Annotated in this window: 104 protein-coding genes, 1 tRNA gene and 5 pseudogenes (1 of these 110 cut by a window edge); 46 read left to right on the top strand and 64 right to left on the bottom strand. The window is 48.2% G+C overall.

Going from position 1 to position 94,705, the window contains the following annotated elements:
- From U5R06_12165 to U5R06_12110, 12 genes and pseudogenes are all read left to right on the top strand, one after another.
- Positions 1-631: dihydropteroate synthase (locus tag U5R06_12165; GenBank protein ID MDZ7723527.1), on the top strand; the 631-nt coding region annotated here is incomplete at its 5' end.
- A 98-nt stretch (positions 632-729) separates the two neighbouring features.
- Positions 730-1,215 carry a trimethylamine methyltransferase family protein gene (locus U5R06_12160; GenBank protein MDZ7723526.1) on the top strand — a complete coding sequence of 162 codons (486 nt, stop codon included), beginning with the start codon at positions 730-732 and terminating at the stop codon, positions 1,213-1,215.
- Between the two features lie 59 nt (positions 1,216-1,274).
- A complete protein-coding gene (locus tag U5R06_12155) occupies positions 1,275-2,156 on the top strand; it encodes a trimethylamine methyltransferase family protein (protein MDZ7723525.1) in 882 nt (293 codons plus the stop codon).
- 146 nt (positions 2,157-2,302) lie between these two features.
- Positions 2,303-2,548, top strand: a complete 246-nt coding sequence (locus U5R06_12150) for a B12-binding domain-containing protein (GenBank protein MDZ7723524.1) — start codon at positions 2,303-2,305, stop codon at positions 2,546-2,548.
- A gap of 4 nt (positions 2,549-2,552) precedes the next feature.
- Positions 2,553-2,978, top strand: a complete 426-nt coding sequence (locus U5R06_12145) for a cobalamin-dependent protein (protein MDZ7723523.1) — start codon at positions 2,553-2,555, stop codon at positions 2,976-2,978.
- A 217-nt stretch (positions 2,979-3,195) separates the two neighbouring features.
- Positions 3,196-4,659, top strand: a pseudogene (locus tag U5R06_12140) (trimethylamine methyltransferase family protein).
- An 83-nt stretch (positions 4,660-4,742) separates the two neighbouring features.
- A complete protein-coding gene (asnB, locus tag U5R06_12135; GenBank protein ID MDZ7723522.1) occupies positions 4,743-6,125 on the top strand; it encodes an asparagine synthase B in 1,383 nt (460 codons plus the stop codon).
- Positions 6,115-6,327, top strand: a complete 213-nt coding sequence (locus tag U5R06_12130; protein ID MDZ7723521.1) for a hypothetical protein — start codon at positions 6,115-6,117, stop codon at positions 6,325-6,327. The genes asnB and U5R06_12130 overlap by 11 nt, the downstream gene beginning before the upstream one ends.
- Positions 6,328-6,347: 20 nt before the next feature.
- On the top strand, positions 6,348-7,481 hold the full coding sequence (locus U5R06_12125) for an asparagine synthase-related protein (protein ID MDZ7723520.1): 1,134 nt from the start codon (positions 6,348-6,350) through the stop codon (positions 7,479-7,481).
- Positions 7,436-7,816 (top strand): asparagine synthase-related protein, encoded by a 381-nt coding sequence (locus U5R06_12120; GenBank protein MDZ7723519.1) that lies wholly within the window; start codon positions 7,436-7,438, stop codon positions 7,814-7,816. The genes U5R06_12125 and U5R06_12120 overlap by 46 nt, the downstream gene beginning before the upstream one ends.
- A 163-nt stretch (positions 7,817-7,979) precedes the next feature.
- Complete coding sequence (locus tag U5R06_12115) at positions 7,980-9,482, top strand: DUF5060 domain-containing protein (GenBank protein ID MDZ7723518.1); 1,503 nt, start codon at positions 7,980-7,982, stop codon at positions 9,480-9,482.
- A 13-nt stretch (positions 9,483-9,495) separates the two neighbouring features.
- Positions 9,496-9,870: a hypothetical protein gene (locus U5R06_12110; protein MDZ7723517.1), complete on the top strand. Its 375-nt coding sequence runs from the start codon at positions 9,496-9,498 to the stop codon at positions 9,868-9,870.
- A gap of 141 nt (positions 9,871-10,011) precedes the next feature.
- Here U5R06_12110 and U5R06_12105 read toward each other — a convergent pair whose 3' ends face one another.
- Positions 10,012-12,882 carry an endo-1,4-beta-xylanase gene (locus U5R06_12105; protein MDZ7723516.1) on the bottom strand — a complete coding sequence of 957 codons (2,871 nt, stop codon included), beginning with the start codon at positions 12,880-12,882 and terminating at the stop codon, positions 10,012-10,014.
- Between the two features lie 299 nt (positions 12,883-13,181).
- Between U5R06_12105 and U5R06_12100 the strand changes: the two genes are divergently transcribed.
- Both U5R06_12100 and U5R06_12095 read left to right on the top strand, forming a co-directional pair.
- On the top strand, positions 13,182-13,982 hold the full coding sequence (locus U5R06_12100; protein ID MDZ7723515.1) for an ATP-binding cassette domain-containing protein: 801 nt from the start codon (positions 13,182-13,184) through the stop codon (positions 13,980-13,982).
- Positions 13,983-14,157: 175 nt separating this feature from the next.
- Complete coding sequence (locus tag U5R06_12095; GenBank protein ID MDZ7723514.1) at positions 14,158-15,714, top strand: glycine betaine ABC transporter substrate-binding protein; 1,557 nt, start codon at positions 14,158-14,160, stop codon at positions 15,712-15,714.
- Between the two features lie 128 nt (positions 15,715-15,842).
- Here the strand turns inward: U5R06_12095 and U5R06_12090 are convergent, their stop codons facing one another.
- The 15 genes from U5R06_12090 to U5R06_12020 form a co-directional block, all read right to left on the bottom strand.
- Positions 15,843-16,202, bottom strand: coding sequence for a T9SS type A sorting domain-containing protein (locus U5R06_12090; GenBank protein ID MDZ7723513.1), 360 nt, complete (start codon positions 16,200-16,202; stop codon positions 15,843-15,845).
- 5 nt (positions 16,203-16,207) lie between these two features.
- Positions 16,208-16,774: a hypothetical protein gene (locus tag U5R06_12085; protein MDZ7723512.1), complete on the bottom strand. Its 567-nt coding sequence runs from the start codon at positions 16,772-16,774 to the stop codon at positions 16,208-16,210.
- Between the two features lie 621 nt (positions 16,775-17,395).
- Positions 17,396-17,518, bottom strand: a complete 123-nt coding sequence (locus tag U5R06_12080; protein MDZ7723511.1) for a hypothetical protein — start codon at positions 17,516-17,518, stop codon at positions 17,396-17,398.
- Between the two features lie 165 nt (positions 17,519-17,683).
- A complete protein-coding gene (locus U5R06_12075; GenBank protein ID MDZ7723510.1) occupies positions 17,684-17,806 on the bottom strand; it encodes a hypothetical protein in 123 nt (40 codons plus the stop codon).
- A 104-nt stretch (positions 17,807-17,910) separates the two neighbouring features.
- Positions 17,911-18,324: a glycerate kinase gene (locus U5R06_12070; GenBank protein ID MDZ7723509.1), complete on the bottom strand. Its 414-nt coding sequence runs from the start codon at positions 18,322-18,324 to the stop codon at positions 17,911-17,913.
- Positions 18,325-18,326: 2 nt separating this feature from the next.
- Positions 18,327-19,034 (bottom strand): glycerate kinase, encoded by a 708-nt coding sequence (locus tag U5R06_12065; GenBank protein MDZ7723508.1) that lies wholly within the window; start codon positions 19,032-19,034, stop codon positions 18,327-18,329.
- 3 nt (positions 19,035-19,037) lie between these two features.
- A complete protein-coding gene (locus U5R06_12060) occupies positions 19,038-20,027 on the bottom strand; it encodes a D-2-hydroxyacid dehydrogenase (GenBank protein ID MDZ7723507.1) in 990 nt (329 codons plus the stop codon).
- A gap of 29 nt (positions 20,028-20,056) precedes the next feature.
- Positions 20,057-20,686 (bottom strand): carbon starvation CstA 5TM domain-containing protein, encoded by a 630-nt coding sequence (locus tag U5R06_12055; GenBank protein ID MDZ7723506.1) that lies wholly within the window; start codon positions 20,684-20,686, stop codon positions 20,057-20,059.
- A gap of 20 nt (positions 20,687-20,706) precedes the next feature.
- On the bottom strand, positions 20,707-21,657 hold the full coding sequence (locus U5R06_12050) for a carbon starvation CstA family protein (protein MDZ7723505.1): 951 nt from the start codon (positions 21,655-21,657) through the stop codon (positions 20,707-20,709).
- Positions 21,658-22,041: 384 nt separating this feature from the next.
- The gene (locus tag U5R06_12045; GenBank protein MDZ7723504.1) at positions 22,042-22,323 is read right to left on the bottom strand and encodes a TIM barrel protein; all 282 of its coding nucleotides are present in this window, start codon (positions 22,321-22,323) and stop codon (positions 22,042-22,044) included.
- On the bottom strand, positions 22,313-22,504 hold the full coding sequence (locus U5R06_12040; GenBank protein MDZ7723503.1) for a hypothetical protein: 192 nt from the start codon (positions 22,502-22,504) through the stop codon (positions 22,313-22,315). The genes U5R06_12045 and U5R06_12040 overlap by 11 nt, the downstream gene beginning before the upstream one ends.
- A 14-nt stretch (positions 22,505-22,518) precedes the next feature.
- Positions 22,519-22,716, bottom strand: a complete 198-nt coding sequence (locus U5R06_12035; protein MDZ7723502.1) for a hypothetical protein — start codon at positions 22,714-22,716, stop codon at positions 22,519-22,521.
- A gap of 26 nt (positions 22,717-22,742) precedes the next feature.
- A complete protein-coding gene (locus U5R06_12030) occupies positions 22,743-23,144 on the bottom strand; it encodes a DUF4976 domain-containing protein (protein ID MDZ7723501.1) in 402 nt (133 codons plus the stop codon).
- Positions 23,141-23,266: a hypothetical protein gene (locus U5R06_12025; GenBank protein MDZ7723500.1), complete on the bottom strand. Its 126-nt coding sequence runs from the start codon at positions 23,264-23,266 to the stop codon at positions 23,141-23,143. The genes U5R06_12030 and U5R06_12025 overlap by 4 nt, the downstream gene beginning before the upstream one ends.
- Positions 23,263-24,270: a sulfatase-like hydrolase/transferase gene (locus U5R06_12020; protein ID MDZ7723499.1), complete on the bottom strand. Its 1,008-nt coding sequence runs from the start codon at positions 24,268-24,270 to the stop codon at positions 23,263-23,265. Before U5R06_12020 ends, U5R06_12025 begins: the two co-directional genes overlap by 4 nt.
- Before the next feature lie 234 nt (positions 24,271-24,504).
- Between U5R06_12020 and U5R06_12015 the strand changes: the two genes are divergently transcribed.
- The 21 genes and pseudogenes from U5R06_12015 to U5R06_11915 all read left to right on the top strand — a co-directional run bounded on the left by U5R06_12015 (position 24,505) and on the right by U5R06_11915 (position 48,185).
- A complete protein-coding gene (locus tag U5R06_12015; GenBank protein ID MDZ7723498.1) occupies positions 24,505-25,494 on the top strand; it encodes a transposase in 990 nt (329 codons plus the stop codon).
- Positions 25,481-25,897 (top strand): hypothetical protein, encoded by a 417-nt coding sequence (locus U5R06_12010; protein MDZ7723497.1) that lies wholly within the window; start codon positions 25,481-25,483, stop codon positions 25,895-25,897. Before U5R06_12015 ends, U5R06_12010 begins: the two co-directional genes overlap by 14 nt.
- A gap of 515 nt (positions 25,898-26,412) precedes the next feature.
- A pseudogene (locus U5R06_12005) lies at positions 26,413-26,547 on the top strand (LacI family DNA-binding transcriptional regulator).
- On the top strand, positions 26,521-27,432 hold the full coding sequence (locus tag U5R06_12000; GenBank protein ID MDZ7723496.1) for a LacI family DNA-binding transcriptional regulator: 912 nt from the start codon (positions 26,521-26,523) through the stop codon (positions 27,430-27,432). The pseudogene U5R06_12005 and the gene U5R06_12000 overlap by 27 nt, the downstream one beginning before the upstream one ends.
- On the top strand, positions 27,414-29,228 hold the full coding sequence (locus U5R06_11995; GenBank protein ID MDZ7723495.1) for an L-fucose isomerase: 1,815 nt from the start codon (positions 27,414-27,416) through the stop codon (positions 29,226-29,228). Before U5R06_12000 ends, U5R06_11995 begins: the two co-directional genes overlap by 19 nt.
- A 79-nt stretch (positions 29,229-29,307) precedes the next feature.
- Positions 29,308-30,783 (top strand): sulfatase-like hydrolase/transferase, encoded by a 1,476-nt coding sequence (locus U5R06_11990; protein ID MDZ7723494.1) that lies wholly within the window; start codon positions 29,308-29,310, stop codon positions 30,781-30,783.
- A 118-nt stretch (positions 30,784-30,901) separates the two neighbouring features.
- Positions 30,902-31,072: pseudogene (locus U5R06_11985) on the top strand (sulfatase-like hydrolase/transferase).
- Between the two features lie 34 nt (positions 31,073-31,106).
- Entirely contained in the window at positions 31,107-32,459 is a 1,353-nt protein-coding gene (locus U5R06_11980; GenBank protein ID MDZ7723493.1) for an alpha-L-fucosidase, read from the top strand.
- Between the two features lie 108 nt (positions 32,460-32,567).
- Positions 32,568-32,771, top strand: a complete 204-nt coding sequence (locus U5R06_11975) for a hypothetical protein (protein MDZ7723492.1) — start codon at positions 32,568-32,570, stop codon at positions 32,769-32,771.
- Positions 32,722-34,062 (top strand): alpha-L-fucosidase, encoded by a 1,341-nt coding sequence (locus U5R06_11970; protein MDZ7723491.1) that lies wholly within the window; start codon positions 32,722-32,724, stop codon positions 34,060-34,062. Before U5R06_11975 ends, U5R06_11970 begins: the two co-directional genes overlap by 50 nt.
- A 144-nt stretch (positions 34,063-34,206) precedes the next feature.
- Positions 34,207-34,428, top strand: coding sequence for a hypothetical protein (locus tag U5R06_11965; protein ID MDZ7723490.1), 222 nt, complete (start codon positions 34,207-34,209; stop codon positions 34,426-34,428).
- Between the two features lie 73 nt (positions 34,429-34,501).
- Positions 34,502-34,930: an L-fucose mutarotase gene (fucU, locus tag U5R06_11960; GenBank protein ID MDZ7723489.1), complete on the top strand. Its 429-nt coding sequence runs from the start codon at positions 34,502-34,504 to the stop codon at positions 34,928-34,930.
- A gap of 40 nt (positions 34,931-34,970) precedes the next feature.
- Complete coding sequence (gene rhaB / locus U5R06_11955; protein ID MDZ7723488.1) at positions 34,971-36,437, top strand: rhamnulokinase; 1,467 nt, start codon at positions 34,971-34,973, stop codon at positions 36,435-36,437.
- Between the two features lie 19 nt (positions 36,438-36,456).
- Positions 36,457-37,776, top strand: a complete 1,320-nt coding sequence (gene fucP / locus U5R06_11950) for an L-fucose:H+ symporter permease (protein ID MDZ7723487.1) — start codon at positions 36,457-36,459, stop codon at positions 37,774-37,776.
- Between the two features lie 47 nt (positions 37,777-37,823).
- Positions 37,824-39,179 (top strand): fibronectin type III domain-containing protein, encoded by a 1,356-nt coding sequence (locus U5R06_11945; GenBank protein MDZ7723486.1) that lies wholly within the window; start codon positions 37,824-37,826, stop codon positions 39,177-39,179.
- Positions 39,176-40,159: a T9SS type A sorting domain-containing protein gene (locus tag U5R06_11940; GenBank protein MDZ7723485.1), complete on the top strand. Its 984-nt coding sequence runs from the start codon at positions 39,176-39,178 to the stop codon at positions 40,157-40,159. Before U5R06_11945 ends, U5R06_11940 begins: the two co-directional genes overlap by 4 nt.
- A 133-nt stretch (positions 40,160-40,292) precedes the next feature.
- Positions 40,293-42,194: an alpha-L-arabinofuranosidase C-terminal domain-containing protein gene (locus U5R06_11935; GenBank protein ID MDZ7723484.1), complete on the top strand. Its 1,902-nt coding sequence runs from the start codon at positions 40,293-40,295 to the stop codon at positions 42,192-42,194.
- Positions 42,194-43,300: an endo-1,4-beta-xylanase gene (locus tag U5R06_11930; GenBank protein ID MDZ7723483.1), complete on the top strand. Its 1,107-nt coding sequence runs from the start codon at positions 42,194-42,196 to the stop codon at positions 43,298-43,300. The genes U5R06_11935 and U5R06_11930 overlap by 1 nt, the downstream gene beginning before the upstream one ends.
- Before the next feature lie 20 nt (positions 43,301-43,320).
- Positions 43,321-44,982, top strand: coding sequence for a glycoside hydrolase family 9 protein (locus U5R06_11925; GenBank protein MDZ7723482.1), 1,662 nt, complete (start codon positions 43,321-43,323; stop codon positions 44,980-44,982).
- A gap of 84 nt (positions 44,983-45,066) precedes the next feature.
- Positions 45,067-47,427: a glycoside hydrolase family 31 protein gene (locus U5R06_11920; GenBank protein MDZ7723481.1), complete on the top strand. Its 2,361-nt coding sequence runs from the start codon at positions 45,067-45,069 to the stop codon at positions 47,425-47,427.
- A gap of 548 nt (positions 47,428-47,975) precedes the next feature.
- On the top strand, positions 47,976-48,185 hold the full coding sequence (locus tag U5R06_11915) for a hypothetical protein (GenBank protein ID MDZ7723480.1): 210 nt from the start codon (positions 47,976-47,978) through the stop codon (positions 48,183-48,185).
- 109 nt (positions 48,186-48,294) lie between these two features.
- Here U5R06_11915 and U5R06_11910 read toward each other — a convergent pair whose 3' ends face one another.
- The 9 genes and pseudogenes from U5R06_11910 to U5R06_11870 form a co-directional block, all read right to left on the bottom strand.
- Positions 48,295-48,525 (bottom strand): hypothetical protein, encoded by a 231-nt coding sequence (locus U5R06_11910; protein MDZ7723479.1) that lies wholly within the window; start codon positions 48,523-48,525, stop codon positions 48,295-48,297.
- Between the two features lie 33 nt (positions 48,526-48,558).
- Positions 48,559-48,681 carry a hypothetical protein gene (locus U5R06_11905; protein ID MDZ7723478.1) on the bottom strand — a complete coding sequence of 41 codons (123 nt, stop codon included), beginning with the start codon at positions 48,679-48,681 and terminating at the stop codon, positions 48,559-48,561.
- A 140-nt stretch (positions 48,682-48,821) separates the two neighbouring features.
- The gene (locus U5R06_11900; protein MDZ7723477.1) at positions 48,822-49,127 is read right to left on the bottom strand and encodes an MTH1187 family thiamine-binding protein; all 306 of its coding nucleotides are present in this window, start codon (positions 49,125-49,127) and stop codon (positions 48,822-48,824) included.
- A 158-nt stretch (positions 49,128-49,285) separates the two neighbouring features.
- Positions 49,286-50,098: an SDR family oxidoreductase gene (locus U5R06_11895; protein MDZ7723476.1), complete on the bottom strand. Its 813-nt coding sequence runs from the start codon at positions 50,096-50,098 to the stop codon at positions 49,286-49,288.
- A gap of 89 nt (positions 50,099-50,187) precedes the next feature.
- Positions 50,188-51,488: pseudogene (locus tag U5R06_11890) on the bottom strand (L-serine ammonia-lyase, iron-sulfur-dependent, subunit alpha).
- A gap of 135 nt (positions 51,489-51,623) precedes the next feature.
- The gene (locus U5R06_11885) at positions 51,624-52,094 is read right to left on the bottom strand and encodes a hypothetical protein (protein MDZ7723475.1); all 471 of its coding nucleotides are present in this window, start codon (positions 52,092-52,094) and stop codon (positions 51,624-51,626) included.
- An 85-nt stretch (positions 52,095-52,179) separates the two neighbouring features.
- The gene (locus U5R06_11880; protein MDZ7723474.1) at positions 52,180-52,404 is read right to left on the bottom strand and encodes a hypothetical protein; all 225 of its coding nucleotides are present in this window, start codon (positions 52,402-52,404) and stop codon (positions 52,180-52,182) included.
- Between the two features lie 101 nt (positions 52,405-52,505).
- Positions 52,506-53,009, bottom strand: a complete 504-nt coding sequence (locus tag U5R06_11875) for a DUF5320 domain-containing protein (protein ID MDZ7723473.1) — start codon at positions 53,007-53,009, stop codon at positions 52,506-52,508.
- 53 nt (positions 53,010-53,062) lie between these two features.
- Positions 53,063-53,548 (bottom strand): Fur family transcriptional regulator, encoded by a 486-nt coding sequence (locus U5R06_11870; protein MDZ7723472.1) that lies wholly within the window; start codon positions 53,546-53,548, stop codon positions 53,063-53,065.
- A 269-nt stretch (positions 53,549-53,817) separates the two neighbouring features.
- Here U5R06_11870 and U5R06_11865 point away from each other — a divergent pair, with 269 nt between their 5' ends.
- Positions 53,818-54,324 (top strand): GNAT family N-acetyltransferase, encoded by a 507-nt coding sequence (locus tag U5R06_11865; protein MDZ7723471.1) that lies wholly within the window; start codon positions 53,818-53,820, stop codon positions 54,322-54,324.
- A gap of 135 nt (positions 54,325-54,459) precedes the next feature.
- Here the strand turns inward: U5R06_11865 and U5R06_11860 are convergent, their stop codons facing one another.
- The 27 genes from U5R06_11860 to U5R06_11730 form a co-directional block, all read right to left on the bottom strand.
- Entirely contained in the window at positions 54,460-55,230 is a 771-nt protein-coding gene (locus U5R06_11860; GenBank protein ID MDZ7723470.1) for a phosphatase PAP2 family protein, read from the bottom strand.
- 4 nt (positions 55,231-55,234) lie between these two features.
- Complete coding sequence (locus U5R06_11855; GenBank protein ID MDZ7723469.1) at positions 55,235-55,936, bottom strand: AAA family ATPase; 702 nt, start codon at positions 55,934-55,936, stop codon at positions 55,235-55,237.
- 184 nt (positions 55,937-56,120) lie between these two features.
- Entirely contained in the window at positions 56,121-56,285 is a 165-nt protein-coding gene (locus U5R06_11850; GenBank protein ID MDZ7723468.1) for a hypothetical protein, read from the bottom strand.
- A 78-nt stretch (positions 56,286-56,363) separates the two neighbouring features.
- Positions 56,364-57,239 carry a redoxin domain-containing protein gene (locus U5R06_11845; GenBank protein ID MDZ7723467.1) on the bottom strand — a complete coding sequence of 292 codons (876 nt, stop codon included), beginning with the start codon at positions 57,237-57,239 and terminating at the stop codon, positions 56,364-56,366.
- A 40-nt stretch (positions 57,240-57,279) separates the two neighbouring features.
- Positions 57,280-58,038 carry a ThuA domain-containing protein gene (locus U5R06_11840; protein MDZ7723466.1) on the bottom strand — a complete coding sequence of 253 codons (759 nt, stop codon included), beginning with the start codon at positions 58,036-58,038 and terminating at the stop codon, positions 57,280-57,282.
- Between the two features lie 163 nt (positions 58,039-58,201).
- Positions 58,202-58,831 carry a CRISPR-associated endoribonuclease Cas6 gene (cas6, locus tag U5R06_11835; GenBank protein ID MDZ7723465.1) on the bottom strand — a complete coding sequence of 210 codons (630 nt, stop codon included), beginning with the start codon at positions 58,829-58,831 and terminating at the stop codon, positions 58,202-58,204.
- Positions 58,832-58,845: 14 nt separating this feature from the next.
- On the bottom strand, positions 58,846-58,992 hold the full coding sequence (locus U5R06_11830; protein MDZ7723464.1) for a hypothetical protein: 147 nt from the start codon (positions 58,990-58,992) through the stop codon (positions 58,846-58,848).
- A 257-nt stretch (positions 58,993-59,249) separates the two neighbouring features.
- Positions 59,250-59,324: transfer RNA gene (locus U5R06_11825), tRNA-Pro, on the bottom strand.
- A 1-nt stretch (position 59,325) separates the two neighbouring features.
- A complete protein-coding gene (locus U5R06_11820) occupies positions 59,326-59,685 on the bottom strand; it encodes a MerR family transcriptional regulator (protein ID MDZ7723463.1) in 360 nt (119 codons plus the stop codon).
- Between the two features lie 78 nt (positions 59,686-59,763).
- A complete protein-coding gene (locus tag U5R06_11815; protein ID MDZ7723462.1) occupies positions 59,764-60,522 on the bottom strand; it encodes a polysaccharide deacetylase family protein in 759 nt (252 codons plus the stop codon).
- On the bottom strand, positions 60,519-61,658 hold the full coding sequence (gene ald, locus U5R06_11810) for an alanine dehydrogenase (protein ID MDZ7723461.1): 1,140 nt from the start codon (positions 61,656-61,658) through the stop codon (positions 60,519-60,521). Before ald ends, U5R06_11815 begins: the two co-directional genes overlap by 4 nt.
- Before the next feature lie 11 nt (positions 61,659-61,669).
- Complete coding sequence (locus U5R06_11805; GenBank protein MDZ7723460.1) at positions 61,670-62,917, bottom strand: pitrilysin family protein; 1,248 nt, start codon at positions 62,915-62,917, stop codon at positions 61,670-61,672.
- An 8-nt stretch (positions 62,918-62,925) separates the two neighbouring features.
- Complete coding sequence (locus U5R06_11800; GenBank protein MDZ7723459.1) at positions 62,926-65,004, bottom strand: polyribonucleotide nucleotidyltransferase; 2,079 nt, start codon at positions 65,002-65,004, stop codon at positions 62,926-62,928.
- Between the two features lie 76 nt (positions 65,005-65,080).
- Entirely contained in the window at positions 65,081-66,427 is a 1,347-nt protein-coding gene (locus U5R06_11795) for a DUF4340 domain-containing protein (protein MDZ7723458.1), read from the bottom strand.
- Positions 66,354-67,232 carry a hypothetical protein gene (locus U5R06_11790; GenBank protein ID MDZ7723457.1) on the bottom strand — a complete coding sequence of 293 codons (879 nt, stop codon included), beginning with the start codon at positions 67,230-67,232 and terminating at the stop codon, positions 66,354-66,356. The genes U5R06_11795 and U5R06_11790 overlap by 74 nt, the downstream gene beginning before the upstream one ends.
- Positions 67,208-68,041, bottom strand: coding sequence for a Gldg family protein (locus tag U5R06_11785; protein ID MDZ7723456.1), 834 nt, complete (start codon positions 68,039-68,041; stop codon positions 67,208-67,210). The genes U5R06_11790 and U5R06_11785 overlap by 25 nt, the downstream gene beginning before the upstream one ends.
- Positions 68,038-68,829 carry an ABC transporter permease gene (locus U5R06_11780; GenBank protein ID MDZ7723455.1) on the bottom strand — a complete coding sequence of 264 codons (792 nt, stop codon included), beginning with the start codon at positions 68,827-68,829 and terminating at the stop codon, positions 68,038-68,040. The genes U5R06_11785 and U5R06_11780 overlap by 4 nt, the downstream gene beginning before the upstream one ends.
- Complete coding sequence (locus U5R06_11775) at positions 68,826-69,776, bottom strand: ATP-binding cassette domain-containing protein (GenBank protein ID MDZ7723454.1); 951 nt, start codon at positions 69,774-69,776, stop codon at positions 68,826-68,828. Before U5R06_11775 ends, U5R06_11780 begins: the two co-directional genes overlap by 4 nt.
- 51 nt (positions 69,777-69,827) lie before the next feature.
- Positions 69,828-70,097 (bottom strand): 30S ribosomal protein S15, encoded by a 270-nt coding sequence (gene rpsO, locus U5R06_11770; protein ID MDZ7723453.1) that lies wholly within the window; start codon positions 70,095-70,097, stop codon positions 69,828-69,830.
- Entirely contained in the window at positions 70,097-70,993 is an 897-nt protein-coding gene (locus U5R06_11765; protein MDZ7723452.1) for a bifunctional riboflavin kinase/FAD synthetase, read from the bottom strand. Before U5R06_11765 ends, rpsO begins: the two co-directional genes overlap by 1 nt.
- A 50-nt stretch (positions 70,994-71,043) precedes the next feature.
- Positions 71,044-71,757 carry a tRNA pseudouridine(55) synthase TruB gene (gene truB / locus U5R06_11760; GenBank protein ID MDZ7723451.1) on the bottom strand — a complete coding sequence of 238 codons (714 nt, stop codon included), beginning with the start codon at positions 71,755-71,757 and terminating at the stop codon, positions 71,044-71,046.
- On the bottom strand, positions 71,729-72,097 hold the full coding sequence (gene rbfA, locus U5R06_11755; protein MDZ7723450.1) for a 30S ribosome-binding factor RbfA: 369 nt from the start codon (positions 72,095-72,097) through the stop codon (positions 71,729-71,731). The genes truB and rbfA overlap by 29 nt, the downstream gene beginning before the upstream one ends.
- A 2-nt stretch (positions 72,098-72,099) precedes the next feature.
- The gene (locus tag U5R06_11750) at positions 72,100-72,381 is read right to left on the bottom strand and encodes a DUF503 domain-containing protein (protein MDZ7723449.1); all 282 of its coding nucleotides are present in this window, start codon (positions 72,379-72,381) and stop codon (positions 72,100-72,102) included.
- Positions 72,381-74,987, bottom strand: coding sequence for a translation initiation factor IF-2 (gene infB / locus U5R06_11745; GenBank protein ID MDZ7723448.1), 2,607 nt, complete (start codon positions 74,985-74,987; stop codon positions 72,381-72,383). Before infB ends, U5R06_11750 begins: the two co-directional genes overlap by 1 nt.
- A gap of 33 nt (positions 74,988-75,020) precedes the next feature.
- Positions 75,021-76,265 (bottom strand): transcription termination factor NusA, encoded by a 1,245-nt coding sequence (gene nusA / locus U5R06_11740; GenBank protein MDZ7723447.1) that lies wholly within the window; start codon positions 76,263-76,265, stop codon positions 75,021-75,023.
- Between the two features lie 22 nt (positions 76,266-76,287).
- Positions 76,288-76,737: a ribosome maturation factor RimP gene (gene rimP / locus U5R06_11735; protein ID MDZ7723446.1), complete on the bottom strand. Its 450-nt coding sequence runs from the start codon at positions 76,735-76,737 to the stop codon at positions 76,288-76,290.
- 112 nt (positions 76,738-76,849) lie between these two features.
- Complete coding sequence (locus U5R06_11730) at positions 76,850-77,518, bottom strand: tetratricopeptide repeat protein (GenBank protein ID MDZ7723445.1); 669 nt, start codon at positions 77,516-77,518, stop codon at positions 76,850-76,852.
- A 378-nt stretch (positions 77,519-77,896) separates the two neighbouring features.
- On the opposite strand from U5R06_11730, the gene U5R06_11725 reads away from it, so the two are divergent.
- Both U5R06_11725 and U5R06_11720 read left to right on the top strand, forming a co-directional pair.
- The gene (locus tag U5R06_11725; GenBank protein ID MDZ7723444.1) at positions 77,897-78,310 is read left to right on the top strand and encodes a DUF6508 domain-containing protein; all 414 of its coding nucleotides are present in this window, start codon (positions 77,897-77,899) and stop codon (positions 78,308-78,310) included.
- 331 nt (positions 78,311-78,641) lie between these two features.
- Positions 78,642-78,920: pseudogene (locus tag U5R06_11720) on the top strand (hypothetical protein).
- A gap of 120 nt (positions 78,921-79,040) precedes the next feature.
- Here the strand turns inward: U5R06_11720 and U5R06_11715 are convergent.
- The 3 genes from U5R06_11715 to U5R06_11705 all read right to left on the bottom strand — a co-directional run bounded on the left by U5R06_11715 (position 79,041) and on the right by U5R06_11705 (position 80,586).
- On the bottom strand, positions 79,041-79,787 hold the full coding sequence (locus U5R06_11715; GenBank protein ID MDZ7723443.1) for a hypothetical protein: 747 nt from the start codon (positions 79,785-79,787) through the stop codon (positions 79,041-79,043).
- A 158-nt stretch (positions 79,788-79,945) separates the two neighbouring features.
- Positions 79,946-80,347 (bottom strand): type II toxin-antitoxin system VapC family toxin, encoded by a 402-nt coding sequence (locus tag U5R06_11710; protein ID MDZ7723442.1) that lies wholly within the window; start codon positions 80,345-80,347, stop codon positions 79,946-79,948.
- Positions 80,344-80,586, bottom strand: coding sequence for a DNA-binding protein (locus U5R06_11705; GenBank protein MDZ7723441.1), 243 nt, complete (start codon positions 80,584-80,586; stop codon positions 80,344-80,346). The genes U5R06_11710 and U5R06_11705 overlap by 4 nt, the downstream gene beginning before the upstream one ends.
- A gap of 443 nt (positions 80,587-81,029) precedes the next feature.
- Between U5R06_11705 and U5R06_11700 the strand changes: the two genes are divergently transcribed.
- Positions 81,030-81,353: a phage integrase N-terminal SAM-like domain-containing protein gene (locus U5R06_11700; GenBank protein ID MDZ7723440.1), complete on the top strand. Its 324-nt coding sequence runs from the start codon at positions 81,030-81,032 to the stop codon at positions 81,351-81,353.
- 703 nt (positions 81,354-82,056) lie between these two features.
- On the opposite strand, the gene U5R06_11695 is transcribed toward U5R06_11700, so the two are convergent.
- From U5R06_11695 to U5R06_11685, 3 genes are all read right to left on the bottom strand, one after another.
- Entirely contained in the window at positions 82,057-82,299 is a 243-nt protein-coding gene (locus U5R06_11695; GenBank protein MDZ7723439.1) for a zinc ribbon domain-containing protein, read from the bottom strand.
- A gap of 166 nt (positions 82,300-82,465) precedes the next feature.
- The gene (locus tag U5R06_11690; GenBank protein ID MDZ7723438.1) at positions 82,466-83,239 is read right to left on the bottom strand and encodes a hypothetical protein; all 774 of its coding nucleotides are present in this window, start codon (positions 83,237-83,239) and stop codon (positions 82,466-82,468) included.
- 668 nt (positions 83,240-83,907) lie between these two features.
- Positions 83,908-85,233, bottom strand: coding sequence for a hypothetical protein (locus U5R06_11685; GenBank protein MDZ7723437.1), 1,326 nt, complete (start codon positions 85,231-85,233; stop codon positions 83,908-83,910).
- A gap of 336 nt (positions 85,234-85,569) precedes the next feature.
- Between U5R06_11685 and U5R06_11680 the strand changes: the two genes are divergently transcribed.
- The 5 genes from U5R06_11680 to U5R06_11660 all read left to right on the top strand — a co-directional run bounded on the left by U5R06_11680 (position 85,570) and on the right by U5R06_11660 (position 88,745).
- A complete protein-coding gene (locus tag U5R06_11680) occupies positions 85,570-86,055 on the top strand; it encodes a hypothetical protein (protein ID MDZ7723436.1) in 486 nt (161 codons plus the stop codon).
- A gap of 87 nt (positions 86,056-86,142) precedes the next feature.
- Positions 86,143-86,529, top strand: coding sequence for a hypothetical protein (locus U5R06_11675; GenBank protein MDZ7723435.1), 387 nt, complete (start codon positions 86,143-86,145; stop codon positions 86,527-86,529).
- Positions 86,530-86,564: 35 nt separating this feature from the next.
- On the top strand, positions 86,565-87,131 hold the full coding sequence (locus tag U5R06_11670) for a hypothetical protein (GenBank protein ID MDZ7723434.1): 567 nt from the start codon (positions 86,565-86,567) through the stop codon (positions 87,129-87,131).
- On the top strand, positions 87,128-88,057 hold the full coding sequence (locus U5R06_11665; GenBank protein ID MDZ7723433.1) for a hypothetical protein: 930 nt from the start codon (positions 87,128-87,130) through the stop codon (positions 88,055-88,057). Before U5R06_11670 ends, U5R06_11665 begins: the two co-directional genes overlap by 4 nt.
- Positions 88,041-88,745 (top strand): ATP-binding protein, encoded by a 705-nt coding sequence (locus tag U5R06_11660; protein MDZ7723432.1) that lies wholly within the window; start codon positions 88,041-88,043, stop codon positions 88,743-88,745. The genes U5R06_11665 and U5R06_11660 overlap by 17 nt, the downstream gene beginning before the upstream one ends.
- Positions 88,746-88,867: 122 nt before the next feature.
- On the opposite strand, the gene U5R06_11655 is transcribed toward U5R06_11660, so the two are convergent.
- The 3 genes from U5R06_11655 to U5R06_11645 all read right to left on the bottom strand — a co-directional run bounded on the left by U5R06_11655 (position 88,868) and on the right by U5R06_11645 (position 90,168).
- Positions 88,868-89,137 (bottom strand): MBL fold metallo-hydrolase, encoded by a 270-nt coding sequence (locus U5R06_11655; protein ID MDZ7723431.1) that lies wholly within the window; start codon positions 89,135-89,137, stop codon positions 88,868-88,870.
- A gap of 261 nt (positions 89,138-89,398) precedes the next feature.
- Positions 89,399-89,593, bottom strand: coding sequence for a hypothetical protein (locus U5R06_11650; protein ID MDZ7723430.1), 195 nt, complete (start codon positions 89,591-89,593; stop codon positions 89,399-89,401).
- 5 nt (positions 89,594-89,598) lie between these two features.
- A complete protein-coding gene (locus U5R06_11645; GenBank protein ID MDZ7723429.1) occupies positions 89,599-90,168 on the bottom strand; it encodes a zeta toxin family protein in 570 nt (189 codons plus the stop codon).
- A gap of 337 nt (positions 90,169-90,505) precedes the next feature.
- On the opposite strand from U5R06_11645, the gene U5R06_11640 reads away from it, so the two are divergent.
- Both U5R06_11640 and U5R06_11635 read left to right on the top strand, forming a co-directional pair.
- Positions 90,506-91,297 (top strand): site-specific integrase, encoded by a 792-nt coding sequence (locus U5R06_11640; GenBank protein ID MDZ7723428.1) that lies wholly within the window; start codon positions 90,506-90,508, stop codon positions 91,295-91,297.
- Positions 91,298-91,471: 174 nt separating this feature from the next.
- Positions 91,472-92,323 carry a transposase gene (locus tag U5R06_11635; GenBank protein ID MDZ7723427.1) on the top strand — a complete coding sequence of 284 codons (852 nt, stop codon included), beginning with the start codon at positions 91,472-91,474 and terminating at the stop codon, positions 92,321-92,323.
- A 454-nt stretch (positions 92,324-92,777) separates the two neighbouring features.
- On the opposite strand, the gene U5R06_11630 is transcribed toward U5R06_11635, so the two are convergent.
- The 3 genes from U5R06_11630 to U5R06_11620 form a co-directional block, all read right to left on the bottom strand.
- Positions 92,778-93,686 (bottom strand): serine protease, encoded by a 909-nt coding sequence (locus U5R06_11630; GenBank protein MDZ7723426.1) that lies wholly within the window; start codon positions 93,684-93,686, stop codon positions 92,778-92,780.
- Positions 93,687-93,826: 140 nt separating this feature from the next.
- A complete protein-coding gene (locus tag U5R06_11625) occupies positions 93,827-94,198 on the bottom strand; it encodes a hypothetical protein (protein ID MDZ7723425.1) in 372 nt (123 codons plus the stop codon).
- A gap of 5 nt (positions 94,199-94,203) precedes the next feature.
- Positions 94,204-94,705: the 3' portion of an integron integrase gene (locus tag U5R06_11620; GenBank protein ID MDZ7723424.1), read on the bottom strand. 431 nt of this gene lie beyond the right edge of the window; the window shows 502 of its 933 coding nt (coding positions 432-933); its start codon lies off the right edge, out of view; it ends in the stop codon at positions 94,204-94,206.

The following is a 94,705-nucleotide window of genomic DNA, read 5'->3' as shown; positions in this document are numbered from 1 at the left end:
CGCCGGCCGGCCTGCCGCGGGCGGCCGCGGCCGGAGCCCCGCGGCGGCCGGCGGGCCGCGGGCCGGCCGCGGCTGCGGCGCGGCCGCGAAGGCGGCCGAGGCCGCCGGCCGGGCATCCACTCGGCCACCGAATTTCATCCAGAAAGCGGCGAAACATCTGGATAACCGCCGACCCTGGATGATCAATTCCATTAAAAAAGAACAAAACATCATGAATGAGCTGCTGCCTCTGGCAGCCGAATATAATGTACCGGTTGTTGCACTGGCCATGGACAAAGACGGCATCCCCCCGTCCTCAAAAGAACGAATCAACGTCTGTACTCAAATCACCGAACAAGCCGACAAGCACGGTGTTGATGCTTCCAAACTGTTCTTTGACCCTCTGGTCATGCCCATTTCATCCGATTACAAAGGAGCAACCGTCACGTTTGACACGTTATCCGGTATTAAAAAACAAATTCCCCATGCCAAAACAACCATGGGGCTGTCCAATGTGTCTTTCGGACTGGTTGAACGCAAACATGTCAATCAGGCGTTTTTGATCGCAGCCCTGTCGCACGGTCTGGATTCCGCGATTTGCGATCCGACCCGTCAATCTGTACGCGACGCTATTCCGATTTGGGTGATCTGATCGCCGGCAATGCACAAGATCCGTCGCCCATCCGGTGCGCGCTGTCAGGAAAACTCGAATTCGGTCGCAAATTTCAGTAATCATTCACAGGACGAACCATGACAGAAACCATTCGAACCCCCCTAAAAGTGGCTCCCTATCTCCGAATGTCGGAACACCAGATTAATTTGATTCATTCAGGCTCTATGCAGATTCTGAATGATCCGGGGCTTGTCTGTTTTAATGAACACGCCGCTGATCTTTACGAACAGGCGGGCTGCCGCGTCAAACGTCGAATGCGCGGCAATGCCGGATGTCTCGAATGTGCGCATCCCGGCTCATGCGTGATTCAGAAACACCTCGAATCCGTTCCCCGGCGGATTATTCTGGGTGCACGCAATCCCGAGAACAAGCTCGAACTGGATGCTGAAAAACCGCATGTCTATTTTGGCACCGGCTCTGAAACCAATATTGTATTGCACTCACAATTAAAAGAGTACACAGCCAAAGACGACGCATCGCAAACCCGGGTCCTTGCGGAATTTCAGAGCGAGCGCGGATCGCTGCAGAATCTCTGCCGCTCGGCAAAATCGGGCGGCAATTAGGTTGATAATTGCAAATTTTTCATCCGCAATGTCAACGCGCGGTATACAAAGAGGTTACATTGCAGAAGAAAGGCACGTCAATGTTTTTCTTGGGCGCTTTGATGTACATGACCAAACATGTCCAGGCCGGACTGGTGGATGTAGACCAGCTCGACGCTGTTTTGAAACTGGCGGAACTCCTGGCGGGCGGGCCTGAAGCCTTTCGGGACAATCCGATCCTGTCGTTTATCACGTGTGTCATTAAAAGCCCGCTTCAAATGGTGGAAGATACAACCGACAAATTGATCGCCATTGCAGAAAAAGGCTGTCCGGTTGTCATTTCCAGTTCGCCCCAGGGTGGTTCCACGGCGCCGATCCAGGAAGAAGGCATTGTATCTCTGATCAATGCCGAGATCCTTGCCGGTATCACACTGGCCCAAATCGTCAATCCGGGCGCCCCGGTGCTGTATGGCGCTGTGCCGGTGCGGGCCCGACTGGATAACCTGCACGACTTGTACGGGGCGCCGGAATTTATCCATTACAACGCGGACTGTATACAGATGGCGCGCCATTACGGTATTCCCTGCTATTCTTCAGCCGGTGTCGGGGATGCCAAAGTTCCCGGTATGCAGGCCACGGTTGAAAAACTGTTCGCTCAACTGCAAATTGCCCAGGCCGGGGCGCAATATATCCATTATGCGTTCGGACTGCTGGACAAGACCAATATTTTCTGTCCGCTGCAGGCCGTACTGGACAATGCCCATATCGGACTGGTCAAACAAATTCTGCGGCAGCCGCAGTTTGATGAACAAAATGTAACCAAAACCACGCAGCAAATACAGAGAATCCGCCGCAGTCCAGCACTAAACTGTTTGCCCGGTATATACGCAAAGCGCGGCGCCAGGGCATTGTGTCGCCGCCGTATGAATTCGAAACATCGGAAGCACGTGACCATGTGCTGACCCATGCACATCAACGCCTGGAATCAATTATGAACGGACCGGAAGAAAAACCGGAACAGAGCATTCTGAACCAGATTTATGATTCCGTTCCGGGAATATTACCGATTGAAAAATTTACAATTAACCCATAAATGAAGGAGTTTGTCATGCAGGAGATTTTGGAAAAAATCAAACAGAACGTGATTGAGGGACGAATTGACAGCGAAGACGAAGGATTTGACGGAGACCTGGAAGGTGAACCGGGTGTGATTGAACTGGTGGAACAGGCGCTTGAGCAAAACATATCAGCATCTGAAATTCTGAACCAGGCGGTCTCTCCAGGCATGGAAATTGTCGGTAAAAAATATGAAGACGGAGAGTATCTGATCCCGGGATATGCTGGCGGCCGCTGAATGTGTGAGCGAAGCCACGAAAATCCTCGAGCCACAACTGATGGAAGGCGATGTCAAAAGCAAAGGCAAATTTGTCATTGCCACGGTGGAAGATGATCTTCATGACATCGGCAAGAATATCGTCACCACACTGCTGCGCGGTTCCGGATTCGAAGTGGAAGATCTTGGCGTTGGTGTTGAAGCTGATAAAATTGTCGCCGCCGTCGAATCCACCAATGCAAATTACCTGGGTCTATCCGCCCTGCTGACCACCACCATGGGATACATGGAAGACGTGATTAAACTGCTGAAAGAAAAAGGTCTGCGCGACCAGGTTAAAATCTGTATCGGCGGCGCCCCGGTTTCCGCCAGCTTTGCAGAACAAATCGGCGCGGATATTTATGCAGAAGATGCATTTGACGCCATTCACAAACTGGAACCAGCAGCCTGAGACCTGTTTCACATGCAGTTCCCGGGTAACATAACAGCCGCGGTTTGTTCTTTTCCTGATGATTCCTCTGTCTTTGTCATACAGAAACAGATCGACCAAAAGAAGGACCGGACAAGCCGCCTTCGGCTACGCTCAATCTCATGGTACTCGAACACTATTTCGAGCACTAAAATAACCCGATGGTCCATAGAGATCACCTGAACAATAAAGGAAAAGTATGTCCAGAGGTATACAACTACAACGACATCATATCCTGGAAACAGGACAGTGTGAACTGGTTCATAAAGGTTCCTGCCGTCTGTTGAGTCAAGCAGGCGTACACGTGGAAAGCAGTCAGGCCATTGATATCTATAAAAAGGGTGGCGCCGTGTTCGAAAACGGCCGGGTTAAAATCCCGCGCGATCTGGTCGAAAAAGCAATAGATCAGACCGCCAAACAAATACGATTAAACGCCGCTGATCCGGAAAATGCAATCGATATCAATTTTGAATCACCCTCGGTCACATTTGGAACCGGCGGACAGGCGCTGTATGTACTGGACTATGAACACAACAGGTTCAATCGCCGGCAGGCGGATACAGAAGACCTGAAACGCATTTCGACCTTGTGCGAACAGCTGGAGCATATTGACTCTTATCACCCGTCCGGTTGAGCCGGATGTCCCTGAAGATCAAATGGATATGAAAAGCTTTCCATCTTTATGCAGTATACCCGCAAACACATGAACCTGGCCAATCTGGTGAACATTGAAAAGCTGCCGCAAATTTTAAAAACAGTCAAAGACCCGACACTGATATCCTTGATTGCATCGCTAACGGTCAGTCCTCTGAACGTGGTCAGTCCCACTGTGGAAAAATTCATGACCATGGTGGAACATGATCTGCCCGTCTCCATCTCCACCTGTCCGCAGGCGGGTGCAACCGCGCCCTTGTCGGAAATCGGAGAATTGATCCAGGTCAATGCCGAGGTTTTATCCGCCGTGGTTCTGGCCAATCTGATCCGGCCCGGCGCCCGGGTGCTGTATCGCGGCATCCCCATCAGCTCGGATTTGTATACAGACGGATCACCCCGCTGGTGCCAGCCGGAAAGTATACGCCGGGTGGCGATGGCTGCCGATATGACCTATCATTACCAAATCCCCTGCTGCGGCACGGCAGCGGTGTCTGATGAAAAACAGCCCAACGTGCAGGCGCTTGCGGAAAAAACATTGAGTCTGGTGTTCGAAGCCGCGAGCGGGGCACAATTTATCAACAGTGCGGCCGGTATGCTCGAACAGGTGCTGACCGTGTCACCGGAACAATATATTATCGACAATCAAATTATCGGTTATCTAAAGCAGGTGTTCGAGAATAACCGGGATTATGATATCCGCTCACTGGCGCAGACGGCTGTAAAGGACATGCTGGCACAGTTTAATGTATCCATGTCCGAGGAAATGCAAAAAGACATAGAAAACCGGGTGGACTTTATCACAAGCGGCAAGGAAGAATACAGCAAAGAAAGCGTTGACAAACAGGTGCAAATGATTACCAAAGCGGTCAATTCAACCAGCAGCAGCACAAAATTTATGAAAGCAGCCCGCTCCGGTTTGCGCAACGGCTGGCTCTATAAAGCCGACTCGCTGCCGGGCGAACTGGATCTTTCAGATATTGTGAAAACCAAAAATCAGTTATTAGCCTAACCCCCCATTCATAGAAAACCGATTCCAGTGTACTCTGGAATCGGAATAAAGATAGTCATGTTCATTAAAAACAGGATATTATTATGTGCGGAATAGCCGGCTGTTACGGCAAACCAGACAAAGAAACCATTCTCAGAATGATGGATGCGATGGATCGCTGCGGACCTGATGACAAAGGAATACACAGTATTGAGAACGGCAGTTACGGTCATACGCGTTTGTCGATCGTAGATGTACAGGGCGGGCATCAGCCTATACTGGCAACCAACTCGGATAAGGGTTTGATCTGTAACGGAGAGATCTATAATTATAAACAGTTGAAACAGACTCTTGATACAGAATACAAGTACAATACAGAATCCGATACCGAAGTCATCCTTCCCATGTACCAGGAAAAAGGAGCTGAATTTGTCAAAGATCTGGAAGGCATGTTTGCGTTTGCCATTTTTTCAGCGGATAGTTTATTTCTCGCCCGAGATCCGATCGGCATCAAACCGTTGTATTACGGATATTATAACGATCAACTGTATTTTTCGTCGGAACTGGGCGCCATGTCGCACGCCGGCGTGGACAAGGTTGAGGAATTTCCGGCCGGTCATTATTACACCCCGGAAACCGGATTCGTCCGGTACTATGAGGTTCCCGAGGTCAAGGAAAACCGCGATTGGAGCATTGATAAAGCTGCCGGTATCATCCGGGAGACGTTTACCGACAGTGTGGACAAACGACTGCTGTCCGATCCGGATATCCATGTCGGGGCATTCTGCAGCGGCGGACTGGACAGCAGTCTGGTATCAGCCATTGCCGCACAAAAAATCCCGCATTTGCACACCTTTGCGGTCGGCATGAAAGACAAAAACGGCGAGGACAGTGATGATCTAAAGGCAGCACGAATTGTCGCAGACCACATCGACTCGACCCATCACGAATTGATCTTTACAGAACAGGATTACTACGAGGCGCTGCCGCAGGTGGTGCAGTACCTGGAAAGCTATGATCCGTCTCTGGTTCGTTGTGCCGTCCCCGGCCATTTTACCTGCAAACTCGCCGCCGAACATGTGACCGTGGTTCTCACCGGTGAAGGCGCAGATGAGGTGTTTACCGGGTATCAGTATATGAAAAACTGGGAACTCGATTCATTGAACCAGGAAGCAAAACGCTGCCTGAACACCCTGCACAATATCAATCTGCAGCGCGCGGACCGCATGGGGATGCGCTTTAGCCTGGAACTGCGGGTTCCGTTTCTGGATGCACGCATGATCGATCTGGGCATGAAACTGCCGCCCGAATGGAAAATCCGGGAACACAACGGCGCCAAGATCGAGAAATGGATTTTACGGCATGCGTTTCAGGACACCAACCTGCTCCCCGATGAAATTCTGTGGCGCTACAAGGTCCAATATACGCAGGGCGCCGGCTGCGAATCACTCGGAGAACAAATTGCCGGAACAAGAAATGAGCGATAAAGAATTTAAAGCTATTCAACGCGAAAATCCGCTGGCCACAATCAATTCCAAAGAAGCGGCCTATTATTTCAAAATCTTTCGCGACACCCATCCCCAGGATTCAATTCTGAATTCTGTCGGGATCTGGACGGGATTTGATTTTGCCGAAGAACGGGAAAAAGTCTGCGGTACCGTGGATGGTGATCTGAAACATAATATATAAAAGACAAAGAGGAGATTCATATGAGTGCAATTGCTGGACTCTTTAACAAGCGCGTAAATGAAGAACAGCTGCAGGCCATGTTAGACAGCATGCGTCATCGCGGACCGGATAAATCGAGAACTTTTACATTAAAAAACGCAACAGGCGGAGCCGCCGAATTGTCCATATCTTCACGCTCCACTCAGGCCATGAGCGGGTCGGATTATCCCGTGGTGTTGTTCGATGGTGATATTTTCAACGATATTTCCGGCTCTTTGTCGAATGCCGAGTATATCCGCGAGCAATATATTAAAAAGGGCAAAGCCTGTTTTTCCGAACTGGACGGTTCGTTTTCCTGCGCCGTTCTTGATAAAAATGAAGCTCTGCTGGTACGCGATCATGTGGGGGCCCGGCCTCTGATCTACCACTCGGAAAACGATTCTCTGATGTTTGCATCCGAGGCCAAGGCGCTTTTGGAGCATAGCGACAGCGTGGAGGAACTGCCTCCCGGTCATATATTCTCCAGCCGGGACGGACTTGAACCCTTTAACCCGTACCAGGCAGAACTTTTGCAGTTTGACACGCCGGAGCAGGCCGCAGAAATTCTGGAAAACTTTATGGTCAAAGCCGTGGAAAAACGCATGGCGGACGGAGCGGTCAAAGCGGTTGCATTAAGCGGCGGTCTGGACAGTTCAATCATTGCATCTGTCGCCAAATCTATTGATCCCGCCATCAAATTATTCAGCACCACCATCAAACGCAGTCCCAGTCAGGATATTAAATACGCCAAAATCATGGCCGAATATCTCGGTTTAAAACACGAGATCTATGAAATCACAGATCAGGAAATCAAGGACCTGATTCCGGAAGCAGTCTGGCTGATGGAAACCTTTGATGAAGATTGCATTTCAGGAGCCGTGGCCAATTACTATACATCAAAATGTGTTTCCGGACATACCAACTGCGTGCTGGTCGGAGAAGGGGCGGATGAACTGTTCGGCGGCTATTTTAAAGAACTGAAAGACATTGCCGATCCGCACGAAAAAGAACGGGTGGCGCGTAAACTGGTGGATATCGCCTACAATACAGCGCTGCGCCGTTTGGACCGCAAGCCTGGCTGGCCAATTCCGTGCATTACCGCACACCGTTTCTGGATCCGGCTGTTGTGGCTTTGAGTGACACCATATCCATGGATCTCAAGGTTAAATATGATCAAGCACAGGGACGCAATGTAGAAAAATGGATCCTGAGAAAAGCGATGAGCAAGTGGCTGCCGGATGAAATTACCAACCGACCGAAACTTCGGTTTGCCGGCGGCGCCGGTGTCGATGATATTATGGCGGAACTCACCGCGGACAAGGTTTCTGAAGAGGATTTCAAACAGAATCCCAAAACCAGCGGAGGTCTGGAGCTCAATTCTCCCAAAGAACTCTACTATTACAGATTGTTCCGGGAGCGTTTTCCGGCCAGCTATGAAAACATGGTGGCGCGCTGGGACCCGTTCAAATAGTGTTATTCGAAAAAGAGCATGAATACATTTCATGCTCTTTTTTTTTCTGCCATTCGATCTTGATCTCCTGCTCCGTTGTCATCCAAATTTCGCCTTGTAAATCTGATCGTGTGGTATTATCTTTGTAAGAGACTCGTGGGAATATCATATCAAAGGAGAGATTATGAACAATCGCTGCCAACGCTTTCTGATGTTTCTTGCATTCTTGTTGTCTCTGAGCGGTTTAAATAGAGTGAATGCTCAGACGCAAAGATCCGAATGCCATGTATGGGACATGCAGGAGATCACTCTACAGGCTGAAAACAACTATTCCAATCCTTATACCGAGGTCACCTGCTGGGTCAAACTGGAAGGGCCGGACTTTTCGAAACGCGTTTACGGGTTTTGGGACGGAGGCAACAAGTTCAACGTGCGCATCACCGCCACCCGTCCGGGAAGGTGGGAATGGACCAGCGGCTCCAACCAGCCCGATGATCCGGGATTGAACGGCAAAACCGGACACTTTACGGCAATAGCCTGGTCTGAAAAAGAAAAAGAACAGAATCCGAATCGGCGCGGCTTTATTCGTCCGACAGAAAACGGTCATGCACTGGAGTATGCCGACGGCACGCCGTTTCTGATGATTGGCGATACCTGGCTGGCGGGAACCACATGGCGCCTGCCTTTCCGCAATGCCCCGGCGCCGGAAAATTATATACCCGGTCCCGGTATTGGCTTTGAAGATGCAGTCGCTTATCGGAAACAGCAGGGATTTAACTCGGTGAGCATGATCGCCAGTTTTCCCAACTGGGAAGCCGACGGTCATGCGGCAACCTATGCAGAGTCCGGAATATTCGTGCGCAATGCCTGGGAAAAATTCGGATATACCGTCAATGACAGCGATCTTACCGCCAAAGATATGCGCGATGAAACCGGCAATCTGCCGTTTAAAATGTCCAAAAAACATCCGGGGGTTGCGGATTACAACAGAATCAATCCGGCCTATTTTCAGAGCCTGGACAAAAAAATGCAGCACTTGTCGGAGCAGGGATTCGTCCCGTTGCTGGAAACAGTGCGCAGAGATATGGGGCCTACCTGGAAAGCCTATTACGATTTCAATGAAACGTTTGCGCGTTACGTTCAGTATCTCATTTCCCGCTACGGCGCCTGGAATTTTGTATTCAGCGGTATACATCTGGACTGGATTCCCAAAGAATACAGTTTAACCGCAAACGAGTTCAATGAAGCGTTAACCTATCACCTGGAAAAATACGGTCCTCTGCCCTTTGGCCAGCCGCATACTACGTTGATCAATAACTCGACATATAAGCAGTTCGGGCATGCTGAAAATTGTCCCTGGCTGACCATGCACAGCGTGGGCAACAAACCCCGCAATCACGGTTTTTACCCGGCGCTGGAAACTCTTTTCAAACTGGAACCGCCCTATCCGGCCATCAATTTTGAGCCCTATTACACGGGCTGGGATCACGAAATCAACAGGCCCGGCGGTGAACGGCCTCCGGCAAATTCCGAGCGCGATAACTATTTCGCCCGCGCTCAAATGTACGGATCCGTTCTTTCCGGCGGTTTGTCCGGTCACGTACACGGCACAGCAGCCTATGACATTACCACCACCGGCGAACCGGACGGTATGCGTCCGCATATCTGGGAACGCTCTAAAGTATGAATCAGGCACCTCTATGCAGCATCTAAAAGCATTCATCCTGTCTGAAGGAGACAGATACCAGGATCTATTATTAGGATCGCAGGACATACATCCGCGCAAGGCGCCGGGCAGCCCCGAAGACGGACTGGACGGCTGGTCGTTTATGATGCGCACAATAGAAAAAGATTTTTGTCTGCTTTATTTTGAGAATCAGGCGGTAACCCCGGATCTGAGCGGTTTCAAGCCAGAAACCACCTATTCATTTCAGTGGTACGATCCGTTGACCGGTGACTGGAAAAAGATTCACCCCCTGAACACAGACAAACAAGGCAATCTTCAGATTCCGGTTTTCCCGAACAGAGAGACCGTGTCAAAACGCGATTGGGCAGCCAAAATAATTCAGCAATGACGGTTCGACGATAAAAACAACAGACCTCGGGGGAAAAGCCGAAACCTGAACTATAGAGATAGAACAAAAAAAGAGAGGCCGGTCCATCGACCGGCCTCTCTTTTGTGTAGCACTGTATCAAGGAGTAGTTGAGAGGTTTACTTATTTGATCAACATCATTCGCTTTACCCGAGTGAAATCATCCGCACTCAATCGGTAGAAATAGACACCGCTCGGCATCCGGTCTGCATTAAATGTCACCCTATGGCTGCCGGCATTCTTGATTTCATTGACAAGCGTCTGAATGCGGCGTCCCTTGATATCAAAAACCTCCAGGGTTACCCGGGAGCGCTCGGGAAGGTCGTACATAATCTGAGTGGACGGATTGAACGGGTTTGGATAATTGTTGTACACCTTGTATTCTGACGGCAACTCTTCGGTTTCAGCCACATGTGTACCGGTGCTGGCGGTATCCACATAAGCGCGCAGCCATTCCAGGGCGGGACGTTCACCGCGTTCGGTCATCAGCACAGCGTCTTCGCGCCACAATCCGGTGCGCCACCCCCACAAGGTAATGCCTTCAACCGCCCAGTGTTCCCATAACACGGGAAACACACGCTTGTATTCATCAAGCTGGATTTGGTCGGTTGAACCGTCAATGTCCAGTTCAGTAACCTGAATGGGCAAACCGGTATCCGCCAGTTTCTTCAACACCTGTCGCATGGTCGAGACATTGGCGCCGCGGGTGCTGAACGCATGACACTGAATGCCGATGCCGTCGATCAGATTGCGTTCCTGCAGCAGCTCAATAATATTCAAATAGCGGTTCGCTGCCGAGATACTGCCGATGATACCGTAATCATTAATCATCAAGTTGGCATCCGGGAACTGCTCTCTTGCCATTTCAAAGGCGGTGATAATCCAGTCCCAGCCGGTTTCACCGGAACCGCCCAGCGCGTCCATGTATCCACCGTCAGCGGCCGAATCGGGCGGATCGTGCAGCGGTTCATTTACGACTTCAACATAATCTGCATCCGGATAGCGGTCGGCTACTGCGGTGAACCATTCCTGGATTTCCGCCAACTGATCTTCAGGGTCCAGTGCGGCAATCCAGTTCGGCTGCTGATTGCCCCAGACCAGGACATGATGCCGGTACGGTAAATCGTTATCTTTGGCCAGCGCATACGCCTCATCCAGATTGGTCCAGTTCATCTGATCGCGAGTGCGTTCCACACTGCCCCACTTTCCGGCGTTTTCCGGCGTCACCTGATTCCAGAAAATATCGAACCATTCAATCTGATCCGATGCGTAAATATTACCCAAAAACTTTTCTTTGCCGTGTGCAATGGAACGGGTATAGGGCAGTTCAGGTGTTTCCTCGGAACCCGGCTCGCCATGATCCAGATTCTCAACCGTAAAGAAAAGATCAGATCGACCGAATGCAAACTTGTCGATTCGCAGACCGTTTTCGCGCGCACCGATCTCAAAGATGCGGGTCAGTTCATCCGAATCAAGCACCCACACCAACGCCGTATCGCTCTGATAAGCATTTTGCGAGAGATTGACCCATTTCCAGGCCTCGCTCTCCACGCCGCCGGGTCCTTTGACCACGGCAGCCGGATCGGAAAATCCGCCTGTAGCCAGACCGTTCACCATAACCCACTCTGCCGCGGCATCGGGATCCTTATCTCCGAATCCCATTCCGTGAAAAAAGCTGTCATCATCATAGGTATTAACGCCGACATAGACGCGGGCAAACAGATCAAAGGCACCCGTATCCGGAAAAGTGACCTCATAGGAAGCGGTCCGATTCACGCCGGGATGATCACCGGCGCCTGTGGTCGCGTTGTAATCGGTTGTGATGGTGATATACTCGGCAGACCCATCAGCCGTTTCCTCGACAGCAAATTCATCACCGAGAACACCGTCTTCGGCCTCAAGAATAATCGGCAGATTGGTGACAACCGGTTCTTGTTCGATGATCTGTTCAATGCGGAGATCATCAATATAAATGGTTTTTCCCACGTTGGAGGCAAAGTTGAAATGAATGGGCCCGCGAGCAATATCCGGATCGCTTGCCGGAACCGTAAATTCATCTGTAAATTGCTGCCAATTCGTGGTCAACACGCTGTTTTTTTCATTGCGCATAAACTCCTGGAACGACGGATTGCCCACCGTCAGGTGTGTCGAAGCGCTGGATTCGCTGGCTTTGACCCATACAGAATAGGTATAAGACTCGCCGGGAATAACGGGAATATTGGTGCTCAGAGCCTCGATATCCCAGGCATTTGTGCCGGTCGAATGGACCGTCACGGCCAGCGCCCGGTTGCCGTCCTGCGCCGGATCATCCACAATCGCAAAATCAGCATCGGCATCACCGCCCAGATTGAACGACCAGCCATCCACAGCGCTGGTATCGCCGCTTTGAGTGACAGCGGAACGTTCAAAGCTGCCGTTTGCATTCACAGTGGGGCGCAATACCACCAGTTCATCAAAATAAATGGTTTTGCCCACATTTCCCGCAAAACTCACATGAATGGGAGCGCGCCCGCTGGTATCATCGACGGGGACGCTGAAAGACATGCTGTACTTTTTCCAGGACGTGCCCAATGCGGCTTCATGAATTCGGCCGAATTCGTTAAACTCCGGGTCTCCGGCTGTAAAATGAGCGGTAACGCCGGACTCACTGGCACGGGCCCAGACTGAAAAGTCATACGCCTTGCCGGGTTCAACCGGAAACGGTTCGTTGACAATTTGTACATCCCAAGAATTGGCGCCTGCACTGTCAACAGAAACAGATAATGCGCGCTCCCCATATTTGACCGGATCATCCACGACTCGAACCCGGGCATAGTCTTCAACCGCAAAGGTCCAGCCCTCTATATCAGTGGTATCATTTCCCGCCGTGACTGCTGTGGCTTCAAATCCGCCGTTTGTGTTCGCAGCGACTTGGGCAAGTGCGCTGTCAATAGAAAAAATAAACAATAACATCAATGTGATCAGCCAAACGCTAAACGGTTTAGTGGGGTGCATTTGCATCATTCCTCCTTGTAGAAAATAACCGATTCTCGCTAAAAAATGTCTTTAGACTTTTGTTTCTGTGCACACTTTTTTGAATCGTTTCAAACATTTTAAACACCTTTCAATGTACGCAATATCTGACTGTAATGTCAAGAAAAAAATGCGGCAGCGCCGCCAGAACCGCTTTTTAAAGTGGCGATGTAAAAAATGGATTTCCTCTTGATTTGCTCATTTTATCCCTGTATCTTTAGAGGAGCAAACTGTAACGCCTAAATACAGGATTTCCTGCTCAAACAGACACAAAGGTTCATATGATTCGCGTCTCTCATCTCTCAAAATCCTTCGGTTCTCTTCAGGCGGTCAAGCGGTTGTCCTTCGATGTGGCTGAGGGCGAATCCCTGGTGTTACTCGGAACCAGCGGTTGCGGCAAGACCACAACTCTGAAAATGATCAACCGGCTGATCGAACCCTCGGACGGAACAGTGTTTATCAATGATCAGGATATCCGGGATCAGCTGCCGGAAACGCTGCGCCGCAGTATCGGATATGTGATTCAGAATATCGGATTGTTTCCGCATTATACGGTGGAACAGAACGTATCTCTGGTTCCCCGGCTTCTGCAGTGGAAAGAACCGGAAATTCGTTCCCGCACCCATGAACTGCTGAACAGGGTCGGTCTGCCGCCCGATTCTTACGCCCGCCGCTATCCGGACGCCCTCAGCGGCGGACAGCAGCAGCGCGTCGGACTGGCGCGCGCCCTGGCGGCCGATCCCCCGCTGGTGCTCCTGGATGAACCCTTTGGCGCTTTGGACCCCATCACCCGCCGGGATCTGCAGAACGAATTCAAACAACTGGAGACTTTGCTGCATAAAACCATGATTCTGGTCTCTCATGATGTCTTTGAATCCTTTGAACTCGGCGACCGCATCTGCCTCATGGATCAGGGAGAAATCCAGCAGATCGCAACGGCGCGCGATATGCTGTTTCAACCGGCCAATGATTTTGTTCGTGATTTTTTCCAGGCCAACCGTTTTCAGGTGGAGTCAAAGTCATTACCCTGGGCGATACCCTGCCCGAACTGTCCGAAACCTCTTATGACAGAGGCGACCTGACCTGCAGTCGGGACACGGATTGTCTGTCGCTTCTCGAACACGTTGAACAGCAATCCGTTACCAATCCGGTCATCACCATTACCGAACCTGAGACTGAACAGCCGCTCAAGCGCACCCGGATCAGCGAAATCCTGCGCATCTTTCCGCAGGTCAAAGCCGGAATCAGGGGGGAATCATGAACCCGTTCCAGTTTATCATAAAACACCAGGCGGAAATATTCGACCAAACGCTTGAACATCTCGGCCTGACCGGGGTGGCTTGCGCCATTGCCGTGTGTATCGGCGTGCCTCTGGGTATTTTTCTCACCCGGCATGAACGCATTTCAACTCCGATACTCGGCGCCACCGGTGTCATTCAGACCATCCCCAGTGTGGCGCTTTTGGGATTTCTGTTGCCGCTGCTCGGCATCGGCGTGGTTCCGGCCATTGTGGCTCTGTTCCTCTACGCCCTGCTGCCCATTATCCGCAATACCTATACCGGCATCAACGAAGTGGATTTGGCCGTTCGCGAAGCTGCCAGAGGTATGGGCATGTCCGACCGCCAGATCCTGACAAAAGTCGAACTGCCCCTGGCTGTCCCGGTGCTGTTTGCCGGCATCCGTACCGCCACGGTCATTAATGTGGGTGTGGCCACTCTGACAGCCCTGATCGCGGCCGGCGGACTGGGCGAGTTTATCTTTCGCGGCATTGCCCTGAACAACGTCAACATGATTCTGGCCGGCGCCTTCCCGGCCGCCGGACTGGCGCTGCTTCTCGATTTTATCCTCAGCATCGTACAAAAACATATTCGCAAAATCATAAAACCCCTGCTGATCACCGCCGGAATCGCACTGATTGCCGGCTTAACTGTATTTTTTACGCTGCGCGCCGAGCAGCAGGACAGCTTTCGCGCCGGATTCACCGCAGAATTCATGCAGCGGCCCGACGGCTATCCGGGATTCAGAGAACACTATGGCTTGTCCCTGAACACCGTCGAATTGGATCCGGGTTTGATGTACAAAGCACTGCTACAAGGCAAAGTCGATGTGATTTGCGGATTTTCCACGGACGGACGCATCAAGGCCTATGATCTCAAAGTTCTCCAGGATGACCGTAATTATTTCCCGCCCTATTATGCGGCGCCGCTGGTGAATGGTGAATCCCTGCGCCGGTATCCGGAGCTTGAATCAGCGCTGTCCCGGCTTGAAGGACGCATCACCAATCAGCAAATGGCGGCGATGAATTACAAAGTGGATGAAAACAAAAAATCTCCTGACAAAGTAGCAAGGGAGTTTATGCAAAAGGAAGGATTCGAACTTGCGGAGCGCGACGGCAAAGCTGATGTAATAATCGGATCGAAAAACTTTACCGAGCAGTATATTCTGGCGCATGTTTTCCGATTGATGATCGAAAGCTACACTCCCCTGAATGCCGGGGTCAAAACCGGCATGGCCGGCACCAAAATCTGTTTCGATGCCTTGGAAAACGGCGATATTGATTTGTATCCCGAGTATACCGGTACGGGACTGCTGGTTCTGCTGAACACGGAAAAAAGCGTGCAGGACTCTTTGATCGGCAGTCCGGATGATCTATACCAATATGTAAAGTCCCGTAGCCGCGAACAGTTTGATCTGCACTGGCTGGCGCCGCTGGGATTTAACAACACGTATGCGATGATGATGCGGAACGAACAGGCGAACCGTTTGGGGGTGGAAACTATCTCTGATCTGAAAACCTATCTGGAAACACGGTAACCCGCCTTACGTTAGAACAGCATCATCCGGCATCTTTTACACTTATCTTACAGATCATGCATATTTTTCCTTAGACCCTTTTTGCCATTGAACAGCAGACATCACTCAGGATGTCTGCTGTAAATCAACTATTTGATCATAATTGCTTTTCTCTGGCCGGTAAATCCGTTAAAATTGATCTGTATAATATACACGCCAAATCCCGCTGTTGTGCCCGTATCCGTCGATCCGTCCCAGGTTACCTTGTGGCGTCCGGCGGATTGAGTCCGATCAACCAGCGAACGCACGTGCTGTCCGGCCATATTGTACACATCGATTCTGATTTCATCTGATTGTGGAATTTCATAGCGGATCACGGTTTCCGCATTGAACGGATTGGGGTAATTCTGGTGCAGGATATATCCGTCAGGTTGGGTTGTATTCATCTGGTTTACACCGGTGGTATGGGTATTTCTCAGGATATACAGGCCGTCAAATCCGTCGGCCACATAGATCAGGCTGTCGGACAGGGTAATTCCCAGGGCTTCTCCTCCGGTTTGGAAAAATCCGGTTGTGAAACATCCAGAATCCGGAATCCTTTGTCGCTTGTACCCAGATAAAGGTAACGGTTTGAGATTGCAATATCCAGAATATCATCACCGATATCATAGGAAGCAGCCGGTGAAGGAGAACTGCGGTCTGTCACATCAATGACGCGAATTTCCTCTCCATCGACCATAAACACATAATGTCCTGAATGAACAACATCCGTTACTCGAGATAAAGCATCCACGGTACTGATGACAGAGGGATTGGCCGGGTCGGTAATATCCACAATTTTGAGCCCTTTTATTTGTGCCGCCACATAAGCATAACCGCCTGCCAGTGTCACATCATAAGCGTAATCCCCTAAATACAGGGGATGCTCTAATTCCGGTGAACCCGGATTTGTAACATCAACACTAACAAGTCCCTCCTGTCCATCAGCAATAAAAGCATGATCTCCGGATATGGCAACCTTTTGAGCCTCGTGTCTGGTATCAACCAAACCGATATGTTCCGGATCAGAGATATCATACAACCAGAAATCCCCATGCTCTTATCCCCACATAAATCGAATCACCTGAAAGCGTTAAAGAGACGATCGTTCCGGGGACGGTCAATTGTCCCAGTTTACTGATCGTTTCAGGGGGGTGTGATATTTGGACTATTTCAAGGATAGCCCCGTTGCTGTGATACGCAGTATCTCCTTTCATAACCACATCATAACAGGGTCCCTCGGCTCAGCGCCCCACCAATTCCAGGTTATTGCCCGGAAAATCAGGTTGAGCACTTGTTTTGATGGTCATCAAAAAGGTAAATACTAATATCAATAAAAAGCCATGATATCTGAAAAATAACTTTATAGTAAATCCTCCTTTAAATTTTCAAGCAGGTTTTACAAGCAAGGCGAGCGTCATTCGATTAAAAGAGTGTGACTGTTCCAACAAGCCTTAACTTATAGCCCTCACAGGCGTAACAAATATCAGGGGGCGGGATCATCCATGTTTTTCCAGGCAGGATAGGATTGCATTCACGTTTGATAAAACGGCTGCAAATAACTAAAAAACGGGAACTTTTGAAAGTGAAAAAAGTAAAGAATTCTAATAAATAATGATTTTGATGAAAAATTGAGCGATAGAAAAAAATCAGGGATGTAGATTTAATACAATCCCTGAGCTCGAAAAAATTCTTTATACTTTATATCAGTGACCAGTATATGAGTCACCAGCCAGGTCATCAAAAACATGATCATGTCCGTCGGTACTGATGATTTGTACACCATGGTCTCCATGCAAAAACCGACTGTTTTCTTTTGAAAGGCTTTATGTTACTCTTTATGATCATCAAAATCAGGATAATTGAATTGCTTCATCAATTTTTCTTCAGTTTTGCAAAATGCACAGAAGCATATTCTGTCATTTCCGTCAATGTATCTGAAACGGTTTTCTCAATAAACCTCTGCATTTCCCATCTTTATCAACTTGTTCAAAATCCTGATCGATTTTTTATGCTGTTCATCCAGTTTTTGAACGCCCACACTAAAGCTGTCATTCCAGATTATTTCTTCCATAACACCTGTATTTCCAAGTTTCCTTTTCCGCACCTCAATCTATGAATAAATATACCCGCTTTATAAAACTGAATTCGGAAAATTTATCATAAATGCAATTATTATTAATGGATAAGCATCTCTCGCGCCCATATATCAACTGTATCACGCAAGAGATGAGGTCCCTGCTTCAAGGCCTTTTGCAAGGTCATTCCGTCCGGTGTAATTGAACGGGCTGTCTCGATTGCAGATGTCTCATAGTCGGCTTTGCTCAATTTGACTTTGCCCGCAAAGACAGCAAATTTTGCCTGACTGCCCCGTGCCGCGTTGAGCAATCCGGAGATCACCTTGCCGCTCAACGACGTGCTGTCGAATCGTCCTTCGCCGGTGAGAATCCAGTCGGCATCGGCAGCGACCTCTGAAAACCGATAGTCGCGCAGAACCGCCTCGATACCGCTCTCCAAATGCGCCCCGAGAAACGCCACCGCGCCGGCGGCCAGTCCGCCGGACGCGCCGGTCCCCGGTGCATCCAGTCCCACGTTCAGGCTTGTCCACGAACCCGCGCAGCCATATGTTCCAGACCGGTTTCCAGATCGCGCACCTCTTGCGCGGACGCACCTTTTTGCGGCGCATAAACCCGCGCCGCGCCGCGCTCTCCCAGCAACGGATTTTCCACATCACACATCACCCGCACGTTTGCAGACAAACGGGTTTGCGGAGGTATGATTTCAATGATTTTCGACAAGCTGCCGCCGACAGGCAAAAGCGATTTTCCTTCTGCATCCCTGAACTGCCAGCCGAGCGCAGACGCCATACCGATGCCCATATCCACGGTGGCGCTGCCGCCGACCGCCAGCAAGAGGCTCTCCGCGCCATAGTCCTCCGCCGCCCGGACCAGCTCACCGGTCCCGAATGTGGTGGTATGCATGGGATTGCGCTGCTCCGGCTTTAAAAGCTGCAATCCGGATGACGCCGCCATTTCTACAACAGCGGTTTTTTCATCGTCAAGCCACACAAACCCGGATTCCACCCGCATGTCCGGCAGCGGCCCCATGGTCCACACCGGCACCCACTCACCGTTTTTGACGCGCTGCAATGTCGCGGCCGTCCCTTCCCCCCCGTCCGCCAGCGGCATTTCCACAATCGAAACATCAGGCCGCACGCTGCGAACCGCTTCTGCCATAATACGCGCGGCACGTTCCGCCGGCATACTGTCTTTGAACGAATCCGGGGCGCAAATGAGTTTCATCGGTTATTTTAATCCTTTCTGATCATTAATTCGAGTCACACCGTTGACCACATTCTGCAGATCCCCGTCAAGAAAATGCCGCACATTGTCGGCCGCTATGCGCAGCAGCCGCCGCCGGGCCGCCTGGGTGGCCCAGGCGATATGCGGTGTGATGGTGCAATTCCTGGCCTGCAGCAATGGATTGTCCGGGTTCGCCGGTTCTTCCGACAGCACATCCAGACCGGCGCCGGCAATCTCGCCGGAATTCAGCGCATCAGCCAACGCCTGCTCATCCACCACCGGTCCGCGGCTGGTGTTAATCAAATAAGCCGTGGATTTCATCGCAGCGAGATGTTCGGCATTGACCAGTCCTTCTGTTTCTTCGGTTAACGGACAATGCAGCGTGACCACATCGGACTGCCGGAACAGCTCGTCCATATCCGTCCAGGTCACGCCATCCTGCAGCGTTTCCGGTCTTGTCCGGCTGTGCACCAGAATCTGCATGCCGAATGCGCGCGCCACACGCGCCACGGCCTGACCGATGCGTCCGTATCCGATGATCCCCAGTACCCGGTCATAGAGTTCGGTCAATGCTGTATCATAATAGCAAAAATCAACCGACTGACTCCAGCGGCCCTGGCGCACGGTTTCGGCGTGATGCGCCAGTCCCACGCTCAGATTCAGTACATGTGCAAACACCATCTGTACCACCGATTCCGTGCTATAAGCCGGAATATTGGTCACCGGAATATTGCGCTCCCGGGCCGCTTCCAGATTCACCACATTATAGCCCGTGGCCAGCACGCCGATAAATTTAAGGCGCGGCAGCTGTTCAATATCCTGGCGTGTCAATCCGCTTTTGTTCACAAACACAATATCCGCGTCTTTGGCCCGTTCTATGATCAGCTCCGGCGGCGTGCGGGCATAAATCCGGCAATGACCCAGGTCTTCCAGCGCGTCCCAGGACAAATCACCCGGATTCATGGTATAGCCGTCCATGACAACAATATTCATCTTTTGTTTTTCCTGTACCAATGACCACCTCATGTTTTTAATGCTCTTAAACTCTGCCGTGCCTTGATAATGAGCGTCACGGCGATTCCAAATAACAACGATGAGAATATCAACAATACCGCATTCCCGGTCATCCAGTTTTTAACCACCATCACCCCGAGAGCCGTTATGGTGACGCAAAACATAAAATACATGGGAATACGTACAAACAAACTTTTTTTATCCATCTTTGTCAGCCACACCGTTACGGCCAGCAAAGTCAGCGACGCCAGCAGCTGATTGGCGGCCCCGAACAGCGGCCACAGGGCGTTGCGCGTTCCGGTAAAGGTAAAAAAGGCGGCTGCGGCAATGGTGACAAGGGTTCCGGTATAGCGGTTTTTGTACAACACAGCCGGACCGTTGGTTTTTTCGAAAAATTCCTGAAACATAAAGCGCCCCAGCCGGGTGGCGGTGTCCAGGGTGGTCAGGGCAAACGCTGAAATTGCCAGCGCGGCAAAGGTCATTCCCGCTTTCTGCGGAATGCCAAGATGCTCGACAAACGTGCCGATCCCGGCGGAAAAAACACCGATGGGTCCGCCCTCGGCCATAATCTCGGTGTATTCGCTGCGCAAAATCACGGCAGCGGTGATCAATGCGATCACGGACAGCAGCGTTTCCACCAGCATACTGCCGTAGGCAATCAGACGGGTATCGCTCTCCCGGTTTCAGCTCGCTTGGCCGTGGTGCCGGCGGCCACCAGGGAGTGAAATCCGGATATCGCCCCGCAGGCCACGGTGACAAATAAAATTGGAAACATGGTTCCCAGATCCTGACTGAATGCCCCCAGCGCCGGCGTCACAATTTGCGGACGGGCGGCAAATATTCCCACCACACCGGCCAGCAGAATGGCATACAGCAGAAAACTGCTCAAATAATCGCGCGGCTGCAAAAGCACCCACACCGGAGCCGTAGCAGCAAAAAACACATAGACAAACAGAATAATCTTCCAGGTATCATAGGGCAATTCGATCGGATAGCGGATTCCAAGGGTCACGCAGCCGGCCAGCAGCAACACGCCGATGAGTGAACTGACCCACAACGGCATATGCAGCCGGTAAATGGAGAGTCCGAACAGCATGGCAACCGCAATAAAAAGAATTGAAGAGGTGGCAGTGGACGCTTCCATGACAAAAACACTGGCCACGGCATGCGCAAACACAGCGATCACCAGCACCAGCAGAAACCAGGCAAACGCCAGAAACAGCCGCTTGCCGGTCATACCCACATAATCTTCGATCACCTCTCCCATGGTCTTGCCGCCGTGACGAATGGAGGCGATCAAAGCGGAGAAATCGTGCACGCCGCCCATAAAAATGCCGCCCACAATGAGCCAGACAAACACCGCACCCCATCCAAACACCACGGCAACAATCGGCCCAATGATGGGGGCCGCTCCGGCAATGGACGAGAAATGATGTCCCATCAGCACCGGCGCTTTCGCTGGCACATAATCAATCCCGTCCTCACGGGTATGTGAGGGTGTTGGTTCTTGATTGCTCAGTTCATATTTACGGACCAGAAAACGGCCGTAAAACAGGTATCCTGATATGAGACAAACCAGTGCTACGATAATTAACAGTGCAGCAGACATGAGTAAACCTCCGTCCGATTATTACAAGTTCATATATCCGCAAAACACCCGGCTATTGAATACTCAAATGCACCTACCCAATACGCCGCCGTCACCGATATATTGGCCTTTTATCGCTTCACCGGTAACCTTGTAAGCGGGAGCCGCGGTGCCGCAAAGCGCCACCATATCGGGTTCAAGCGTAAATGCAATTTCCGTTTCCAGTATTGTTTAATTGATACGAGTTTTCCTTTAGAATTTACAGCGCCGCCAGCACACCGCGTACATAACCTACGGATTCCGCCAGACCGACGATGGGATCGTTTTTATCTTTTTCAAATTCGAATGACACATAACCGGCATAGTCAATTTCCTTCAAAGCGCGGAGGAAATCCGGGATATCAATCACACCGCGGCCGATTTCAAACGGGCTTCGCCGTCCGCTTTAGCGCGATTCACATCCTTGATATGAACATCATGAACACGCTCGCGCAGCTCACGTACCGTTGCCGCCGGATCCACCCCGGCGCGGCGTGTATGTCCGATATCCACGCACAATCCGAGCCGCGCATCCAGACCCTGAATCTTTTCATAAATGCTTTGCGGCGTCGGATATACCTCATCCTCGGGACCGTGATTGTGTATGGCCACCTGAATATCATATTCTACAGTCTTTTCACTGACCAGCGGCAGCAGTTCCGGCTTGGGAACACCATGATTGTCTGGATTCGGCGATTCTGGCGTATTCGAACGCCTGTCTAATCTCCCGCTCGCTGTTCATATACACCACGCCGCAGCCGTAACACTGAATTCCTGCTTTCTCCATGGCTTGGATCGCCGCCTGGATCTGTGTTTCGCTGCTGTCCAATGGTACGCATACTCTTAAAGGCAATATGAGACAGTCCCAGCTTGCTGGGTACCCTCCAGCGTCTGATCGAGATCAAAGGCGCGAAAGGTATAGGATGCAATGGCAAGTTTAAATGCCGCCGGCGTTCCGGATAGGAGCGGACGTCTGCTTCCGGCCAGAAAAGCCGCTGTACCCGCGGCGCCGCTGCCGATAAACTCTCTGCGATTTAACATAGCATAACCTCCTTGCGGTTTAATTGTCAGCGCTTTTGCTTATTCGCTCCAGTTTTTGCGCCTTTATACCAGCCCGGCAAACTGCCGTGCGGATATTGTCCCACAATCTCAAGAGCCCGGTCATGCGAATCTCCGCACTTTTCCTGCACCCGCTTGAGCTCCTGCGTCATCTTTTCCTGAACCTCTGCATAATCGGGATTCCCGTAGACATTGTTCATTTCCGCCGGATCGGTTTTCAGATCATACAGTTCCCAGGCATCAATATCATGATAAAAATGCATCAGCTTGTAGCGCTCGGTGCGCACGCCATAGTGACGCTTGACAAAATGCCAGCCCGGATATTCGTAAAAATGATAGTAAAACGATTTTCGCCAGTCCTCCGGTGTTTTGCCTGGAGCAGCGGACGGAGAGATACCCCTGCATATCACCCGGCACAGACACACCGGCGTACCCAGAAAGGTCCGGCAAAATTCATATTGGAGACGAGATCGGTGTTCTTCGAACCCGCCTTGATCTCTTTGGGATAACGCACCAGCAGCGGCATGGTCATGGACTCTTCGTACATGAACCGTTTGTCATAATAGCCATGCTCGCCCAGGAAAAACCCCTGATCGAAGTATACACCACAATGGCATAATCATCCGCCAGACCGGTTTCATCCAGATAATCCAGAATACGGCCGACATTTTCATCCACCGCTTTGACGCAGCGCAGGTAATTCTTGATGTAATACTGATACTTCCACAAGGCCAGTTCTTTTTCATTCAGGTTGTCCGGCGGATCATAGAGTTCGGGATCATTGCGGTACTGCAGGTCCAGGTGTTCGGCAATGGACATTTGATTATCCCAGGCCGCCTGACTGCGCGTTTGATAATCATCAAAGTAATTATCAGGAACCGGAAGCTCCTGGTCCGCATACAGGGACTTGTGACGCTGCGCCGGCTGCCAGTTCGAATGCGGGGCTTTGTGCTGGTAGGCGAGAAAAAACGGCGTGTCATCGGATCGGGTTTGCAGCCAGTCCAGCGCCTTGTCTGTAATGATATCCGTCACATACCCCTGATGCTGTTCGGTTTCGCCGTTTTTGATAAATTCCGGATCATAATAACTGCCCTGCCCCGGCAGTACATCCCAGTAATCAAATCCGGTCGGCGCACTGCCCAGATGCCATTTTCCGATTACAGCTGTTTCATATCCGACGCCCTGCAGCAGCTTGGGAAAGGTCTGCTGGCTGCCGTCAAATTTTGTCGTTTCGTTGAGCATAAATCCGTTGATGTGGCTGTACTTTCCGGTAAGAATGGTTGCCCGGCTGGGCCCGCAAATACTGTTGTTGCAGAGACAATGCTTAAACTTGATGCCCTCCCGGGCCAGACGGTCCAGATTCGGAGTCTCGTTGAGTATACTGCCGTAACAGCTCATCGCCGCTTTCGCATGGTCGTCGCTCATGATGAACAGAATATTGGGACGTTTGGGCTTTGCACAACCCAGGGCGGAAACCGCGACAGCCGCAGCTGTTCCGCGCGCTGCTGTTTTAAGAAACTGCCTGCGTGACTGCATAATCTCTCCTTTATGTTTGTATTCTATGACCCTGGAAAAGCGGCCTGATCGGCAAAGCAATACTCGACATGTCCTCCATCGTATGCCTGCATCAAACTTTCATACATATATCATACCTAAATTGAGCGGTTTTTAAAAAAATAAAAAACCTTTTGGGTTTATAATAGTTTGTTATTATTTTAGTTGTGTAACCAATAAAAAGAATAACAACAAAACCCAAAAGGTAGCCATAATATGCAGAAAAAAACCGATACAACGCAACCTAAAATATCAAAAATTGAGATCACAAAAGATAAAATTAGCGGTCGTGGTGGTCTGTTGTTTTTTCTTAGATATATTGACCAAATTCGATTCTATTCTCTATTTGAAAACGTTTTTAGCTTTTTAAAAGGCTCTTCTAAAGGACTGGGATACCGTCAGTTTGTCAAACAGCTTTTTGCTTGGTTTATTGATGGTACGGATATGTCAATCTGTTCTTTTGATCGTCGAAAAAACGATGAAGCCTATGCTGCCGTGCTCGAAAATCACCCGGAACAAATGGCAACATCCCATCAAATCAAAAGGATGTTTCGCAAGTTCAGTTTTGTTGGGCAAATGATATTTCGGTCTCTTTTGTTGGAGATGTTTATTTGGCGACTTATTATTGAACAACCCAAAGAAGTTATTCTTTTTGGTGACAGCGTAGTTTTCGACAATGACGGCGCTAAAAAGCGTGAAGGCTCAAATGTGACCTATAAAAATAAAAAAGGATTCCAGCCTATGCAAATTAGTTGGGGGCCTTATGTTGTTGATGCGCTGTTCCGAGCCGGAGATGTTCATTGTAATCATGGCAGCGACTTTATAAAGTCAGTGGGGCGTCTGGTCAAAGCTATTCGACGTCGCTATAAAGATGTTCCAATCATTCTGCTAACAGACAGTGGTTTTATGGATGACCAGAACTTTCGGTTCTTTGAACAACGCCTTGGTATTCATTATGTTTGTGCCGGGAAAATATATAACGATATTAAACAATATGTTAACAATCTTAGTTATGATGCTTTTCGTTCTTATAGACAGACATGGACTTTTGTCGAATTTGCTAATCGCCTCAAATCATGGAAGACATTTCGCCGTTGTATTTTTACCTCTCAGAAAGCTGAGGAAAATGGTCAACTCTTATTTGATTTTGCACAACCGGATTCAGTAATCTATACCAATATAGGCCGAAACAGTGAGCCTGGATGAAAAACTAATCAATGCTGGTAGTGGCAATTATCTCAAGGCCGAAAAGATTATCGAGTTAAACCACAGTCGAGGTAGAGCTGAATTAGTACACCGATCACAGAAAGAATTTGCTGGAAGAGAACAGTTACCATTTAAGCGTTTCGGTATGAATAGAGTTTTTTACTATTTGATGATCATCAGCCATTTTCTTTTTGAAGCATATAAAAGGGACATCCCCTGTGAAGCAGTACCAGTTACCGCTTACCCCAATACCTTTCGTCGGATCATGATTGATTTTGCAGCCAAAATTGTGACAACAGGCGGAAAAATTATACTAAGGGTAACACAGACAGTCTATGATTCCCTGAAGATTTTAAAATTATGGTCATTCATTGAGGAGTATGAACCCGCATTTGTGACGTAAAACATAATAAAAATTAATCGTATTAAAGAGCTAAACAATGGGAGAAGTATGCCGTTACACTGATAATTCTCTGACTTTAATGAAAAATCAGTTCAAAAAGCAAGGTTGATTGCGTAATAAGAAGTTATTTCAGATGAAAACAAATAGAAAAAGACGGCACCGGCAACATTTTGCGCCGGTTTTATTTGGTGCCCTTATAAATCGATCAATTTAGGTCATAATAAAAGTATGCGATTTATTCAAGCAGAAAATAAACATTTTTCACAGCAACACAACATAAAAGTTTGACAATTGTTTGCAGTTTTGGCCAAAGTTCGTTATTGACAATAAAATGTATGTTCAAATCCCTTACAGTAAAGACCTGGCGATTTATTAAAGTGTCGAACCGCGGTTAACAGTCGGGGGCAATACCGGGAACCGGTATAAAAAAATCTTGACAATCTACTCATTTTCTACTAAATTGATTTACTAAATCGATTTAGCCTCAGGATGCTTACGATGCCGAAAAAAACCTCTCCATACAGGACATTGCCAAACTGGCCGGGGTTTCCTCCACCACAGTCAGTTTTATCATTAACGACAAGGCATCCGATTACAATATCAGCCCGAAAACAGTCGAAAAGGTGCAGAGCGTTATTCGGGAAAATCAATTCATTCCCAACCGGCTTGCACGCGGATTCCGTCTGCAGCAGACGCATACCATCGGCATGGTTGTAGGTGACGTGGACAACCGGTTCCTGGCTCTGCTGGAAAAAAGCATCGAAAGCAGTGCGCGGCAACAGGGATATCATTTGATTGTCGTCAGTTCGGATGATGACCCCGATCTCGAACAACAGGCTGTCCAGAACCTCATCTCCAAATCCGTAGATGCTCTCATCATCATTACGGTACTGCAGGATACATCTCTTCATCAGCAGCTGAATAAAAACAACATCCCCATCGTCTATGTGGACCGCTATATCAAAAAATCAGATCCTTTTGTCGCGACTGATAATGTGTACGGCGGCTATGAATTGACCCGCCGGTTCCTCAGCCAGGGATACAAACGCATCGCGTTCATCGGCGGCGAAGAATCCACATCCACCAACCGGGACCGGTTCCGGGGCTATTGTAAAGCTCTGCAGAATCATCAGATCGAACCGGACCCTGATCTGATCATTCATGGTGATTTTACAAGTGAGGGCGGCTATCAATCAACGCGAACCCTGTTCAGTCGATTGCAGCAAAAACCGGATGCGGTCTTTACGTCCTCGTTTACCCTGTTTGAGGGAATGTTGAGCTATTTTAAAGAGACGGACCCCTCTTTTCTGCGGCGCATCCGGATGGCGACATTTGACGATCACCCGCTTTTGGATTTTCTGCCGTTTCCTGTCAATTCCGCCCTGCAGGAATATACCGCTGTTGGAAAAAATACGGTTCAAATGCTGCTAAATGCGCTCAACGGTGTTTCAGATATTAAAAGTGCAATCATTAAACCCAGACTCATATACAGAGATCATCTCAAGGAGGCATCATCATGGCTCAATCCAACCTGAAAACAAACAAACCGCAACCACGCTTGCGCGGCTCACTGCCCAGGATCGGCATTCGTCCCGTTATCGACGGCCGCCGCAAAGGCGTGCGCGAATCCCTCGAAGACCAGACCATGAACATGGCGAAAACCGCGGCCGAATTTCTCAGCAGTCATCTTGTACACAGCTGCGGACTGCCGGTCGAGTGCGTCATTTCCGATACCTGTATCGGCGGCGCCGCCGAGGCTGCCGACAGCGCGGAAAAATTCGCCCGCGAGGGCGTGGGCGTTTCACTGACGGTGACGCCCTGCTGGTGTTACGGCACCGAAGTCATGGACTCGGACCCGTTAATTCCCAAAGCCGTATGGGGATTCAACGGCACCGAGCGTCCGGGCGCGGTGTACCTGGCCGCAGCCCTGGCCGGATATTCCCAGAAAGGCCTGCCGGCGTTCGGCATTTACGGCCGCGATGTCCAGGACGCGGACGACACCTCGATCCCGCAGGATGTGCAGGAAAAACTGCTGCGCTTTGCCCGGGCCGGACTCGCCGTGGCGGAACTGCGCGGTAAATCCTATCTGTCCATGGGCTCGGTATCCATGGGAATCGCCGGTTCCGTGGTTGACGATCATTTTTTCCAGGATTACCTGGGCATGCGCAACGAATATGTGGACATGAGTGAATTTGAACGCCGCATACAGGAGGGTCTTTACGATCCGGATGAATACGAACACGCCCTGTCCTGGGTACAAGACAATTGCAAAGAAGGCAACGACACAAATCCCGAAGAAAAGCAGCATTCGCGCCAACAAAAAGACAAAGAATGGGAAATCTGCGTCAAAATGGCCATGATCGGACGCGATCTGATGGTCGGGAATCCCAAACTGGCTGATATCGGCTATGGCGAAGAAGCTCTCGGTCATAATGCCATTGCAGCCGGATTCCAGGGTCAACGCCAATGGACGGATCACTGGCCGAACGGCGATTTTATGGAAGCCATGCTCAATTCATCCTTTGACTGGAACGGCATCCGCGCGCCCTATATTATGGCGACGGAAAATGACGCTCTGAACGGCGTTTCCATGCTGTTCGGACATTTGCTCACCAACACCGCGCAGATTTTTTCCGACGTGCGCACGTACTGGAGTCCGGCCGCGGTAAAACGCGTCACCGGCCAATCCCTGACCGGACGCGCTGAAAACGGAATCATCCATCTGATCAATTCCGGTCCCACCGCTCTGGACGGCACCGGGCAACAATCGAAAAACGGCCAACCCGCGATGAAACCGTTCTGGGAGATTTCATCGGAAGAAGCGGATGCCTGTCTTAAAGCCACCACCTGGTGTCCGGCCGAAGTCGAGTATTTCCGCGGCGGCGGTTTTTCATCGCAGTTCTTGACCCAGGGCGATATGCCGGTGACCATGTCGCGCATCAATCTGATCAAAGGCATCGGGCCGGTGCTGCAGATCGCGGAAGGCTTTACGGTTACACTGGACCCCAACGTGCACGAGACCCTGAATCAGCGTACCAGTCCGACCTGGCCGACCACCTGGTTTGTCCCGGTACTCACCGGATGCGGCGCATTCACCGATGTCTATTCGGTCATGGCCAACTGGGGCGCCAACCACGGTGCCATCAGCTATGGTCATATCGGTGATCAGCTGATCACTCTGGCCTCCATGCTGCGCATTCCGGTGAATATGCACAATGTAAGCGCTGAACGTATCTACCGGCCCAGCGCCTGGAGCGCATTCGGTACCCTCGATCCGGAAGGCGCCGATTACCGGGCCTGTCAGAATTTTGGTCCTCTGTATGGAAAATGAAATACAACGGCGCCGGAAAAGGCTTCCATAAACCTTTGTCCTGCGCCTTTTTCTGAACAGACACAAAAAAGGAGAACTTTTGAACAGTAGCCATCAAAATAGACGCTCATTCCTTAAAACATTCGGAACCGGCAGCGCTGTTCTTGCCGCAGGTTCGTTGTTCTCCTGCAGCAGGGCACAGCAGCCGAATGTGCTGTTTCTGTTCACCGATGATCAGCGGTTCAATACCCTGAATGCCCTGAACAATCCGGATATTCAAACGCCGAATCTGGACCGGCTGGTCAGGCGCGGACTGGCCTTTACCAACGCCTATATCATGGGCGGATTCAGCGGCGCTATCTGTATGCCCAGCCGCGCTATGCTGATGACCGGCCGGCATTTGTTTCATATTCAAGATAACGGCCGTTCGATTCCGGATGAGCACATCATGATGCCCGAGTATTTCCGCAGCAAAGGATTTCAAACTTTCGGCACCGGTAAATGGCACAACGGGCGCAGCGCTTATGCCCGTTGTTTTACAGACGGTGACGAAATCATGTTCGGCGGCATGGGCGATCACTGGAATGTACCCGCCTATCATTTTGACCCGCACGGCCGTTATGATCAAACCACGCCGGTGATCGAGGACCCGTGGCGCTCCAATGAGATCACCCGTAAAAACTATGATCACATCTATGCGGGCGTACATTCCTCCGAATTGTTCACACAGGCCACACTGACCTTTCTGAGAAACCGCGACCGCGGTAAACCGTTTTTCGCCTATGTGTCCTACATGGCGCCGCATGATCCCCGCTCGATGCCGGAATCGTATCGCAAAATGTACGACCCGGAAACCATCAAATTACCGCCGAATTTCCAGCCGGTGCACCCGTTCGATAACGGTGAGCTAAAGATCAGGGATGAGATGCTGGCGGATTTCCCGCGCACACCGGATGAGGTGAGGCAGCATATTGCCGATTACTATGCCATGATCACTCATCTGGATACACAAATCGGAAGGATTCTGGATGAACTGCAATCTGCCGGAGATATGGACAATACGTTTATCGTTTTTGCCGGTGATAACGGTCTGGCTGTGGGACAGCATGGATTGATGGGAAAACAAAACATGTACGAACACAGTGTGCATGTGCCGCTGGTCATCACAGGCCCCGCACTGCCTGAAAACGAGACACGTGAGGGATTCTGTTATCTGTTTGACATTTTTCCGACCCTGTGCAGTCTGTACGGATTCGAGATTCCAGGTACGGTGGACGGCCAGAGTCTGTTACCCATGATCAGGGAACAACGCCCGGTTCGTGAGGATGTATTTTTCGCGTACAAATATTTGCAGCGCGGTTATCGAAAAAACGACTGGAAACTCATCAAATACAATGTCAGCGGTGTACAGCATACACAGCTTTTTAATCTGGTTCAGGATCCGCATGAAATGACAAATCTAACTAATGATCCGGACTATCGGGAAATACTAAAAGACTTAACAGCCTCGTTGCAGGATCGGATGCACAACGCCGGGGATCCGGTCGATTTGGGCAAACCGGACTGGAATCTTTGAGTGGATTTCACTGTGTTTAAATAGGTTTCAATTAATCAATACAGGAGGATACGGGATGAATAAATGCAGAGAGGACGTATCAAGGAGAACATTTCTGGCAAAATCCTGCATCGGCGGTCTGGGAGTTCTGACACTCGGTACTGCCTGTAGCCGGAAAAAACCGGAAACCGGCAAGCCCAATATTCTGCTCATTCTGGTGGATGACCTGGGTTACGGAGACCTGACCCGTTACGGGGCCGGCGATCTCAGGACACCGCATATTGACAAACTGATATCCGAAGGCATGCGCAAAGCACAAGCTGGTAATACAAAGGAGACCTGTCATGAAACAGATATGCATTCTTTTGCTTTTACTGATGATTGTCGGCTGTAGCGAAACGCGGGTGGATTATCTCAATGAATCCCCGCAGCAAACAGCGGAACGCATGCAATGGTTTACGGATGCCCGGTTCGGTATGTTTATTCACTGGGGACTGTACGCGGTTCCGGCCGGAGAATATCAGGGAGAGCGTGTGAAGCGAATCGGCGCATGGATCATGAATTGGCTGCAGATCCCGATTCAGGACTATGAACAATTTGCCGATGACTTTAATCCGACCGAATTTGATGCCGATGAATGGGTCAGCCTGGCCAAAGACGCAGGCATGAAATACATCGTCATCACCAGCAAACATCATGACGGATTCTGTTTATGGGATTCGCAAGTCACTGAATGGGATATTATCGACGCCACGCCCTATGACAAAGATATCTTGAAAGAAATGGCAGAGGCCTGCGAAAAATATGACATCAAACTGTGTTTCTATTATTCGATCATGGACTGGCATCATCCGGACGCCCAGGCCATGTGGGAACCGGATTACAATCAGGGCAGCAACAGCGATAAAGTGAATCCGAATTTCCGCGATTATTTTGACAATTACCTGAAACCCCAGCTGCGGGAATTACTGACCAACTATGGCGATATCGGTATTCTGTGGTTCGACGGCGAATGGATCCCCGATTACACCAGCGACATGGGCAAAGAGCTGTACACTTTTGTCCGAAATCTGCAGCCGGATATCATCATCAACAATCGCGTGGACAAGGGCCGACAGGGTATGCAGGGCCTGAACAAACAAGGCGATTTTGCGGGCGATTACGGCACGCCGGAACAGGAAATACCGGATACCGGACTTAAAGATGTAGACTGGGAATCCTGTATGACCATGAACGACAGCTGGGGATATATGCATTTTGACGATAACTGGAAATCGACGGAAACCCTGATTCACAATCTGATCGATATTGTTTCCAAAGGCGGAAATTTTTTACTGAACGTGGGGCCCAAAGCCAGCGGCGTCATTCCGCAACCCAGTGTTGAACGTCTGCAGGCCATCGGCGACTGGATCGATGTATACGGCGAATCGATTTACGGCAGCACGGCCAGTCCCTTTGAAAAACCGCAATGGGGACGCTATACACAAAAACAGGATATCCTTTATGTGCATGCGTTCGACTGGCCGGATGATCAGCGTCTGAACATCCCGGTTGAACTGGACATATCAGAGATGAGTCTGCTGAGCACAGACCAGGAGCTTGAATTCGAAAAAACCGATAACGGCATCACGGTCTATTTACCGGATTCAGCGCCAAACGATATTGCCTCAGTGATAAAAATCAAAGGATACAAATGATGAACTTTTATTTTTTTCCTGATACAATCAGGTGTTTGTATTCAGGCAAGCCCGCTAAAGCTCTGGTATGAGCGGCCTGCTGAAGAACAGATAGGCCCGGACGGCAGCATGAACATGCTGAGACACGCCAAAGAAATGAACGCCAATCTGCTGCTCAACACCGGACCGCTGCCGGACGGATCGATCTATCCCGGCGATATTGAACCGCTAAAAACCGGAGAAAAGAGAAAAGCACAAGCTGGTAATACAAAGGAGACCTGTCATGAAACACATCTGCATTCTTTTGCTTTTACTGATGATTGTTGGCTGTAGCGAAACGCGGGTGGATTATCTCAATGAATCCCCGCAGCAAACAGCGGAACGCATGCAGTGGTTCAAGGATGCCCGCTTTGGCATGTTTATTACCTGGGGATTGTACGCGGTTCCGGCCGGAAAATATCAGGGGGAGCGTGTGGAAGGAATCGGCGAATGGATCATGCACAAGCTTCATATCCCGATCAAAGACTATGAAAAATTCGCCGGGGAGTTCAATCCGACCGAATTTGATGCAGACCGATGGGTCAAGCTCGCCAAAGACGCAGGCATGAAATACATCGTCATCACCTCCAAGCATCACGACGGATTCTGCTTATGGGATTCGCAAGTCACTGAATGGGATATTATCGATGCCACGCCCTATGACAAAGATATCTTGAAAGAAATGGCAGAGGCCTGCGAAAAATATGACATCAAACTGTGCTTCTATTATTCGATCATGGACTGGCATCATCCGGACGCCCAGGCCATGTGGGAACCGGAGTATAATCAATGGCGAGACAGCGAAAACGTGAATCCGAATTTCCGCGATTATTTTGACAATCACCTGAAACCCCAGCTGCGGGAATTACTGACCAACTATGGCGATATCGGTATTCTCTGGTTCGACGGCGAATGGATCCCCGATTACACCAGCGACATGGGCAAAGAGCTGTACACTTTTGTCCGAAATCTGCAGCCGGATATCATCATCAACAATCGCGTGGACAAGGGCCGACAGGGTATGCAGGGCCTGAACAAACAAGGCGATTTTGCCGGCGATTACGGCACGCCGGAACAGGAAATACCGGATACCGGACTCAAAGGTGTGGACTGGGAATCCTGTATGACCATGAACGACACCTGGGGATACAAGCATTTTGACGACAATTGGAAATCGACGGAAACCCTGATTCACAATCTGATCGATATTGTTTCCAAAGGCGGAAATTTTTTACTGAACGTGGGGCCCAAAGCCAGCGGCGTCATTCCGCAACCCAGTGTTGAACGTCTGCAGGCCATCGGCGACTGGATCGATGTATACGGCGAATCGATTTACGGCAGCACGGCCAGTCCCTTTGAAAAACCGCAATGGGGACGCTATACACAAAAAGGTGATATCGTGTATGCGCATATTTTTGACTGGCCACAAAATAAACATCTTGATATTCCGGTTGAAAAAGAAATAACAGAGGTCGCATTATTAGGCGGTGCAGCTCTGGAGTATGTACAGAATAATGACGGGATTGCGGTTGAGTTGCCCGAAACGGCACCGAACAGCATCGCAACCGTTCTCGTTATTCAATAAGACTCTAATATCGGATTTGCAATTTTCACCATCTGGGTGCCGAACCGATGGTCTGAAGCGCTTGTCCAATGAACCGGCAGGCAAATGGCTTGAAAGGATGCCGCCGGGCAACAGCAGTTCGGTTGGTGTTGAAATGAATAAGCAGTGGAAAATCTGCCCGGCTATCAATTGTATAATCTGGAAACCAACATTGGAGAAACAAACAATCGGATGGATCAACACCCGGAAGTTATTGCACAACTGACTGAACGCATGACCCGGTATGTGGTCAACGGCCGCAGCACGTCCGGTCCAGTTCAGAAAAATGACGGATTGGTAGGGTGCAAACAACTGGTATGGATACAAAAACCCAAAGAGCAATCATGAACTAAAATTATGATGAATTGCGGATGCTATCTTTTTACACTGTCCATCCGCTGAACTTTCGGAGGATCACATCATGTTAAACGGTATTTCGCCGCTGATTAGTCCGGAACTGCTGGTCACACTTTATCGCATGGGACACGGTGATGAAATCGTACTCGGCGACGCTCATTTTCCCGGTTACACTCACAATGACCGGGTCATTCGGGCGGACGGATTGAAAATTCCTGATCTGCTGGATGCCATACTGCCATTATTTCCGCTCGATTCTTATGTGGACTCGCCTCTGATCATGATGGCGGCCGTCAAAGGAGATCAACTAAATCCAGACGTTGAGCAATCCTACCGTGCGGCTATCGGCAGACACGTTCAAAAAATACCGGAGATAACCCGCATCGAACGATTTGCTTTTTATGAACGTACGGACTATGCATATGCTGTGGTCATGACCGGAGAAACTGCGAAATACGGTAACATTGTATTGAAAAAAGGTCTGGTGATGTGATTTTGAATTTTCAGACCTTTGACTTGACCAGGGAGTTGTTATGAAACGAAATTATATCGCGATCGACCTTGGCGCCGGCAGCGGCCGGGTGATGCTGGGGACAGTGAACGAGACTGTGGAACTACAGGAATGTCACCGGTTTGTGAACGAGCAAATCAAAGCCGGTTCCTATTATTATTGGGATATCCTGCGGCTGTTTCAGGAAATAAAAACCGGTTTGCGAAAAGCAAAGCAAATGGCAGATACACCTGTTTCCGGAATCGGTGTGGATACGTGGGGCGTGGATTTTGGGCTGCTGGACAGCAACGGCATGCTTTTGTCCAATCCGGTATGCTATCGTGATCCGCGTACAGACGGTATCATGGAGAAAGCCTTTGAACGCCTGTCTGAAAAAAGTATCTATGAATCCACTGGTCTGCAGTTCATACAATTCAACACCATGTTCCAGCTCATGAGCATGTCCCGGGAGAATCCGCAGCTGCTAAAGACCGCTGACACATTGCTGATGATGCCGGATCTGATCAATTATTTGCTCACAGGTGAAATAGCGGCTGAATATACCATAGCATCGACGACTCAGCTATTGAACGCAAAAACCCGCACCTGGGACGAATCTTTATTCCAGCCGCTGGGATTGCCGTTTCACATCATGCCCGAAATCACGCTTCCGGGAAACATCCTGGGACGTCTGCTTCCCGATATTCAGACGGAAACAGGACTGCACGGCGTGGATGTAATCAACACATCAGGTCATGACACCGCCTGTGCGGTCGCGGCCGTGCCGGCTAGCGGAAAAAACTGGGCATATCTGAGTTCAGGAACCTGGTCGCTGATCGGCATTGAAATCAGCGAACCGATTATAACAGATTCTTCACGGGCATTTAATTTCACAAACGAAGGCGGTGTAAACCGTAAAATACGGTTTCTCAAGAACGTTATGGGTATGTGGCTGCTGGAAGGCTGCATCAGGGAATGGCAGAAAAATGGTGAAAGCATCAGCTATGAACAGCTTATCAAACAGGCTGGATCTGCTGCACCTTTTCGATCGATCATTAATCCCGATGACCACAGTTTTTTAAATCCGCCGAATATGATCAAAGCGATCCAGACCTATTGCCGCAACACAGACCAACCCGTACCGCAATCCAAAGGAGCCTTGACGCGTAGCATCTTTGAAAGTCTGGCACTCCGCTACCGATGGGCTTTAACCAAGATTCAGGAATTGCGCGGCACCCCTATAGAAACCCTGCACATTGTCGGCGGCGGCTCAAAGAACGATCTGCTCAACCAGTTCACCGCAAATGCCACCGGCTGCCAGGTGCTAACAGGTCCGGCAGAAGCCACAGCCACCGGCAATGTTCTGGTACAGGCGATCGCCGGTAATGACATCAGCTCTGTGGAAGAAGGACGCAAAAAAATTTCAGCCACATTGCAAACATTTACACCCGAAAAAACGAATGAATGGGACCGCGCTTTTGAACAAGCGGTACCTCTGTTGAACGCTTAACATTGACATGAGGCAAGAAATGCAAAAACCCAAAATGATACCCCGTGATATTCTATGGCCGTTCATCCTGCTGACCAGCTGTTTCGCCTGGTGGGGTCTCGCCAATAATATGACCGACACCCTGCTGGCCGCGTTCAAACGCATTATGAGCATGTCCGACACCAAAACCGCGCTCATTCAGGTGGTGTGCTACGGCGCCGGATACGGACTGCTGGCGATTCCGGCCGCGATTTACATTAAAAAATATTCCTACAAGTCGGGTGTGCTTTTAGGTCTGGGACTCTATTCCATCGGCGCCCTGCTGTTCTATCCCGCCATGCTCACAGCCAGCTACCTGAACTTTCTCGGCGCCATCTGGATTTTGTTCGGCGGTCTTTCCATTCTGGAAACCGCGGCCAATCCCTATATTATCGCCATGGGACCGGAAGAAACCGCCACCCAACGGCTGAACTTTGCCCAGTCCTTTAATCCCATCGGCTCCATCATGGGTGTGTTTATCTCAAAACACTTTATCCTCTCCAAACTCAACACCGCCACGGCAGCGGAACGCGCCCAACTCGATGTGCGGGAACTGCAGTCCATGCAGGCGGGTGAACTGCACGCCGTGACCATGACCTATGTCACGATCGGTGTGATCCTGGTGATCACCTGGATTCTCATCGCTGTCAATAAAAAGATGCCGAAATCGGGAGAGGCGGGCGATGTCAGTGAGCTGAAACCGATTTTCAAACGCCTGCTGCACAACCGCCATTATGTGTGGGGCGTGGTCGCGCAGTTTTTCTACGTGGGCGCCCAGATCGGCGTCTGGTCGTTCACCATCCGCTATGTCATGAAAGAACTGAATCTGCAAAGCCTGGAGTACAATGGCGGTGATACGCCGGAGAGTATTGCGGCCTCTTATTATGTTGCGTCACTGGTGCTGTTCACCGGCGGCCGCTTTATCTGCACCTGGCTGATGCGTACCATCACACCGGCCAACCTGTTGACGTCTATGGCTATCGCCGCCGGCGCCCTGACATTGTCCGTCATCTATATTGGCGGCGCCGTCGGCGTGTACGCTCTGGTGCTCATTTCCTTGTGTATGTCGCTCATGTTCCCGACCATCTTTGGCCTGGCCGTCCGCGGTCTCGGAGACGACACCAAAATTGCGGGGTCCGGCCTGGTAATGGCCATCCTCGGCGGCGCGGTCCTGACACAGCTTCAGGGATTGACCTCGGACTGGACCGGCAGTATCAATCTGGCTTTTTTTGTGCCGTTTGCCTGTTTTGCCGTGATCACCTATTACGGCGCTGTGGCCTGCCGAAAGGATCTGCCACGCCGAACAGCGACCGAATCCTAAGCGAGGCGCAGGCCGGAAAATGCATAACACAAAAAGGAGGTTCTGCTATGGCAGCAAAATCAATCCTGATGCTTATCAGTCTCACCGGAACGATACTGTTGTCAGCCGCGCCGGTGACGCTTGTTGATTTCGGCGATACTCCGGAAACCACCACATTCGGTCTTGCCGGCTGGTCGGCCCCCCTGTTGAGCGACAATCAAATCTATCGCTCCGTCGCTGGAAACGGCGTGGTGACCAATGCCGCAGACCCGGGAGAATACAGTGAGTTTCGCGGTGTCAGCGGCACAGCGCGACGGTTTACACCCGGCGAGCGTATCGCCGTCACCTGGTACAATGACTCGGATGAGACCTTTCGCTTCACCTCGCGCATCAGTTTCACCGATGCCAATGCCGCGGACACAGCGCCCGACGGACCCTGGTACACGATGCGCGATTTCAACGATTACCGTAACGCTTATGTCGAGATCGCGCCGGGAACAGAGGCAAAAACCGTGTTCAATATCACGGATCACGGTGTGCATCAAACCGACAGTCTGTACTCCCTGGTCAACATCGGACTGCATATCGAATGGGGATCCACCACTCAAAAACAGGTTCTGGTTTGCGACAAAATCGAGCTGCTGGACGATGCAGACCTGACAGCGCCGTCCGTTTCGACCGGTCTCACAACAGAATCCGTGAGCGCCTGTAAAGCCCGGCTCAGCTGGCAGCCGTCTACAGATAACCAGGGGGTTGTCGATTATCTCATCACGATGAACGGCGAGATTGAAGGCTATTCCCGTTCCACAGACTATACAGCCGTTTTTCTGCAGCCGGGACAGATTTATTCATTCTCGGTCACTGCCCGCGATGCTGTCGGCAACGAAAGCGCAGCCGGTCATCCGCTGCGCGTGGTCACATCGACTCTGCCTCCGGGTGATTCCCTGCTGGACCCCAATGGATTCACGTACCAGGGCGCGTTTGCGGTTCCCCCCGACTTTATATGGGGCGGCGAGGCGCTCGCATTTCGAACAGACCATTCCGGCAGAACCTCGGACGATGACGGGTTTCCCGGATCGCTGTACATCACCAATCTCAACCAGCCGGAACACGGACAGGTCGGTGAGATAGACATCCCGGCGCCGCTCATCGACTCCAACCCGGACAATCTGAAACAAGCGACAGTGCTCACCGTCCCCGTGAATATTCGGCCGGACAATATCAACAACCGCGATTATGTGGATATCTGGCGCACCGGCCTGCATTACGAAAACGACACCGGCGTCCTTTACAGCGCCTGGAGCATCCACTATACTGTAGGCGGCGGCAAACACCCCTCACTCAGCAGCTGCCAGGGACCTTCACCTCCCCGGACGGCGGCTGGTATCTGGGCGATTCAGAGTCGCCGCCGAACGACGCCATGACCGGCGATTATCTGTTCGCGGTACCGGACTCATGGGCGGAGACTCACAGCGCCGGACGCCACCTGATCACCGGCCGTTTCCGCGACGGCGGACTGAGCGGTCTGGGTCCCACTTTGTACGCGTTTGCACCGGATGCGGATGCATCAGCCGGGTCGGCGCTCGAATATACAACATTGCTCGAATACGGTCCGGTAGAGGCGTCTGTAGATGATTATGAATTTCCCCGGTCCATTGACGACTATAATCACAGTGACGACTGGCGCGAAGCGCTGTGGGTGTCCGCCGGCAACCAGACAGCAGTCGGGATCATTGGCAGCAAGGCGCTGGGACATCACTGGTACGGCTATCACGGCGAGCGCATGCGTCACAATTGGGTGATCGCGGATGTGCCTTATCCGGATTTTTACAGCACTGATCCGGACGGCAAAGGCTGGCGCTCGCACAACCGGACGCCGATGATCATCTTTTACGAACCCGCGGACCTGGCGCCAGTGGCCAGCGGCACATCCGAATCCTGGCAGCCGCAGCCCTATGCAGCGCTGCGCATGAATCCGGACCACTTTTACAATCAGCATGATATCCGCTCGGCCGCATTCGATCCGCAGGCACAAAAACTCTACATCACGGAATTCTCTGATCCGCAGACCGGACAGCTGGTGATCCACGTCTGGGAAGTGCAGACGTTCACACTCGGCATACAATCCGCGCCCAAACCGACCGGTTTCCGGCTGACCGCCAATGTTCCGAATCCCTTTAACGCATCGACCCGCATTCAATTTGTTCTGCCGCATGCGGCGCACGCGCTGGTCACGCTCTATGATATCAACGGTCGGCAGGTCCGCCTCCTGGCCGATCAGGTTTTTCCGCAGGGACGCAGCCGTATTCAGCTGAACGCTGCCGGACTGGCGTCCGGGGTATATTTCTGCCGGGTAATCACAAAATTCGGCAGCCGCACTCGAAAAATTTGTTTGATGCAATGACACATATTCATTAAAAAACATTGAAAATAACGTATCATCTGTTTATATTGATTCCCAGGCTGTCAACCGAATGAAACCATTCAATGCTGTTTCATACCTGTTTAAACGATAAAACAAACCAGAGGATAACGCTATGAAACGTATCACGTTATTTATGCTGTTGAGTTGCCTCGCTCTTTCTGCATCCGTTCGTATTGATGTAGGGGAAACGGGTGAACCCATATCTCCGTATATTTACGGCCAGTTTATCGAACATCTGGGCCGCTGCATCTATGACGGGATCTGGGCGGAAATACTGCAGGACCGCAAGTTTTATTATCCGATCACGGAAGAATTTTCACCCTGGACCCTGTCGCCCGGCGATACATTCTGGAACACCGGTCCCTACCGCTACCTCAGCGCCTCACCCTGGGAGGTGCTCCGCAAGGGAACGGTGAGCATGGACAGCAGTCACTCCTGGGTCGGTGCGCACACACCGCTCATCACCGTACCCGGAGACGGCAGGGCTGCGGGCATCAAACAGGCGCGTCTGATGCTCAAGGCCGGCGTCGATCATGACTGCCGTATTGTCTATTCCGGAACCGTGCCCGTTATCGTGCGCCTGGTCTCATCAGAAGGTACTCTGGCCGAAAAGCGGCTCGATATCACCCCGGACTTTACAACGGCAACATTCACCTTTCCGGCTGTTCCCGGGCACACCGAGACCACCCTAAAAATCCTGGCCCGCGATCAAGGCAGGTTCTCCGTCGGCGCCGTATCCCTGATGCCGGCAGACCACATCGACGGCTGGCGTCCCGATGTGCTGGCGCTGATGCAGGAACTGGATTCACCGGTGTACCGCTGGCCGGGCGGCAATTTTGTCTCCGGCTACAACTGGCGCGACGGTATCGGACCGCGCGATCAACGGCCGCCGCGCAAAAATCCCGCCTGGAAAGGCGTCGAATCCAATGACGTCGGCCTGCACGAATATATGCAGCTCATGGATATTCTTGATTCCGAACCGTTTATCGCTGTCAATACCGGACTGGGCACCGTGGAAGAAGTGGCGGAAGAAGTTGAATACGTCAATCTTCCCGCGGACACGCCTCTGGGCAGCAAACGCGCTGAAAACGGCCACCCGGAGCCTTTTGACTGCCAATTCTGGGCGGTCGGCAATGAAATGTACGGCGACTGGCAGCTGGGACATATGCCGCTGGAAAAATACGTGGAAAAACACAAACGCGTGGTCGAGGCCATGTGGGCGGTTGACTCTACCATTGAGCTCATCGCCGTCGGTAATATGGGCGAATGGAGCCGCACCATGCTGCGCATGTGCGCCGATCATATGGACTTGATCAGCGAGCATATTTACTGCCGCGAAGCAGAGCCGGTTCAGGACCACATCTGGCAGATGCGCGCCGCTATCCGCGAACGCGCCAACGCGCACCGCCAGTATCGGCGCGAAATCCCGGGGCTGGATGACAAAGATATCCGCATCGCCCTGGATGAATGGAATTATTGGTATGGCGATTATATTTACGGCGAACTGGGAGTGCGTTATCACCTCAAGGACGCATTGGGCATCGCAGGCGGACTGCACGAGTATTTCCGCAACAGCGACATGTTTTACATGGCCAATTACGCACAAACCGTGAATGTGATCGGCTGTATCAAAACCAGTCCCACCGACGCTGTATTCGCCGCGACCGGACTGCCGCTCAAACTTTATCGGCAGCAGTTCGGCAGCATTCCCGTAGAGGTTACAGACGCGCCGCAGAATGTGGACATTGCCGCCGCCCTGACCGGCGACGGACAACAACTCACCATTGCCCTGGTGAACGCCGGCGCTGAAAAGCAATCCATCCCCTTTACTCTGCTGGGATTTGAACCGTCAGAACAGGCGCAAGCCTGGGTCATTTCCGGCGACGATCCGCAGCTCTACAATGAACCGGACGCCGAACCGCGTCTCGACATCCTTGAAAAATCGGTCAAGATCACCGATCATCTGCCGGTCCCGGGATATGGCATTATGCTGGTCAAAATGGAGAGAAAATAATGAAAAAATGTATTCTGTTTGTTGCTGCGCTGGCCGTACTCGGCTGCGCGGATTCGGATAAACCGACGTTAAAGCAGGTCTATCAGGACTATTTTAAAATCGGAGCCGCCGTCAATTACAGCGTCGCGTCAGGTAAAGACCCCGACGCGCATCTCATCGCGATTCGCGAGATGAACAGCATCACCCCGGAAAACTGCATGAAATGGGAACATGTGCAGCCGAATCCCGGGGAATTTACATTCGAACGCGCCGACCGCTTTGTCAAATTCGGCGAGGAACACAACATGTTCATCGTAGGGCACACTCTAATCTGGCACAGTCAGACTCCGGAATGGGTGTTCCAGGATGACAATGAAGGTGCGGCCACACGCGACTTGCTGCTGAAACGAATGCAGGAACACATCAACGCGGTAACAGGACGTTATGCCGAACGCATCCAGGCCTGGGACGTGCTGAATGAGGCCATCGAAGAGGACGGTTCTCTGCGCCAGACCCCCTGGCTGCGCATTATCGGTGAGGATTATATTCAAAAAGCGTTTGAATTTGCCAAACAGGCGGCCCCGTACGCCGAGTTGTACTATAACGATTATAATTTGTGGAAACCGGAAAAACGCCGGGGCGCTATCCGCGAAATCAAGAAACTGATGGATGCCGGTGTGCGCATCGATGCCGTGGGACTGCAGGGCCACTGGCGGCTGGGCGATCCGACGCTGGAGCAAATCCAGGCGATGATCGAGGATTTTGCCAAACTCGACCTCAAGGTCATGATCACGGAACTGGACATCAGTGTGCTGCCCAATGTCTGGGCAATGAGCGCGGATGTGCGGAACAGCATTGAAAAGCGCGACGATCTGAACCCTTTTCCGGGCGGCATCCCGGATTCGGTGCAAACGCAGCTCACAGAACGTTATCAAGCCTTGTTCCGACTGTTTCTGGACCATCATCAGAGCATCGACCGGGTCACGTTCTGGGGCATATACGACGGCACCAGCTGGCTGAACCATTATCCGGTTCGCGGCCGAACCGATTATCCGCTGCTCTTTAACCGCGAACTGCAAAAGAAACCCGCCTATGACGCGGTGATTCAAGTCGCACAACAACATTAACCTGTAAAACGGAGAGATTGATGAAGAAGCTTTATACCCTATTCCTGCTGTCCTGTTCCATTCTGTTCGCCGCTGACGCGGATATCCGGTTGTCGAGCATCGGCTTTACCCCGGAAATGTCGAAAAAAGTGAGTGTCACCGCAGAATGCGAACAGTTTACACTTGTCGATGCCAACACGGGAGAAACGGCATACACCGGCACGCTGTCTGATCCGGTCTATCAAAAAGACGTGGATCAAAGCGTCCGGATCGCGGACTTTACCCTGTTTGTCGATCCCGGCTGGTATATTCTGAACATTGAGAATGTGGGCCAATCCGTGCCCTTTGAAATCGGCGCTGATGTCTGCGCCTTTCCGTATACGACCGCCATGCGCGCCTTTTATCTCTGGCGCTGCGGCACGGCTGTATCCGGCGATCACAAGGGCGATCACTTTGAACATGACGCCTGTCACCTGAACGATGCGCTAAAAGATGCTCTCGGACGTCCGGGGCAACGCCGCGACGGCACCGGAGGCTGGCACGATGCCGGCGATTACGGTAAATATGTCACCAACGGCGCATTTACCCTGGGCTGCCTGTTCCTGGCCTGGGACCATTTCCAGAATAAGCTGGAATCTGTCGAACTGGATCTGCCGGAAACGGCGCCCGGTTATCCCGATTTTCTCAAGGAACTGAAATGGGAAACCGACTGGCTGCTGAAAATGCCGTATCCGGACGGGTCGGGACGCGTGTCTCACAAACTCACCCGATTGAATTTTTCAGGCATGATCATGCCTGAAAACGATGACGCCGAGCGTTATTTCACCGACTGGAGCACGACTGCGGTGGCGGATTTCGCCGCGGTCATGGCCATGGCAGCGCGCTATTTCGCTCCCCTGGACAGCGCCTACGCAGATACTTGTCTGCAGGCCGCGCTCAGCAGTTATCAGGCGCTGCGTGATCATCCGCAACACAAACGCTTCCAACAGGGCGATTTTCACACCGGCGCTTATGCCAGCGACGACCGCGATGACCGGCTGTGGGCGGCAGCCGAGTTGTGGGAAACCACCGGCGACAGCAGTTATCTGCACGATTTTGAACAACAGGTCAGAAACTCTCAGCCGCGGATGCGGCCGGGAATGGCCCAGGCCTCGGAAAAACGCCATGTCGATTTTGACTGGGACTGGGGTAATCTGCGCAATTTGGGTGTTTTCACCTATGTATTGTCCGAACAAACGGGACGCGACCCCGAGCTTTTGCAAACCCTGCACAAGCACCTGCAGCTGACGGCTGATGATATTGTAGAGACCGCAGACCGCGATGTGTACGGCCGCACCCTTGGCGAACGCTATCAATGGGGCTGCAACGGCAGTGTGGCGCGCCAGACCATCACGCTGTACACCGCCTATCTGTTATTCCATAATAAGGATTATGTACGCGCCGCTTCCGATGCCGTAGCGCATCTGTTCGGCCGCAATGTCTATAATCGATCCTATGTGACCGGTCTTGGCCACAATCCGCCCATGAATCCGCATTCCCGGCGATCGGTTGCGGACGATGTGCAAGCCCCCTGGCCGGGATATATTGTCGGCGGCGGCCACTCGGCCACGGACTGGGTCGACGTGCACGAAAGCTATCAAACCAACGAAATCGCCGTCAACTGGCAGGCGGCGCTGGTCTATGCATTGGCCATTTTTCTTTAATTTTGAACTGTAATCGAGGAGAGAAATATGTGTTTTGAACGATTTACGTTAACCGCACTCTTGTTGTTCAATCTGGCGCTCGGGATGTCGCTCTTGTTCGCGCAAATCCCGCCGCACTCACCGGATCAACGGCAGGACCTGCTGAATGAACCGGTGGATATTAGCAATGATTTTCGTAATTTCGCCAATACCTACTATGTGGCGGACAGTCTGGCGGAATTTGACCCGGCCACCGGCTCCGGCAAGCTGGTCTATCGCCGCTACGAGTACAAAACCCGACAGGCCTTTAACAACATGCTGGGAACTCTGGACCCGGTGGGACCCAACGAGTTTCCCGGACAAGAATACGAAGCATCGCCGTCCATGCCGTTTTCGGTCGAGCTGATCTCACCGCGCACCATCCGGCTGCGCGCCGTGTCACGGCCGCAGGTGAAACCGGAGGAAGAATCCCTGATGCTGGTGAACGGCCGCGTGCAGCAGAACCGCGACGCCTGGTCCGGCGAACAGATCGACGGCGGCTACCGGTTCAGCAGCGAATTCGGATCTGTGACCGTGCACACGCATCCGTGGCGCGTGCTAATTCATGACGCTGACGGTAAGCTTCTGACCCAGACACGCCATATCTCGGACAATGCCGCGACGTATACGCCGGTGGTGCCGTTCTGCTATGTGCGACGCGCCGCAGATTATTCGACCAGCATGGCCGCCGTGCTCAAGCTGTCGCCCGGCGAGAAAATTTTCGGCTGCGGCGAATCGTTTACCGAATTGAACAAACGCGGACAAAAGGTGGTGCTGTTCACCGATGACGCCAACGGCACCCAGAACGAAACCATGTACAAACCGGTGCCGTTTTACATGAGCAGCCGCGGTTACGGCGTGTTTATGCATACCTCGTCACCCATTACCTGCAATTTCGGTAAATATTTCAGCAGCGCCAATCAGATGTTTATCGGTGACGACACCGCCGATCTGTTTATCTTTTTAGGCGATCCCAAAGACATCCTAAATGAATATACCAGCCTCACCGGCAAGGCCGCCATGCCGCCGCTGTGGTCGTTCGGGTTCTGGATGAGCCGCATCACCTATTTTTCCGAAAAAGAAGTGCGCGACGTGGCCAACAAACTGCGCAAACACAAAGTCCCCTCCGATGTCATTCACCTGGACACCGGCTGGTTCGAAACCGACTGGCGCTGTGATTATCAGTTTTCTTCCTCCCGCTTTGATGATCCGGAACAAATGATTCAGGACCTGAAAGACATGGGTCTGCACACCTGCCTGTGGCAGCTGCCCTATTTTGTGCCGAAAAACACCCTGTTCCCGGAAATCATTGAAAAAGGCCTGTTTGTGCGCGACCGCAAAGGCAATATTCCGGCCGAAGATGCGGTGCTGGATTTCTCCAATCCGCAAACCGTGGACTGGTATCAGGATAAAATCGCCGGACTCTTAAAACAGGGCGTGAGCGCTATCAAAGTGGATTTCGGTGAAGCAGCGCCGGCGAACGGTCTGTATGCCTCCGGTAAAACCGGATTTTACGAACACAATCTCTATCCGCTGCGTTACAACAAGGCTGTTGCGGATATTACGAAAAAAGTGACCGGTGAACAGATCATGTGGGCGCGCAGCACCTGGGCCGGCAGTCAGCGCTATCCCGTGCACTGGGGCGGCGATCCAGCCAACACCAATTCCGCCATGGCCGCCACCCTGCGCGCCGGACTCTCGATCGGCGCCTGCGGATTCTCCTTCTGGGCGCATGATATCGGCGGATTTGTGCACAAAACTCCGGAAAACCTTTACCGCCGATGGACACCGTTCGGTATGCTGACGTCGCATACCCGCAGTCACGGCGCGCCGCCCACCGAACCCTGGGAATACGGCGAAGTTTTTCTGCGCGCTTTTAACAAAGCGGCAAACATGAAATATCAGCTCATGCCCTACGTATACGCCCAGGCCAAACACTGCAGCGAAACCGGTCTGCCCATGATGCGCGCCCTGTTTATCGAATTCCCGAAAGACCCGGGCGCCTGGCGCGTGGACGATCAGTACCTGTTCGGATCCGACCTGCTGGTGGCGCCGCTCATGGAAGACGTGGACAGCCGCGACGTGTATCTGCCGGGCGGCAACTGGATCGATTACCAGACCGGCGTATCCTATTCCAAAGGCTGGCACCACATCAAAGCCGGTGACATCCCGATCGTTGTGCTGGCGCGCGAGGGCGCGGCCATTCCACACATTAAACCCGCCCTGTCCACCGCGGACCTGGACTGGTCGCAGCTGACCCTGAAAATTTACGCGGAATCCAGCGACAAAGCCAGTGGCCTGATCTGTTTGCCGGATGACAACGAATTGAAAGACCTGTTTGCCAAAAAATCCGGAGATCAGTTCGAGCTCGCCTCGGATCCCACAAACGGTCAAGTGCAATGGGAACTCGTTTCTGCTATACAATAAAACAACACCCCTCTCGTGATTATCCCACCCCCGACCTGTATCTCGACACTAAAACAGAACGTACTATAGTACGTTCTGTTTTACCTCCTTTTTATATATTATTATTTATATACTTGTAACATCTTTTTTACAACCTTCCTCGCAGTTTGTTTGCTAAACAGAAAACGTTTGATGCGTCGAATTTCATTCATTTAAACCGCTCCGGACAATCGTTATTTTTCGACCAGGTTAGTTGGTTAAAAGAGAACACAAGCGAGTTGAATACAACAGATTTCGAGGCCGCATGGTAAACAATGATCGCATTCAAAAATGTGCGCTCCGGCACAGGGCCGACGAACTCGACGGCCTACATCATCAGACGCATACCAGAATGCATCTTATTTGGGAGCGATGCAGAGCATCGCAGACTGAATCGTGCCGTATGGCAAGAATGACAGCCATCCCCGGCCCGAGGCCGGGGCCAAGATTCTGATGATGGTTTCAGGTTATTGCAGTCATATACCGCGGCACAGTCCCAGCCCTGAAAGGGCGGCGTAGAGCAGCCCCGGGTGGGACCTCGCCAAATCGCAGTAAAAGCCCTGAAAGGGCGAATCAACTCGCCGGACCGCACACCCCAATCAATAACGCTCACAACCGATGCAACCGCCAACCGGAACGCACGGACTTGTTGCGTCAGCGGTACTCCAAAGGCATCAAGCATCGCGGCGCCGGTGAGAAAATGCGCGATGATTCAGAACACAGACCAGTGCTCGGAATAACCGTGGCGGTAGGGTTCGTCCATGTCCACGTGACGTTCGGTATAATGTTCACCGGCTTTTAGCGCGGCCTGTTCGCAGATATCTCAATTCAATAGATTATTCGCCGCAATCAGGGGCGCAATAAAAAAAAGGCTTTAGTGGAGGATTCCGGCTGCCAGTCGGGCGACAACATGCGCCGGGCATGAAAATCAGCAGATTTGCGCAAAAACGCTTTCCATTTCGACGTGTCCATATTTTGCCGCTCTCCCGCCCCAATCGCATCGGCCATATTCAGCATGGCCTGTCCCGGGGACAGCCATTCCGGGCGTTGGTTCCAGGCACCCTGTCGCCAGGCCTGCATGTGGGTGTTGAACCAGGTATAATAGCCGCGCTCCTAAAATTCAGTGTCCGATAAAAAATCCAGAAAGCGCACGGCGCGCTGCAGGGCCGGACTGTCATACGGCAGCACATCCTGCGGCATCAGGTAGGCAAATCCGGGCGCTGCGGCTTGTCCCACCCAGCCGAATAGGATATATTTGTGTTCATGATCAACGGGAAACTGGTTGAATCCGGACCACAGGATGGTTAAAGAATAGATTGTTTCCGAACTGGCCGGTGTTTTGCTGGAGCAAACACCGGCCGAATGAAAAAAAGGGGTTAAAGCTTGGTCTGCACAGCATTCACCTTGTCGGATCCCGCCTGCTGTTTGTCCCTGCGGTCATCGATTTTCATCGAGGTCAGGACCCGGGGCACATTCGGCGTTTCTGAAACGGCACGGTGCATACGCGCGGCCGCTTCGAACAGCATCTCTACAGAGCCGGCTTCGACCACGGTCCCCATAGGTGTCAAGGTATAAGTGACATCCTCATTGCCCTCCAGCGCCCTGACGGCAGCGGCGACGTATTTGCTCACAGACGCGCTGCCCGTGCCCAGCGGCACCACACTGATTTCCATAATAGCCATATCATATACCTCCATTGAGACATTTTTATTGCTGTTATATCTTGCAAAACACGAACAGCGGGCTGCAGAAAATCTGCAACGTCGCTCATCATACCTGTTCTATATCCTCAAACAACAAAGAGTCATGACATCATCCTGCGGTTCAATTCTGCAGGCGTCTATTCCCGGTCGTAGTAGCTTTGAATGATTTTCTGAAACCATGACTGCGGCAGCCATGTTTTGACGGTCGGTGCAAGCGTATCGAGAAAGCGTCCGCAACGGTAGCGCAGACGCGGTTTGCGGCTATGCATCAGGCGTTCAACGAGCCGCGCCACAGCCTCAGGTTCGGGTGCGGATTGTTCGTCGGATGCCATGACATCTTCAGCGCGCTCGAGCCTGTGTCGATACGGCGATGAACGGTCACTGTAACATTTACGGTTTTGCGTGATCGCGGTCTTGAAATTTCCCGGTTCAACAAGCACCACATGGATATTCCAGGGCGCCACTTCCATGCGCAGGGATTCGGTATAGCCCTCCAGGGCAAATTTGGCGGCGCTGTAAAACGCCTGAAACGGAATCGCGACGAGTCCGCCGATGGAGCTGATATTGACAATCAGGCCCTGTTTACGTTGACGCATGCCGGGCAGCACCATACGGCACATGCGGTGCGCGCCCCAAAAATTGGTTTGCATCACCTGACGGGCCGCCTCGTCCGGAACCTCCTCCGCAGCCCCGGATGCGGCAATACCGGCGCTGTTGATCAGCACATCGAGTCGTCCCTCGCGTTCGAGCACATGATTGACCGCCTGCTGCACGGATGTTTCCTCATTGACGTCCATACGCAGCGCCTGAAAGTCAAACTCGTGTTCCTGTTGCACACCACGCCCGGCGCCGTAAACCCGGTGACCGCGCTGGTGCAGATACACGGCACAGCAGCGACCGATCCCGGAGGTAGCGCCGGTGATGAAAACAACCTGCGATGATTTGCGCATGATCCCTCCGCTGAGTGAAAAGTCTAAAGTCAAAAAGACAATATAGATTTTGAAAACGCCATCATTGCGTGCTGGTTCCCTGCTCTTGTTCAGGATTCCGGCAGAGTTTTCTCCAGCATAATATCGAGCATGGTTTCGTCCACGTGCGACATGCCGTCGTGGCATATTTGTCCCAGATGCATGACGGTTTCTTCCAGGCTGCGTCCGACGAATCCTTCCGTATGGGTGATGCCGTGACCGTTCAGCGCCATATAGGCGGCGCGGATCGCGGAATCCGTGGAACTGGCAACCTTGAGGGCGCACCCGGCTTTGGCGCCGTCACAGAGCATACCGCCCAGATCGCTGAGCACGGTGTTCAGGGCCAGGGTCATTTCCACATCATCGGGATACTGCTGAAAGACAATCGCCACCGCAGCGCCGGCCCGGCTGCCACGGCGCAGCCGCAGAGCACGGACAAATCACCGGTATAGCATTTGATATAGCTATTGATCAGATGTGACAAGGCAATGCTTTCCAGAATGACCGGCTGCGGGATTTTGTAATAATGTCCCACGGTATACGGCACCAGAATCGCGACGATCCCCTGATTACCGCTGCCGCCGCTGGCCATCACCGGATAGTTTAAACCTGCCATGCGCGCATCGGTTGCAGAGGCGGTGAGTATCTTGCTGGCGGTAAACACGTCGTCAACCAGATAGCCTTTTTCCAGCAAATTGGACACATAGTGTCCCACTTTATCAAGCGCCTTGCCCGCCTCGGCGATCTCGAGATTCATATCAATGCCTTGCTGAATGAACGCGCGGTCCTGTTCATCCATTTCTTTGACCCAGCGCAGAAAATCCGGGAATCGGGCTCGTTTCAGCAACGTCTTGTAATCGCTTCCGCCATCATCCGGATCGTGAGGTTGCTGCTGTGCTCGTAAATCCAGTTTCACATTGCCGTTTACCTCATGGTAGACCACATGCGTATGCGCTCCGCGAATCATCACATGCGCCGTGTCGCCTGCTGTGGTCTGCAGATGAACATTGATGGTCAACTCTGTCAATTGAGCATCAAAGGTCAGATGAATGCGGTCCTTGCGGATCAAAAAAAGCGCCTGTTCAATAAGGGCGGGCGTCACAAGTTTCAGTACCTGCATCTGCAAATCCGGTCGTTTGATCAGCGCTCCGAGCGTCGCCGCGATCCGATTGCCTTTCTGTCCATCGGTATTGGGCACCGTCACCGCAAATCCGTTTTTATAGACCCCCGGATCCACACAAATGTCCAGAGTATCCAAATCACCCGTTACATCGCGCGCGGCGAGTCCGGCTGCATACGCCAGCGCAATGGGTTCCGTACAGCCCAGCGCCGGAAACACTTCCCGCCGCAACACTGATTTCAGTATATTCATAACTGTCCTCATCTGTTGAATGAATTTAGGCATTTTTATCAGAATTGCAAGAAAAAGAACACAGGCCTGACTCGCAACCCGGTGCGCCCCCAATGCCCCCGATGATCAAAAAAGCCCGTCATACAGTCAACACGTCTATGGGCCGGTTGTTAAACGTTTGCCGTTTATTGATCCGGCCTGTTGAAAAGATTTTGCCCAAGGATCAATCTTGACCGAAACCCGGTGCGCATGCATCAACGCATCGCGCACAGCCGGTAGTGTCAGCAGCGAACTATTGGTGATCACGGCGATTTTGATCTCGTTTGACAACAGTGCCTGAATCTCGCCTCCCAGATGCATATCCAGAGTCGGTTCACCGTCAGGTACAAAAGTCAAATAATCCGGCCATTCATCGCACGACCGTAAACAATTCAGCTGTTCTTGCGCATCTGCAATCACGGCATCAGGGTTGTACAGTTCACAGGGTAGGGCAGGCACAGACTTGCCGCGCCCTATCTGACAATAAATACAGGAATAGGTGCAGGTTTTGGGCGGGATATTGTTAATACCCAGACTGATTCCCAGGCGCCTGGAAGGCACGGGACCGAATGTCAACCGGTTTTTCATATTCCAATCCTCTTGAAAAAACGCGCCGGCGCCAAATGTTCACGAAAAATGCACCGGCGCGATCCTGCATGTCAGGGACAGCAGATTACTCGCGTGCCATTTTGGCGCCGCAGGCGGGACAGGTGAGATCATAACAGGGAACACCGGCCTGATGCTGTACTTTGTTTCCGCATTGCGGACAGAGACACTGTCCGGACGGGCCGGAACCGGGGCGATTGCCGCCCATTCTTCCGCGGCCGCTATCCTGAGGGCGTCCGCGTCCGGCGCCCCTGCCCCGTCCGGCAGGTCCTGTTCCATTTCCTCGTGGCATAAAATCCTTTCCCGTTCATTTTGAAAAGCGGGCGCGGCCTCCCCGCCCCCGGCAGCCGCGCCCGATGCCTCGGGGATTCCTGTTATGACGATACGATCGATTCAATTGGACTTTTCATCGGATGAATTCGAGTTTTCCAGTTCCTGAATGCGCTGATTAATCTGCTCCAGGTTTTGCTGCATGCTCCGGGCCTGAGCCTGCAGCGACTCGAGTTCATCTTCCGGCTCAGGCTGATAAGGTGCAGACGGTGGTACAGCACCTCCGCCCCAGCCTGCTCGCTGCCATCCGGTCATTCCGGTGGCAACATAGCGATTGCGCCATCCCCGGCCGCCGCCGCGCATTCCAATTCCGCGTCCGGCGCCCGGACTGGCGTACCCCGGTCGTGAAAAACCGGCGCAAAATCCGGCGCCACGACCGGTCATGGGCCCCATTCCCCGGGGTCCTGTTCTGTCTCCAGCTGGCATATGAACCTCCTTTGTTTTATTTTGAATTACATGATGATTCTCGGGCGGCGTTTCAGCATCGAGCTTCAGAATACAATATCCACCGCCGCATCCGGTCAGGGGTCCGTTACCCAATGGCCCCTTTCCGTCAAATTTCGCCATATCGTTGTCCTTTTATGATAATGATAATCATTTTCATTATAGGGTAAAATTTTTTATCGAGCCTGCCGGCAGTCCCGGCACACACCGTAAAAATGAATAATATGATGTGTGATTTTAAACGCATGGTTTTTCGACAGTTCTTTTTCAGTCCTGTTCATCAGCTCGATCTCTTCCTGGACAAAGTCATCATAATCTATGATGGTCTTGCAGCGCGTGCAGACCAGATGATGGTGATGTCCGGGTTTGTGTGCGCTGTTGGTCAGTTCGAATCGGGCTTTGCCGTCACCAAAATCAAAACGCTGCGCCAGACCGACTTTGGTTAACAATTCCAGCGTCCGGTACACGGTAGTCAGACCGACCGATGGCTTGATTTTAAGCGCCTGCACATAAATATCCTCAGCACTGAGGTGATCCTCTGTTGCCTGCATCACACTTAGCACCAGTTTGCGCGGTTCGGTCAGTTTATATCCGGCATCGCTCAAACGCGCCTGCCACCACTTGTCTGTATCTGTTTTATTTATTTCGCTTTGAAACGCCATTCCGTCTCTGTCGCTAATTGATAATTATTTTCATTTAAAATATACAAAAATTGATCCGCGTTGTCAAGAGATTTTTTGTTTATCGTACATTTAGAGCAAATACTTTATATTTGATGCTTGATTCCCAACAGTGCTCTGAGTATATTAAACAGAAAGCCAAAGTCATAATAAGGAAATACGATGCAACATGCAATGGCTCTTGCCGGATTCGTGGTCACTCTGTTTCTGGGCTGCAGCCGGTCTCTGATGAAGCTTCGGATATTGAATGCATGCTGGAAAAATACAATGAACTCGTTGAACATCCTGATTATTTATTTCTCTGCGCTGTTGCAGATCAAAAAATTGTCGGCGCCGTCATGGGAATTGTCTGTCACAGCCTGTACGGCGACTGCCGCCCTTTTTTGCTCATGGAGGATATGATTGTTGATCAACATGCTCACAGGCGGGGCATTGGCAGCGCTCTGATGCGACGCCTGGAATTGTTTGCCCGGAACAAACACTGCACCCAGATCCTGTTTATTACCGAAACCACCAGACCGCAGGCCGTCGCGTTTTATGAATCTCTCGGATATAATGCGGAAACGCATGTGGTTTTCGAGCAACTGAACAGCAATGCAGCACATGAAAAAACGATCAATGGTTTTATCATTTCGGTCCTACGCTTTGTTCTATGCATAAGAAAATTAAATACATTCTATATCAGAAACGATTTATCCATACATATTCTAAACCAACCCTTGCCCCCTGTTTTTATATCGCGTCCCCGCAGCCGTTAAATCGCTGTTTATACTTTTCCGTCAGAATGTCATGAGCATGTATCGTGTATCCAATAACCGCTATACCGATGAGAGTTCTGACATTTCACAAGACAACTATAAACAGAACCGGTCTAAAAGACAATTCTTTTTCATTCACCAGCACCAGTTCACTCCGAGTACCCATCGGCGGCCTGCCGGTGTTATATAGACATCCGGGTTAGGCTTGTAGCTGCCGGTCACAGCATCAACCGCCCATTTTGCCATTGACCAGCCCAGAACGGCCTGGGACAGAAAATGTTTATCATCATGAACCCGGGACCATGCCGGTAGGGCGGACGCGAATAACGCAACGGCCTTCACCCAGGATGATTCCTGCAGGTTCCCCAGCACCAGAAACGGCACCGCGCCCATAAACGCATGTCCGCTTACTCCGTTGGCATCCTGCATGGGACGCCATTGAGCGCCATCGTCTGTTTCCCCGGGCCGCGATCCACCGGTGAAACGCTGCATAAGCAGCAGGGGCGGCGCGCCTACCAGATAGGAGCGCGTTACTCTTTGTCCCCATTGTGTAACCGGAGACAGGATGGATTCATCGTCAGAGAACAGCTGCAGAGATGCGGTCAGCAAAGCGGCGGGTATCAATAATTTGCCCTCCCCCGGCTGCTTGCACCATGAGGAAACTTGGTCACCGGACGGACCCCGCAGGGACTGATAGCCATGACGAATCTGCATATCCAAGCCGCTGTGCGCACCGGCAGCGGCCAGACCGAACAAGGGAGCAGCCCGGCGCAGAGTATTAACCGAGTAATACTGTGAATAATCGGATTTGATGTCCCAATCAGAAGCATAACCTTTTCCGGTAAAGATCAATGCCAAACACAGGCAAGAAATGAACAGACGGTTCAGAAAAATACGCTTCCCCATCCGATCAATCCTGCTCACATTCGTTTAAGAACTTTTTATAAATCTGATAATGATCTGTATCTTTAAAACCGATTTGCCGTACCGGATTTTGATCAAACGAGTACAATTCTGAATCCGGAATCGACATGAGGATCGGGGAATGGGTTGCCAGGACAAACTGGGCGTGTCCCGCCCGGCTCATTTCAGTCATCAATTGACGCAGTTTTAATAGAGTGCGCGGCGACAAGGCCGTTTCCGGTTCATCCAGCAGATAGAGTCCCTTGACCTCGTAACGCGCGCGAAAAAACGACATAATCGATTGACCATGCGACTGGCTGAGGAGAGATTTACCGCCGACGTAATTCAGTTGTCCGGGATCCGCAGCGGCCCACTCTTCCACAATACGGGCATAATCGCGAAAGGTATCGGAACCGAAAAACGAACCCTGAACTTTTTCATCAACCCATTCTACATGTATAAAATGATGAAACTTGTCTTCATAGGGTTCAAAATCAGCCCGCGCCCAGGTGCGGTTTTCCCAGATGTGAATGCCGCAGCGCCGCGCCAGGGCTTCCAAAACCGTGGATTTGCCGCTGCCGTTTTCGCCGACAAAACAAGTCACGGGTCGGTTAAATTCAATATCCCGTGTGTCATCAAAGATGCTGAGGTTAAACGGAAACTGCTCCCGGTCCGGGAACAGAATCTTTGCGGATCGTGAGTTTTTCAAGATGCATCATATCTTTACAGTACACCCGGTTTTTAACAAAAAAAGCTTCCCTGATCTGTCATCCAAGAAAAAATAATTTAAACGGCTTGTCACGTTGGCGCATAAACAAAACATTCCGGCTTGACTCCACCCTAAAAACACGGACATATCCGTCCCCGGTTATTTACCGGGGACGTAGAGTCACTTACTCGTTATCCGCATAATAGCGCCCCAAATACCCGACAATTTTCTGTTTCACAGTCAGTGGATCAATCAGGCCGGTGTGACGGTACAGCACCTCGCCTCCGGGTTTGATGAGCAGCGTATGCGGCAGGGGTCCCGCCCATTCCGGATCCAGAGCATCAATCAAAGAATATACATCCGTCGAGCTGTGAATCGAAAATTTCGAAATGCTGCATTCTGTTTTTCAAGGAATTTCAAGACTTTTTCATGTCGATTCGGGTTTATCGGCGCTGATGGTGACCATGTCAAAATCACGGCCACTGTAAATACGGTACATTTTAACCAGTTCAGGAAATTCCACCACGCAGGGTCCGCACCAGGTGGCCCAGACATTGACAAGCAAAAGATTTTCCGAATCATTGCGTGCCAGTTCAGCAACTTTAGAGCTGTCAATCAGTTCAACACCGACCGGTTTGGCTTTCCATTCCGCATTGCTTTGTTTCACCCAATCGACTTTATCCTTCCACTTCATGGAACAACCGAACACCTTGGTGGATTTCACCGGAACCGGTTCTCCGGCAAGCAGGGCCTGGATCGCATTGCGTGTGTCTTTTTGTTTCGGCTCAACATAGGGATTTTCCGTATCATCAAACCGTCCCTGATAGCGCAATTTGCGGTCGCTATCAAAAATAAACACGTGCGGTGTGGCCTGAGGACCGTACGCCAGAGCGGTCTCCTGGGTATCTCCATCGTACAAATAGGGAAAATTATATCCCTTGTCCTCTGCGCGTATCTGCATCTCTTTAAAATTGTCGCCCAGATCGCTGTATGCCAGTTCATCCAGCCGAAGGGCCGACGGATAATTCGATGAAATCGCAACCACGGCAACCTTATCGCGACTGTAATCGTCTGTTAATTGAATCATTCGATCTTCATAAGCCTGGGCCGTCGGACAATGATTGGCTGTAAAAATAATCACCAACACGTCCGATTTTTTAAAATCTTGCAGCGAGTACATACTGGAATCCACTCCCATCAAGGAAAAATCAGGCGCCTGTTCACCGATCTCCAGAGGTTGCACATCAACCGCCAATGTTGCGGTTGTCCAGATCATCAAAATTGTCATACACCAGCGTATCATAATAACTCTCCTGTTTGATTCATGTTTTTCACACTATGGATTATTGCAAACCGATCCCGGTTGCCGCCCAAAAAATTCCGCCATAGATATGTTGCAAAAATATTTCACTCTGAAATGCGACACCGATATGTCCCAGACCGGTATAAAATGAACGGCCGCCATGCACTTTATGATACCAGGCAATGGGATGAAAGTCACCCATGCTGTGGTCTTCTCCCGTTTTCCATCCGCGTTTGGTGTCAAAAGTGCTCTCATCAACACTCAGCAGATAGTTGAGATTCGGACTTTTTTCTTCAGTAAACACATACCATTCATCTGTCCAGAGCATGTGCTCCGGAAATCCGGACATTCCCGGGAAGGTAGAGTTCAGCCGGTTCAAACGAGCGGTCTGAACCTTGGGATGTTTGATAAACCATCGGCCCACCAGCTGACCATACCAGTCCCATTCCAGTTCTGTGGCGCTTGCACCGTGTATGCCGACAAACCCGTTGCCGCGTTCGATGTGATTTTTAAACGCCTGCTGCTGAGATGGGTTCAACACATTTCCATCGTTGTTCAAAAACAAAATAACATCGTATTCTTTCAGCGTGGAATCTGAAAAAACACCGGCATCCTCCGTCCAGAACACACCGAACTGATGTTTTTCTGCAAGTTTTTTAATGGCTGGAACCCCCTGCAGAATGGATTCATGACGGTAACCGTCTGTTTTTGTAAAAACAAGTACATTAAATTGCATCTGTCCCAATAACTCCGTAGTCAAGAAAATGAAAAAAGTCAGTACCAGCATTATTTTCTTCATTATAGCTTTCTCCTGTTTGCATACCATTCATTGAACAAATATTTCACCTTTTATCATTCCGGTTTTACTGATAGTTCGGCCTAGGCCGCGGAACCTGCCATGCCGAAACACCGGGATTTGATCAGAGATAAAGCAAAGAGAGGGCTCTGCGCTCGAATAGAACTCAGTCAATGCCCACACAGCCGAAACCGAGGCTGCAGTGTTCTCCCAGGCCGCATTCCCAGGCTGTCCGCATGAGCTGAGTAGAACCACTCATAACAAAGCGGGTAAAAATGGCACGAACAAAAAACTCGTTGGGTTCATTTTCATGAACATGCACCAGACGGGTGATCCGACGCTGTTGAGGATTAATGCAGAGTCTGAAATCCAGGGTCTTATCCTGAGGGGGGACGCCGTAAGCCTGTTCATGTTTCGTGATCAGGGAGTGGCGAACAACAGAGGGCAGCTCTTTGTCATCCGGCCGATAGTAATAGGTAAACGGCCGATTCTTGTTTCCGCGTTCCTGTGAGAACACCAGGGGTGATAAACATAAAAAGCGGCAGGGTGATTGAAACATCGGCACCGGGATAATCTTTACGTCGTTTACGATAAATTCTGAATGATGCCCTCCCCCGTCCACGTGCAGCATTTGACCCTGAAAGCAATTGATAACCTTGTCCATATTATATTCATCAATCATTGGACTGGAAATAAACAATTTTGCACACGTACGCGGCACCAGCGGCAGCATATTACCGTCCGGCCTGGGTTTGGGATTGAGAAACAGTCCGGAAACGGTGTAAAGCCGCCTCAGTTGGCCGTCTTTTGTTAAAAATCCTTTTTCTCGTAATATTTCCAGACATGATCGGTAATATTCGACATCATATTGTACACGGCCTGTCCCAGCGGATAATTGTAATTGATGGGCAGGTGCTGTTTCTTGTCAACGGCGCACAAATCAAGCTCTAACCGCATGGTTCCCCTTGATCGTTTATCTGACTATTACTATATGATTAACCGAGCTTTAATATATAAATTATTGTTGAAAACTCAAATTTTATTTCGAGTTTTCATTCATTTTTAAACCATGTAAATGCGGTTATGGCTCGAACCACAGACTTTTTGCAACAATCAGACATTCCACCCAACAACCTGAACACATCTTGATTGCGAACCTTTTCTCGCTCAAAAACAAAAAAAGGTCTGACAATTCTGCCAAACCTTTTTACCAGTCGGGGCGGGGAGATTTGAACTCCCGACTTCCACACCCCCAGTGTGGCGCGCTAACCGGGCTGCGCTACGCCCCGATTACGAATCAAGTAATTCAAGACACTCCTGCAGGCCTTTACGGAGTTCCTGCAACAGTTTTTTATTCTTGTCAGGTTCCAGGAGCGACAACTGCGACGCTTTATCCTTCTGATCATTCAGCTGACTCAGTTTTTGTCTGGCGCCTTCAATGGTGTATTTTTCCTGATACAGCAGACGCTTGATCAACTGTATCAACTGGATATCTTTTTTCTTGTAAATTCGGTTACCGGCCCTGTTCTTGCCCGGTTTCAGCTCCGAAAATTCGGTTTCCCAATAGCGCAGAACATAAGCCTTCAAGCCGGTGATCTCGCTCACCTCCGTGATCGAGTAATACAAACGCTTGATCGGCCTTTTCTGCATGGCTTTCCCTTTTTTTGGGTCACCGTCATGTTCAGTCTTAGAAAATAAGAATAATTGTTCCAATAATCAAGAGATATTTTAATGAATTTGCCATTCTTTTTCTTTGACAGCCACGGTGGCGTTACTGCACCAGCCGATACCGCGTTGCAGGGCTCGATTCATCATTTTATTCTGTCCCGTTATTTTTTGACGCACACGCTTCAGCGAATCAAACAAATAAACGCCCTGACGTCCGATATTAAATTCCGGATCAAGCCCTCCAGACAGTTCCGAGAGGACCACACCGTTTCGGTATCCGGCGGATAGATAGTCCTTAACAGCCGCGGCATCAGTATTCCCGAATGGAAACGAAATCACTGAACTGCATGTGTTCAGATGCTGTTGCAGGAGATTCCGGGAACGCTGCAATTCCCGAGTGCGCTGGCTGCGGGAAATACGTCTCAGATCCTTATGGGTCAGCGTGTGCGATCCGATTTCCCAGCCTGCACGGCACAGCATCCCGAGTTCATCCCAGTTCATCAAACGCGCCCGGGTGCCGAACGTTACATCCCAGGTATTGAACTGTCCTGTAAAGGCTGGAATCACAAAAACGGTTGCTTTAATATGATAGCGTTCAAGAATGGGAAATGCGTACTGAAACACCGATTGAAATCCATCATCAAAGGTAATAGCCAGCCCGCGTTCAGGATCGGATGTGCTCAAATAATCAGTCAAGGTTCTGACCGGAATGCGCATATCACGGATCATGCGCACCTGTGTTTCAAACGAAGAAGGTGTGACCCGTGTCGCGCCAAAATAAAAGCGCGGGTCCACCATATGATAAGCTAAAATACTCACAAGGTTTTTAACGCCTCTTTGAGTTCAGTGTACGGCAAATCAAAGGCTTCAGCCACCCGTTCATGGGTCACCTTACCGTTGAGAATATTGACGCCGCGGGCGACTTCTTGATCCTTCAGCAATGCCTTGGCGTCCAACACCGTATCCTTATCCAGCATAGCAGCGATATCCGCGGCAAACGGCAGGGTCGCATTGGTCAAACCGATAGTGGATGTGCGCGGCACCGCACCCGGCATGTTGGCAACCGCGTAATGAATAATACCGTCAACCACATAGGTCGGGTCTTCGTGCGTGGTCGGATGAATGGTTTCCACGGATCCGCCCTGGTCCACGGCCACATCAACAATGACCGCGCCTTCGCGCATCAACGACAGCATATCGCGGGTAATCAGCTTGGGCGCTTTACCGCCGGCAATCAAGACCGCGCCAATGACCAGATCAGCTTTGGAAATCTCTTCCCGAATGGTATGCGGATCGGATTTAACCGTCGTGACATTTTTAGGCATGACATCATCAAGATAACGCAGCCGTTCCAGATTGACGTCCAGTATCGAAACATTGGCGCCCAGACCGGCGGCCATTTTGGCCGCATTGGTGCCGACAATACCGCCGCCGAGGATGGCCACATTCGCCGGCTTTACGCCCGGAATTCCTGCCAGCAGCAAACCGCGTCCGCCAAAAAATTTTTCCAGATATTTAGCGCCTTCCTGAACCGCCATGCGTCCGGCCACTTCACTCATCGGAATAAGAAGCGGCAATTCTCCGGATTCAGTTTCCACGGTCTCGTATGCAATACAGATGCCTTTGCGTCTGATCATGGCATCGGTCAGTTCCTGTGAAGCTGCAAAATGAAAATAAGTAAACACCACCTGTTTTTCGCGGATCAAATCATATTCTTGTGGCAGCGGCTCTTTAACCTTTATAATCATATCCGACCGCTCAAAGATGTCTTCCGCGGTATCCACAATCTCTGCCCCGGATGCTATATACGTTTCATCTTCGAATCCGCTTCCGACGCCTGCATCCTTTTCAATCAACACTGTGTAACCGCGCTGGCTCAGCACTTCAGCGCCGGACGGAATCAAAGCGATTCGGTTTTCGTTGGTTTTAATTTCTTTGGGCACTCCGATGATCATAACGACCTCCACTATTCAGGCGTTAATACAGTTAGACATTTATTTTGATCTTGAAACACATGGTTTGCGGCATTGACCATATCCTCAATTTTCACTTTTTTCACCCGGTCCAGGACCTGTTGTATGGTCTGATGAGGGCGTTGATAAATTTCGGATTCTCCGATTTTTTTCATTCTTCGCCCGGTGCTTTCAAAACTCAAAACAAGACTGCCTCTCACCTGCGATTTAACCTTGTCCAGTTCTTTTTGTCCGATATCACCCTTTTTGATCCGGTCAATTTCACGCTGCAAAAGACCCACCGTCCTGTCGACTTTATCCGGCTCGCTGGCTGCATACGCACCGAACACGCCGGTATCTCTCATCAAATCCAAAAATGAAAACACATTATAAGTAAACCCATAGGCTTCGCGTATATTCTGAAACAGGCGGCTACTCATCCCGCTTCCCAGCATAACATCCAAAAGGGCAAGTGCATACCTCCGTTCATCGGCCAGCCCAAAGGTCTGATAGCCCAGGAGAATATGTGCCTGCTGCAGATTCTTCATATTGATGATTTTTTGATCCACAGGCGCCTGTATGGGGCCGGTTTTGCCGGGCTCTACACGCGGATCGGTTCTAAACAATCGTTCTACATGTTTAACGATTGTATCATGCTCAATATTTCCGGCAGCTGCCACCACCATTCGATTGGGACTATAATGTAATGAATGAAAATTCGTCAGATCCTGTTGCTGAAAAGAGCGGATATTATCAGGGGTTCCCAGAATGAGATAACCCAGAGGATGATTATGATACACATATTGATAAAAATAATCAAATGCGAGCTCTTCCGGGTCTTCCAGAGAACGCATCAATTCGGATAAAACAACCTGTTTTTCCACATCAATATCAGACGCTTTAAACCGGGGATTCTGTGTCAAGTCGGCAAGCACTTCCAGCGCCGTATCGACATGTTCGTTTAGAATATAAGCCGAGTACATGGACACTTCTCGCCCGGTGGAGCCGTTCAGATGGCCGCCCAGCGATTCGAGACTGTTCGCAAGGTCCATCGCACTGCGGGTTCGAGTCCCCTTGAAGAGCATATGCTCGAGAAAATGAGCGATTCCGTTCGTCTCTTCGGTTTCATTGCTGGAACCACTCTGCACCCATACCCCTGCAGCAACCGACCGGACATATGGCACCCGTTCGGTTACGACGCGGATGCCATTATCCAGTACGGTTCGCTTTGTGGGTGTTTCGAAAAGCTGGGTTTCCGCCATTCTATTTTTTAAAGTAAAACTTTGCGATTTAAATCCATCTTGCCGTTGGGTTCCAGCGACATGAGTTTTACTTTAACCTTATCACCTACTTTGAGTACATCTTCAACCCGGGCGATCCGCTCTTTGCTGACATTGCTGATATGCAAAAGGCCTTCTTTACCCGGTAAAATTTCGACAAACGCGCCGAAATTCGTGATTTTTTTGATGGTACCTTCGTAAATTTTGCCAGGTTCAGGTTTGGCAACCAACCCTTTGATCCGTTCAAGCGCCTGTTCGCCGCCCTCAGAATCCAGACAGGCAATTGTGACGGTGCCGTCTTCTTCGATATTGATGGTTGCGCCGGTTGTTTCCTGAATCTCGCGAATCATTTTACCGCCGGGTCCGATGACCGTGCCGATATCATCCTGTTCAATCTTGAAAGACAGAATCCGCGGTGCATATTCGGAAATTTCGGTTCTTGGACCGCTAATCGCGGCTTGCATTTTTTCCAGGATGAACAGTCGTGCATTGCGGGCTTTGTCCAGAGCCTCAGCCATGATCTCTGATGAAATTCCCTTGATTTTGATATCCATCTGGAATGCGGTTATGCCTTCCCGGTTTCCGGCCACCTTGAAATCCATATCGCCCATATGATCTTCATCGCCCAGAATATCCGTGAGAACCGCCACCTTGTCATCCTCTTTGATCAATCCCATGGCAATACCGGCGATATGCGACTTGACCGGCACGCCCGCGTCCATCAGGGACAGAGAACCGGCGCATACCGTAGCCATGGATGAAGAGCCGTTGGATTCGAGAATATCGGATACGATTCGAATCGTATACGGAAACAGAGAATCCGCGGGAATCGACGGTTTCAGCGCACGTTCAGCGAGATTGCCATGTCCGACTTCCCGTCGGCTGGTGCCGCGAATCATTTTAACTTCACCGGTACAAAAGGGCGGGAAATTATAATGCAGCATGTAATTTTTGGAAAAGTCACCTTCCAGGCCCTCAATGCGCTGTTCATCAATCTTGGTGCCCAGCGTGGCAGCCGTCAAGGACTGGGTTTGTCCACGTGTGAACAACGCGGAACCGTGCGCGCGCGGCAGTAATCCGACTTCAATGGAAATATCACGGATATCATCCAGAGATCGGCCGTCCAGCCTGCGGCTCTCATTCAGGATCATGGCACGGACAATTTCTTTTTCCATGTCATGAATAATATTACGGATTTCTTTTTCGCTTTCCGGGAATTCCTCTTCCAGTTCTTCTGCAATCTCGTCTCGCAACGCTTTGATGGCCTGCTGTCGCGATTGCTTGTCAGTCAGATTCAGAGCATTTTTCAGCCGGTCATTGTCATTGCAAAATGACTGTACTTTTTCCAGAAATTCAGTATTGTCTTCTTCTTCAGGCACGTCCAATTTGACTTTTCCGGCTTCCTGGACCAGCTCTTTTTCCAGTTCGATCAATTCTTTGATCTTTTCATGCCCGAACTCCATGCCTTTAATCATATCCTCTTCGGAGAGAACCATGGCTTCACCTTCCACCATGAGAATAGATTCTTCCGAAGCAGCCATAACCAGGTCGACATCACTTTCTTCACGTTGTGAATACGTGGGATTCACCACCCACTCGCCGTCCACACGTCCAACCCGGGCGCCGGCAATCGGTCCTTCAAACGGAATCTCGGACAGGTTAACGGCAATTCCGACTGCTGTGATGGCAAGCACATCAGCATCGTTTTCCTTGTCAGACGAGAGCACATGCACCATCACCTGGACTTCATTATTGTAACCTTTGGGAAACAAGGGGCGAATCGGGCGATCAATAAGACGGGCTGATAGTATTTCAGTTTCTGACGGCCTTCCCTCACGTTTGATATAACCTCCGGGAATCTTGCCTGCCGCATACGTACGCTCCCGATATTCGACCTGAAGCGGAAAAAAGTCAATCCCTTCCCGGGGACTGTCGCTGCCGACAACCGTGGCCAGCAGCACGGTATCACCATACCGTATCCACACTGCTGCACTGGCCTGTTTTGCCATTTTGCCTGTTTCGACAGACAGTGTCTTTCCGGCAAAATCAATTTCTTTTTTAATTACCATTCATCCTCCAAATCATTAAATAACCGTTCTCTCCCTTCTCATCGATTCTCCGGGCAGCCGCGGCTGCCCGGACAGCCTAATTGTTTTCCTCTACCGGTTCGGTCTCGCTGATCACATTTAGTTCCGGAGTAAATACATTTAGCACTGATTCTTCCAGCATGTATACTGCATCGGATGCCGCGGTTTTTGCATACACCTGATCACCACGGATATGTCCGAGCAGCAGTTCAACAAGAATCTGATCGTTTTCATTATAGAACACCGCACGGGCCTCGGGATCATCCAATCCATAAGGAGATAATGACGAGGGATCGTCATCGACAAAACGGGCAACCTCAAGCTGGGCCGCTTTGCGTGTAATGCTCGATATTTTCCAGTTCTTGGCTTTACGCTCCTCCGGTTTTGTCAGAAACCAGTTGCCGGCCGTATCTTTTACACATTCAATGGTCATATCGTCGAACATGAGAGAGAACTTTTGAACATCATTTGACATAAAATCTGTCAATTGTTTATTACGTAAATCATACAAGCTTTTGTCAAACAAAGACACAAAAGAAGTATCCACCACAAAGACCGGATTCCGGGTATCATCTTTGGCATAATACTCTTTGCCCTTTTGGTTTCCAATCATTAAACTCTTTGACGCGCCGTTTCGGAATGTGACAGTCACCCGCATGGAGGGATCCGCCAGCCCGTAGGCCCGCAAAGATTCCGGCGATTCATTCACATATTCGTTGACGTTTTCACTGCTCAACCGGTTGACCAGGGTGCGAACATCCGACTGCGCCGTTTCATACTCGCCCGGCTGTACAAGCTGCCAGGCGCCGGCGTTGCGTTTTAGAACAAACCGGCCATGCCTGTTATTCAACGTCAGGCTGTGAATGGTGTTCTTGTCAAATCCGAGCGCTTTTTTATCACGCAGATCAAACAGTTCTTTTTCTGCATTGTTTTTGAGCGTGGTTGTGGTCAGAAACACATCCGGACTGCCGCTCTGACGGGCAAACACAAATGAACCTGTTGGGCTTTCGTCCCCGACATAAATGGTGTCTGTGCCGCTGGCATGGACAAGAATGAAAGATGCGCTAGGCGGAGCCAAGCCAAACTTTTGGTAATCATCCGGATTTGAAGACACCACCCGCTCCTGATTCGCGCGTTCAAACAAACCGATCACGGATTCGATAGCGTTTTTATCGCCCCTCGTGCGTACGGGATTGATAATTCGCCATTCCACGCTGTCCCGCACACAATGAATACCTTTAGGCTGCAACAGCAGTTCAGTCACATCATCCTGTTGAATATTCAATATACGGCTGGCCCGTTCTTTTGCTTTTTGTTTCTTCTCTTCCTGTTTATTTAAAAGAACAACGGCAACAATACCAACCGCCAGGACGAGGGCTAATATGAGCGTTGTCTTGAATTTCATCTGTTTCTCCTGTTTTTATATCCTGAAAAAGGCGGGACAACGCCCGCCTGACACTTAATTTTTCCGTTTCCGATAAACATAAACACCCATTCCGAATATAATTAAAGGAAGCAGATATCACTCTTCCCCATAACAGCAGCCTGGACTGCTTTTGCGTCATATTCAGACGACGGTCTTCGGGACTGCGGGGACGCACAGAGATCAGGTCTTCTTCCGCCGCCAGCCAGCTGACGGTATTGAGAAACAAATCCTTGTTTCCCTGGACATCGATATACCCATTCGAGGCAAAATCAGCGTCACCCAACACGGCAATTCGCGTTTTTGCGGCGTCCGCATCGATCTCGAGTTCCGTATTTTCCGGCTGTTCTTCTGCCGTTTTTTCAAAAATAGTAAACACCGAAACCGGGCCTTCCACATCCTGCCCGGGATCAAAAGCCACCTCACCGGAAGCCAGCGAACCGGTTTCCGCCCAGCTCTGTTTGCTGGTCTTGGCCAGTTCCGTTAGAGTGGCGCCAGCGGGCCCGGATTCTTTCTGAGAGATCGAACGCGCCTCCGGGAAAAAAGTCATGACCCGAAATCCTTCGGTAATAACATGATCCGCATACTGAGACACAATCGGAATGGTAGGACCGGCGCCGAACAGCTGTCCCATTCCGGAGTAATCCACAATGATATTATTGCCGATCTCAAATCCGTACGTGTCCAGAAACTCTGAATAAGAAACCGGAGAATCAGTATCCAGCAGGAACAATACTTTGCCGCCCTGTTTCAAAAAGTTCTCTATAGCCTCCACCTCGATCGGCAACAGATTCCGGTCCGGGGTGAAGCAACAGCCAGTACACTGCAGTCCGAGGGAACTTCTCCGTCAGCAGCCGCCAGCATGATTTCATCGATTTGATAATTTTCATCCTGAATCAGTTGTTTGGCCTTGCTAAAACCGCCTTGCTCGCTATCCTGCAGCGAGCGTTCGCCGTGTCCCGTGGTAAAATAGATAGTTTTCACTTTATCACGAGTCACCTTGATAATGGCATTGGTGAGATTTTCCTCGGTCAGCTCATCAAGGCGCTCGCGTTTTCCCATACTTTCCACAATAACGGTATTATAGCGGTTGATGTTGTACTGTTTGGCCAGTCCCGGATTTTTATCCGGATCCAGGAATTCAGTTTTCAGCCGCTGTGAAAAATGAGTATATTCCGTCAGCAATTCTTGAGCCTGCTGGCTTTCACCGGCTTTGTAAAATCCCAAAACGTTTACATCCCGTTTTAGGTTTTTCATCACTTTTTCCGTCTGTTCAGCCAGACTGTACAGCCGGGATGCCGTGGTATCTACACGCGCAGAAAAACGTGATGCCAGGATATTAATAACAATGAGAATCCCCAGCGTAAATAAAACCACCAGCAGCGCATTGGAGCCAAATTTGGCAGAACGGCTGGTGAGACCCGTTTTGATCTCTTTAAAATTCAGTATAAAATAAGCGATCAGCAGAACACCGCCTGCGATCAGACAGATTGTCGTGAATGTCGTGAGGATTGAATTGACCGAATAGGAAATCAATCCGATAATAGCAAGGACCAGTCCGGCCCATCCTGTATATTTAAAATATTTTTTCATCATCTACCTCTCCATCTTGAAGATTCAATTGATACATACGAAAGAAAAAGTCCCATAAAAATGAAACTCAGGTAGAAGACAACGTGCTTGGTATCCAGAACGCCTTTGGCAAAATCTGTAAAGTGCTCGATCAGCGAAAAATTGGACAGAGTCTGTCCCAGCTGCGGACTCATCATACCGGATACCCAGCCGATTGCCCAGAACACCAGAATAAAAACGATAGTGCTCATGGCAGAGATAATCTGATTGTCCGTCAATGTTGAAAAAAACAGTCCGAATGAAATATAGCAGGACCCGAGCAAAAACAGGCCCAGATATCCGACCAGAATCGGTCCGATCTCCGGGTTGCCATAGGCTATCGTGAATAGAATATAGACAAACGTGCCGGCCAGCATAATCAGGTACAAAAGCGCGGCGGCACTGAATTTACCAACAATAGTTTCACCGTTTTTAACAGGTGAGGTCATTAACAATTCAATCGTACCTGTTTTCTTTTCATCCGAAAACAGCCGCATGGTAATCAGCGGCAGAAAGAACAGTGCAAACAGGCTCAGATTATGAAACACAGGACGAATGGCCATGACATTGACATTCAGCTTGGGCGGCGCCATACGTCCGCCGTACTGCTGCTGCATCATGTCCGCGCGCATGCACATCTGGACAAAGTTGGTCAGGATCAGATAGAAAAACAATCCGGCCAGCAGCAGAAACAAGCCGATGACAATATAAGCAACAGGAGAAGAGAAATAAGATTTGAGTTCCCGATTAAAGATTGCACTAATATTTCTCATGATTCACCGCCCTCCTCTGTTGTCGTTAAGCGCTTAAAGACATCTTCGAGGCTGACATCTTCAGCTTTCAGTTCATACAAGGGCCAACCTTTTTCGACCACAGTTTTGGCCACTTGCGGGCCGATTTCCACCTGTGCACTGCTGTGCACGTAAAACGACGGCTTGCCGGTTTCGGAATCCCCCGCCTGCATAATTCGTTCCACACCGGACAGGTTTCCCAGCGTTTCCTTTACTTCATCGGCCGGAGCATCCAGAGACAGCAAAAGCCGGGTTGTACCGGCATGTTTTTTGGCCAAATTCTGAGGTGTATCCTCGGCGACGACCCGTCCCCGGTTGATGATAATCACCCGTTCACACGTCATACTGACTTCGGGCAGAATATGAGTGCTGAGCAAAATAGTGTGCTCCCCCGCGAGACTTTTGATCAGCTCGCGTACCTCCACGATCTGGTTGGGATCCAGTCCCACGGTGGGTTCGTCGAGGATCAAAAGATCGGGGTTGTGTACCAGCGCCTGGGCCAGTCCCACGCGTTGTTTGAACCCCTTGGACAAGACTTTGATGACCCGGTCGCTCACCTGGGAACAACCGGTTCGTTCGAGCGCGGACTGCACGGCATTTTTCCGGTCAGCCGGCTCAACTCCTTTGATTTTGGCCACGAAATCCAGGTAATCATGTACCCGCATTTCCTGGTAAAGAGGGGGATTTTCCGGCATATAGCCGATCCGCTTGCGCACTTGCATCGAGTCGTCAAGGACATCGAATCCGGCAACAGAAACCGAACCGCTGGTCGCCGGCAAATACGAAGTCAACACACGCATGGTTGTTGTTTTACCTGCAGCGTTCGGTCCCAAAAAACCAACGATTTCACCTTTTTCGACCTTGAAACTCACGTCGTTCACAGCGGCCACATCCCCGTAATAACGAGACATGTGTTGTACGTCGATCATATTTCCTCCTTTCCTACGAGTCAGGCCATCACACAGAGTAGGCCCCAACCATTAACGACGGATAGATAGTTCCTGAATCAATGATCTGTAACGGTCAATATTTTTTTTGCGCAGATAATCCAGCAGTCTGCGGCGTTTACCCACCATCTGCAGCAAACCGCGACGGCTGTGATGATCTTTCGGATTGTCTTTAAAATGATCCCGCAGGTCATTGATCCGGGCTGTGAGGATAGCGATCTGGGCTTCGGTTTGCCCTGGATTGTTCGCGTTACCTCCAAATTTTCCAACAATTTCACTGATTTGATCTTTTGACACAGACATTAATCTGTTCCTCCATTCTGCAAGAATTTTTCTGCTTTTTTCTTATCCTGTTTAATGGCCTCCACAAGAGCCTGTTCGTCCGCAAACTGCTCCTCCTGTCGGAGACATTTATAAAAATAAAGTTTTAATTCAGTTCCATAGATCTCACCATCAAAATCCATTATATGAGACTCGATCACACGCTCTTCCAGTCCGAATGTCGGACGGGTTCCGACATAGGTAACAGAAGGATACATCACATCATCACTCCGGGTGCGTGTGGCGTAAATACCGTTACCGGGAACCAGTTTGTATTGGGAAAACAGCCGAATGTTGGCGGTCGGAAAGCCGATCTTTTTTCCCCGGCCGCTCCCGTTCACCACCTGACCGTGTATCGCGTAGGGACGTTTCAGCAGGTCTGCGGCTTTTTCCACCTCATTGCCGGTGATCAACTCCCGAACCCGGGTGCTGCTCACCGTTTTCTGACCGGCAGCTACGGGATTCACAGCATCGACACCAAAGCCGTATTCTTGTCCCATTTGTCTGAGCAAGTCGATATTCCCGGAGCGACCGCGTCCGAATGCATGATCATGACCAATGATGACCTGCTTTGCCCGCATGCTGTCCACAATGAGATTTTTAACATAATCTTCTGCGGATGTAGACGCAAAAGACTGCGTGAAATTTGCGATAATCAGACAATCCAGTCCCAGTTCTTCAAGAATTTCGATCTTTTCATCGATCGTTGACAGCAGACGTATGTCAGGAGTTCCGGAGTTTTTCAGCACAAAACCGGGATGCGGTTCAAACGTCAGCAGGACTGAATAGGCCCCTTCAATTTCAGCACGTTCACATGTTGTTTTCAATATTTGCTGATGGCCGGCATGTACGCCATCAAAAATACCCATTGTCATCACTGAAGGGGTGCAAAACTCTGCGTCTTTTATGCTCCAGATAACTCTCAAAATCAGATATCTCTAATCAATTCAAGTGCTTGTTCCAATGTTACCGCATCATCCAGTGTGTAGGAGCCGATCCGGGTTCGGGTCAATAATCTTACAAAACCCACCTGATCCAGGGCGACGGCGATATCACGGGCCAGGGAACGTATGTACGTTCCCTTGGAACAGACGATCCGCACATCAAAACTCTGGTCATAAACGCTCAAAACCTCTATCCGGTAAATCGTCACCGGTCGCGGTTTGAGTTCGAGTTCTTTTCCCTCCCGCGCCAATTCATAGGAACGTTTTCCGTTCACCAGAAGCGCGGAAAAGCGAGGCGGAACTTGTTCGATAGCGCCTTGAAATCGGGCGATCACGTTCCTTAACACCTCAGGATCAAGCTTTTTCAGAGAACATGTTTTGACAATACGACCGGTAATATCAAGCGTATCGGTCTCTATTCCCAGTTCGAACCGGGCTGTATATTCCTTTTCAAGCTGCAAAAGCCGGGGCACCTGCTTTGTGGCTTTCCCGGCGCAAATCAATAAAAGTCCGTCAGCAAACGGATCCAGAGTGCCACTGTGTCCTATTTTCAAAGACCGCCGTCTCTTTTTCAACAGACGGATAATATCGTTTGATGTCCAGCCGATGGGTTTTCTCACCGGCATGATCAGACCATCCTGTATAAATTCCGGACCTGCCGTTTGCCCGCTATTCGTCTGAAGGACCTTTTTTGTCATTCTTGTGTATCTTTTTGATCAACTTTTCAATATGATCGGCGTGTTCGGTTGACTCGTCATAAGAAAACGTAATCTCCGGAACCAAACGAAGTTTGATTCGGCGTCCTATCTCTTTGCGAATGCGGCCCTTGGCACGGGTCAGAGCCTGCTGTACTTTTTGCTTTTGCTCCTGTCCGCCCAAAGCGCTGTAATAAACCTTGCAATGTTTCAGATCATCACTCAACTTGACGCCGGTTACCGTGACAAAGCCGAGTCCAGGATCCTTGAGTTCAGTGATGAGCATATTGCTGACTTCCTGCTTGATCAACATGGACACGCGATCTGATCTTTTATAATTCATCTTTATAACAACTCGTTTTGTATGTCCAGGACGGTCACATAGTCCTGTGTTTCAATAAAATCCACAACTTTTTGTATCTGCTGTTCCGCAAAACCGCGTTTGTTTGCCACCAGAGCAATGCCTATTGTACTGCGCTGCCACAGCTCATTCTGGTCAACTTCAGCAACGGACACGTTAAATTTATTTCTCAGTCGCTGTTTGATCTTGCTCAGGGACATGCGTTTTTCTTTGAGCGAGCTGCTGTTCGGCAGCATCAAATCAACCTGACATAAACTGACAAACATTAAAGTGTTCTTTTTTCTTCAACAATTTCATAGGATTCAATGACATCATTGACCTTGATATCATTGAAATTATCTATACTCAAACCGCACTCATATCCCGAAGCCACTTCACGGACATCGTCCGTAAAACGTTTCAGCGAAGAAATTGTTCCTTCATGGATCAAACGGTCGTCGCGGTATAATTTGATATTATGATTACGGTGGATGCGTCCGGACATCACATAGCAGCCTGCCACCACACCGACTTTGGGCACCTTGAAAGTCTGCCGGACCTCGATGGTACCGATATTATTTTCCTTGATGGTCGGCGCGAGAAATCCTTCGAGAGCGGATTTCACATCCTCGACCAGATCGTAAATCACATTATAGGAGCGAATATCCACATGTTCGCGTTTTGCCAGTTCACGTGCCTTGACCGACGGACGCACATGAAAGCCGAGGATGACACCGCCGGAGGCGCTCGCCAGCAGAACATCTGATTCCGTGATCGCGCCGACGCCTTTATGGATCACATTGACTGCAACTTCATCAGTTGCAAGTTTAACAAGCGCGTCCGCAATGGCTTCGATAGACCCGTCCACATCCGCCTTGATCACCACAGACAGCTGCTGTACCTGCCCTTTCTGGATTTCCTGGGAAATCTCGTCCAGTGTGCGCGGCCGTGTCTGCCAGTGGTCGTGTTCACGCTGCAGCTGCTGGCGTTTTTGGCTGATGCCGCGCGTATCGCGTTCGCTGTCCAATACCATGAGGGTATCACCGGCCTGGGGTATGCCATCCAGACCGAGCACCTGCACCGGACGCGAAGGACCGGCATCATCAACGCGGTCGCCGCGTTCATCAAACATCGACCGGACCTTGCCACTGACTTTGCCGGCGATAAACGGATCGCCAATATGCAGGGTACCGTTCTGCACCAGCACCGTGGACACCACACCCTTGCCGCGGTCCAAACGCGCATCGATGACCGCTCCCTTTGCCTTGCGACCAGGATTGGATTTAAGTTCCAGAATCTCGGCCTCCAAAAGCACCAGCTCGAGCAGTTGTTCAATATTCTGACCGTGTTTGGCTGAAATTTCAACGGTCTGCGTCTTGCCGCCCCATTCTTCAACCAGCACATCGTGATCGGCCAATTGCTTGCGAATCATATCCGGGTTGGCATTGGGCTTGTCCACTTTGTTGATGGCAACGATAATAGGCACACCGGCAGCCTTGGAGTGACTGATGGCTTCGATGGTCTGAGGCATCACACTGTCGTCAGCGGCTACAACCAGGATCACAATATCGGTGACCTGAGCGCCGCGGGCACGCATAGCGGTAAAAGCCTCATGTCCCGGTGTATCAAGAAACGTAATGGCGCGATCGTTTATTTTGACTTCATAAGCGCCCATATGCTGGGTAATACCGCCGGATTCGCCGCCGATAATATTACTTTCACGGATATAGTCGAGCAAAGATGTTTTTCCGTGGTCTACGTGCCCCATGATGGTAACCACGGGCGCTCGCGGCACGGTGTTGGCCTCTTCCTCTTCTTCATCAATATCCTCAAGAATATCCTCACCAAACTCAGACAGCGCTTCCACTGTATATCCAAACTCGTCGGCAACCAGTTCAATGGTTTCCATATCCAGGCGCTGGTTGATGGTCACCATCATGCCCAGTTCCATGCATTTCACAATCAGTTCATTTGCAGTGACTTCCATTCGTCTGGCCAGATCCGCCAGCGGCATAAACTCACTGACCTTGATGATTCTGTCCTCGTCAAATTCAACGCCTTCAGTTTCGGATTTGCGTTTTTTGCGCTTTCCACTTTTTTTGGATTCGTCTTCAATGGATGCCAAAGTCTGTTTGATGTTGTCCTGAATCTCTTGTTCATCAAACGAAGGTTTTTTACGTTTTTTACGCCGTTTTTTCTTTTTACCTTTGGACTTGCTCTTTTCATCTTCAAGAGTCGGTTTTTCAGCGCCAGCTTGCTTGGGCTTTTTTTTCTGCTTGCCTTTTCCCGCTTGTTTCTTCTCTCCCTCTGCGGCGGGAGCAGCTTCCTGTTTTTTCTTTTCAGGTTCTGCTTCCTTTTTCCCTCTCTCGGACTTTTTCCCGCCCTCGGGTGGAATTTCTACGATCTTTAACTTGCGTTTGGGACGGCGCTTTCTGGGCTTTGACGGAGTTCCTTCCTCGGCCGGTTTTTCGGTTTCGAGCTGAGCGGGAGCAGCTTGTTTTTTCTCGTCTTTTTTCTCATCTTCAGGCTTTGGCGTTTCCAGAGCGTGTTCAGCATCTTTCTGCTTGGACTCTGCATGCTTTTTCCTGGGTTTTTCTTCAGCCAGTTCGCGAGCAACCCGCAAACGCTGTTCCAGATCTTCTTTGGCCCGCTGCGAAGCTTCCTTTTGCTTGGATTGCTTGTCGCGGAGACGTTTCCGAAACTCTGCCGAAGAATCCTCATGATGCACCGGTTCTTCACCGAACTTTTTCTGAACCTCGGCATACGCATCATCTGCTATAGGACTCATATGGTTGCGAATATCGTAACCATGTCCTGTCAGAAACTCGATCAGAGCCTCATTGGATATACTGAATTCTCTAGCTACCTGAAATACTCTTTTTTTAACAGCCAAATGTAGAAACTCCTGAGGGTTTAATGAGTCTGTTTATTCTTCTTCAAATTGCTCTTCAACTAAAGTTTTTAGTTTTTCAGCCGTTTTCTCTCCGACACCCTGCATTTCCATCAGCTCACTCAACTCTGCTTCCATCACATGCTGTGCGGTTTCATATCCATTCATATACAAGGTTTGCAGGATCTTTTCGGATATTCCTTCTATTTCATTCAGCGGAATATCCCCGGTTTCTTCAGCAACCAGTTGACTGTACTCATCTTCTTTGATGGTTTGAATATCATAACCGGTCAACCGGGATGCCAGACGGCGATTTTGTCCGCCTTTGCCGATGGCAAGGGAGATCTGACTGTCATCCAAAACAGCGTAAATCTTGCGTTCTTCTTCTTCAATGACAATGCGGCTGGGTTTGGCCGGACTCAACGCGCGGTTGACAAAAATCTCCGGTTCTGAACTCCAGTTAATAATATCAATCTTTTCATTATTCAGTTCCCGCACAATCGCCTGAATTCGCATCCCTTTCATCCCGACACAGGCGCCAACCGCATCAATACGTTTATCATTTGAATACACTGCGATTTTTGTGCGTTCACCCGGATCACGAACAATACCTTTAATTTCAATGGTGCCATCACTGATCTCCGGGACCTCAAGTTCGAACAGACGCGCCAGAAACATCTCATCCGCCCGGGACACAATAATCTCCGGGCCGCGGGATGACCAAACCACATCCTTGATCACAGCGCGCAGGGTTTCACCGCGACGGTAACGTTCGTTCGGAATTTGTTCCCGTCGGGGCAGCAATACTTCCGTACCCTCGGCATTCAAAAAAATCTCACCGCGATTCATCTGGCGGACATCACCGCTGACAATCTCACCGACACGGTTTTTAAATTCTTCATAAATGTGTTCTTTTTCAACTTCTTTAATGCGTTGATTCAAATTCTGCTTTGCCGAAACAATCAGACGGCGGCCAAAACTGGAGGGATCGATCATTTCCATATATTCATCCCCCACCTCCAGATCAGGTTCAAACTTTTGTGCGGTCTCCAGATCGATCTCGGCAACCTCGTCTTCCACATTCTTTACAATCGTTTTGTATTGGTAAATCTCAATTTCGCCCGCTTCCATATTCACAAAGACATCAAAATTGCTGCAAGTTCCGTACTTTTTATTGATCATGGACAAAAAGATATCTTCAACGATTGAGGTGAGTACCTCTTTATCCATCTCTTTTTCTTTTACAAGGCTTGAGAAAGCTTGTACAATTTCACTTTTCATAGGACAATCCCAGACGGCTTTGTTAAATCTCTATAATAATTTTTGCTAAAATGATCTCGGAAAACGGAACCACCTCATAATCTTCATCATCGGCTTGCAGTGTTACACTCGTGTCACCGATTTGATGAATCAGTCCGCGAATCCGCTGTGTTTTATCGTTCACCTTGCGCTCAATTTTAATCTTTTCGCCCATCCTTTGTTCAAAATCCCGTTTTGTTTTTAACGGTCGATCCAAACCGGGCGACGATACCTCGAGCCGGTAAGCGCCGGGGATCAGGTCTTTTCGATCCAGCACATCCGCCAATTGCCGGCTTACTTTTGTGCAGAGATCGATGAGCACTCCATCCTGCTTCCAGACGTATACCTGAACCCTGGATTTTTTTCCGCGGGTCAAGTTCAACTCTACCAATTCGAGCTCATGCTCTTTTAGAATCGGCTGCAAATATTTTTCAATTTCAGCTTGAACCGACACTCCAACACCTCATTCTATATAACAAAAAAGTGGGCTTTTAGGCCCACTTTTTCAGTTACGATTATAAGCAATTTTACGCAAAAAAGCAAGTATTTTATCGAAAATCAGAGATTTAATTCATGGAATTTAACAATATCGCATCATTTTTCTCTGCAGATTCAGGATACTTTTGCACGATCTTTTCGTATAATTGCCCGGCCTGTTCATAATTTTCAAGCTCATCATAATTCTGTCCGGCTTTAAGCAGCGCAAACGGAGCATGCGCGGATTTTGGATATTTTTTTGCCGCATTTTCAAGTTCGCGGGCGGCTTGTTCATATTTTTCCTGCTGCTCCAGACAGGCGGCGGCATTAATCAAACCTGACATTTGAAAATGATCACTGCCTTTTATAGAACCGGAAAACGCCTTGAACTGTTTGTACGCATTTTCATAATCTTCTTTTTCATAAAAGCATTTTCCCTGGTACAATCTAGAGATCTTGCCGCTCATGGTGCCGCCATAGCTTTCGACCAGGGCGCTGAACTGTTGCAGCGCCCGGGTATAATTTCTCTGATTATACTGTTGTTTCGCCTGTACAAACAACACACTGGCCTCGGCCTGCTTTTCTTCGCGCCGATCAGAAACGAACACCAGGGCAATAATCACCACAACGATCCCCACACTTGCTCCGGCAAGAATCCGGAAATTTTGCTCCGCCCACCGGCGGGCATTTGAATATATTGTGACAAGTTTATCTTCTTTTAGCTCTCTTTTTTTTAAGTGTTTTCTCGGAGTCAGCATATCAAACGTTTCCTGTAGTTTTTCCTTGAATATCCATTGAATATTAAATATATAAAGGATTGAATTGAAAAGCAAGAGGAAAACTCAAAGAATTGATGAATCCGGGCAATTCCGAAACTCATTCGTATCCTTGCATCCTCCCCCCCCTCATACAGCAAGCAGGAAAAAAATGTTGACATTTATGAATTGAAACCGTATCTTTTTACGAGCTACCAGAGTGGGGCAGCAGATATGACTCCGGCACCGAAATCCGATGACTCTTAAAATTCATCCGCTATTTACCGTTTGGAACAGAATAGTTCGCTCATCATGAGTGATATACGTGGTTCCTGCAAGACCACGGAGTTAAAGTAACCATTCAAAGAGAGGGGTGTTGTTATGATTGATTTTGTAGTGCCAAAGCAGTCGCAGATTGATAAAGTCACTGCGTATCTGGAAAATTTTAAAGACACGCAGCAGCCTTTTATGGAGAACAAAAAAGACAACCGGGGACTGACATTAAAAAACGCCTACCAGTACCGCAAAGACGTCAGAGAATTTTTCGCGTTGCTACAGGAAAGTGAATGGGATTATCTGGATTATTTATCTCCGGAAATCCGCGAGTTTATTAAATACCCGGATAAAATTCAATTCGCAACCCTCAAACAGATCAAGGGTATTTTGACCTACTGTCTCAAAGGTGAACGTTATGTCGAAGGCCACAGAAACGTGATGTTGAAACGCGGAGTGGTCCAGGAAGCGTTGAAACGACTGAAAAATCTGGACACCCAAGAGCAAAAAGCCTACGCCTGAGCAAAAAAAACATCTTGCCCGTTCATGCACATGCGAATCATTACACAAACCCGAACCTGGGTGTCGTATTTTAGACATTTTTTTAGTCTTTGATTCTATTACACTTGCCGTTTTGACATAATTCAAAAAAGACTTGACATTACGCCAAAATTTTTAAAGCCGACTTTCATAACATTAATAAATATTAGGTGTTATGAAAATGCGACGACGATTCAAAAAATTTGGTGCTCGACAAAAATCAAAAACCTTCAAAAATCTAATGGAGCCGATCAAAACTGTTTTGTCCAAGGTTCCTCCATTAGTTTCACGAGGAGATCGACCTTTACAAATGACGTTTGAAGATCAACTCAATGCTCTTGTGTTCTATCATCTCGAAGAGCACGAGTCCGGTACTCATCTTGTTCAAGTCTTGCGAGACGATTCCTTTGCCTGGTGGAAACGCCATCTCAACGTTTATCATCTTATGGCTCGAAGCCAGTATGGACTCATGGTTCAAATTCCTGGCGGTCTTATCACATATTTATTGCTGGCTATTTACTGTCATGAAAATTACAACGAAAAAGTAAATATTGAACGCGTCCGCGAGCTACGCATTCAGATTCAAAATGAAATCCGAGAATCAAATAAGAAAAAATACAGAAAAATTCGCAGAAAAAAGTATCGAAATTATTCACGTGCAAAAACCTAACCGGACGTTACTGAATTTTTGCCAGAATTTGAATTTAAATATTTAATTTTTGCTAATTTTTTTCCTATTCTTTCGACGCTTTGATTTATTTCTGTTCTTACTAATTTTCTTTTCAGTTTTTGGGGCTATCAATTCGAGTTTTTTTCCGTATTTTTTAATTACTTCGTTTCTTAGTTTTTCTCGACCATCCTTTGACATGCCAAATGCTGATGCGCTATAATCCCATTCCCCTTGTCGTATCAAATCTCTTTCTAATTTACTCGCACATTCGTTGCAAAGCATCATATCATCGACTGAACCATAAGCGTCACATGCTTGACATATCCCTTCATAACCATCCCAAAATTCATCATCAATTTCAGACAGTTCCGCTTTGATATCATCTTTTATATCAAATTCTTCTATTGGTTCCTCTGCCATTTCCGCATAGTAATCTTCTTCGCTAACATAATAGCCTTTTTCTCCCACATACCAGATTCCAATTTTATTCCTGTTGTCGAACATTTGTTGTGTGAGTTCTGATTTCATTCCGTGTGCAAGATCTTCTATTTTGGTAACACTTCGCATCCATGCAACATGATCATATTTGATTTGGCAATTTGATGGATCACTCTCATTTTTAAGAAAATATTGATATACTAATTTCTTTGCTTTCTCTTTCGATTCCTCAGTGCAATAAAATGTTTGGAAATATCCAACGGAATTCCATTCTTTTTGAGAATCTGGCCTGGATGGCATTTTACGCGACTTTTTAAAATCCACCTGTAAATTTACGTAATAGTATCTCATCACTTCCTTTCAGGTATAACACTTTGCTCACGCACGGCGTCGAGCAACGAATCAGAATGCGCGACGAAATCTACCAATGAAATTGACAGCGAAGCTGTCAAAAGCGACGGCGCCAGCCGTCGCGTGCAGCAGATTGTTATGTGTTTACTTTGAAACGACTACTGAATATACTTATCTAATGAAATTGTATATTGTGGAAATGCTTTCAATACTTTCTTATCAGAAGTAATTAGTGAAACCCCGAGATCTTTTGCTAATGCAACAAATTCACAATCATATGCAGAACATCCGGAGGATTCCGCTAATTGTAAGACGTCTAATGATATTACATCATACTCATTCTCAGTCATTAAATGAGTTGCTTCATTCATGATTTTGATGGCTTTATCAAGTTCCAAATTTTGATGCCGAATATAGAAAGCCAGGACATTTCCAAACTCACTCCGCCATAAAATTGGAGCAGCCCATTCCGAGTCTTTTTTAAGCGCATTTTCGGCTTTGACAGTGTTATCACCTTCTATGAACAGGTATGTGATTATGTTTGTGTCAACTATTATCACAGTCTGCCCTCTTGCTTAATATTGTTTAACATATCATCGGTAAGAAATGGTAGTTTAGTTTCTTCTCTAATTCTTTGAGCTCTATCCAAGAATTGAGCCGTTTGGAATCGGCGACTTTTTATTGCTTTTTCAATACAGACAATAATTTCGTTATTTAAGCTCCGATGATTCATTGCAGCAAAATATTTTAAATTTTTGTAGAGATCATCTGGAATGTTTTTAACAATGATATTTGCCATTTTAAACACCTCTATTATTACATCATATTAATACCATATTGAAATCTATAAAAATTCAATAAAAATGCAAGACAATTATTTTAAACATAACCGAACTCACCTGCGGCCGGGACGCCGAAAATCGTCCGACCAACCCCGCACCGAAAAACACCCGGCGCACAACCTGTTCAAAGAGCACAGTCCCCGGACGTCAGGTGGAGCTGATGGTTGAACCAAGCCCGCCCAAAAAAGCGGGCGGGCACTTTTGCCTGATAATTGCAGCCATCGTGAACCTCACAAATCAATTATTCATTTTAAAAGGAGGTTCACGATGACTGACTGGCGTACACGTATGACTGAAGACATGCAACTCAAAGGTACCTGCCCCGTGAGATAGACTAGCGTCATAGATTTTATTCAGAATCAGTTGAACGCTTTAGATATTCAATTTTTGAAAATATTATATCTCACAGGGTAAATCGGAACGAACAATTGAAATGTACATTCGTTCTATTGCTCAACTTTCAACACATTACCAAAAACCACCTGGTCAAATCACCGAAGAGGAACTGCGCCAATACTTTCTCTACAACAAAACACATCGAAATCCAAAATGGATATTCCCGGCGCCTGGCCGTGGTGGAAACGCTATGCCAACCACTGATAAACCTATTCCTTTGACAAGTATACAAATTGCTTTCAAAGAAGCCAAGGATGCTGCTAAAATTGCAAAAAAAGAAATGGGTTTGTCATATCAAACCAGTTGGAAACGGACAATCAGCTCTTAAGGGGGGTGGGATTATATCTTTTAATTTCCTTTTTCTTTTCAAAATAATCTATCCCACCGCCTAAATACTTGGCGCCATACATCATGCGTGTAGCCATTTCTGACAAAAACATAATAAACTTACAACATGGCAAGGTAACATTCCGCTATAAAAATGCTCAAACAGATACCGTGAAAACCCGGTCACTGGATGCCAATGAATTCATATATCTGTTCTTACAGCATATTCTTCCAAAAAGCTTTGTTAAATCAAAACTTTAAAAAATCATTTTCAATGACATGGGTGACGTATGTCTTTTATATTAGAAAACAGTAGTTTTGCCTTGTTTACAGCTTGTTTTGAACCTTGCTCAGGATTTGATACGATTCATTTTTCTAGTATTTTTTCCGAGATATATTTTCTGAACAGTTTTTAACTGTTGTGTACAGTGCCTTCCCAAAAATGTAAATTCCATTAACTTACAACTCTACTACTAAAACTCGCTACGAGTCGTTAGGGCCAAGTTCAACCCCGCGTTCGCATATCGACCTTCACTGCGTTCAGGTCGAATGCAACGCTTATTCGTTATATCATTATGGATTAAATATTAAATCCAATATTTTATTTATATTACTAGAAAAAGAAATATTAGATAGTATTTTACTACTTATATAATATCCTATTTCTTAAAAAACAATAATTTTACCTACTGAGTAATATCTCATTAATTTATTGCTAATGATTCACTACAATTTGGACAAATTTCAACTTCTTGAGATATTTTTTCACCACAGTTTGGACATTTATTATTATCATTATTTGCTAGGAAGGCTATAAGCATAGCTATAGGTCCCAAAATAATTCCAAGCAAAAAATAACCAATTACTGAACCACCTTTTTTATGTGCTATACCACCTGATAATATTGAAAATACTATTGCATAAACTAATAAAATACGGTAATCCATAATTTCCTCCTTATTTTTTGATTATTATCTTATATATTTTATCAGTGTATTTTCATTGTTTGCTTTACAAATCAATTTTTAGTATTTATTGCTATTTATTATGATATAACGTTCAAGCTAACCGGCGCCGAAGGCGTCCGGTTGAGCGCCTTGTTGGGCGCTTCCGTCAACCCCACGTAATTGTACCATCCCTTCTCGTGGTTAAGACATATCTGGTGTCACCATTGAACTGAATACCAGCTGCATGCGCAGCATAGGTGTTCACCATTTCTTGAGTAGCATATTTGATCTCCCCGTCAGAAATCACAACAACCTGCGGACTGCAATGATCAAAAACCTCTGAACAGTAACCGTTTTCCCTGCCGTGGTGAGACGCCACAAAGACATTTACGCCATTCAATTCACCAACAAAATCAGGGTTATTAAGCAGCCCCTCCCAACCCTTATTTTCTAGATCGCCAGGAAATATGAACTTTGTTTCTCCAAACTGCAGAAATGTCACAAGGCTGATGTTGTTTGTGTCGCAATACTCTTCTCCGTAGGGCAGGTAAAACACCTTCCAAGATACATTGGGGAAATCAGGGGCTGGCGATAGCGGACCGCCAGTGTAGGAACTAATCATGTCTAGAAGCGATACCATAGTATTCGTTATTGGCCCACTCTCCTTCTTGAGTGCCCTCAATTGCTCGCCTGATATAGACTTGTTCCTGTAAAGCGACTTAACTGTGATCGCAGTTCTCAGTTCCGGCAGATCTGATATGTGGTCTTCGTCATAGTTTGTAACAAAAAAGTGCTGTATCTCTGTGACGCCTCTTGATCTCAAGATACGTGATGGCTGATTGCCTTCGTTTTTACCGCAGTCCCACATCATACAATTGCCATTTTCATGCAGCAATGTGATGCATCCACCAGCCCCAACATCATGTATTGTGAGTTTCATCTTTATTCTCCTTAGAGTGTATTCCTGAATCACTTTCTAGGCACTTATCAATTCTCTTCTTAATGTAGTCTGTTTGCTTGCGATAGGCGGCCACAAACAATACAAATAAGAGCGGTAAAGTAAATGGAAAAAAAGTGTTCCAATCCTTATCCATGGCCTGGCGCATAAGTTCGAGTCCATGTAAACATAGAAGCACGAGACACAATGAGATTAGCGTTCGATATGAATTATTCTGCTCCGATAATGTTTCGATGAAGGGATCTTCCTTGGATGCGGCAATGTATCTCCGATAATCTGCCGGCCTTATGATGGAAACTTTCTTTAGTATTGGCTCTACCAGCAAGGAACCTAACCTGCTAATTATTAGACCATAGAAATAGCACATGAAAACACCAAAGGCGAGGTGCCCTCCGGTGAGATCTACGTCGGTTATTTGAAGCCCGATTGCGGCGAAGATAACACCCGGGAAAAGGTAATTGAACAAGTTGTAACTAGATATCTTATCAATTAACTGTTGCATGTCTATTTCTCGGTTTGGCCGCCCAATGCTCTGCATCAGCCGGCACTTGCCCGCTACGATAAGTGTCGGAAAAAAGATTAACTTTCAATCCACCTCTATGCTTCGATTCAAAAAAACGGCGGGCAAGTGCTCGGTCTGAATGCAATTGTTAGCCAATTTCATCGTTCTTGCTTTCTTTCTTGTTGCGATTCATGATCTCTAAGAATTTACAACGCTGATTTTTATTGTCAGTATTTTCATTTACTAACGTCCATTGTTTGTTTTCGCAAGAAAAATGAAGAGCACTATTATTTTGCCATTTTTGGGGCTGGCAATCTTTACAAGTTGGCACATTTTCTGATGCATTTGTACAATAGACTTCAAGATTTTCATGATGTCTTTGAAAAACATCAATCCACTCATCACTTGGGCGTTTGCCTTGTTCCTTTGTCCCTTTTGAAATGACAACAATTTTTCGGTTGCTAGCTTTGTTAGGTTGTATTGTCTCTGCATACTTTTGAACAAAAGAACCTGCATGACCTCCATGATGTGGGCAAAACAATAAATCAGATTTAAAATCCTCTAAATCTACGCCCTGCAAATCACTATCACCCGGAAAAAGAATTGTAGTATCATCGACATAAATATTTGTTGCAACGCCTACTACATTTGCAGCTTCTAATGCACAGACCATATACAAACTTTCATAGAAATCTTTCCCTTTTTGTTGTTTTAAATGTGATTCTATTTCACAAATCAAGGGATATGAGGGTGACAATATTTTTAATTGAGGGACGGATGATAAAGGAGTGTTTAATAATAGATCGGAAGTAGCCTGTACTATTGGAACTGGGGTGGATCTTGTTCTAGCAATTCGCAAAATGTTGTTTAGAGTATTATAACTTGCCATACTTTTTCCGAAAACAAATTTTCGAGTATTAGCATCATTTTTGTTTTTGCCATATTGATAGTAAGTGTTTTTGAGCTTCTGAGCGTTAATATTTCCATAAGGAAAGTGTGATTTTGATTTCATGAGTAGAAGTAATAAAGGTAAGAAGAACCTTCTAGGATACTTATGATAATAATAATGTAATCTTTCAAAAATTCTTCTCTCAAATTTAGGATGTTCATGCTTTTCAAGATAGTAAATCAACTTGGGGAATTCATAGTCCCAAATTTCTTCCAAATATGGAATAAAATTTTCTAAATCTGGGAAAACTTCTTTTAAATTGAAATCGTTTGAGTTTTCAATCCACCTTTCAAACTCTTTAATGAAGTGATCTAAGTTTTCTGTATTTTGATTGGGACTTTGAATTTCTTCATCTCCTTCTTGTTGGATACAATCGCTCAGACGATTTTTTGCCTCATCAAATGCTTCCCTTACCCCCTTTGACCACTCTTTATGATCATTTTCTCCCTCATCATTTTGATTATTATCAAATTCACTAATATCTTCCCCCGTACCTGCAAGTGCGCTTGCAATCTCTTGGAGCACACGAATTGGGTAGGGAATCCATAACTGACGAATTTCTCCTTTCCACTCTTGAAACAGTGGGATTAACCCTTTACAATGATCAGTATTACCACCACTTTAATTCTTTACCATTTTCACCGGTCTAAAACTTTACCATACATTTTCTTTCATTTAATTCATTTTCATAAATATTCATAAAAATTCCATCTAATTTTCTCTTATTTTCATATCATTCGTTTTATTCTCTTTTTCCCCCTTTTCACAAATTAATTTTTATGGCACTTTAGATTATTGGGCTTGTTTTTGGCTGTATGTTGGTTCTCAGCCCTAACTATCCTTCCACCAATACGAGTGTCTGTGATGAAGAAAACCATTATTTGCAAGAATTGCTGTAAGCAAAAACCTGCTAATCCCCGGCTCAAAGGCAATCAGTTATACTGCAGTGCCCCCAACTGCCAAAGAGCCCGCAAACGTGCCTGGCAAAAACAAAAAATGATTCAGGATTCTCAGTATCACGAACAGCAAGTCGCATGTTTAAAGAAATGGCGCAAGACCTATCCATTAGATAAATATCAAAAAGAGTATCGTAAAAAGCATCCAGACTATGTGAAAAGAAACCGAGACCTTCAGAAAAAACGCAATGCGAACCAGTCAAAAAAAGCGGAGCTGATTAAAATTGTAAAAATGGACGCGTTAAAAAAGCAGTCAGAAAAATTATACACTTGTGTAATGAATCCTTATAAAATTGATTCATCCGGGAAAATTGTAAAAATGGACGCGTTAATCGTGCAACTGGCTGATTTACATAAAAATATTGACCTTTTTTTGTCTTTAAGAATTTAATTGTAAAAATGGACGCTATTGCTATTTGCCTTGTGGTATAGTAGATTTCAGTTGAATTTGTACGTGATCTATTATTCGGGAGGCAGAATGATGAAAATCACCAAAAAACCCCTTATTCCCGACCGGGTGCGTAACATTGATGGGGGATTTAGTTTTATTCCACACCGGTTTATCACAGACCATTTTTTTACCAGTTTGAATCAACACGAGCTTTTGATTTACTTTTTGCTCGTGCTTGTCGGAGATCGGCACGGGCTGTCTTATTACAGTCAGGACCGGCTCTGCACGATGCTGAGGATAAGTCTTGATGATTTTATCACTGCCAGAAACGCTTTGATCAAAAAATCCCTGATTGCCTTTGACGGGTTTATGTTTCAGGTGCTTTCTTTGCCGAAAAAGCCGGTTGCACTGCCTTCAAAACCCTTGACTACCCGCTCCGATTTTGAAAACTGGGACCCCAGTGACGATCCGTAAACTTGTAACTGAATCTCTTGAAAGGGCCAAAAGTCATGATGAATAAACGAATCATCTTTGAAATTCACAAATTGGCTGATATGGGCATGAAACAACGCCAAATTGCCAGAAAGTTATGTATTTCAAGACCAACTGTGCAAAAATATCTCAACTCCCCGGATATTGCCACACCTCCCAGACGTCCAAAGCCAGGTAAATTGGAACCGTTCTATAATTATATTGATGAACTGCTGGAAGGTTGGCCGAACGCCAGCGCTGTTGTTATTAAACAACGTATCGACGAAAAAGGCTATACCGGAGGGATTACGATTTTGCGCGATTACCTCCTTGCTAAACGAGGAGGTAAGAAACGATCCAAAGCCTACATTCGGTTTGAAAGCAGCCCTGGTGAACAATGTCAGTTTGATTGGGGGCATTTCGGCAGTCTCATTTATGGCAACACCTCCAGAAAACTGTACTGCATGACGGTGATAGAATGCCATTCCAGAATGCTCTACATCGAGTTCACACATAGTCAAAACAAAGAAGCTGTGATGCGCACCCTGTTGAATTCTTTTTATTCTTTGGTGGCGCTCCCAAAGAACTGGTGCACGATAATTTGAAAACAGCGGTCATTGAACGAATCGGCGATATTATCCGGTTCAACGAAGATTATTTGCATTTCTTGCGCCCTTTTCATATCAGACCTTACGCGTGCGGCATAAGGGACGCATCCGCAAAAGGCAAGATAGAAAAAGGCGGTGTTCATTACGTTCGCTATAACTTTTGGCCGTGCCGCACCTTTGCCGATCTGGATGATGTAAATGTGCAAGCCTGCAAATGGCGCGATCACATTGCAAATACACGTATTCACGCAACAACGAATGAAAAACCGGTTGAACGTTTTCAGCCGAAAGCCCTGCGTCCATTGCCGGATGTATTGCCGGATACCAGAGATCATTCAGAAGCTAAAGTCCATTCCGATTGCCGGTTTAAATTTGATGCAAATTATTATTCAGCGCCTTGGTGGATGGCCGGTAAAACAGTCAGTGTCAAAGCGGATAACCATACAATTTGGGCAGGCCATAAAAACAAAATTGTTGCTGTACACACGCGAAGCTGGAAACGCCGGGCTGTTATTGAAAATCCGAACCATATTTCAGAACTTTTGAAAACACGTAAAAAGGCAAGGTTAACCAGACAAGAACAACTCTTGTTTTCAATGGGTGAACCCATCAAACTATTCATCGAAAATTTGGCCAAGGCCGGGAAAAGCCTTTCCCGGGCATCCAGTCATCTCCTGGAATTAAGAGAACAATATGGAGCCAAAGCAGTTGTGGAGGCCGTTGAAATAACCCTCAAATACAAAGCCTATGGCGTCGATTATGTTGAGAATATCCTGCATCAAAAAATGCATATTAAAACATATTACCCCAAAGTTACCCTCAAAGATGAAACGCTCAATCAGTTACAATTACAGGAACCCGATCTGTTAATCTATGATGCCATTACTTTGAAAAAAAGCAGGAACAATGATGACAAAAATTGAAAATACAATCCACAAATTGCAGCAGTTGCGACTCAATACCATGGCCGAATATCTCGAAGATGCCTTTGAAAAAGAAAAAGAGCAGAACAACGGCTTTCTGTGGCTGCTCGATTATTTGCTTGACCTGGAAAACGAATCACGCTGGAAACGCTCTGTTGAAAACAGAATCAAAGCGTCGCATTTGATTGATAAATGCTTGCCAAGTGACTTTGATTTTAAATTCCATGTCTCCCGACAACAGAACCGATCCCTTGTTTTGCGTTTGTCCGAATGTGATTTTATTCATAAAAAACAAGACGTGATCTTTATTGGCGCCCCCGGAACCGGAAAAACCCGATTAGCAAAAACCATAGCTTATCAAGCCTGTTTGAAAAATGAACGTGTACTCTTCACAACAGCTATTGATATGATTAATCACCTCATTGCCGCTCAAGCTGATCAGTCGTTGTTAAAAAAACTAAAATTTTATCAAACTCCAAGTCTGCTTGTTTGTGACGAGTTGGGTTTTCTTTCGCTTGACGAACAGTCATCAAATCTTTTTTTCCAGGTGCTCAGTGCCAGGCATGAACGTGTGAGTACAATCGTGACCACCAATCTGCCCTTTGGCCGCTGGGGAGAGATCTTTCAAAGTGCTGTAATCGCTCAAGCCATCGCAGACCGGCTCGTTAAAACTCGGAGATTATACTGATGGAAGGACCATCTTATCGACAGAAAAATAAATAGTAATCTGGTTTCATTTTAAAAATATAAAAATATAATTGATATTTTATGCCAAAGAACTGTTTTTTTTACAGAGTCTTGTAAGAGAATCTATGTGCTCCACTTTAGGTGGTAAAGTATTATTCCGTTGGCTTTGGTAAACTTGTTAACCGTTGGTAATAGATCAGTATGGATGTGTGTTAATATGACAAGATCTAAGGGCGTATTCTCTCCAATACGAGCTTTAAGATAAGTTTTGAGATCAGAATTTGGCCCTCCATCGATCAAGATATTATATGTTTTATTGTTGTCTTGTTGGACTTGTAATAACGATGCTGCACCATGTCCTATATTAAACACATGCAAATCTGCTTTCATCATCCTCTCCCAAACATGTAGTTTCAATCACATTTACTTTGGCTAACGTCCATCGTAACCTGCCGGCGATTCATCCGCACATCGCCCGGCAAACGGCAGAGATGATCGACAACTTGAATAACTCAAAAACGACCCGGCGCAAGCCGGTCAGGTTGACGAACGGGTTAGCAGTTGACGCACTACATAACTTTTATAATAATTTATAGTTACAGAATCTACATCTACAATTATGTTTTTGATTGTTTTGAATGATTAAATTGAAATTTAAACAAAGGGATTTTTATAAGTTATTTCACCATTCGGTAATTCATAATATAACTTGCCTCGTCGAGAATAAACGCTAGGAATTCCAAGTCTCTTATTCTCATCTTGCGCCTTTCTTACTGCCTGGTTACCGATTCTTTTTAGCTCAATTGCTCTTTGATAAATTTCAAGATTATTCAATTTATTTACTACCATTTGAATTATCCCTCAATATCGCCCAAGAATACTTTAAAATTATTGTCATTTATTATTATGTAATCTGTTTCTTTTCCAAATGCAACTTCCTGAAAACTATCTTCAGAATTATAAAACAAATACCAACTATCGACAATATCCTTATAGATATTCCAAAAATTTATCTTACTCCGTTTAAACCTACGAATTACATCTTCGTTTGGAACCGAGTGACCACCTTTTAGGACTCTTTCCTCAATTCGTTTTATTGCTATTTTTTCATTTTCTAAAAAAATGTAAATAACAATTATTTTATACCCTTTTTGTTTTATATTTCTTATTACAGGAATTAGATAATTTCCTGCCAAAGTTGACTCAATAACGAAACTTTTATTTTGATTTACCAGAGACTTTAACTTCTTTAAAAATATCTTTCCTGCTGTTATTCTAACTTTTTCAAAATTCTTAGGTGATAAATTTTTAGCTATTTCATCTGCATTCAAAAATTCAGCCTTAAAAGTTGCGAGAAAATCAATTGCAAATGTAGTTTTACCCGAACCATTTGGACCAGCAATAATAATAAGTTCTTTTTCCAATAATTCACTCTATCTTTTGTAAAAATACTAATCACAAGTAATATAGTTAAAATATCAGACGTTTTCAATTACTCAAAATCTTTATTCTTGAAATTATAAAACTTTCTAAGCTGCTAACAAGTTCATCACCGGTTGGAACCGCATCAGGCTAACCAGCGCAAATGCACCAGACTTTGAATCTACATCGAAATTTGCTCAAAAGAATCGGCGGTTCCAATCCGGTGCATGGAAATGTTGAACTAAGCCCGCCCAAAAAAGCGGGCGGGCACTTTTGCCTGATAATTGCAGCCATCGTGAACCTCACAAATCAATTATTCATTTTAAAAGGAGGTTCACGATGACTGACTGGCGTACACGTATGACTGAAGACATGCAACTCAAAGGCATGTCGGAACGAACAATTGAAATGTACATTCGTTCTATTGCTCAACTTTCAACATATTACCAAAAACCACCTGGTCAAATCACCGAAGAGGAACTGCGCCAATACTTCCTCTACAACAAAAACAAACGCAAATGGTCGCGAACCGCATGTACCATTGCATTATGCGGTATCAAGTTCTTTTTTACCCATACCCTGCAACGCGATTGGACAACAATCAGGTTTGTGCGTCCTGAAAAACAAAAATCATTACCTGTTGTATTAAGCCAGGCTCAAGTTCACAAAATTTTAAAGAACGTACGGTTTCCTCATCATCAGGCCTGTTTATTCACGATCTATTCTCTCGGTCTTCGGCTTCAAGAAGGTACCCATCTCCAAATATCCGACATTGATTCTGAACGTATGTTTGTCCATATTCATCGCGGCAAAGGAAACAAGGACAGATATATACCATTACCTCAACGCACTCTTGAATTGTTGAGAACTTTCTACAAAACACATCGAAATCCAAAATGGATATTCCCGGCACCTGGCCGTGGTGGAAACGCTATGCCAACCACTGACAAACCTATTCCTTTGACAAGTATACAAATTGCTTTCAAAGAAGCCAAGGATGCTGTTAAAATTGCAAAAAAGGTTTCTGTTCACCATCTCCGGCATTCGTATGCCACACATTTACTCGAAGCCGGCGTTGATCTGAGGTTTGTGCAAAAATACTCGGCGACGAAGATCCCAAAACAACCATGATCTATACTCAACTAATCAATCAGAATCTGCCTGACCCAGTTCATGTGATCAATAAGGTTATGAACAGCCTGTGATCACAATGGCGGACATTATCCGCCAATATGGAAATGAAACAATTGCAAAATATAGACCAAAGTATTCTTCCAAGTCATTATAAAACCATGCAGAATATTGTTGACTGTAGAACTTCTGCACTGGGTGGACAGACTTGGAAAATGTGAAGAATGCCGCAAAATACATTACAGTTATCATTCATGTAGAAATCGACATTGTCCAAAATGTCAAAATGACCGCGCAAATCAATGGCTTGCCAAACAATATCAGACTCTGTTGCCGACATCCTATTTTTTGGCGACCATTACAATACCAAATGAACTGCATACCGCCTTTCAACAACATCAAAGAATGCTTTACTCGTTACTCTTTCGAGCCGCCGCTCAGGCGCTGCTAATTCTGGCAAAAGAGAAAAAATACCTCGGCGCCGATATCGGCATGATGGGTGTTTTGCATACATGGACGCGCGATCTGAGATATCACCCGCATATTCATTTCCTTATACCGGCTGGCGGACTGACCAAAGATGGCAAACGCTGGAAATGGGCCAAACCCGATTTTCTGGTGCATGTCAAACCCTTGTCAATATTGATTCGCAGATTATTCAAAGATGCTCTCATTCAGAAAAATTTGAATCTTCATCTGCCAGTCAATACATGGAAAAAGAAATGGGTTTGTCATATCAAACCAGTTGGAAACGGACAATCAGCTCTTAAATACTTGGCACCATACATCATGCGTGTAGCCATTTCTGACAAAAACATAATAAACTTACAACATGGCAAGGTAACATTCCGCTATAAAGATGCTCAAACAGATACCGTGAAAACCCGGTCACTGGATGCCAATGAATTCATATATCTGTTCTTACAACATATTCTTCCAAAAAGCTTTGTAAAAGTGCGCTATTTTGGAATATTGGCCACCAAAAAACGAGGTGAATTGGCATATGTCAAAGAACCTGATCGGTGAACGTTTACAAACAAATATTGATGATTTAATCACAGACGATAAAATCATGAAATGCCCTGACTGCGGACATGCACTGATTTTTGTCGCGGAAATCCCGAAAACAAGAGGACCTCCAAATATTGGGCTTACAATCTCAAAACTTTAAAAAATCATTTTCAATGACATGGGTGACGTATGTCTTTTATATTAGAAAACAGTAGTTTTGCCTTGTTTACAGCTTATTTTGAACCTTGCTCAGGATTTGATACTATTCATTTTAGTATTTTTTCCGAGATATATTTTCTGAACAGTTTTAAACTGTTGTGTAAGCGCCTTCCCAAAAATGTAAATTCCATTAACTTACAACTCCACTACTAAACCTCGCTACTAGTCGTTAGGGCCAAGTCCAACCCCGCGTTCCATATCGACCTTCACTGCGTTCAGGTCGAATGCAACGCTTATTCGTTATGCCCACCTAATTAGTGACCAATTGCTCAGTTACTTTTAAAATATCATCTATAAAGACACATCTTGCTAATCCAAAATTCATTTCTAAGCTTCCCTTTTCAAATTTCAATTCATCCGGATTCGGCTGAGTGAGTACATTATCTAGTTTTATACCATGATGACCTATAATCATGCCAATTAATTTTGGTGCATCCCAATTTAACTTTCCTATTTTTGTACCTAACAATACCTTGCAGAAAATAGGACTACCGCTATTGCCCCCAAAAGAAAATGAATCAAGTAAAAATCCTGGATATCCAGAAGGAAGCCATGCTATAGAACCGGAACGAACAATAGGTGTAATTGTTTTCGAAGCTCCTATACCAAAAGGAAAGCCAATAAAATATACTTCATCACCTAAGGATAATTCTTTTCTATATTTAAATCCACTTTTGGGAACACCTAATTTTTGTGAGAATTTCAAAGCCTTTTTTGAAGTGTCATCCTCTACAATTAATATTGGTATATTGATAAAAAAAGCCCCTATATCAAGTGAATCATTAATTACATATGATTTAGGATTAGAACTTAGATTAATTTTAAATACAATGTTATTTTCAATAATCTCCCAATTTCTTTCAGCAGTATATATCCCATCTATTTTTCCCTTTTCTTTAAAAGCTTGCGTAATCGAACTATCTATATTCATTCTAACAAATATTTCATTACGATTTTTTATTAAATGTGCACAAGTTACAACGATATAGTCTCTTGGATTATCATAATTGTAGAGCAAGAATCCAGTGCCATGTGGAATAAGCTCAGAATCTTTTAATTTTTCCAGTAATACTGTGGCTTGTAAAGATCCTTGATCTAGCCATTGAGAAAAACAGTATATAGGTAATAGCAACACAAGAGAAATAATATACTTTTTCATAATTTCCTCCTTGCGGCATAACATATAGTTTATCCGACCGTTAAACCTCCTAATTTATTTCTATTATTAGAAAAATGTTTCTACTATTAGAAAACATTTTCTATTATTAGAAAAAACTGGTTTTCTATTATTAGAAAATATCAGGGAGGTCGAGATTTTCTATTATTAGAAAAAGTGACAACCCGGTCCTGTAAGGACAACGCTTTAATCGCATTCCAGGGTAAATACCAGAGTTTTTCTTTACGATTCCAGGTGCCGCCGACAGATCTGACTTTTAAACCCAGTTCGCGTTCTCCGTATTCAATCCGGATCGCCATCATTTTATTTTCCGGAATGTGATCATAATTTTTGTGCCATTCCTTTTCTTCAACGACCAACTCAACGGTTATCATTTTACGATGGGTATCCGGATCATACTTGTAGCGGATACAGACCAGATCGTCGCCGTATTTCTTTATCCATTTTTGTGTGCCCGGTTGTCCCGGATAGATTTTCCGTTTTGTGTTCATCATACAGATTATATATCATCCGCCGGACTTTTGACACCCAACCCGCCTTTGTTGATCACATGCGTATAAATCATCGTGGTTTCCAGGTTCTTGTGCCCCATGAGTTCCTGTATGGTTCGGATATCATATCCGTTTTCAAGGAGCCGTGTGGCGAACGAGTGCCGAAAGGTATGACAACCGGCTTTTTTATGGATTCCGGTTTTTCTTATGGCACGTTTCACCGCTTTTTGCAGCACACTTTCGTGAATATGATGACGCCTCTGCACACCACTGACGGGATCAGTTGATATCTTATGCGCCGGAAAGACAAATTTCCAGCCCAGTTCTCGTCCGGCATGCGGATATTTTCGTTCCAAGGCATAGGGCAAATAGACAGAATCATAACCGTTTTTTAAATCCCGGAGATGTAGAATTTTCACATATTCAATTTGCTTTTTCAAAGGATCGACAAGTTTTTCCGGCAAGAGCGTTTTCCGGTCCTTGTCACCTTTGCCGCTTCTCACAATGATT

This window comes from candidate division KSB1 bacterium (assembly GCA_034521575.1).
Lineage (GTDB): Bacteria > Zhuqueibacterota > Zhuqueibacteria > Residuimicrobiales > Krinioviventaceae > JAXHMJ01.
The sequence above is the reverse complement of the archived record's forward strand: the minus strand, read 5'-3'. Positions and strand labels throughout refer to the sequence as shown.

Coding starts and splice junctions, on each gene's coding strand:
- U5R06_11900 (MDZ7723477.1), bottom strand. CDS start 49,127: ATGGCTATTATGGAAATCAGTGTGGTGCCGCTGGGCACGGGCAGCGCG.
- U5R06_12080 (MDZ7723511.1), bottom strand. CDS start 17,518: ATGGTGTACAAATCATCAGTACCGACGGACATGATCATGTTTTTGATG.
- U5R06_11775 (MDZ7723454.1), bottom strand. CDS start 69,776: ATGATCGACGTACAACACATGTCTCGTTATTACGGGGATGTGGCCGCT.
- U5R06_11625 (MDZ7723425.1), bottom strand. CDS start 94,198: ATGATGAACACAAAACGGAAAATCTATCCGGGACAACCGGGCACACAA.
- U5R06_12100 (MDZ7723515.1), top strand. CDS start 13,182: ATGATTCGCGTCTCTCATCTCTCAAAATCCTTCGGTTCTCTTCAGGCG.
- U5R06_12130 (MDZ7723521.1), top strand. CDS start 6,115: ATGAGCGATAAAGAATTTAAAGCTATTCAACGCGAAAATCCGCTGGCC.
- nusA (MDZ7723447.1), bottom strand. CDS start 76,265: ATGAAAAGTGAAATTGTACAAGCTTTCTCAAGCCTTGTAAAAGAAAAA.
- U5R06_11705 (MDZ7723441.1), bottom strand. CDS start 80,586: ATGGCAAATATCATTGTTAAAAACATTCCAGATGATCTCTACAAAAAT.
- U5R06_11805 (MDZ7723460.1), bottom strand. CDS start 62,917: ATGGCGGAAACCCAGCTTTTCGAAACACCCACAAAGCGAACCGTACTG.
- U5R06_11690 (MDZ7723438.1), bottom strand. CDS start 83,239: ATGAAACTCACAATACATGATGTTGGGGCTGGTGGATGCATCACATTG.
- U5R06_11675 (MDZ7723435.1), top strand. CDS start 86,143: ATGATGAAAATCACCAAAAAACCCCTTATTCCCGACCGGGTGCGTAAC.
- U5R06_11695 (MDZ7723439.1), bottom strand. CDS start 82,299: ATGGATTACCGTATTTTATTAGTTTATGCAATAGTATTTTCAATATTA.
- U5R06_11830 (MDZ7723464.1), bottom strand. CDS start 58,992: ATGCGGTTAGAGCTTGATTTGTGCGCCGTTGACAAGAAACAGCACCTG.
- rhaB (MDZ7723488.1), top strand. CDS start 34,971: ATGAAACGAAATTATATCGCGATCGACCTTGGCGCCGGCAGCGGCCGG.
- U5R06_12110 (MDZ7723517.1), top strand. CDS start 9,496: ATGCAGCATCTAAAAGCATTCATCCTGTCTGAAGGAGACAGATACCAG.
- U5R06_11840 (MDZ7723466.1), bottom strand. CDS start 58,038: ATGAAGAAAATAATGCTGGTACTGACTTTTTTCATTTTCTTGACTACG.
- U5R06_11655 (MDZ7723431.1), bottom strand. CDS start 89,137: ATGATGAAAGCAGATTTGCATGTGTTTAATATAGGACATGGTGCAGCA.
- U5R06_11640 (MDZ7723428.1), top strand. CDS start 90,506: ATGACTGACTGGCGTACACGTATGACTGAAGACATGCAACTCAAAGGC.
- U5R06_11910 (MDZ7723479.1), bottom strand. CDS start 48,525: ATGCAGGCCTGGCGACAGGGTGCCTGGAACCAACGCCCGGAATGGCTG.
- U5R06_11630 (MDZ7723426.1), bottom strand. CDS start 93,686: ATGAAAAAGTATATTATTTCTCTTGTGTTGCTATTACCTATATACTGT.
- U5R06_12075 (MDZ7723510.1), bottom strand. CDS start 17,806: ATGGAAGAAATAATCTGGAATGACAGCTTTAGTGTGGGCGTTCAAAAA.
- U5R06_12060 (MDZ7723507.1), bottom strand. CDS start 20,027: ATGAATATTGTTGTCATGGACGGCTATACCATGAATCCGGGTGATTTG.
- U5R06_11975 (MDZ7723492.1), top strand. CDS start 32,568: ATGAACATGCTGAGACACGCCAAAGAAATGAACGCCAATCTGCTGCTC.
- U5R06_11750 (MDZ7723449.1), bottom strand. CDS start 72,381: ATGTTTGTCAGTTTATGTCAGGTTGATTTGATGCTGCCGAACAGCAGC.
- U5R06_11925 (MDZ7723482.1), top strand. CDS start 43,321: ATGAAGAAGCTTTATACCCTATTCCTGCTGTCCTGTTCCATTCTGTTC.
- U5R06_11980 (MDZ7723493.1), top strand. CDS start 31,107: ATGAAACAGATATGCATTCTTTTGCTTTTACTGATGATTGTCGGCTGT.
- U5R06_11730 (MDZ7723445.1), bottom strand. CDS start 77,518: ATGCTGACTCCGAGAAAACACTTAAAAAAAAGAGAGCTAAAAGAAGAT.
- U5R06_11880 (MDZ7723474.1), bottom strand. CDS start 52,404: ATGCCACGAGGAAATGGAACAGGACCTGCCGGACGGGGCAGGGGCGCC.
- U5R06_12095 (MDZ7723514.1), top strand. CDS start 14,158: ATGAACCCGTTCCAGTTTATCATAAAACACCAGGCGGAAATATTCGAC.
- fucU (MDZ7723489.1), top strand. CDS start 34,502: ATGTTAAACGGTATTTCGCCGCTGATTAGTCCGGAACTGCTGGTCACA.
- U5R06_12050 (MDZ7723505.1), bottom strand. CDS start 21,657: ATGTCTGCTGCACTGTTAATTATCGTAGCACTGGTTTGTCTCATATCA.
- U5R06_11885 (MDZ7723475.1), bottom strand. CDS start 52,094: ATGAAAAACCGGTTGACATTCGGTCCCGTGCCTTCCAGGCGCCTGGGA.
- U5R06_12150 (MDZ7723524.1), top strand. CDS start 2,303: ATGCAGGAGATTTTGGAAAAAATCAAACAGAACGTGATTGAGGGACGA.
- U5R06_11870 (MDZ7723472.1), bottom strand. CDS start 53,548: ATGGCGTTTCAAAGCGAAATAAATAAAACAGATACAGACAAGTGGTGG.
- U5R06_11895 (MDZ7723476.1), bottom strand. CDS start 50,098: ATGCGCAAATCATCGCAGGTTGTTTTCATCACCGGCGCTACCTCCGGG.
- U5R06_11860 (MDZ7723470.1), bottom strand. CDS start 55,230: ATGGGGAAGCGTATTTTTCTGAACCGTCTGTTCATTTCTTGCCTGTGT.
- ald (MDZ7723461.1), bottom strand. CDS start 61,658: ATGATCATCGGAGTGCCCAAAGAAATTAAAACCAACGAAAACCGAATC.
- U5R06_11670 (MDZ7723434.1), top strand. CDS start 86,565: ATGATGAATAAACGAATCATCTTTGAAATTCACAAATTGGCTGATATG.
- U5R06_11660 (MDZ7723432.1), top strand. CDS start 88,041: ATGATGACAAAAATTGAAAATACAATCCACAAATTGCAGCAGTTGCGA.
- U5R06_11970 (MDZ7723491.1), top strand. CDS start 32,722: ATGAAACACATCTGCATTCTTTTGCTTTTACTGATGATTGTTGGCTGT.
- U5R06_11715 (MDZ7723443.1), bottom strand. CDS start 79,787: ATGAGATACTATTACGTAAATTTACAGGTGGATTTTAAAAAGTCGCGT.
- U5R06_12105 (MDZ7723516.1), bottom strand. CDS start 12,882: ATGCACCCCACTAAACCGTTTAGCGTTTGGCTGATCACATTGATGTTA.
- U5R06_11865 (MDZ7723471.1), top strand. CDS start 53,818: ATGCTGGAAAAATACAATGAACTCGTTGAACATCCTGATTATTTATTT.
- U5R06_12065 (MDZ7723508.1), bottom strand. CDS start 19,034: ATGAAACTCATTTGCGCCCCGGATTCGTTCAAAGACAGTATGCCGGCG.
- U5R06_11650 (MDZ7723430.1), bottom strand. CDS start 89,593: ATGGTAGTAAATAAATTGAATAATCTTGAAATTTATCAAAGAGCAATT.
- asnB (MDZ7723522.1), top strand. CDS start 4,743: ATGTGCGGAATAGCCGGCTGTTACGGCAAACCAGACAAAGAAACCATT.
- U5R06_11930 (MDZ7723483.1), top strand. CDS start 42,194: ATGAAAAAATGTATTCTGTTTGTTGCTGCGCTGGCCGTACTCGGCTGC.
- rpsO (MDZ7723453.1), bottom strand. CDS start 70,097: ATGTCTGTGTCAAAAGATCAAATCAGTGAAATTGTTGGAAAATTTGGA.
- U5R06_12160 (MDZ7723526.1), top strand. CDS start 730: ATGACAGAAACCATTCGAACCCCCCTAAAAGTGGCTCCCTATCTCCGA.
- U5R06_11940 (MDZ7723485.1), top strand. CDS start 39,176: ATGACCGGCGATTATCTGTTCGCGGTACCGGACTCATGGGCGGAGACT.
- U5R06_11800 (MDZ7723459.1), bottom strand. CDS start 65,004: ATGGTAATTAAAAAAGAAATTGATTTTGCCGGAAAGACACTGTCTGTC.
- U5R06_12125 (MDZ7723520.1), top strand. CDS start 6,348: ATGAGTGCAATTGCTGGACTCTTTAACAAGCGCGTAAATGAAGAACAG.
- U5R06_11920 (MDZ7723481.1), top strand. CDS start 45,067: ATGTCGCTCTTGTTCGCGCAAATCCCGCCGCACTCACCGGATCAACGG.
- U5R06_12020 (MDZ7723499.1), bottom strand. CDS start 24,270: ATGCAGTCACGCAGGCAGTTTCTTAAAACAGCAGCGCGCGGAACAGCT.
- U5R06_11725 (MDZ7723444.1), top strand. CDS start 77,897: ATGATTGATTTTGTAGTGCCAAAGCAGTCGCAGATTGATAAAGTCACT.
- U5R06_11780 (MDZ7723455.1), bottom strand. CDS start 68,829: ATGAGAAATATTAGTGCAATCTTTAATCGGGAACTCAAATCTTATTTC.
- U5R06_11820 (MDZ7723463.1), bottom strand. CDS start 59,685: ATGCAGAAAAGGCCGATCAAGCGTTTGTATTACTCGATCACGGAGGTG.
- U5R06_12025 (MDZ7723500.1), bottom strand. CDS start 23,266: ATGACCATGCCGCTGCTGGTGCGTTATCCCAAAGAGATCAAGGCGGGT.
- rbfA (MDZ7723450.1), bottom strand. CDS start 72,097: ATGAATTATAAAAGATCAGATCGCGTGTCCATGTTGATCAAGCAGGAA.
- U5R06_11935 (MDZ7723484.1), top strand. CDS start 40,293: ATGAAACGTATCACGTTATTTATGCTGTTGAGTTGCCTCGCTCTTTCT.
- U5R06_11875 (MDZ7723473.1), bottom strand. CDS start 53,009: ATGGCGAAATTTGACGGAAAGGGGCCATTGGGTAACGGACCCCTGACC.
- U5R06_11845 (MDZ7723467.1), bottom strand. CDS start 57,239: ATGATACGCTGGTGTATGACAATTTTGATGATCTGGACAACCGCAACA.
- U5R06_11945 (MDZ7723486.1), top strand. CDS start 37,824: ATGGCAGCAAAATCAATCCTGATGCTTATCAGTCTCACCGGAACGATA.
- U5R06_11795 (MDZ7723458.1), bottom strand. CDS start 66,427: ATGAAATTCAAGACAACGCTCATATTAGCCCTCGTCCTGGCGGTTGGT.
- U5R06_11785 (MDZ7723456.1), bottom strand. CDS start 68,041: ATGATGAAAAAATATTTTAAATATACAGGATGGGCCGGACTGGTCCTT.
- U5R06_12035 (MDZ7723502.1), bottom strand. CDS start 22,716: ATGTTAAATCGCAGAGAGTTTATCGGCAGCGGCGCCGCGGGTACAGCG.
- U5R06_11995 (MDZ7723495.1), top strand. CDS start 27,414: ATGGCTCAATCCAACCTGAAAACAAACAAACCGCAACCACGCTTGCGC.
- U5R06_12015 (MDZ7723498.1), top strand. CDS start 24,505: ATGCAGAAAAAAACCGATACAACGCAACCTAAAATATCAAAAATTGAG.
- fucP (MDZ7723487.1), top strand. CDS start 36,457: ATGCAAAAACCCAAAATGATACCCCGTGATATTCTATGGCCGTTCATC.
- U5R06_12115 (MDZ7723518.1), top strand. CDS start 7,980: ATGAACAATCGCTGCCAACGCTTTCTGATGTTTCTTGCATTCTTGTTG.
- truB (MDZ7723451.1), bottom strand. CDS start 71,757: ATGACAAAAAAGGTCCTTCAGACGAATAGCGGGCAAACGGCAGGTCCG.